This window comes from Pseudomonas sp. S2_B10 (genome assembly GCF_054668425.1).
In genome coordinates this window covers 632,186-745,742 of record NZ_CP162768.1, presented here as the reverse complement: position 1 = coordinate 745,742, position 113,557 = coordinate 632,186, and the positions used below count along the sequence as shown (strand labels likewise).

General features: G+C 59.9%; 106 protein-coding genes and 1 pseudogene (2 of these 107 cut by a window edge). 46 read left to right on the top strand and 61 right to left on the bottom strand.

Translation table 11 applies throughout. From position 1 onward, the window contains the following. Together AB4O45_RS03205 and AB4O45_RS03200 are read right to left on the bottom strand one after the other, a co-directional pair. On the bottom strand, positions 1 to 1,743 hold the start of the coding sequence (locus tag AB4O45_RS03205; RefSeq protein WP_460161058.1) for a Tc toxin subunit A-related protein. The gene continues 3,108 nt to the left of window position 1, outside the view; the window shows 1,743 of its 4,851 coding nt (coding positions 1-1,743); the start codon lies at positions 1,741 to 1,743; its stop codon lies off the left edge, out of view. A 9-nt stretch (positions 1,744 to 1,752) separates the two neighbouring features. Continuing rightward, the gene (locus AB4O45_RS03200; protein ID WP_460161057.1) at positions 1,753 to 5,331 is read right to left on the bottom strand and encodes a Tc toxin subunit A; all 3,579 of its coding nucleotides are present in this window, start codon (positions 5,329 to 5,331) and stop codon (positions 1,753 to 1,755) included. Positions 5,332 to 5,625: 294 nt separating this feature from the next. Here AB4O45_RS03200 and AB4O45_RS03195 point away from each other — a divergent pair, with 294 nt between their 5' ends. After that, complete coding sequence (locus tag AB4O45_RS03195) at positions 5,626 to 9,621, top strand: hypothetical protein (protein ID WP_460161056.1); 3,996 nt, start codon at positions 5,626 to 5,628, stop codon at positions 9,619 to 9,621. A 136-nt stretch (positions 9,622 to 9,757) separates the two neighbouring features. On the opposite strand, the gene nuoN is transcribed toward AB4O45_RS03195, so the two are convergent. The 22 genes from nuoN to AB4O45_RS03085 form a co-directional block, all read right to left on the bottom strand. Beyond that, a complete protein-coding gene (nuoN, locus tag AB4O45_RS03190; protein WP_024013420.1) occupies positions 9,758 to 11,221 on the bottom strand; it encodes an NADH-quinone oxidoreductase subunit NuoN in 1,464 nt (487 codons plus the stop codon). A 7-nt stretch (positions 11,222 to 11,228) separates the two neighbouring features. After that, entirely contained in the window at positions 11,229 to 12,761 is a 1,533-nt protein-coding gene (nuoM, locus tag AB4O45_RS03185) for an NADH-quinone oxidoreductase subunit M (RefSeq protein ID WP_016775285.1), read from the bottom strand. A gap of 39 nt (positions 12,762 to 12,800) precedes the next feature. Then, positions 12,801 to 14,654: an NADH-quinone oxidoreductase subunit L gene (nuoL, locus tag AB4O45_RS03180; RefSeq protein WP_024013419.1), complete on the bottom strand. Its 1,854-nt coding sequence runs from the start codon at positions 14,652 to 14,654 to the stop codon at positions 12,801 to 12,803. Continuing rightward, on the bottom strand, positions 14,651 to 14,959 hold the full coding sequence (gene nuoK, locus AB4O45_RS03175) for an NADH-quinone oxidoreductase subunit NuoK (RefSeq protein WP_003180046.1): 309 nt from the start codon (positions 14,957 to 14,959) through the stop codon (positions 14,651 to 14,653). Before nuoK ends, nuoL begins: the two co-directional genes overlap by 4 nt. Positions 14,960 to 14,962: 3 nt before the next feature. Next, positions 14,963 to 15,463 (bottom strand): NADH-quinone oxidoreductase subunit J, encoded by a 501-nt coding sequence (nuoJ, locus tag AB4O45_RS03170; RefSeq protein WP_007951462.1) that lies wholly within the window; start codon positions 15,461 to 15,463, stop codon positions 14,963 to 14,965. Between the two features lie 9 nt (positions 15,464 to 15,472). Then, positions 15,473 to 16,021, bottom strand: a complete 549-nt coding sequence (gene nuoI / locus AB4O45_RS03165) for an NADH-quinone oxidoreductase subunit NuoI (RefSeq protein ID WP_016775283.1) — start codon at positions 16,019 to 16,021, stop codon at positions 15,473 to 15,475. A gap of 11 nt (positions 16,022 to 16,032) precedes the next feature. Then, positions 16,033 to 17,040 (bottom strand): NADH-quinone oxidoreductase subunit NuoH, encoded by a 1,008-nt coding sequence (nuoH, locus tag AB4O45_RS03160; protein WP_016775282.1) that lies wholly within the window; start codon positions 17,038 to 17,040, stop codon positions 16,033 to 16,035. Further along, positions 17,037 to 19,751: an NADH-quinone oxidoreductase subunit NuoG gene (gene nuoG / locus AB4O45_RS03155; RefSeq protein WP_460161055.1), complete on the bottom strand. Its 2,715-nt coding sequence runs from the start codon at positions 19,749 to 19,751 to the stop codon at positions 17,037 to 17,039. The genes nuoH and nuoG overlap by 4 nt, the downstream gene beginning before the upstream one ends. Positions 19,752 to 19,887: 136 nt before the next feature. Further along, entirely contained in the window at positions 19,888 to 21,243 is a 1,356-nt protein-coding gene (gene nuoF, locus AB4O45_RS03150; protein ID WP_024013417.1) for an NADH-quinone oxidoreductase subunit NuoF, read from the bottom strand. Next, positions 21,240 to 21,737 carry an NADH-quinone oxidoreductase subunit NuoE gene (gene nuoE / locus AB4O45_RS03145; protein WP_095182066.1) on the bottom strand — a complete coding sequence of 166 codons (498 nt, stop codon included), beginning with the start codon at positions 21,735 to 21,737 and terminating at the stop codon, positions 21,240 to 21,242. The genes nuoF and nuoE overlap by 4 nt, the downstream gene beginning before the upstream one ends. Positions 21,738 to 21,739: 2 nt before the next feature. Beyond that, the gene (nuoC, locus tag AB4O45_RS03140) at positions 21,740 to 23,524 is read right to left on the bottom strand and encodes an NADH-quinone oxidoreductase subunit C/D (RefSeq protein WP_056788887.1); all 1,785 of its coding nucleotides are present in this window, start codon (positions 23,522 to 23,524) and stop codon (positions 21,740 to 21,742) included. Positions 23,525 to 23,593: 69 nt separating this feature from the next. Then, complete coding sequence (locus AB4O45_RS03135) at positions 23,594 to 24,268, bottom strand: NuoB/complex I 20 kDa subunit family protein (protein ID WP_016775278.1); 675 nt, start codon at positions 24,266 to 24,268, stop codon at positions 23,594 to 23,596. Between the two features lie 10 nt (positions 24,269 to 24,278). After that, entirely contained in the window at positions 24,279 to 24,692 is a 414-nt protein-coding gene (locus AB4O45_RS03130; RefSeq protein WP_003223812.1) for an NADH-quinone oxidoreductase subunit A, read from the bottom strand. A gap of 646 nt (positions 24,693 to 25,338) precedes the next feature. After that, positions 25,339 to 26,664, bottom strand: a complete 1,326-nt coding sequence (gene aceA / locus AB4O45_RS03125) for an isocitrate lyase (RefSeq protein ID WP_016775277.1) — start codon at positions 26,662 to 26,664, stop codon at positions 25,339 to 25,341. A 474-nt stretch (positions 26,665 to 27,138) separates the two neighbouring features. Further along, positions 27,139 to 27,900, bottom strand: coding sequence for a secretin N-terminal domain-containing protein (locus AB4O45_RS03120; protein ID WP_056788890.1), 762 nt, complete (start codon positions 27,898 to 27,900; stop codon positions 27,139 to 27,141). A 287-nt stretch (positions 27,901 to 28,187) separates the two neighbouring features. Beyond that, positions 28,188 to 28,613 carry a GNAT family N-acetyltransferase gene (locus AB4O45_RS03115; protein WP_375122377.1) on the bottom strand — a complete coding sequence of 142 codons (426 nt, stop codon included), beginning with the start codon at positions 28,611 to 28,613 and terminating at the stop codon, positions 28,188 to 28,190. Further along, the gene (locus AB4O45_RS03110) at positions 28,606 to 29,775 is read right to left on the bottom strand and encodes a ribosomal protein uL16 3-hydroxylase (RefSeq protein WP_016775274.1); all 1,170 of its coding nucleotides are present in this window, start codon (positions 29,773 to 29,775) and stop codon (positions 28,606 to 28,608) included. The genes AB4O45_RS03115 and AB4O45_RS03110 overlap by 8 nt, the downstream gene beginning before the upstream one ends. Positions 29,776 to 29,861: 86 nt before the next feature. Beyond that, positions 29,862 to 31,232: an adenylosuccinate lyase gene (gene purB / locus AB4O45_RS03105; RefSeq protein WP_003223822.1), complete on the bottom strand. Its 1,371-nt coding sequence runs from the start codon at positions 31,230 to 31,232 to the stop codon at positions 29,862 to 29,864. A gap of 126 nt (positions 31,233 to 31,358) precedes the next feature. Beyond that, entirely contained in the window at positions 31,359 to 31,982 is a 624-nt protein-coding gene (hflD, locus tag AB4O45_RS03100; RefSeq protein ID WP_039763308.1) for a high frequency lysogenization protein HflD, read from the bottom strand. Next, a complete protein-coding gene (mnmA, locus tag AB4O45_RS03095; RefSeq protein ID WP_460161054.1) occupies positions 31,979 to 33,103 on the bottom strand; it encodes a tRNA 2-thiouridine(34) synthase MnmA in 1,125 nt (374 codons plus the stop codon). Before mnmA ends, hflD begins: the two co-directional genes overlap by 4 nt. A 59-nt stretch (positions 33,104 to 33,162) precedes the next feature. Next, positions 33,163 to 33,609 carry an NUDIX hydrolase gene (locus AB4O45_RS03090; RefSeq protein ID WP_041477075.1) on the bottom strand — a complete coding sequence of 149 codons (447 nt, stop codon included), beginning with the start codon at positions 33,607 to 33,609 and terminating at the stop codon, positions 33,163 to 33,165. 203 nt (positions 33,610 to 33,812) lie between these two features. Further along, positions 33,813 to 36,038, bottom strand: a complete 2,226-nt coding sequence (locus tag AB4O45_RS03085; RefSeq protein ID WP_460161053.1) for an NADP-dependent isocitrate dehydrogenase — start codon at positions 36,036 to 36,038, stop codon at positions 33,813 to 33,815. A gap of 481 nt (positions 36,039 to 36,519) precedes the next feature. Here AB4O45_RS03085 and icd point away from each other — a divergent pair, with 481 nt between their 5' ends. Further along, positions 36,520 to 37,776 carry an NADP-dependent isocitrate dehydrogenase gene (gene icd, locus AB4O45_RS03080; RefSeq protein ID WP_024013414.1) on the top strand — a complete coding sequence of 419 codons (1,257 nt, stop codon included), beginning with the start codon at positions 36,520 to 36,522 and terminating at the stop codon, positions 37,774 to 37,776. 78 nt (positions 37,777 to 37,854) lie between these two features. Here icd and AB4O45_RS03075 read toward each other — a convergent pair whose 3' ends face one another. Then, positions 37,855 to 38,136, bottom strand: coding sequence for a cold shock domain-containing protein (locus AB4O45_RS03075; RefSeq protein WP_095182061.1), 282 nt, complete (start codon positions 38,134 to 38,136; stop codon positions 37,855 to 37,857). Positions 38,137 to 38,360: 224 nt separating this feature from the next. Between AB4O45_RS03075 and clpS the strand changes: the two genes are divergently transcribed. Together clpS and clpA are read left to right on the top strand one after the other, a co-directional pair. Beyond that, entirely contained in the window at positions 38,361 to 38,744 is a 384-nt protein-coding gene (gene clpS / locus AB4O45_RS03070; RefSeq protein WP_011334948.1) for an ATP-dependent Clp protease adapter ClpS, read from the top strand. Between the two features lie 30 nt (positions 38,745 to 38,774). Then, positions 38,775 to 41,045, top strand: a complete 2,271-nt coding sequence (clpA, locus tag AB4O45_RS03065) for an ATP-dependent Clp protease ATP-binding subunit ClpA (protein WP_016775266.1) — start codon at positions 38,775 to 38,777, stop codon at positions 41,043 to 41,045. A gap of 683 nt (positions 41,046 to 41,728) precedes the next feature. Here the strand turns inward: clpA and infA are convergent. From infA to aat, 3 genes are all read right to left on the bottom strand, one after another. Next, the gene (gene infA / locus AB4O45_RS03060; protein ID WP_002553999.1) at positions 41,729 to 41,947 is read right to left on the bottom strand and encodes a translation initiation factor IF-1; all 219 of its coding nucleotides are present in this window, start codon (positions 41,945 to 41,947) and stop codon (positions 41,729 to 41,731) included. A 112-nt stretch (positions 41,948 to 42,059) separates the two neighbouring features. Continuing rightward, positions 42,060 to 42,767 (bottom strand): arginyltransferase, encoded by a 708-nt coding sequence (locus AB4O45_RS03055; RefSeq protein WP_041477071.1) that lies wholly within the window; start codon positions 42,765 to 42,767, stop codon positions 42,060 to 42,062. A 58-nt stretch (positions 42,768 to 42,825) separates the two neighbouring features. Then, complete coding sequence (gene aat, locus AB4O45_RS03050; RefSeq protein ID WP_095182060.1) at positions 42,826 to 43,506, bottom strand: leucyl/phenylalanyl-tRNA--protein transferase; 681 nt, start codon at positions 43,504 to 43,506, stop codon at positions 42,826 to 42,828. A 521-nt stretch (positions 43,507 to 44,027) separates the two neighbouring features. On the opposite strand from aat, the gene ftsK reads away from it, so the two are divergent. The 6 genes from ftsK (at position 44,028) to cysG (ending at position 51,707) form a co-directional block, all read left to right on the top strand. Next, entirely contained in the window at positions 44,028 to 46,436 is a 2,409-nt protein-coding gene (gene ftsK / locus AB4O45_RS03045; RefSeq protein ID WP_460161052.1) for a DNA translocase FtsK, read from the top strand. Between the two features lie 67 nt (positions 46,437 to 46,503). Next, on the top strand, positions 46,504 to 47,124 hold the full coding sequence (lolA, locus tag AB4O45_RS03040; RefSeq protein WP_016775262.1) for an outer membrane lipoprotein chaperone LolA: 621 nt from the start codon (positions 46,504 to 46,506) through the stop codon (positions 47,122 to 47,124). A gap of 195 nt (positions 47,125 to 47,319) precedes the next feature. Further along, entirely contained in the window at positions 47,320 to 48,642 is a 1,323-nt protein-coding gene (locus AB4O45_RS03035) for a replication-associated recombination protein A (protein WP_042609225.1), read from the top strand. Further along, the gene (crcB, locus tag AB4O45_RS03030; protein ID WP_252867864.1) at positions 48,642 to 49,016 is read left to right on the top strand and encodes a fluoride efflux transporter CrcB; all 375 of its coding nucleotides are present in this window, start codon (positions 48,642 to 48,644) and stop codon (positions 49,014 to 49,016) included. Before AB4O45_RS03035 ends, crcB begins: the two co-directional genes overlap by 1 nt. A 15-nt stretch (positions 49,017 to 49,031) precedes the next feature. Further along, positions 49,032 to 50,312, top strand: a complete 1,281-nt coding sequence (serS, locus tag AB4O45_RS03025; protein WP_056788907.1) for a serine--tRNA ligase — start codon at positions 49,032 to 49,034, stop codon at positions 50,310 to 50,312. After that, positions 50,313 to 51,707: a siroheme synthase CysG gene (gene cysG / locus AB4O45_RS03020; RefSeq protein WP_041477064.1), complete on the top strand. Its 1,395-nt coding sequence runs from the start codon at positions 50,313 to 50,315 to the stop codon at positions 51,705 to 51,707. Positions 51,708 to 51,801: 94 nt separating this feature from the next. Here the strand turns inward: cysG and AB4O45_RS03015 are convergent, their stop codons facing one another. The 7 genes from AB4O45_RS03015 to AB4O45_RS02985 form a co-directional block, all read right to left on the bottom strand. Next, positions 51,802 to 52,803 carry a glutathione S-transferase family protein gene (locus AB4O45_RS03015; RefSeq protein ID WP_460161051.1) on the bottom strand — a complete coding sequence of 334 codons (1,002 nt, stop codon included), beginning with the start codon at positions 52,801 to 52,803 and terminating at the stop codon, positions 51,802 to 51,804. Between the two features lie 91 nt (positions 52,804 to 52,894). Further along, entirely contained in the window at positions 52,895 to 53,896 is a 1,002-nt protein-coding gene (locus tag AB4O45_RS03010; RefSeq protein WP_252886421.1) for a glycosyl transferase family protein, read from the bottom strand. Next, positions 53,893 to 54,228, bottom strand: coding sequence for a TusE/DsrC/DsvC family sulfur relay protein (locus AB4O45_RS03005; RefSeq protein ID WP_016770652.1), 336 nt, complete (start codon positions 54,226 to 54,228; stop codon positions 53,893 to 53,895). The genes AB4O45_RS03010 and AB4O45_RS03005 overlap by 4 nt, the downstream gene beginning before the upstream one ends. After that, the gene (gene tusB / locus AB4O45_RS03000) at positions 54,225 to 54,518 is read right to left on the bottom strand and encodes a sulfurtransferase complex subunit TusB (RefSeq protein WP_460161050.1); all 294 of its coding nucleotides are present in this window, start codon (positions 54,516 to 54,518) and stop codon (positions 54,225 to 54,227) included. The genes AB4O45_RS03005 and tusB overlap by 4 nt, the downstream gene beginning before the upstream one ends. Then, positions 54,518 to 54,874 (bottom strand): sulfurtransferase complex subunit TusC, encoded by a 357-nt coding sequence (gene tusC / locus AB4O45_RS02995; protein WP_375122371.1) that lies wholly within the window; start codon positions 54,872 to 54,874, stop codon positions 54,518 to 54,520. Before tusC ends, tusB begins: the two co-directional genes overlap by 1 nt. Positions 54,875 to 54,876: 2 nt before the next feature. Beyond that, complete coding sequence (gene tusD, locus AB4O45_RS02990) at positions 54,877 to 55,269, bottom strand: sulfurtransferase complex subunit TusD (RefSeq protein ID WP_041477377.1); 393 nt, start codon at positions 55,267 to 55,269, stop codon at positions 54,877 to 54,879. Positions 55,270 to 55,434: 165 nt separating this feature from the next. Then, positions 55,435 to 55,764 carry a DUF6388 family protein gene (locus tag AB4O45_RS02985; protein WP_041477057.1) on the bottom strand — a complete coding sequence of 110 codons (330 nt, stop codon included), beginning with the start codon at positions 55,762 to 55,764 and terminating at the stop codon, positions 55,435 to 55,437. Between the two features lie 133 nt (positions 55,765 to 55,897). Between AB4O45_RS02985 and AB4O45_RS02980 the strand changes: the two genes are divergently transcribed. Continuing rightward, positions 55,898 to 56,248, top strand: coding sequence for a hypothetical protein (locus AB4O45_RS02980; RefSeq protein ID WP_041477055.1), 351 nt, complete (start codon positions 55,898 to 55,900; stop codon positions 56,246 to 56,248). Between the two features lie 102 nt (positions 56,249 to 56,350). On the opposite strand, the gene AB4O45_RS02975 is transcribed toward AB4O45_RS02980, so the two are convergent. Further along, positions 56,351 to 56,776, bottom strand: coding sequence for a GNAT family N-acetyltransferase (locus AB4O45_RS02975; RefSeq protein ID WP_150634949.1), 426 nt, complete (start codon positions 56,774 to 56,776; stop codon positions 56,351 to 56,353). Between the two features lie 152 nt (positions 56,777 to 56,928). Between AB4O45_RS02975 and AB4O45_RS02970 the strand changes: the two genes are divergently transcribed. The 5 genes from AB4O45_RS02970 to AB4O45_RS02950 all read left to right on the top strand — a co-directional run bounded on the left by AB4O45_RS02970 (position 56,929) and on the right by AB4O45_RS02950 (position 61,372). Further along, on the top strand, positions 56,929 to 57,369 hold the full coding sequence (locus tag AB4O45_RS02970) for a hemerythrin domain-containing protein (protein ID WP_016775257.1): 441 nt from the start codon (positions 56,929 to 56,931) through the stop codon (positions 57,367 to 57,369). Between the two features lie 207 nt (positions 57,370 to 57,576). After that, the gene (locus AB4O45_RS02965; RefSeq protein WP_095182054.1) at positions 57,577 to 58,212 is read left to right on the top strand and encodes a lytic polysaccharide monooxygenase auxiliary activity family 9 protein; all 636 of its coding nucleotides are present in this window, start codon (positions 57,577 to 57,579) and stop codon (positions 58,210 to 58,212) included. A gap of 98 nt (positions 58,213 to 58,310) precedes the next feature. Next, entirely contained in the window at positions 58,311 to 58,898 is a 588-nt protein-coding gene (locus tag AB4O45_RS02960; protein ID WP_252867859.1) for an NUDIX domain-containing protein, read from the top strand. A gap of 148 nt (positions 58,899 to 59,046) precedes the next feature. Then, a complete protein-coding gene (ggt, locus tag AB4O45_RS02955) occupies positions 59,047 to 60,774 on the top strand; it encodes a gamma-glutamyltransferase (protein WP_460161049.1) in 1,728 nt (575 codons plus the stop codon). Positions 60,775 to 60,838: 64 nt separating this feature from the next. Then, on the top strand, positions 60,839 to 61,372 hold the full coding sequence (locus AB4O45_RS02950) for a cysteine hydrolase family protein (RefSeq protein WP_056788931.1): 534 nt from the start codon (positions 60,839 to 60,841) through the stop codon (positions 61,370 to 61,372). A 156-nt stretch (positions 61,373 to 61,528) separates the two neighbouring features. On the opposite strand, the gene AB4O45_RS02945 is transcribed toward AB4O45_RS02950, so the two are convergent. Continuing rightward, on the bottom strand, positions 61,529 to 61,843 hold the full coding sequence (locus tag AB4O45_RS02945; protein ID WP_460161048.1) for a DUF7693 family protein: 315 nt from the start codon (positions 61,841 to 61,843) through the stop codon (positions 61,529 to 61,531). A gap of 160 nt (positions 61,844 to 62,003) precedes the next feature. Here AB4O45_RS02945 and AB4O45_RS02940 point away from each other — a divergent pair, with 160 nt between their 5' ends. Next, positions 62,004 to 63,449, top strand: coding sequence for a SulP family inorganic anion transporter (locus AB4O45_RS02940; RefSeq protein ID WP_041477048.1), 1,446 nt, complete (start codon positions 62,004 to 62,006; stop codon positions 63,447 to 63,449). Here the strand turns inward: AB4O45_RS02940 and AB4O45_RS02935 are convergent. Both AB4O45_RS02935 and AB4O45_RS02930 read right to left on the bottom strand, forming a co-directional pair. Beyond that, positions 63,417 to 65,648, bottom strand: coding sequence for a response regulator (locus AB4O45_RS02935; protein ID WP_252884457.1), 2,232 nt, complete (start codon positions 65,646 to 65,648; stop codon positions 63,417 to 63,419). The genes AB4O45_RS02940 and AB4O45_RS02935 overlap by 33 nt on opposite strands. A gap of 187 nt (positions 65,649 to 65,835) precedes the next feature. Beyond that, positions 65,836 to 66,354 (bottom strand): carboxymuconolactone decarboxylase family protein, encoded by a 519-nt coding sequence (locus AB4O45_RS02930; protein ID WP_252876554.1) that lies wholly within the window; start codon positions 66,352 to 66,354, stop codon positions 65,836 to 65,838. Positions 66,355 to 66,485: 131 nt separating this feature from the next. Between AB4O45_RS02930 and AB4O45_RS02925 the strand changes: the two genes are divergently transcribed. Next, the gene (locus tag AB4O45_RS02925; RefSeq protein ID WP_150741130.1) at positions 66,486 to 67,301 is read left to right on the top strand and encodes an AraC family transcriptional regulator; all 816 of its coding nucleotides are present in this window, start codon (positions 66,486 to 66,488) and stop codon (positions 67,299 to 67,301) included. A gap of 3 nt (positions 67,302 to 67,304) precedes the next feature. Here the strand turns inward: AB4O45_RS02925 and AB4O45_RS02920 are convergent, their stop codons facing one another. Beyond that, positions 67,305 to 68,198, bottom strand: a complete 894-nt coding sequence (locus AB4O45_RS02920; protein WP_423663294.1) for a DMT family transporter — start codon at positions 68,196 to 68,198, stop codon at positions 67,305 to 67,307. An 89-nt stretch (positions 68,199 to 68,287) separates the two neighbouring features. Here AB4O45_RS02920 and AB4O45_RS02915 point away from each other — a divergent pair, with 89 nt between their 5' ends. After that, positions 68,288 to 69,619, top strand: coding sequence for an aminotransferase-like domain-containing protein (locus tag AB4O45_RS02915; protein ID WP_460161047.1), 1,332 nt, complete (start codon positions 68,288 to 68,290; stop codon positions 69,617 to 69,619). Positions 69,620 to 69,659: 40 nt separating this feature from the next. Further along, on the top strand, positions 69,660 to 70,037 hold the full coding sequence (locus tag AB4O45_RS02910; protein ID WP_150634958.1) for a c-type cytochrome: 378 nt from the start codon (positions 69,660 to 69,662) through the stop codon (positions 70,035 to 70,037). A gap of 526 nt (positions 70,038 to 70,563) precedes the next feature. Here AB4O45_RS02910 and AB4O45_RS02905 read toward each other — a convergent pair. Beyond that, positions 70,564 to 72,219, bottom strand: coding sequence for a sensor domain-containing diguanylate cyclase (locus tag AB4O45_RS02905; protein ID WP_252876550.1), 1,656 nt, complete (start codon positions 72,217 to 72,219; stop codon positions 70,564 to 70,566). Positions 72,220 to 72,396: 177 nt separating this feature from the next. Here AB4O45_RS02905 and AB4O45_RS02900 point away from each other — a divergent pair, with 177 nt between their 5' ends. Next, positions 72,397 to 72,732, top strand: a complete 336-nt coding sequence (locus AB4O45_RS02900) for a hypothetical protein (protein WP_095182042.1) — start codon at positions 72,397 to 72,399, stop codon at positions 72,730 to 72,732. Positions 72,733 to 72,806: 74 nt separating this feature from the next. On the opposite strand, the gene AB4O45_RS02895 is transcribed toward AB4O45_RS02900, so the two are convergent. Both AB4O45_RS02895 and AB4O45_RS02890 read right to left on the bottom strand, forming a co-directional pair. Further along, positions 72,807 to 73,247: a phage infection protein gene (locus AB4O45_RS02895; RefSeq protein WP_460161046.1), complete on the bottom strand. Its 441-nt coding sequence runs from the start codon at positions 73,245 to 73,247 to the stop codon at positions 72,807 to 72,809. A gap of 124 nt (positions 73,248 to 73,371) precedes the next feature. Further along, the gene (locus AB4O45_RS02890; protein ID WP_236168587.1) at positions 73,372 to 73,941 is read right to left on the bottom strand and encodes a chorismate mutase; all 570 of its coding nucleotides are present in this window, start codon (positions 73,939 to 73,941) and stop codon (positions 73,372 to 73,374) included. 198 nt (positions 73,942 to 74,139) lie between these two features. Here AB4O45_RS02890 and AB4O45_RS02885 point away from each other — a divergent pair, with 198 nt between their 5' ends. The 4 genes from AB4O45_RS02885 (at position 74,140) to AB4O45_RS02870 (ending at position 78,005) form a co-directional block, all read left to right on the top strand. Then, positions 74,140 to 75,498, top strand: a complete 1,359-nt coding sequence (locus AB4O45_RS02885) for an MATE family efflux transporter (RefSeq protein WP_095182040.1) — start codon at positions 74,140 to 74,142, stop codon at positions 75,496 to 75,498. A gap of 88 nt (positions 75,499 to 75,586) precedes the next feature. Continuing rightward, positions 75,587 to 76,612, top strand: coding sequence for an acyltransferase family protein (locus tag AB4O45_RS02880; RefSeq protein ID WP_252867849.1), 1,026 nt, complete (start codon positions 75,587 to 75,589; stop codon positions 76,610 to 76,612). A 61-nt stretch (positions 76,613 to 76,673) separates the two neighbouring features. Continuing rightward, a complete protein-coding gene (locus AB4O45_RS02875) occupies positions 76,674 to 77,231 on the top strand; it encodes a YceI family protein (protein WP_056788962.1) in 558 nt (185 codons plus the stop codon). 87 nt (positions 77,232 to 77,318) lie between these two features. Further along, a complete protein-coding gene (locus AB4O45_RS02870) occupies positions 77,319 to 78,005 on the top strand; it encodes a GNAT family N-acetyltransferase (RefSeq protein WP_056788965.1) in 687 nt (228 codons plus the stop codon). 62 nt (positions 78,006 to 78,067) lie between these two features. Here the strand turns inward: AB4O45_RS02870 and AB4O45_RS02865 are convergent, their stop codons facing one another. After that, positions 78,068 to 78,508 carry a hotdog fold domain-containing protein gene (locus AB4O45_RS02865; RefSeq protein ID WP_095182037.1) on the bottom strand — a complete coding sequence of 147 codons (441 nt, stop codon included), beginning with the start codon at positions 78,506 to 78,508 and terminating at the stop codon, positions 78,068 to 78,070. A gap of 158 nt (positions 78,509 to 78,666) precedes the next feature. Here AB4O45_RS02865 and AB4O45_RS02860 point away from each other — a divergent pair, with 158 nt between their 5' ends. Next, a complete protein-coding gene (locus AB4O45_RS02860; RefSeq protein WP_130899260.1) occupies positions 78,667 to 79,299 on the top strand; it encodes a TetR/AcrR family transcriptional regulator in 633 nt (210 codons plus the stop codon). Between the two features lie 217 nt (positions 79,300 to 79,516). On the opposite strand, the pseudogene AB4O45_RS02855 reads toward AB4O45_RS02860, so the two are convergent. Next, positions 79,517 to 80,642 (bottom strand): annotated as a pseudogene (locus tag AB4O45_RS02855) (DmpA family aminopeptidase). Between the two features lie 73 nt (positions 80,643 to 80,715). Beyond that, positions 80,716 to 81,819 carry a polyamine ABC transporter substrate-binding protein gene (locus AB4O45_RS02850; protein WP_460161045.1) on the bottom strand — a complete coding sequence of 368 codons (1,104 nt, stop codon included), beginning with the start codon at positions 81,817 to 81,819 and terminating at the stop codon, positions 80,716 to 80,718. Between the two features lie 111 nt (positions 81,820 to 81,930). On the opposite strand from AB4O45_RS02850, the gene AB4O45_RS02845 reads away from it, so the two are divergent. Continuing rightward, positions 81,931 to 82,710 carry a helix-turn-helix transcriptional regulator gene (locus AB4O45_RS02845; RefSeq protein ID WP_460161044.1) on the top strand — a complete coding sequence of 260 codons (780 nt, stop codon included), beginning with the start codon at positions 81,931 to 81,933 and terminating at the stop codon, positions 82,708 to 82,710. A gap of 122 nt (positions 82,711 to 82,832) precedes the next feature. Here the strand turns inward: AB4O45_RS02845 and AB4O45_RS02840 are convergent, their stop codons facing one another. Next, positions 82,833 to 83,774 (bottom strand): class I SAM-dependent methyltransferase, encoded by a 942-nt coding sequence (locus AB4O45_RS02840; RefSeq protein ID WP_460095113.1) that lies wholly within the window; start codon positions 83,772 to 83,774, stop codon positions 82,833 to 82,835. 198 nt (positions 83,775 to 83,972) lie between these two features. Between AB4O45_RS02840 and AB4O45_RS02835 the strand changes: the two genes are divergently transcribed. From AB4O45_RS02835 to AB4O45_RS02820, 4 genes are all read left to right on the top strand, one after another. Beyond that, entirely contained in the window at positions 83,973 to 84,386 is a 414-nt protein-coding gene (locus tag AB4O45_RS02835) for a response regulator (RefSeq protein WP_056788985.1), read from the top strand. Between the two features lie 56 nt (positions 84,387 to 84,442). Beyond that, entirely contained in the window at positions 84,443 to 85,111 is a 669-nt protein-coding gene (locus AB4O45_RS02830; RefSeq protein ID WP_431078063.1) for an HAD-IA family hydrolase, read from the top strand. 351 nt (positions 85,112 to 85,462) lie between these two features. Continuing rightward, the gene (locus tag AB4O45_RS02825) at positions 85,463 to 86,260 is read left to right on the top strand and encodes an SDR family NAD(P)-dependent oxidoreductase (protein ID WP_423521393.1); all 798 of its coding nucleotides are present in this window, start codon (positions 85,463 to 85,465) and stop codon (positions 86,258 to 86,260) included. 21 nt (positions 86,261 to 86,281) lie between these two features. Continuing rightward, positions 86,282 to 86,692, top strand: coding sequence for an SRPBCC family protein (locus AB4O45_RS02820; protein WP_305381047.1), 411 nt, complete (start codon positions 86,282 to 86,284; stop codon positions 86,690 to 86,692). A gap of 131 nt (positions 86,693 to 86,823) precedes the next feature. On the opposite strand, the gene AB4O45_RS02815 is transcribed toward AB4O45_RS02820, so the two are convergent. After that, positions 86,824 to 88,218 carry a sensor histidine kinase gene (locus tag AB4O45_RS02815; protein ID WP_460161043.1) on the bottom strand — a complete coding sequence of 465 codons (1,395 nt, stop codon included), beginning with the start codon at positions 88,216 to 88,218 and terminating at the stop codon, positions 86,824 to 86,826. Next, positions 88,196 to 88,879: a response regulator transcription factor gene (locus AB4O45_RS02810; RefSeq protein ID WP_056788996.1), complete on the bottom strand. Its 684-nt coding sequence runs from the start codon at positions 88,877 to 88,879 to the stop codon at positions 88,196 to 88,198. The genes AB4O45_RS02815 and AB4O45_RS02810 overlap by 23 nt, the downstream gene beginning before the upstream one ends. Before the next feature lie 308 nt (positions 88,880 to 89,187). Here AB4O45_RS02810 and AB4O45_RS02805 point away from each other — a divergent pair, with 308 nt between their 5' ends. From AB4O45_RS02805 to hcnC, 4 genes are all read left to right on the top strand, one after another. Next, positions 89,188 to 90,117 (top strand): hypothetical protein, encoded by a 930-nt coding sequence (locus tag AB4O45_RS02805; RefSeq protein WP_056788998.1) that lies wholly within the window; start codon positions 89,188 to 89,190, stop codon positions 90,115 to 90,117. Between the two features lie 419 nt (positions 90,118 to 90,536). Then, complete coding sequence (locus AB4O45_RS02800; RefSeq protein WP_056789002.1) at positions 90,537 to 90,851, top strand: (2Fe-2S)-binding protein; 315 nt, start codon at positions 90,537 to 90,539, stop codon at positions 90,849 to 90,851. Continuing rightward, on the top strand, positions 90,848 to 92,257 hold the full coding sequence (gene hcnB, locus AB4O45_RS02795; RefSeq protein ID WP_375122360.1) for a cyanide-forming glycine dehydrogenase subunit HcnB: 1,410 nt from the start codon (positions 90,848 to 90,850) through the stop codon (positions 92,255 to 92,257). The genes AB4O45_RS02800 and hcnB overlap by 4 nt, the downstream gene beginning before the upstream one ends. Beyond that, on the top strand, positions 92,250 to 93,509 hold the full coding sequence (gene hcnC / locus AB4O45_RS02790; RefSeq protein ID WP_056789007.1) for a cyanide-forming glycine dehydrogenase subunit HcnC: 1,260 nt from the start codon (positions 92,250 to 92,252) through the stop codon (positions 93,507 to 93,509). Before hcnB ends, hcnC begins: the two co-directional genes overlap by 8 nt. Before the next feature lie 121 nt (positions 93,510 to 93,630). Here hcnC and AB4O45_RS02785 read toward each other — a convergent pair whose 3' ends face one another. Beyond that, on the bottom strand, positions 93,631 to 95,439 hold the full coding sequence (locus tag AB4O45_RS02785; protein WP_095182026.1) for a monovalent cation:proton antiporter-2 (CPA2) family protein: 1,809 nt from the start codon (positions 95,437 to 95,439) through the stop codon (positions 93,631 to 93,633). Between the two features lie 249 nt (positions 95,440 to 95,688). Here AB4O45_RS02785 and AB4O45_RS02780 point away from each other — a divergent pair, with 249 nt between their 5' ends. Beyond that, positions 95,689 to 96,603 (top strand): LysR family transcriptional regulator, encoded by a 915-nt coding sequence (locus AB4O45_RS02780; protein ID WP_460161042.1) that lies wholly within the window; start codon positions 95,689 to 95,691, stop codon positions 96,601 to 96,603. On the opposite strand, the gene AB4O45_RS02775 is transcribed toward AB4O45_RS02780, so the two are convergent. Together AB4O45_RS02775 and tcuC are read right to left on the bottom strand one after the other, a co-directional pair. Beyond that, positions 96,593 to 97,363 (bottom strand): substrate-binding domain-containing protein, encoded by a 771-nt coding sequence (locus AB4O45_RS02775; protein WP_122751079.1) that lies wholly within the window; start codon positions 97,361 to 97,363, stop codon positions 96,593 to 96,595. The genes AB4O45_RS02780 and AB4O45_RS02775 overlap by 11 nt on opposite strands. Before the next feature lie 12 nt (positions 97,364 to 97,375). Next, the gene (tcuC, locus tag AB4O45_RS02770) at positions 97,376 to 98,668 is read right to left on the bottom strand and encodes an MFS transporter (RefSeq protein ID WP_041477012.1); all 1,293 of its coding nucleotides are present in this window, start codon (positions 98,666 to 98,668) and stop codon (positions 97,376 to 97,378) included. A gap of 891 nt (positions 98,669 to 99,559) precedes the next feature. On the opposite strand from tcuC, the gene AB4O45_RS02765 reads away from it, so the two are divergent. Beyond that, a complete protein-coding gene (locus tag AB4O45_RS02765) occupies positions 99,560 to 99,868 on the top strand; it encodes an RcnB family protein (RefSeq protein ID WP_056789015.1) in 309 nt (102 codons plus the stop codon). Positions 99,869 to 99,889: 21 nt separating this feature from the next. On the opposite strand, the gene AB4O45_RS02760 is transcribed toward AB4O45_RS02765, so the two are convergent. Both AB4O45_RS02760 and AB4O45_RS02755 read right to left on the bottom strand, forming a co-directional pair. Continuing rightward, positions 99,890 to 100,201, bottom strand: coding sequence for a protealysin inhibitor emfourin (locus AB4O45_RS02760; RefSeq protein ID WP_305381043.1), 312 nt, complete (start codon positions 100,199 to 100,201; stop codon positions 99,890 to 99,892). 14 nt (positions 100,202 to 100,215) lie between these two features. Further along, on the bottom strand, positions 100,216 to 101,262 hold the full coding sequence (locus AB4O45_RS02755; RefSeq protein WP_460161041.1) for a M4 family metallopeptidase: 1,047 nt from the start codon (positions 101,260 to 101,262) through the stop codon (positions 100,216 to 100,218). Positions 101,263 to 101,393: 131 nt separating this feature from the next. On the opposite strand from AB4O45_RS02755, the gene AB4O45_RS02750 reads away from it, so the two are divergent. Then, positions 101,394 to 101,732, top strand: coding sequence for an FKBP-type peptidyl-prolyl cis-trans isomerase (locus tag AB4O45_RS02750; protein ID WP_065616063.1), 339 nt, complete (start codon positions 101,394 to 101,396; stop codon positions 101,730 to 101,732). Between the two features lie 134 nt (positions 101,733 to 101,866). On the opposite strand, the gene AB4O45_RS02745 is transcribed toward AB4O45_RS02750, so the two are convergent. The 3 genes from AB4O45_RS02745 to ftrA form a co-directional block, all read right to left on the bottom strand. Next, positions 101,867 to 102,175, bottom strand: coding sequence for a helix-turn-helix domain-containing protein (locus tag AB4O45_RS02745; protein WP_056789019.1), 309 nt, complete (start codon positions 102,173 to 102,175; stop codon positions 101,867 to 101,869). 3 nt (positions 102,176 to 102,178) lie between these two features. Beyond that, a complete protein-coding gene (locus AB4O45_RS02740) occupies positions 102,179 to 102,502 on the bottom strand; it encodes a type II toxin-antitoxin system RelE/ParE family toxin (protein ID WP_024013362.1) in 324 nt (107 codons plus the stop codon). Positions 102,503 to 102,693: 191 nt separating this feature from the next. Further along, positions 102,694 to 103,683: a transcriptional regulator FtrA gene (gene ftrA, locus AB4O45_RS02735; RefSeq protein ID WP_460161040.1), complete on the bottom strand. Its 990-nt coding sequence runs from the start codon at positions 103,681 to 103,683 to the stop codon at positions 102,694 to 102,696. A 101-nt stretch (positions 103,684 to 103,784) separates the two neighbouring features. Here ftrA and AB4O45_RS02730 point away from each other — a divergent pair, with 101 nt between their 5' ends. Further along, positions 103,785 to 104,213: a rhodanese-like domain-containing protein gene (locus AB4O45_RS02730; protein ID WP_353187570.1), complete on the top strand. Its 429-nt coding sequence runs from the start codon at positions 103,785 to 103,787 to the stop codon at positions 104,211 to 104,213. Between the two features lie 60 nt (positions 104,214 to 104,273). Here the strand turns inward: AB4O45_RS02730 and AB4O45_RS02725 are convergent, their stop codons facing one another. After that, a complete protein-coding gene (locus AB4O45_RS02725; RefSeq protein ID WP_460161039.1) occupies positions 104,274 to 104,519 on the bottom strand; it encodes a hypothetical protein in 246 nt (81 codons plus the stop codon). A gap of 26 nt (positions 104,520 to 104,545) precedes the next feature. Between AB4O45_RS02725 and AB4O45_RS02720 the strand changes: the two genes are divergently transcribed. From AB4O45_RS02720 to AB4O45_RS02710, 3 genes are all read left to right on the top strand, one after another. Beyond that, on the top strand, positions 104,546 to 105,325 hold the full coding sequence (locus AB4O45_RS02720; RefSeq protein ID WP_095182017.1) for an ABC transporter substrate-binding protein: 780 nt from the start codon (positions 104,546 to 104,548) through the stop codon (positions 105,323 to 105,325). Positions 105,326 to 105,524: 199 nt separating this feature from the next. Next, positions 105,525 to 106,637 (top strand): succinylglutamate desuccinylase/aspartoacylase family protein, encoded by a 1,113-nt coding sequence (locus tag AB4O45_RS02715; RefSeq protein ID WP_460161038.1) that lies wholly within the window; start codon positions 105,525 to 105,527, stop codon positions 106,635 to 106,637. 206 nt (positions 106,638 to 106,843) lie between these two features. Beyond that, positions 106,844 to 107,560 carry an alpha/beta hydrolase gene (locus AB4O45_RS02710; protein ID WP_460161037.1) on the top strand — a complete coding sequence of 239 codons (717 nt, stop codon included), beginning with the start codon at positions 106,844 to 106,846 and terminating at the stop codon, positions 107,558 to 107,560. On the opposite strand, the gene AB4O45_RS02705 is transcribed toward AB4O45_RS02710, so the two are convergent. Beyond that, the gene (locus tag AB4O45_RS02705) at positions 107,550 to 108,107 is read right to left on the bottom strand and encodes a DcrB/PsbP domain-containing protein (protein ID WP_460161036.1); all 558 of its coding nucleotides are present in this window, start codon (positions 108,105 to 108,107) and stop codon (positions 107,550 to 107,552) included. The genes AB4O45_RS02710 and AB4O45_RS02705 overlap by 11 nt on opposite strands. An 85-nt stretch (positions 108,108 to 108,192) precedes the next feature. After that, a complete protein-coding gene (locus AB4O45_RS02700) occupies positions 108,193 to 108,966 on the bottom strand; it encodes a hypothetical protein (protein WP_056789034.1) in 774 nt (257 codons plus the stop codon). A 146-nt stretch (positions 108,967 to 109,112) separates the two neighbouring features. Between AB4O45_RS02700 and AB4O45_RS02695 the strand changes: the two genes are divergently transcribed. The 4 genes from AB4O45_RS02695 (at position 109,113) to AB4O45_RS02680 (ending at position 113,336) form a co-directional block, all read left to right on the top strand. Next, positions 109,113 to 109,649 carry a chalcone isomerase family protein gene (locus tag AB4O45_RS02695; RefSeq protein WP_095182013.1) on the top strand — a complete coding sequence of 179 codons (537 nt, stop codon included), beginning with the start codon at positions 109,113 to 109,115 and terminating at the stop codon, positions 109,647 to 109,649. Positions 109,650 to 109,729: 80 nt separating this feature from the next. Continuing rightward, positions 109,730 to 111,049 (top strand): Nramp family divalent metal transporter, encoded by a 1,320-nt coding sequence (locus AB4O45_RS02690; RefSeq protein ID WP_305381036.1) that lies wholly within the window; start codon positions 109,730 to 109,732, stop codon positions 111,047 to 111,049. A gap of 167 nt (positions 111,050 to 111,216) precedes the next feature. Then, complete coding sequence (locus AB4O45_RS02685) at positions 111,217 to 112,437, top strand: putative DNA modification/repair radical SAM protein (protein WP_024013352.1); 1,221 nt, start codon at positions 111,217 to 111,219, stop codon at positions 112,435 to 112,437. After that, a complete protein-coding gene (locus tag AB4O45_RS02680) occupies positions 112,434 to 113,336 on the top strand; it encodes a TIGR03915 family putative DNA repair protein (RefSeq protein WP_460161035.1) in 903 nt (300 codons plus the stop codon). The genes AB4O45_RS02685 and AB4O45_RS02680 overlap by 4 nt, the downstream gene beginning before the upstream one ends. Positions 113,337 to 113,519: 183 nt before the next feature. Here the strand turns inward: AB4O45_RS02680 and AB4O45_RS02675 are convergent, their stop codons facing one another. Continuing rightward, positions 113,520 to 113,557: the 3' end of a branched-chain amino acid aminotransferase gene (locus AB4O45_RS02675; protein WP_016775201.1), read on the bottom strand. It continues 982 nt past the right edge of the window; 38 of the gene's 1,020 nt are visible here — the last part of the coding sequence; the start codon falls outside the window, past its right edge; the stop codon is at positions 113,520 to 113,522.

Genomic DNA, 113,557 nt, shown 5'->3' with positions numbered 1-113,557 from the left:
GGGTACCGTAAATTCAGTCGGATTCCCGACAGGGTCGGCGATCAAGCTACGCAGCCGATCAGGGTACCCCTTGAAACAGAATGCCGTATCTGCGACATCCATGAAGTCGGTACCAACAGGTTCAATGATGGAGCCTGGAAGTAGCGGAACTTCAAGGTGATTTTCCGAAGGATCGAACACCAGCGTAACTTTGATGAGCTCCTTGTTTTCGTCGTGTTTGTCGAAGACGGAAAGTTTGAAAATCAGGAGGTTGTTGAATCCTGCCGCCAGTCTTGCGGTCAACTCGATATTGGACGCCGCCCGGTTATAGACAAAGTCGACGTCTTTCACGCTGGTCTCGATTCGCGACTGCCACCCCTGATAATCCCAGGTGGTCTTTTCGCTATCCGGTGTCTGGTACTCCACTGCACCAAACATTGGCGTGCCGGAGGGAAGCCAGTATTGGAACCGACCAGCGTTGCCATTGGCGAAAATATTGCCGATCAGCCTCACGTGGGCTTCGCCGTTCTTGAGGACCTCGACGGAGGGAGGTGAGGCCGGTCTGACCTCCGGCGCCATACCGAATGACGGTGGCAGCGGTGTCACATTGAAGTTCTTGTCTATCTGTACCGTTCGCAGAAAATCATAGGTATCTGCATCGCCCGGAATCTCGGAAGGGACGCCCTGATAGTTCGAATACAGCATGAGCACCATCGACTCAGGTGACGTCGAGTGGTCATACACCGCAATGGTCTGGGTTTGCTCCGCAATTTCTTCCTGCGGTTTTTCGATCAGCGCTTTGGTCTGGCAATAACTCTCGATATAGACCCGCGGCGTACTCCAGGTCTCGTCATATTTCTTGTAGCTGGCATATAGGCGGAACCTGGGATTGACCTTGACGCTCTGGTCGGCCTTGCCGTCAACGGGGGCCTGCACGGCGTCCGCATCCTGAAGCTCCAGCTCGGCCCAGATCACGAACAGACGATTGTTGAACCAGCACGGGCGAATGGTGTGTTCCAGCGCCTTTTCCGAAATGGGCACGTTGGCTTTTTGCCAATCCGACCAGGCATTGGGCAGCGGCTTGTCATATTTGACCGGGGTTTCGCCTGCTGCACTCGCGGGCGCTTTGACCGCGCGCTGCGACATGTCCAGTGAGCGCCAGTAATAAGCATTTTCGGCAGGGGATTTGCCGATGAAATAATAAGTACTGTTGGCAAAATCTTCCCCGTCAATGTAGCCATTGCAGATTTTCAGGTTGGCAATTTCTTCGAACCTGGCAAGGTAAGCCAGCACTGCGGTTTGTACTGTTTCGGGCTGAATCTGCGCCTGGTTGAGGTCATTCTCCAGTTGCTCGAAACTGGCGCTCTTGGTCAGGCGCAAAGTCGGGTCCAGATAGATGTCCGGGAACGTGCGCAACTGCTGGAGGGCGGGCCAGATCGAGTAGCGATTGAGGCCGTCGCGCCAGGTGCTGGTTTGCAAAGGCGTAAAGCTTTCATCGCTGTAACCGGGCTCCAGGTTCAGCATCATGCTGTTGATTTGCTGTTGGTAGCTGGCAATGGCGCAGGCCACCGGACTGGTCGGGACATCCTGGCTGACCAGTACATCCAGCAACCAGAATTCATAAAGGTCGTTGGCGGTCTTGATCGTTTGAGCCAGCCCTTGCTCGATCAGGTAGGGATCGCTGGGTATGGCTTCGTGCAGATACAGGGCGAGCATCGCGTCACGCAGTGCTTCGTTAAGCGGCGCATCGAAGGCAGTCGTCATGATCGTTCCTCAACCATTGTCACGTGATGGGGCGGCGTTAGAGTGGGCGGCCATGACTCCCTCACCGACGGCTTTCCAGGCCAGCAGATCGCTTTGTTCGCCCAGCGCGGTGGCTTGCAATAGGGTTTTGGCGGCCAAGCCGCTGGCCTGACAAGCGGCCTGGCAACGACGGACCCAGTCGACTTGAGCCATCGAGGTGGCGCGTTTATCGGGGAGCGAGCTGGTCAGCTCGGCAACTTGCGCCTGCGGCCAGTTCAGCAAACGAGCAAGGGCAGCATCGGCCGTTTCGCTGGCGAGCTGGCGCAGGGCCTTGTTTTTCAATTGGGCCTTGGCTGGATTGGCGCAGCTGAAATAACTCAGGACATGGTCTTCGGACTGGCTCTGGCTGTGGAACCAATGACTGAAGCGTTCAAGCAGATAGAGATCGGAAAGCGAAGGCATGCTGTTACTGCCTTCCTCGTATGCCGCGCCACCCAGCCACATCGGATTGATTGCAAACAGGCGCAGAGCGCTATTGCTCAAACGCAGCTCTCTGACGATCTCGGCGTGGCGAGCCACCCGTTGATAATCCTCGATCAAGGCTTGGGGCAGCGGGGTCTTGAGTGCTTGCTGCAAAATGCTATAGGGCGTGGCCCACGCCCAGTGAATGACCGCCCGGCAGCAATCCGGCGCGAGTTTCGCGGTTTCCTGGAAAAGCCCTTCGAGCAACTGGGCCTGACGGTCATGCACATCGAGCAGGAACTTGACGAGTCTGTCTGCGCAAGCATCTTTGACAGGTTGGGCCAGCCCTAGACCTTTGAGCGCTTGCGCGACATCGGCCTGTAACCAGGCAACGGGTTCATCTGTCAGGGTCAGTGTGCGATCAAGGCCAGACAGCAGGCCGTCAGCAGTGATCAGATGGTGTTCGATCAGCAATTGAAACCAGTTGATTTCTCCTCGCTTGCGTTTGCCATCCTCTTGCAGTGGCAGACCCAACGCATTGACCTGCGCCTCGGTCGCCAGGCTGCGACGCGTATCGCTCTGCAGCGTGGTCAGACGCGCCCGCAACTCATCGGGCAGGGGAGCTTGCTCGGCCAATCTGATCTGCTGTTCATTTTCCTGCTCTTCGGGATTTGGCTGGGCATCGATGCCCAGGCGTTGCAATACCTGCGTCACGGTCTGCTGACTGTCTTTGAGCCAGGCGAAGGCCCAATCCAGTTGCATCAGCACATCGAGGATGTCCGGATTCGCCTCCGTGGTCGTTGCACTCAAGCGGCCGCTGGCCAGTGCGGTTTTGTAAGACGAGCCTCCGAGAAGTCCCGCCAACGCCAGCAGTTCTTCGACCGAGTGACCGAACAACCGGGCTATCCGCGCCTGGCGGTACAACGAGGAAACGGTAGGCAAGTCACGCTTGAGCGCGCCCACGTGCTTTTCGGTCTGACGGGCAATTAACAGCAAAGAGTCTTCGGTGGGTTGCACACCGAGCCCGGCACAGAGTTGCAGCAGGGTTTTCTGCGTCGCGGCATCGAGGGTGGTCAAATCGATGGGTGTTTGATCAAGAATCAGCGGTGTGTCGAACAGTTGCACATGGTTGAACACTTGATCGAACAACGGCACCGCGTCCTTGCCGCTGGCATTGGGGCTGAGGTCGTGCAGCAGCGCCGCGAACTCTTCAGGTTCGATGCTGTAGCGCTGGTTCAGGTAGCGATAGACGCCCAGCGCACGCAGGGTGTTTGCGTTGAGTTCCATGCCCAGGTTTGATTCGCCCTCGGCGCGGATGGCACTGCAGATCAACGTGTCGAGCCCGGCGAAAGGAATGCCGCTCCAGCGTTGCAGGCGGATCATCCGCTGAAGACGATCGAGACGATCAAGTGAGGTTTTGGTCAGACGCCATTTTGTGTTGTCACCCGACGCTATCCGCTCCAGTCCTATGGCGTGGTCTGACTCATCGCTCAGGTCTGTTTCCGGGGCCGGTTCCGGCGCGTTGTCGGACAGTTCAGCACCGGGACCGATGCCATTGACGTAGCAGGCACCGTAGTGATTTGGAAAAGACCCGGTCAGCAGGTCAATCCTGTTCGGGGTCGGCTGCAGGTATGGACAATTGGGCGACAATCGCACTGCAAAGCTGCGGCGGGCCACAAGTTGCTCGACCTGTTCAGCGGTGAGGCCAGTGTGCTGCATGAAGTCGGTCAACAGGGTCAATTGCTGCACAGGCGCATCGCTGGTGACTTCGACACCGTAGGCGCCTTTGAAAAAGTTCTTTTCTGTCGTCGTCAGGCGGTACTGCTCATCCAGCGTAAAGGCGAAGCGCTGTCTGGCCAGACGGACCGGTTGCTCCACCGTCCCGGTGGCGGTGATCAGATCGAATCTGGCTGTGTATTCCTGCTCGGTCGGCGTGGGAAGGGTGGCAGCCTGGAAATGCACAACGATGGGTTTATCTATCGCAGCGTGCAGACGATTTATCAGCCAGCCAGTCCCTGTGAGGTCCGGCACGTTAGAGCTCAGATCGATACTGGCAGGCACGGTCTTGTCGTCTTTACGAAAGGTCAGTGAGACAACGGTTTTGGAGCCGCCTTGATTCGTTGGTGCGTCCGCCAACGGAGTCGCGACCACGTCGTCGGGCTGCCCGGACAGGAGCAAGTAACATCTGCTTGGTGTGGTATGTGGCCGCAGGTAGGCAGTGAGAGGGTTTTGCCAGCCGTTGATGAGATTGCTGCGGGTCAGATAAAAATGGCTGAACACCGGGGGGGCGAGCAGCAATTGCTGTTGTTGTGGGCTCAACCCGCACAGCAACCGTTGTGCCTGTAGCGCCGGTTGCTGCAATTGCCCATAGTCATTGATTGCCACCTGTTTGATCGGTAGCAACAGACTGGCCCGGTAATTCAACTCGCCCAGACGCGGCTTATTATCAGCGAGCCCAAGTTGGCATTGGTGATGATAGAAGTTGTAGGGCAGTTCGAAGGGGTAGCTCCGTTCGGCCAGTACCTGATAGGTGGATTTGCTTTTGTCGGGAAGATTGCCATCCAGATAGGTGCGCAGATGACTTTCCAATACCTGCGTGACAATTTCCAGCATTGGTCTCGGTGTGAAGGTGCTCTCCTGGCTGATCAACAGGTCCTTGAGGTCAGGACGGCGTTGGTCCATCAACAGTCGCTTGGGATCCTCACTGGTGGCTTCCAGTTGCAGGGAAAATCTCCGCAGTTCAGTCAGGTAGGCCACCGGACTATCGTTGGCGGCAATGGCTCCGACCTTGGTGAACTCGTCCCAGTTTTCATTGAACATGCGTTGATAGGTAGCGCCCAGCGAAACCAGCGAACTCACACCACTGCGTTGAGCCAGTTGCTGCAACGTGCCGGAAGAGGTCTGGTATTCCCGATACAGGCGCGAAATGAGCGCCGCATATTTCATCGCATTGTCGTAGGCCACATCGGCGTTCGCGTCGCTGTATAGGGCGAGCTGGCGAGCGAACGCTGCTTTGGATAGACGGACGATGTCGAAAACTGACGTAAAGCCCATTTGCTGCATGGCGGTGGGGAAGTCGTTGCGGTCTGTCTTCAATCTGGCGTCGGAACTGATGAGGGCGTTCATCAGGGAGGGGGTGTCGGCCATGACTTTGGATCTCCTGCCAGAAGGGGGCATTGGAAAAATGCCTGGGCAGGAACAAAGTAACGACAAAATGAACTTGGGTAACCTGTCAAACCTGACAGGTTTTCAACAGTTTTTTAGGCCTTATGGAAATCAATTGAATTGCTGTTATGCAATTTGCAAATGCTGACTTTTCCATGCTCAAGCATGACCGTCCGTCCGAACTGTCACAGTTGACAGGTAGCCGCAAGGAATGCACGACGTCAAGAATCGCATCTGAAGATCGGCAATTGCGCCGGGATAACGGGAGCGATGGATATGGATGACGAAAACAAGCTGCAACCGAATGGCCTGTGGCCGGCGCCTTTGATTTTGTCACCTTTAAGCAACTCTACAGTCTCGCCAGGCGGGTTCAATATCGTCGCTCTATCTCCTGGAGGAGTCACTGATAGTTGGAAAATCGAATGCTGGGGAGAAGCAACTGACCATCATGGTTCAGAAGATGAGTGGGCAAAGCTGGAGCATTGGGTACCTGATACGTCTTTTGATCGCTTTGGTGCGTACTTCAATTTCAAAGTCAGGTACAAGCAGGTCTGGGTCTGGAGTGAATGGGCTGAATGTCACAATTTGTATGTGCCGCAACCTGTACCGCCCGATCCGGCCAAACCGCCAAAACCGACCATTTATCCGCCACCCAAGCCGGCATCAGTAAGAGAGTCACTGGGCATTGGCGGCGTTTTGCTTAATGCCAAGGTGCACATGTACACCGACAGAGACATACCGGTGCCTGGCATTTACGTTGTCAACACAGGCATTTTCATGCCAACAGCGGAGTGGGTTGCAGGTACCACTCGGGTCAAGGTTGTGCAGATCCTGAACGGCATGGCTTCGGATCCGAGCAATCTGGTTTCCGTTTCAGTGGGGCTATCCAGACCAAGCATTGACAGGCCACCGAACCCGGCCATGGGTAATCAAACGCTAAACATAACCGGCGTAGAGACAGGTGACGTCACGCTGCGAATGTTTACCGAGGCAGACGCACTTGTCGCTGGCAGTTTCACCGGTAGTGGCGCAACTCGCGTATTTACGCCCACAGAGAGATGGCGCGGTGGCACGACCGTTGTATCTGTTGTGCAGACCCTGGGCGGTGTGTCTTCCGATCCAAGCCTTTCGGTCTCCGTTAGAGTGAAGCCATTCAAACCCTACATCTCACTCCCGCCCAACCCGTCTTCCAGTACCCAGTCACTGGAAATTACCGGTGTTGCGAACGGCGACGTTACTTTGCAGATGTCTAACGCCGCCGATGGCGTGGTGGCCGGCAGTTTTACCGGCAGTGACAGCAAACGTACTTTCACCCCAACGGCGAACTGGGCTGCGGGTATCACCCGCGTCAAGGTCGTGCAGACTGTAGACGGTATGCATTCTGATCCGAGTGGACCGGTTTCTGTGCCAGTGAAACCCTCCAGACCAAGCATTGCCGAACCACCGAAACCGGCGTTGGGCAATCAAACGCTAAAAATAAGCGGTGTGGTGAGCGCTGTGGTCAGCCTGCAAATGTATACCGCCGAAAATGCCCCTGTAGCTGGCAGCTTTACCGGCAATGGCGATACTCGCATTTTTTATCCAGCGGTCAACTGGGGTGGGGGCATCACCGTGGTCACGGTTGTGCAGAGTGTTGACGGTATAGCCTCCGACCCGAGCGCCCCGGTTCCTATTGCAGTGAAGCCGTCCAAACTAACCATTACACCACCACCCAGTCCGGCTGCAGCGAAAGAGCCGTTGATCATTACCGGTGTTTCCTCGGGCGTTGCCGTCCTACAAATGTCCACCACCGGAGGTGCGCCGATAGAGGGCGAGTTCGCCGGTAGTGGCACGGAGCGTACCTTTGTATCAAAAACTGGCTGGAAGCCAGGCAGTACGGACGTCTGGGCCGTGCAAACGATAAACGGGATGGTCTCGGATCCAAGCGATCCGGTCACTGTTTCGGTAATAGAGAAGCCTCCCGCCCCCGTAATCATTCAGCCTCTACCCCACACCGTTCATCATGCCGATGTCAGGGTGCAAGGAACGTGCATTGCGGGAGCGACGATCACCTTGCAAAGTGCCGCTGGCACCTCTCTGCAAGGCGACCTGACCTACGATGCAACGACATGGTCTTTCGAGTACCTGTGGCTGCCCGGTCCTAAACATATCAAGGCGCAGCAGAGTGTGAATGGAGATACGTCTGAAGCAACCGCTGTCCTCGAGTTCTACATCAAGCCAGCTACGCCTGACATCGAGCCGCCAACCGACCCGGCAACACCGAAACAGCCTTTGAAAATCACCGGTGTCGCGTCAGGCGTCGTCACCCTGCAAATGTTCACCCAACCCGATAGAGCTGTGCCTGGCGAATTCGCCAGCAACGGAGCCAACCGCCTCTTCACACCGGCGGAGGACTGGTCGCCCGGCGAAAACACCGTCTACGTCATCCAGACAGTAAACGGCGTGGACTCTGACCCCAGTGACTTGTGCACTTTCACCGTGGAAGGGGAGGACAGGCCCGACGCCCCTCAATTCCGGCAGCCACAGGCGGGAGGCATAACCTCAAGGTATCCCACCCTCAAGATCGCCGGCCTGCCAGGCGCGCTGCAAACCGTTCGTTTTGAGAACGGCGCGACGTTGCACGAAGAGACAGCGGGTGCAGACGGGATCCTGACATTCACAGTGGTGGAACCGTTGGATCCAGGCACCATTGTCCTTGAGGCTAAACAGGCCAGCGGTGGGACTGATTCGGATTGGAGCGCGCCGCATCGGTTTACGGTCAAGGCTGCCCCGTCAACTCCATCGATCGAAGCGCCACGGGCGAACTCCGAAACATCACGCTATCCGAGGATTCGAGGCACAGGAGCAACGGGAGGTGAGATTGTCCTGCGTCATGCGCTTGATCCCAAGGAAGAGTTTGCCATCGTCGACGGTTCAACCCGGTGGAATTGGACCGCAGAAAAAGCGTGGCCCCTCGGAGACTACGCCGTGCAGGCCCGGCAGACATTCGACGGCGACTGGTCCGACTGGACTGAGGCTCGCTCCTTCAAGGTCAGCGAATCGCGGTATGCCATTGGCGACGCTACACCCGCCATCGGTACACCGGTGGTGGGCACCGAGCAGAGCGTGCTGTTGCGAATCCAGGTCATCTCCGGTGTCAGCGGGGAGGTAGCGGCTGGCGTGGAGGTGAAGTGGCGCGTCAATGGCGAGGAGGAATTGCTGGCGACAACGCAGACCGATGTCAACGGCTGGACCAGTTATCGCTATACACCTGAGACAGTCGGCAAGCATGACATTCTGGCGGACGTCACTCAGGATAACGCCGGTGTGATTTTGACCGAACTCTATGAAGTGAATGCCGTACTGGACGATGTCTGGGCGCAGGCAGCAGAGCTTTATCTGGACGGTGAGCGCGTCGACCCTGCAAGCGAACTCGTGCTGTTGAGAAAAAACCTGCCCTATAAGCTGGAGCTGAAGATTGCCGACGACAGTGTTTTGATTGGCTCTACCGTCACTTTGCAGAACTTCTGGGGCGCGAAGGAACGAGGCCTGACTTTCAACCCTGATCTGGGCACGCCGCTGACAATAAACAAAGGATCGTCAATCCATTGGTATATTTCTACCGAAGAGGCGAACAGTGGTTTTTATGGTTTGAGTCTGGCCAGTTCGATACTGCCCGACTGGGAGCTGCCCGGGCGAGTGGAAGCGGGGGATTTGGCTGACGCCGTGAGGTTTGATCTGGATGGGTTCCCCCAGGTGTTCGGTGGTGCCCCGGCGTACCCCTGCCTTGGGGCCACGCATACATTGACTTTGCGACCCCAGGACAGCAGTTTTTTGCTCGGCCAGGACGTGGTTCTGGAGTTGAGTGCGCAAGCGGCCGATCTAGGCGTGACCTTGAGTCCGAGCATCCCGCAAACGCTCGGCGAGGACGGGTTGAGCTGGTTGCTGAACTGCGTCGACAGTACCAGTGCCGGCGATTTCGCAGTCTGGTTGAAGGTGCCGGCGCTGGAATTCAGTTCGCTGGAGTTGCCCATGTCGCTGGCGCATAACAGTGCTGAGGTATCTGAAAGATTCGGCCCTCAGCAAATGGGAGGTTCGGCCTCGTTCTGGAGATATGGCATTCGCGCGGTTTCCACTTTCACGGGGCTGCCGGCGGGGGGAGTGCCGGTGACCGTCGCGGTGACTGGCAAGCCAACCATGGAAAATGTTACTGCTCGCGATGGCTGGATATTTATCAGCTACTACGACGGAGAGTCTGCAAGCCTGACCATTCGTAACCGCTATGGAAAGTAATGGCTGAGCAAGCGTCGGCAAGAGGAGTGAGACGCGCCACTCGTCGAGGATAGCTTGCTGCGCAACAAATCCCGGAGCAAAAAAAACGGCACCTGCAAAGGTGCCGTTTTCATGTATAGCCAGATCAGCCGAGCAATCAGCCCGCCAGACCCGCCTGTTGTACCAGCACCAGCAATGGCTGCGGGTACACGCCCAGGAAGAATGCGACCAGCGCGATGGCCAGCAGCATCACGCCGCCTGCTTTCTGTTCCCAGTGCAGCTGGGCGTCGTGGCGACGCAGGTTTGGCTCGATCAGGTACAGGGTGACCATCACGCGCAGGTAGTAGAACACGCCGATGGCGCTGCCCAGTACCAGTGCGCCGACCAGCCACCACTGACGCGTTTCGACGCCGCTGGCGATGATGTAGAACTTGCCGATGAAGCCAGCGGTCAGCGGAATGCCGGCCAGGGACAGCATCATCACGGTGAGCACGGCGGTCAGATACGGACGGCGCCAGAACAGGCCGCGGTACTCGTACAGGGCGTCGGCGTCGCGGCCGTTGTACGGCGAGGACATCAGGGTGATCACGCCGAACGCGCCGAGGCTGGTGATGACATAAGTCACCAGATAGACGCCGATGGCTTCTACCGCCAGCCCCTTGCTCGCCACCAGTGCGATCAGCAGATAGCCGAAGTGCGCGATGGACGAGTAACCGAGCAGACGCTTGAGGTTGCTCTGGGTCAGGGCCAGCAGGTTACCGAACAGGATCGAGGCGACCGCGATAACGCTGAGCACATCGCTCAGCACACCACTGCTGGCAGCAGGGGAGAGCTGGAACAGACGCACCATCACCGCAAACACCGCGACCTTCGAAGCGGTGGCGAGGAACGCCGCCACTGGTGCCGGAGCACCTTCGTAGACGTCGGGCGTCCACAGGTGGAACGGTACCAGCGACAGCTTGAACGCCAGACCGATCAGCATCATGCCCAGGCCCAGTTGCGCCAGCGGGCTTGGCAGGCCGGTCGCGGCCAGGGCCTGACCGATGCCGACGAAGCTCAGCGAACCGGCGTCGGCGTAGAGCAGCGCCATACCGAACAGCAGGAACGCGGAACCGGCGGCCGACAGCACCATGTACTTGATGCCGGCTTCCAGCGAACGCTTGTTGAAAAAGGCGTAAGCGACCAGACCGTAGACCGGTACCGAGAGCAGCTCCAGACCGATGAACAACCCGGCCAGGTGCTGCGCGCTGACCAACACCAGACCACCGGCGGCGGCCATCAGGATCAGCAGGTACAGTTCTTCGCGATTGCCCGGGTAACCCGAACCGCCATCACCCAGATAGGCGTGGGCGAGGGTGACGCAGGCGAGGGTGGCGACCAGGATCATCGCCATGTACAGGCAGGCAAACGCGTCGATCTGCAGCAACGGGGTGACGGCCAGAGGCGCGACTTTCAACGCAGGCAGGATCGACAGCAGGGCCAGGTTCAGACCCGCCACCGAAATCAGGAAGGTCTGCGAGTGGTTGCGGCGCCAGGCGATTGCCAGCATCACCACGATAATGGTGAGGCTGGTGATCAACAGTGGCGCAAGCGCAATAAAGTGTTGAATCGTGAATTCCATAGCGCTCTTACCGGGCCGAAGCGAGTTGAGAGAAGGCGGTGCCGAGCCACTGCTGCACGCCATGCATGGTGGCGGCAGAGGTGTCGAGGAACGGTTGCGGGTAGACGCCGAGGTAAATCAGCAACACCGCCAGACCGAGCACCATGATCAGTTCGCGCGCGTCCATGCCGTGCAGCACCGCGTCGGATTTCGACGGGCCGAAGTAGGCACGGTGGATCATGATCAGCGAGTAGACCGAACCGAACACCAGACCGGAAGTGGCAATCGCCGTGACCCATGGAGCGCTGGCGAAGGAACCGATCAGGATCAGGAACTCGCCAACAAAGTTACCGGTACCCGGCAAGCCCAGCGACGCCGCCGCGAAGAACAGGCTGATGGCCGGCAGGTAAGCGATACGCGACCACAGACCGCCCATCTCACGCATGTCACGCGTATGCAGACGCTCGTACAACTGACCGCTGAGGATAAACAGCGCCGCTGCCGACAGACCGTGCGCCAGCATCTGGATCACTGCGCCTTGCAGCGCCAGTTGGCTGCCGGAGTAGATACCGATCAACACGAAGCCCATGTGGGAAACGGAAGAGAAGGCAATCAGACGCTTGATGTCGGTTTGTGCGAACGCCAGGAACGCGCCGTAGAAGATCCCGATCAGACCGAGGGTCATGGCGATCGGCGCGAACTCGGCCGAAGCGTTCGGGAACAGCGGCAGGGCGAAACGCAGCAGACCGTAGGCCGCGGTTTTCAGCAGGATACCGGCGAGGTCGACGGAACCGGCAGTCGGTGCCTGGGCGTGAGCATCAGGCAGCCAGGAGTGGAACGGTACGACGGGCAGCTTGACCGCGAAGGCGATGAAGAAGCCGAGCATCAGAATGTACTCGGTGGTCATCGACATCTTGGTTTTCAACAGGTCGGCGTAGTTGAAGGTGATCACGCCGGTGTTGTTGAAGTTGACCAGCACCAGACCGAGGATCGCCACCAGCATGATCAGGCCGGACGCCTGAGTGAAGATGAAGAACTTGGTCGCTGCGTAGATCCGGGTTTTCTTGCCGTCCGAAGAACTGTGACCCCAGAGCGCGATGAGGAAGTACATCGGCACCAGCATCATTTCCCAGAAGAAGAAGAACATGAACAGGTCGAGGGCGAGGAACACGCCGACGACGCCGCCCAGGATCCACATCAGGTTCAGGTGGAAGAAGCCAACGTGACGTTGAATCTCTTTCCACGAGCAGAGTACCGAGAGGATACCCAGCAGACCGGTCAGCAGGATCATCAACAGCGACAGGCCGTCGAGGGCCAGGTGCACGTTGATGCCGAAACGCTGGATCCAGACATGCTTGAACTCAAGCGCCCAGGTCGGATCGGCGCCCGGCGCCGGTGCGAATGAATAGTCACCGTGGGCCCACAGCCAGAGGCCGAGCGCGAGTTCCAGGGTCATGGTCAACAGCGCAATCCAGCGCGGGAGGGTAGCGCCGAAGCGCTCACCCATCCAGCACAGCAGGCCGCCGATGAAGGGGATCAGGATTAGCCAAGGCAGAATCATGACGGGCTCGTTTCCTTTCGCAAATTCGCAAGGTTCATATCAGACCGCTACCAGCACGATGGCGCCGATCACCAGCACGGCACCAGCAGCCATCGAGGCGGCGTACCAACGCAGTTGACCGGTCTCGGTGCGGCTCAGGGCAGTGTGACCACCCTTGGCCATACGCGGGATCAGACCGATGGTCTGGTCGAGCGGGTCTTTGCGCAGTACATGGCTGATCGCAAGGTACGGCTTGACGAACAGTTTGTCGTAGATCCAGTCGAAGCCCCAGGCAGCGAACCACCAGGCCGAAAGGAAACGGCCGATGCCGCTGTTGGCAATTGCCGTGACGAAGCGACGCTTGCCGAGGAACAGCAGCGCTGCCAGCAGGATACCGGCCAGGGCGATGGCGCCCGAGGCGATTTCCAGACTGTGCTTGGCTTCGCCACCGGCATGGCCAACGCTTTGCGGCAGTACGCCGTGCAGCGGTGGCACGATCATCGCGCCGACGAAAGTCGACAGCACGATCAGCACCGACAATGGCAGCCAGTGGGCAATGCCGTGGCCGGCGTGGGCTTCAGTCTTGGCTTCACCGTGGAACGCGATGAAGATCAGGCGGAAGGTATACAGCGACGTCATGAACGCACCGACCAGACCTGCGTAAAGCAGACCCTGGTTACCGCTGGCGAACGCTTCCCAGAGGATTTCGTCCTTGGAGTAGAAGCCTGCGGTAACCAGTGGCAGAGCGGCCAGCGCGGCACCACCGACGATGAAGCTGGCGTAGGCCAGTGGCAGTTTCTTCCACAGACCGCCCATCTTGAAGATGTTCTGCTCGTGGTGGCAGGCAACGATCACCGCACCGGAAGCAAGGAACAGCAGGGCCTTGAAGAAGGCGTGGGTCATCAGGTGGAAGATCGCGCCTTCCCAGGCACCAACGCCCAGCGCCAGGAACATGTAGCCGATCTGGCTCATGGTCGAGTAGGCGAGGATACGTTTGATGTCGGTCTGCACCAGCGCGGCGAAACCGGCCAGTACCAGGGTCACGCCACCGACGATGCCGACGAGGTGCAGGATGTCCGGCGCCAGCGCAAACAGACCGTGGGTACGGGCAATCAGGTAGACACCGGCGGTGACCATGGTCGCGGCGTGGATCAGTGCCGAAACCGGGGTTGGGCCGGCCATCGCATCCGCGAGCCAGGTTTGCAGCGGCAGTTGCGCCGATTTACCGACAGCACCGCCGAGCAGCATCAGGGTTGCCAGAACGATCCAGAAGTCACCGACCTTGAAGTGCTCCGGCGCACGTACCAGCAGTTCCTGGACGTTCAGCGTGCCCAGTTGCTGGAACAGGATGAACAGGCCGATGGCCATGAACACGTCGCCGATGCGGGTGACGATGAACGCTTTGAGTGCCGCGTTACCGTTGTTGCGGTTGCTGTAGTAGAAACCGATCAACAGGTACGAGCACAGGCCCACGCCTTCCCAACCGAAGTAGATGAACAGCAGGTTATCGCCGAGGATCAGGAACAGCATGCTGGCGATGAACAGGTTGGTGTACGAGAAGAAGCGCGAGTAACCGTCTTCACCACGCATGTACCAGGACGCGAACAGGTGGATCAGGAAGCCGACGCCGACGACCACGCCGAGCATGGTCACCGACAGGCCATCCAGGTACAGCGCGAAGTTCGGCTGGAAACCTTCCACCGACATCCAGCGCCACAGCACCTGGGTGTACACGCCACCTTCCGGCGGCGCGACGTTGAATTGCCAGATCACGTAAGCGGTGACGATGGCCGACAGGCCGATCGAACCGACACCGATAAGCGCCGAGAGGTTTTCCGAGAAGCGGCCGCGCGAGAACGACAGCAACAGGAACCCGATCAGAGGGAATACGAAAGTCAGAAAGAGTAGGTTCATCCGCGCATCTCACTGGCAGCGTCGATATCGAGCGTGTGGAAGCGGCGATACAGTTGCAGCAGGATCGCCAGGCCAATACTGGCCTCGGCTGCGGCAAGGCTGATCACCAGGATGAACATGATCTGTCCATCCGGCTGCGCCCAGCGGGCGCCCGCAACGATGAAGGCCAGGGCAGAGGCGTTCATCATCACTTCCAGACTCATCAACACGAACAAAATGTTGCGGCGGACCATCAGGCCGACCAGACCAAGGCAGAACAGGATGCCGGCGACGGCCAGTCCATGTTCGAGAGGGATAGCAGGCATGTCTTACTCCTTCGCCTCGTTACGGCCCAAATGGAACGCCGTGACGGCTGCGGCGAGCAGCAGCATCGAGGCGAGTTCGACCACCAGCAGGTACGGGCCGAACAGGCTGATGCCCACGGCTTTCGCGTCTACGGTGGTGTGGCCGATGGCCTGGCCGCTCTGGTGAGCGAACAGCACATACAGCAGTTCGGCCAGCAGCAGCGCGGCAAGAATCACCGGTCCTGCCCAGATGCCGGGCTTGAGCCAGGTGCGTTCCTGCTGCACCGAGGCGGGACCCAGGTTGAGCATCATCACCACGAACACGAACAGCACCATGATGGCACCGGCGTAGGCGATCACTTCGAGCACGCCGGCGAACGGTGCGCCGAGGGCGAAGAAGGTCATGGCCACGGCGATCAACGAGATGATCAGGTAGAGCAGGGCGTGCACGGGGTTGGTGTTGGTGACCACACGCAGCGTGGACACCACAGCAATACCCGATGCGAAATAGAAAGCGAATTCCATCGTTCTTCCTTAAGGCAGCAAGCTCTTCACGTTGATCGGTTCGGCTTCGTTCTGCGCAGCGCCTTTCGGCTTGCCAGCGATTGCCATACCTGCAACACGATAGAAGTTGTAATCAGGGTTTTTGCCGGGGCCGGAGATCAGCAGATCTTCTTTCTCGTACACCAGGTCCTGACGTTTGAACTCGGCCATCTCGAAATCCGGGGTCAGCTGGATTGCGGTGGTCGGGCAGGCTTCCTCGCAGAGACCGCAGAAAATGCAGCGCGAGAAGTTGATCCGGAAGAAGTCCGGGTACCAGCGACCGTCTTCGGTTTCAGCTTTCTGCAGCGAGATGCAACCCACCGGGCAAGCCACGGCGCACAGGTTGCAGGCCACGCAGCGTTCTTCGCCATCGGGGTCGCGGGTCAGGACGATGCGGCCACGGTAGCGCGGCGGCAGGTAGACCTGCTCCTCGGGGTATTGCAGGGTGTCGCGCTTGCGAAAGCCATGGCCGAAGACCATGACCAGGCTGCGCAACTGGGTACCGGTACCCTTAACGATGTCGCCAATATATTTGAACATGGGTCAAATCCTCACTGAACCGCAACCGCAGGCGTGTTCATCAACACAACCGCAGCGGTCACCAGCAAATTGATCAGGGTCAGTGGCAGGCAGAATTTCCAGCTGAAATCCATCACCTGGTCATAACGCGGACGCGGGATGGAAGCGCGCAGCAGGATGAACAGCATGATGAAGAACGCGGTCTTCAGTGCGAACCAGACGAAGGACAGTTGCGGCAGGATGCCGAACGGACCGTGCCAGCCACCGAAGAACAGGGTGACCAGCAGCGCCGAGATCAGGATGATGCCGATGTACTCACCGACGAAGAACATGCCCCATTTCATACCGGCGTATTCAATGTGGTAACCGTCGGCCAGTTCCTGTTCCGCTTCCGGCTGGTCGAACGGGTGACGGTGAGTCACGGCGACGCCAGCGATGAAGAAGGTACAGAAGCCGAAGAACTGCGGAATGATGAACCACAGGTTCTGCGCCTGGTACTCGACGATGTCGCGCATGTTGAACGAGCCGACCTGCACCACGATGCCCATCAGGGCCAGGCCCATGAACACTTCGTAGGACACGGTCTGCGCCGAGGCACGCAAGCTGCCGAGCAGGGCGAACTTGTTGTTGCTCGACCAGCCGGCGAACAGCACCGCGTAGACCGACAGACCGGCCATGGCGAAGAAGAACAGCAGGCCGATGTTCAGATCCGCCACGCCCCAGGTCGGGGTGATCGGGATGATCGCAAAGGCGATCAGCAGGGCGGACATGGCCACCACCGGCGCCAGGGTGAAGATCACCTTGTCGGCGAATGGCGGGGTCCAGTCTTCCTTGAAGAACATCTTCAGCATGTCGGCGGCGATCTGGAACATGCCGAACGGGCCAACGCGGTTCGGACCGTAACGGTCCTGCCACCAGCCCAGCAGGCGACGTTCGACAAAGCTGAGCAAGGCGCCCGCGACCACCACGGCCAGCAGGATCACGATGGCTTTGATGACCGTCAGGATCACATCGATCACTTCAGGGGTGAACCAGGTCATTGCGCTGCCTCCTGCAGACCGTCGACGGACACGCCGGCGAATGCCGGTGGAATGCCGGCGATGCCCGCAGGCAATGCCACCAGACCGGCGCCCAGTTCTTCATTGATGCGCAGCGGCAGACGCAATGTCTGACCGGCAACGTTCAGGCTCAGCAGGGCACCGTCGTTGACGCCGAGGCGATCCGCTTCGGATTTCGCCAGCGCGACGTAAGGTGCCGGAATGCGTTCCTGTACCGGGGCGGCTTTCGAAGAGTTTTCTTCGCTGCCGAACAGGTGGTAGAACGGCACGGCCTGCCAAGTGCCCGGCGCCGGATTGAATGCGCGCGGAGCAGCAGCGAACCAGTTCAGCGAGTCGCCAGTGCTTTCGATCAGGCGCGTGCCCGGATCGCCAGCGCGCAGATGACCACCGACTTCGTCCTGGAACTTGTTCCAGGCTTGTGGCGAGTTCCAGCCCGGCGACCATGCGAATGGCACTTGTTGACGCGGTTCGGCGGAGCCCGAGTAACCTTCCATGGAGAAAGCGAACGCGGTGTCCTGGTCTTGCGGAGTGCGTGGTTCGTGAACGCTGATGTCGGCGCGCATTGCGGTGCGACCGGAGTAACGCAGCGGCTCACGGGCCAGTTTCAGACCCTTGATGCGGAAAGCAGCCGACGGTGCAGCATCAACGATGCGCGCCAGTTGCGCGGTGCTCGAGGCAACGGCAGCGGTGACGTGGTCGAGTTGCGTCCAGTCGATCGGCTGGTTCAGCAGGGTCGCGCGCAGGGCGTGCAGCCAGCGCCAGCCTTCGTGCACCAGAATGCTCGCGTCCATGTATTGCGGATCGAAAACCTGGAAGAAGCGCTGGGCGCGGCCTTCCTGGCTGACCAGCGTACCGTCGCCCTCGGCGAAGCTCGCCGCTGGCAGAACCAGGTGCGCGCGATCGGTGGTGGCGGTTTTCTGATGGTCGGCAACGATCACCACTTTTGCAGCGTTCAGTGCGGCATCGACCTTGGCTTTGGCGGTGCGGGTGTACAGATCGTTTTCCAGCACGACGATCGCGTCGGCCTTGCCATCGATGACCGCTTGCAGCGCGGCGTCGACCGACTCGCCACCGAGCATGGCCAGACCGAGGCTGTTGGCCTCCGGCACGATCAGGCTGATCGAACCGTTCTTCTCGCGCAGCTTCAGGGCTTTGGCGATGTTCGCGGCAGCTTCGATCAAGGCTTTGGAGCCCAGCGAAGTACCGGCGATGATCAGCGGGCGCTTGGCGGCGAGCAGGGCATCGGCGATGCGCTGCGCCAGTTCCAGGGCTTCGGTGTCCAGACCTTCAACGGCCGGCGCGCTGGCATCCAGCGCGTGAGCCACGGCGAAACCGATGCGCGCCAGATCGTCGGGAGCGGCGTGTACGCATTCTTCGGCAACGTCGTCGAGTTTGGTTTCGGCGAGGCTGGCGATGAACAGCGGGTTCAGCGCGTGCTGGCCGATGTTCTTCACCGCCGCGTCGAGCCAAGGCTGGACGCGCATGGCTTCAGCCATGTCTTCAGCCTTGCCCTTGACCGACTGACGCAGAGCCAGCGCCATACGTGCAGCGGTCTGGGTCAGGTCTTCACCGAGGACGAAGATCGCGTCGTGGTCTTCGATGTCGCGCATGTTCGGCACTGGCAGCGGGCTGTCGTTCAGCACCTGCAGGACCAGACGAATGCGCTCCAGCTCGGAGGCTTCGATACCCGAATAGAAGTGCTCGGCACCGACCAGTTCGCGCAACGCGTAGTTGCTTTCAAGACTGGCGCGCGGCGAACCGATGCCGACGATGTTGCGTCCGCGCAGCAGGTCGGCGGCTTTGTCCAGCGCAGCGTCGAGGCCGAGCTTGGTGCCGTCGGCCAGCAGCGGCTGACGTGGACGGTCGGTGCGGTTGACGTAGCCATAACCGAAACGGCCACGGTCGCAGAGGAAGTACTGGTTCACCGAACCGTTGAAACGGTTTTCGATGCGACGCAGTTCACCGTAACGCTCGCCCGGGGAGATGTTGCAACCGCTCGAGCAGCCATGGCAGATGCTCGGGGCGAACTGCATGTCCCACTTGCGGTTGTAGCGCTCGGAGTGAGTCTTGTCGGTGAACACGCCGGTCGGGCAGACCTCGGTGAGGTTGCCGGAGAACTCGCTCTCGAGGGTGCCGTCTTCAACGCGACCGAAGTACACGTTGTCGTGGGCGCCGAATACACCGAGGTCGGTACCGCCGGCGTAGTCCTTGTAGAAACGCACGCAGCGGTAGCAAGCAATGCAGCGGTTCATTTCGTGGGAAATGAACGGGCCGAGTTGCTGGTTCTGGTGGGTGCGTTTGCTGAAGCGATAACGGCGCTCGTTGTGGCCGGTCATCACTGTCATGTCTTGCAGGTGGCAGTGACCCCCTTCCTCGCACACCGGGCAGTCGTGCGGGTGGTTGGTCATCAGCCATTCGACAACACTGGCGCGGAACGCCTTGGATTCTTCATCGTCGATGGAGATCCAGGTGTTGTCGGTGGCCGGGGTCATGCAGGACATGACGATACGACCACGGGTGTCGTTCTCGTCGGTGTACTGCTTGACCGCGCACTGGCGGCAGGCCCCGACGCTACCAAGCGCGGGGTGCCAGCAGAAATATGGAATGTCGAGGCCCAGCGACAGACATGCCTGTAACAGGTTGTCTGCCCCGTCGACTTCGAGCGCTTTGCCGTCTACGTGGATAGTGGCCATGGTTCAAAGGTCTTCGTTGGCCCGGTGTCAGCGGGCGTGGCTAATGGAATCTTGTTATGCGTCCGAATCCAAACAGCCCCGGAGGGCGTCATCGGACGAAAGGCGAAGGGCACGGACCCTTCGCCTTTTTAAGCGTTTACGCGCCGACTACGATCGGCCTTGCCAGAGGCGGGACGGCGGCGCTGACAGGCGCGATACCGGCTTCGAACTCTGGACGGAAGTATTTGATCGCGCTGCCCAGCGGCTCCACGGCTCCCGGTGCGTGAGCACAGAAGGTCTTGCCCGGGCCGAGGAAACCGACCAGACCCAGCAGGGTCTCGATGTCGCCCGGCTGGCCCTTGCCCTGTTCGATGGCCATCAGGAGCTTGACGCTCCATGGCAGACCATCGCGGCACGGGGTGCAGAAACCGCAGGATTCGCGAGCGAAGAACTGCTCCATGTTGCGCAGCAGCGAGACCATGTTGACGCTGTCATCCACCGCCATCGCCAGACCGGTACCCATCCGGGTGCCGACCTTGGCGATACCGCCGGCATACATTTGTGCGTCGAGGTGCTCGGGCAGGAGGAAACCGGTACCGGCGCCGCCTGGCTGCCAGGCCTTGAGCTTGAAGCCGTCGCGCATGCCGCCGGCGTAGTCTTCGAACAGTTCACGACCGGTGACGCCGAATGGCAGTTCCCACAGGCCCGGGTTCTTGACCTTGCCGGAGAAGCCCATGAGCTTGGTGCCCATGTCTTCGGAACCTTCGCGGGCCAACGATTTGTACCAGTCAACGCCGTCGGCAATGATCGCCGGCACGTTGCACAGGGTTTCGACGTTGTTCACGCAGGTCGGCTTGCCCCACACGCCGACGGCGGCAGGGAAGGGCGGCTTGGAGCGCGGGTTGGCGCGGCGGCCTTCGAGGGAGTTGATCAGTGCGGTTTCTTCACCGCAGATGTAACGCCCGGCGCCGGTGTGGACGAACAGCTCGAAATCGAAACCCGAACCGAGAATGTTCTTGCCCAGCAGGCCGGCCGCCTTGGCTTCTTCCACGGCACGGTTGAGGTGCTTGGCGGCGGTAGTGTATTCGCCGCGCAGGAAGATGTAGCCACGGTAGGTTTTCAGCGCGCGGGCACTGATCAGCATGCCTTCGATCAGCAGATGGGGCAGTTGCTCCATCAGCATGCGGTCTTTCCAGGTGTTCGGCTCCATTTCATCCGCGTTGCACAGCAGGTAGCGGATGTTGATGGATTCGTCCTTGGGCATCAGGCCCCACTTCACACCAGTGGGGAAGCCGGCACCGCCGCGACCCTTGAGGCCAGCGTCTTTGACGGTCTGGACGATGGCGTCCTGATCCATCTCGGCGAAGGCTTTGCGCGCAGCGGCGTAACCGTTCTTGGCCTGGTACTCGTCAAGCCACACGGCTTCGCCGTCATCGCGCAGACGCCAGGTCAGCGGGTGCGTCTCGGCCGAGCGCTGGATGCGGTTGGCTGGACCAAAAGATGTCAGGGTCATACGTAGCCCTCGAGCAGTTTGGCCACGCCAGCAGGCTGCACGTCGCCAAAGGTGTCGTCGTCGATCATCAGCGCCGGTGCCTTGTCGCAGTTGCCGAGGCAGCAGACAGGCAGCAGGGTGAAACGACCGTCGGCGGTGGTCTGACCCAGGCCGATGCCCAGATTGGTCTGGATTTCGCTGACCACCGACTCATGGCCGCCGATGTAGCAGACCATGCTGTCGCAGACGCGAATGATGTGACGGCCGACCGGCTGACGGAAGATCTGGCTGTAGAACGTCGCCACGCCTTCAACGTCGCTGGCCGGGATGCCGAGGATCTCGCCGATCGCGTAGAGGGCGCCATCCGGCACCCAGCCGCGTTCTTTCTGGACGATCTTCAGGGCTTCGATCGACGCCGCGCGCGGGTCTTCGTAGTGATGCAGCTCGTGCTCGATGGCCGAGCGCTCGGTTTCACTCAAGGTGAAACGGTCTGTCTGGATAAGCGTGCTGTTCATGCTTAGCGGTCCACGTCGGCCATAACGAAGTCGATACTACCCAGGTACGCAATCAAGTCCGCGACCATGCTGCCTTTGATCACCGAAGGGATCTGTTGCAGGTGCGGGAAGCTCGGAGTACGGATCCGGGTACGGTAGCTCATGGTGCCGCCGTCGCTCGTCAGGTAATAACTGTTGATGCCCTTGGTCGCTTCGATCATCTGGAAGGATTCGTTGGCCGGCATGACCGGGCCCCACGAAACCTGCAGGAAGTGCGTGATCAGGGTTTCGATGTGCTGCAGCGTGCGCTCTTTCGGCGGCGGCGTGGTCAGCGGGTGATCCGCCTTGTACGGGCCTTCCGGCATGTTGCGCATGCATTGATCGATGATCTTGATGCTCTGGCGCATCTCTTCGACGCGGACCATGCAGCGGTCATAGGCATCGCCGTTGACGGCCAGTGGCACTTCGAATTCGAAGTTCTCGTAGCCCGAGTACGGACGCGCTTTGCGCAGGTCGAAATCGCAACCGGTCGAACGCAGGCCGGCACCGGTGACGCCCCATTCCAGGGCCTCTTTGGTGTTGTAGGCAGCGACGCCGACAGTACGCCCCTTGAGGATGCTGTTCTGCAGGGCGGCCTTGGTGTATTCGTCCAGACGCTTGGGCATCCACTCGACGAAGTCCTTGACCAGTTTTTCCCAGCCACGCGGCAGGTCGTGGGCGACGCCACCGATGCGGTACCAGGCCGGGTGCAGACGGAAACCGGTAATGGCTTCGATCACCGTGTACGCCTTCTGGCGGTCGGTGAAAGTGAAGAACACCGGGGTCATGGCGCCGACGTCCTGGATGTAGGTACCGAGGAACAGCAGGTGGCTGGTGATCCGGAAGAACTCGGCCATCATGATGCGGATGACATCGACCTTCTGCGGCACTTTGATACCGGCGAGCTTCTCGACCGAAAGCACGTACGGCAGGTTGTTCATCACACCGCCGAGGTAGTCGATACGGTCGGTGTACGGAATGTAGCTGTGCCAGGACTGACGCTCGCCCATCTTCTCGGCGCCACGGTGGTGGTATCCGATGTCCGGGACGCAGTCGACGATCTCTTCGCCGTCCAGCTGCAGGATGATGCGGAACGCACCGTGCGCCGAAGGGTGGTTCGGGCCGAGGTTGAGGAACATGTAGTCCTCGTTGGCTCCGGAACGCTTCATGCCCCAGTCTTCCGGACGGAAACGCGCGGCTTCTTCCTCAAGCTGCTGCTTGGCGAGGTTGAGGCTGAACGGATCGAATTCGGTGGCGCGCGCCGGGAAGTCCTTGCGCAGCGGGTGACCTTCCCAGGTCGGCGGCATCATGATGCGCGACAGGTGCGGGTGGCCTTTGAAGTCGATGCCGAACATGTCCCAGACTTCGCGCTCGTACCAGTTGGCGTTGGGCCAGATGCTGGTGACGGAAGGCATGCTGAGGTCGCCTTCGGACAAGGCCACCTTGATCATCACGTCACTATTACGCTCCAGCGACATGAGGTGATAGAACACGGTGAAATCGGCGCCGGTTGGCAGCCCTTGACGCTTGGTGCGCAGACGCTCGTCCACGCCGTGCAGGTCATAGAGCATGACGTACGGCTTGGGCAGGTTGCGCAGGAAAGTCAGGACTTCAACCAGTCTGGCACGGGCCACCCACAGCACCGGCATGCCGGTGCGGGTTGCCTGCGCGGTGAACGCTTCGGCGCCAAAACGGTTGTTCAGTTCGACGACCACATCCTGGTCGTCTGCCTTGTAAGGCGGGATGTACAGAGCACTGCCTGTAGTCATGGTTATTTTTTCGCTTTCGGTCAACGTAAAGAATGAAGCCAGCTTCTCGTTACTTGGAACAGAACTGGATCAGACTTCGTCAGGGCTGCGCAGATTGGTGACTGCGATTCGCTGTTCGCGGCGCTGTTCCTTCTGCGATGGCATGTCGGCGCGATACACGCCTTGATCACCAACGACCCAGGAAAGCGGACGACGCTCCTGTCCAATCGATTCCTGCAACAGCATCAAGCCTTGCAGAAATGCTTCCGGACGGGGCGGGCAGCCAGGTACGTAGACGTCCACGGGCAAGAACTTGTCCACCCCTTGAACCACGGAGTAGATGTCGTACATGCCGCCGGAGTTGGCGCACGAACCCATGGAGATAACCCATTTCGGTTCGAGCATTTGCTCGTAGAGACGCTGAATGATCGGCGCCATCTTGATGAAGCAGGTACCGGCGATAACCATGAAGTCGGCCTGACGCGGCGAGGCCCGGATGACTTCGGCGCCAAAGCGCGCGATGTCGTGGGGCGCCGTGAAGGCGGTGGTCATTTCCACGTAGCAGCACGACAGGCCGAAGTTGTACGGCCACAGGGAGTTCTTACGTCCCCAGTTGACCGCGCCGCTCAGCACGTCTTCCAGCTTGCCCATGAAAATGTTTTTGTGAACTTGATCTTCTAACGGATCGGCAACGGTTTCCCGCTGGCCAATCGGATACTGCTCGTTAGGAGCATCGGGGTCGATCCTGGTGAGATTGTATTGCATTGCCAAAGCCTCATTGTTTCAGCTTCGCCTGCCGCTTGCGACGAGCTTCCGGAGCCCAGTCAAGGGCGCCCACTCGGAACAGGTAGACAAGACCTGCCAACAGAATTGCTATGAAAACGAGAGCTTCGACGAATCCGGTCCAGCCGCTTTCGCGGACGGACACAGACCATGCAAAGAGAAAGAGGGCTTCGATATCGAAGATCACGAACAGCATCGCGACCAGATAGAATTTGGCTGAGAGCCGCAAGCGGGCGCCACCGGTAGGTAGCATGCCCGACTCGAACGGTTCGTTTTTGCTGCGACCCCAGGCTTTTGACCCGAGGAGGCTGGAGACGCCAAGCATGAAGGCACACAGGCCGACGACACCCAGAAGGAAAATGGCAAAGCCCCAGTTGTGGGCCATGAGTCCTGTCGCTTCGGGCATGCTGGTAATCCTTAACAGAGAGCAAAGGTCTCTGAGCTTGATAAAGAAATAAGGCAGTGACGATATGTCGCAGCAATCAATCGGGCTGATTTTATGGCTAAACACCCGGCAAGTAAAATTCCAAAGGCGAAATTATTTACCGGATTAAGGACATAGCGTCTCCTGAAGGCGCTGCGGCCCATGCGTTGCGGGCATTAGCCGGGCTTCCGTCAATTATGTTTTGTAGGCTTTGTAACGAACATAGTTGCTGCTAAATGATAATTGATATCGTTTGGCGTGGTTTTGTAACTGTTTAACGAGTGAGTGGCTGGGAAGTTGTCTTACTTGCGCGTTACTGCAAGTAGCGAAGCCTACCGTTTTAGCGGAAATTTCTGACGCTTGTAGCGCTTCAGATCAATGTTTCGTCTCGCGGCTGACGGTAGCCCTGTGGGAGCGAGCCTGCTCGCGAAAGCGGTGGATCAGCCTCCAGATGTGCAAGCTGACTTATCGCCTTCGCGAGCAGGCTCGCTCCCACAGGGGATTTGTAGTGTCTTTGAGATTCCAACAGGCAAAAAAACGCCCCGATCCAGTCGGGGCGTCAGTCTTGCGGCTCTGCGGTTAGCTTTTTATTCGATCCGCAAAGGCCGTTTGCTCAGGTGAAGCCGAATCAGTGGAACTGTTCTTCTTCGGTCGAACCGGTCAGCGCGGTCACCGAGGACGAGCCGCCCTGGATCACGGTGGTCATGTCGTCGAAGTAGCCAGTGCCCACTTCCTGCTGGTGCGCAACGAAGGTGTAACCCTTGGCGGCGTCAGCGAATTCCTGCTCTTGCAGCTTCACGTAGGCGGTCATGTCGTTGCGGGCGTAGTCGTGCGCCAGGTTGAACATGCTGTGCCACATGTTGTGAATGCCGGCCAGGGTGATGAACTGGTGCTTGTAGCCCATGGCGGACAGTTCGCGCTGGAACTTGGCGATGGTCGCGTCGTCCAGGTTCTTCTTCCAGTTGAAGGAAGGCGAGCAGTTGTACGACAGCAGCTGGTCCGGGTATTCCTTCTTGATTGCTTCAGCGAAGCGACGGGCTTCTTCCAGATCCGGCTTGGCGGTTTCGCACCAGATCAAGTCGGCGTACGGAGCGTAAGCCAGGCCACGGGCGATCGCTTGATCCAGGCCGGCACGTACCTTGTAGAAACCTTCCTGAGTACGCTCGCCGGTCACGAATGGCTGATCGTACGGGTCGCAGTCGGAAGTCAGCAGGTCAGCCGCGTTGGCGTCGGTGCGGGCCAGAATGATGGTCGGCGTGCCAGCGACGTCAGCGGCCAAACGGGCAGCGGTCAGCTTCTGCACGGCTTCCTGGGTTGGCACCAGAACCTTGCCGCCCATGTGGCCGCACTTCTTCACCGAAGCCAGTTGGTCTTCGAAGTGAACGCCGGCGGCGCCTGCTTCGATCATGCTCTTCATCAGCTCGTAGGCGTTGAGTACGCCGCCGAAGCCTGCTTCAGCGTCGGCCACGATTGGCGCGAAGTAGTCGATGTAGCCGTCATCGCCCGGGTTCTTGCCGGCTTTCCACTGGATCTGGTCAGCACGACGGAACGAGTTGTTGATGCGCTTGACCACGGTCGGTACCGAGTCAACCGGGTACAGCGACTGATCCGGGTACATCGATTCGGCGGAGTTGTTGTCCGCAGCCACCTGCCAGCCGGACAGGTAGATCGCCTGGATACCGGCCTTGACCTGCTGAACAGCCTGGCCGCCGGTCAGGGCGCCCATGCAGTTGACGAAATCTTTCTCTGGACGGAAGGACGGCTTGGCACCCTGGGTGACCAGGTTCCACAGCTTCTCGGCGCCCATCTTCGCGAAGGTGTGCTCAGGCTGAACCGAGCCACGCAGGCGGACCACGTCAGCAGCGGAGTAAGTGCGAGTCACGCCTTTCCAGCGCGGGTTCTCGGCCCAGTCTTTTTCGAGGGCTGCAATTTGCTGTTCGCGTGTCAGTGCCATGGAGATAAACCTCGTCGCGTCTTTTATGAAAAGTTGTTCTGCGGTGGAAAATTCCTGCGCTCGCTGACCAGAAGCTTAGGTGGTCAAGTCGAATTCGGCGGGGTAGGCGACGGGATGAACGATGGGCTCGAGGGGAAGTGAGCAGGTAGTGGCGCGGTGCGGGCGCATTCCGGCGTCGTGGGCCTTTATACGGTCTGCAGCGTGAAGCCGGGTTACCTAAATACGCTTCCGTCCCTCGGGACAACTTCGTTCCAGTCGGCAACCTCGTCAAACACACCTTGTGGGCGGTACAGACACGAAACGGTTCGCGGGATAGGTGCGAACGGCGCTTCGAAGGCCCTTGCCAGGGCCTCTGATTAGCGGGAGCGAGGCCATCATGCCTTCGCTTTTTGGCCTCGTCAAACGTTTTGTAGTGCGTTTTTTAAGGCACTACATCTTTCGTCTAATACGACTAATCAGTCAGTTTTCGGTGCTTTAGTCCAGTGTGTCGACTTTCACCCGCAAGGTCATGTCATCCCGGCCTTGAGTCGAGTAGCTGCGGGTCAGCCCCTGTTTGTCGGCCTGAGTCTGGCTGTTGACGCCCGCCAGGGTGATCCATTCGCCGAGGCGTCCGGTGACGGTTGTGTCGGTGCTTTGCACGTTCACTACATCGGGACGTTCCTGGCTCATGCGGTCACGGTTGGTACTGATCGCCAGATGAACGGTCTCGCCGGTGACGCTGGCGGTGACGTAGAAACCCTGGGTGACGTTGCGGTATTGGGTCTCGCTGCTGTAACCGCCGTAGGAGTCGCTCTGGGTGTTGGTGATCGGCACGCTCTGGCCAACCTGAATCAGCGCCGGAGTGCCTTCACTGGTCTGCACTTGCTGAACGCCGCCATTGCGGCTGGTGGTGCTGCGGCTGATGATCCGGGTCTGGTTCGGCTGGGCGCCGTTGACCGCATAACCTTCGTCGCCACGGCCATTGTTTTCGTTGGTGTCGACGGTGATCAGCAAGCGCTTCGGTGCGGTATCGAGTTGCGCCAGCAGATCTTTCAGTTCCTGTATCTTGCCCGGCTCGGCTTTGACGATCAGCTGATTGCCGTAAGCGCTGACCTGACCGTCCTGGCCGATGAAATCCTGCGCCACTGGCAACATGTCAGCGCTGGTGTGGTATTTGAGGGGGACGATTTCTGTGGCTGCCAGCACCGAAAAACTGCAGCCGAGCAGCAGGGTGGTGAGCAGGGTGCGTAGGGACATGTCCGTTATCTCCGCGTTCGAAAGGCTTGATATTGCCAGTTTGTCGGCCCGGGGTGGGGCAAGTTGAATCGTAGACAGCAAAACGCCCCGGCATCCGAAAATGGCGGGGCGTTTTGTGGTGTGCTCGCGGCCATTGTGGCGAGGGGATTTATCCCCGCTCGGCTGCACAGCAGTCGCCGACCCAGCGCGCTCGATTTAACTGACTCACCGAGTTTTCTGGATTTGGGGCTGCTTCGCAGCCCAGCGGGGATAAATCCCCTCGCCACAGGGATCTAGAGGTCTCGGAATCAGGCCGAATGCCGAACCATGTCGACATGCGGAATGCCGGCCTCGAGAAACTCCTCGCTGACCAGGCTGAAGCCCAGGCGCTCATAGAACGCCGTGGCTTGCACCTGAGCGCTGAGCTTCTGTTGCTTCAAGCCGCGCGCTTCGGCTTCGGCGATGACCGCTTGCATCAGCGCGTCACCGACCTTCATTCCGCGCCAGTCTTTGAGTACCGAAACCCGACCGATGTGCCCATCGGGCAGCAGTCGCGCCGTGCCGATCGGGAAGTCGCCTTCGAGCGCCAGAAAATGCACGGCGGTCGCGTCATCGGCGTCCCACTCAAGCTCGGGTGGCACCGATTGTTCGGCGATGAACACCGTTTCACGAATGCGCCGGATCTCGGCGATATCCTTCTGCCAGTCTGCGACACGAACGCGAATTTTATTCATCGGCAAACCCCAGGCTTCCTTGCTTGACCAGTTCGCAGAGCAGGCTGCGGCCGTCTTCATCGCTCAGCCATTCGCCCAGGTTGTCGGCGTGCAGGGCGTCAGCGGCGCAGATCAGCTTCAACAGTTCGCGCAGCTTGCCCGGCAGGTAACGGCTCTGGCCACTGGCGAACAGCAGCAGATCGTCGTCGACTTCCGACCAGGCCAGGCGCGCGCTCGGGTTGCGGATCAGCACGGCGCCATCCTGCAGGGCGGCGAGGAAGTCCTCCTCTTCGACGTCTTCCGGGCCGACCACCAGTTCCGGGTAGCGCGGCTCGGTCATGTACTGGCCGAACCAGGTCAGCAGCAGACGCTCGTCGCTCATGTGTTCGGCGAGCAGGCTTTTCAGGCGATCCAGTGCATCGTGTTGAATCTGGTGCGGATCGACCGCCGGCTTGGCGTCGGCATCGGTGTAGCGCTCTTCGTCAGTCAGGAACTGGCTGAGGAAGTCGGTGAAGTGGGTCAGCACTTCAGCGGCGCTCGGCGCGCGGAAACCGACCGAATAGGTCATGCAGTTGTCGACCGCGACGCCGCAATGGGCCAGACGCGGCGGCAGGTAGAGCATGTCGCCTGGCTCCAGCACCCATTCTTCGGTCTCGTGGAATTCAGCGAGGATGCGCAGGTCAGCGTGCTGCAGGAGCGGGCTCTCGGAATCGCACATCTGGCCGATTTTCCAGTTGCGCTTGCCATGGCCCTGCAGCAGGAACACATCGTAGTTGTCGAAATGCGGGCCGACGCTGCCACCCGGTGCGGCAAAGCTGATCATCACGTCGTCGACACGCCAGCTCGGCAGGAAGCGGAAGTTTTCCAGCAGTTCGCTGACTTCCGGCACGAACTGATCAACCGCTTGCACCAGCAGGGTCCACTCTTTTTCTGGCAATTTGCTGAACTCGTCTTCGGCGAACGGGCCGCGACGCAGTTCCCATGGACGCTCGCCATGTTCGATCACCAGGCGCGATTCGACTTCTTCTTCCAGGGCCAGGCCGGCCAGTTCGTCGGCGTCGATCGGGCTTTCGAAGTCAGGAATCGCCTGACGGATCAGCAGCGGTTTTTTCTGCCAGTAGTCACGCAGGAACTCGCGTGCTGTGAGGCCGCCCAGAAGTTGAAGAGGAATATCGGAATTCATATGTAACCTATTGAAAAAAAGCACTTTTCAGACGGGAATAAAAACGCCCGGCGCGGCCGGGCGTCTCAAACGGAGCAAACGGTCGATCAGATGCGTTTGGCTTGTGCCACAGCGTTGCCGATGTAGTTGGCCGGCGTCAGTTGCTTGAGCTCGGCTTTGGCTTCGGCTGGCATGTCCAGGCCATCGATGAAAGTCTGCAACGCTTCAGGGCTGATGCCCTTGCCGCGGGTCAGTTCTTTCAGCTTTTCGTACGGGTTTTCGATGTTGTAGCGACGCATCACGGTCTGGATCGGCTCAGCCAATACTTCCCAGCAAGCATCGAGGTCAGCGGCAATCTTCTGCTCGTTGAGCTCGAGTTTGCTGATGCCTTTGAGGCTGGCTTCGTAAGCGATCACGCTGTGGGCGAAGCCGACACCGAGGTTGCGCAGGACGGTGGAGTCGGTCAGGTCGCGCTGCCAGCGGGAGATCGGCAGCTTGCTCGCCAGGTGCTGGAACAATGCGTTGGCGATACCCAGGTTGCCTTCGGAGTTTTCGAAGTCGATCGGGTTGACCTTGTGCGGCATGGTCGACGAACCGATTTCACCAGCGATGGTGCGCTGCTTGAAATAACCCAGGGAAATGTAGCCCCAGATGTCGCGGTCGAAGTCGATCAGGATGGTGTTGAAGCGTGCGATAGCGTCGAACAGCTCGGCGATGTAGTCGTGCGGTTCGATCTGCGTGGTGTACGGGTTGAAGCCCAGGCCCAGCTCGTCTTCGATGAAGGCGCGGGCGTTGGCTTCCCAGTCGATCTGCGGGTAGGCCGAGAGGTGTGCGTTGTAGTTGCCGACAGCGCCGTTGATCTTGCCCAGCAGCGGCACGGCAGCGACTTGAGCGATCTGACGCTCGAGACGGTAAACCACGTTAGCCAGTTCTTTACCCAGAGTAGTCGGCGAAGCCGGCTGGCCGTGGGTGCGCGACAGCATCGGCACGTCGGCGAAACGGATGGCCAGTTCGCGGATGGCGTTGGCGGTCTGGCGCATCAGCGGCAGCATCACGTCGTCACGACCTTCGCGCAGCATCAGGGCGTGGGACAGGTTGTTGATGTCTTCGCTGGTGCAGGCAAAGTGGATGAATTCGCTGACCTTGGCCAGCTCCGGCAGCTTGGCCGCCTGCTCTTTGAGCAGGTATTCGATCGCTTTGACGTCGTGGTTGGTGGTGCGCTCGATCTCTTTGACGCGCTCGGCGTGCTCCAGCGAGAAGTTTTCAGCCAGTTCGTTGAGAACGGCGTTGGCCTCGGCGGAGAAGGCTGGCACTTCAGGGATGCCAGCGTGGGCGGCCAGGCGCTGGAGCCAGCGCACTTCAACCAGAACGCGGGCACGGATCAGGCCGTACTCGCTGAAAATCGGGCGCAGGGCCTGGGTTTTGCCGGCGTAGCGGCCGTCAACAGGGGAAACCGCAGTGAGCGAAGAGAGCTGCATGGGGTGTTCTCGGACAGTCGGGCAACGAAATGGGGCGCGTATCATACATGAAAAAATCCGCCGGTCCGTCGCCAACTGACCGGCGTATTACGCGTTACAGACTACAAAGCCTTCATGACGCGGCGTTTACTCGCTGCGCATCAACGGATAAAGCTCTTTAAGCAACTTGCGGCGGCTGATCACCAACTGCCAGCGATGACCACCGAGCTGCCGCCACAGGCGCGCCGAGCGGATACCGGCGAGGAGCAGGGCGCGGATCTTCGAGGCATTGCTCGGCTGTTGCAGGTTGCGCATGTCGCCGTGCACCTGAATGCGCTGGCGCAGAGTGCTCAAAGTGTCCTGGTACAACGCACCGCAAGCGGCCACGACGTTTTCGTGGGCCGGGCCAAAATGCTCCACCTGCGACTGGATCTGCGGCAGGCGTTTGGCAATCGTCTCAAGCATGTCGTCACGCTTGGCCAGTTGCCGCTCCAGACCGAGCATCGACAGCGCGTAGCGCAACGGCTCGCGCTGCAAGGTGCTCGGATCGCGCTCAAGGGCGCCAATCAGCGCGCGATAACCCTCGCGCAGATTGATGTCGTCGCCGCCGTACACGTCCAGCGTATCTTTCGGGTCGCGGACCAGCAGGCTGCCGAGCATGCAACTCAGGCCGGCCTCGTTGGTCTGGCCGGTCTTGGCGATGCGATCGACCAGCACGGCGGCGAGAAACACGCCGCCCAGCGCCGTCAGTTGCTCCTGAGTCGGGCTCATGCCTGGCCGCTCCACGGCTCGGCCACTTCGATCACGCCGCCGCCGAGGCAGATTTCGCCGTCATAGAACACCACCGACTGGCCCGGCGTCACCGCGCGTTGCGGCTCGTCGAACACGGCGCGATAGCCGTCCGCGGTTTTTTCCAGGGTGCAGGCCTGATCGCTCTGGCGGTAGCGCACTTTCGCCGTCAGGCGCAGCGGCTGGCTCAGGTCGATCGGGTTGACCCAGTAGATTTCCGAAGCGAGCAGGGCGCTGGAGAACAGCCACGGATGGTTGTTGCCCTGGCCGACGATCAGCTCGTTGTTCTGCAGATCCTTGCGCAGCACGTACCACGGCTCGTCACCGGCATCTTTCAAGCCGCCGATACCGAGGCCCTGGCGCTGGCCGATGGTGTGGTACATCAAGCCGTGATGACGGCCGATGACTTCGCCTTCGGTGGTCTTGATCTCGCCCGGTTGTGCCGGCAGGTATTGCTTGAGGAAATCGCTGAAACGGCGCTCGCCGATGAAGCAGATCCCGGTGGAATCCTTCTTCTTGGCGGTGGCCAGTTCGTACTTCTCGGCAATCTCGCGCACTTCAGGCTTTTCCAGTTCGCCGACCGGGAACAGGGTCTTGGCGATCTGTTCGCCGCCGACGGCGTGCAGGAAATAGCTCTGATCCTTGTTCGGATCCAGGCCTTTGAGCAGTTCGGTGCGACCATCGATATCACGGCGGCGCACGTAGTGGCCGGTGGCGATCAGGTCGGCGCCGAGCATCATCGCGTAGTCGAGGAACGCTTTGAACTTGATCTCGCGGTTGCACAGGATGTCCGGGTTCGGCGTACGCCCGGCCTTGTATTCGGCGAGAAAGTGCTCAAACACGTTGTCCCAGTATTCGGCCGCGAAGTTGGCGGTGTGCAGCTTGATGCCGATCTTATCGCAGACAGCCTGCGCATCCGCCAGGTCGTCCATGGCGGTGCAGTATTCCGTTCCGTCGTCTTCTTCCCAGTTCTTCATGAACAGGCCTTCCACTTCGTAACCCTGCTCGATCAGGAGAAGGGCGGAAACGGAAGAGTCCACGCCGCCGGACATGCCGACAATGACGCGCTTCTTGGATGTGTCAGAAGGGGCTGGATCACGCATAGGGATTCAATGAGTGTCTTGGAAAAGGGCGCGATTCTATCAGGCTCGCGGCCGCAAGGCTAAAGAGAAGGGCGGATCAGTTCGAGGCTGAAGTGATGACCGGCCAGATAATCGTCGATGCAACGGATGATCAGTTCACTGCGCCAGTTATCGCGCTGGGCGATTAATTCGTCGCGGGTCAGCCACTTGGCGCCGACGATGCCGTCGTCAAGCCGGTAATCCGGGTGATGCTGCACGGCTTTGGCGCTGAAGCATATGCGCTGGTAAGTCACGCCGTTGCTCGGTGCGGTGTACAGATAAATGCCGATCACGCCTGTCGGTTCGACGTCCCAGCCGGTTTCTTCGAGGGTTTCGCGAATGGCCGCATCGATCAGGGTTTCATCCGGATCGAGATGGCCGGCGGGCTGGTTGAGCACATTACGCCCACCTTTGTGCTCTTCGACCATCAGGAAGCGACCGTTGTCCTCGACGATGGTGGCGACGGTGATGTGGGGGAGCCATTCCATAAAACCTTCCTCAATCTATTGGTTAAATCCCAATCCCTGTGGGAGCTGGCTTGCCAGCGATAGTGGTGGTTCAGTCACCATCCATGCTGGATGATAAACCGCCATCGCTGGCAAGCCAGCTCCCACAAAGTTTTGTGGTGATCACAAAACCCGGAAACACAAACCCCGGCACAAGGCCGGGGTCTGTTCACCGCATTACAACCTTAAACCAGCGCAGCAATCGCCGCGTTGAAGGTTGCGCTTGGACGCATGGCCTTGCTGATCAGCTCGGCGTCGGCGTGGTAGTAACCGCCGATGTCGACTGGCTTGCCCTGAACGGCGTTGAGCTCGGCAACGATGGTTGCCTCGTTCTCGGTCAGGGTTTTGGCCAGAGTCGCGAACTGCGCTTGCAGTGCAGCGTCTTCGGTCTGGGCAGTCAGGGCCTGAGCCCAGTACATCGCCAGATAGAAGTGGCTGCCGCGGTTGTCGATGTTGCCGACCTTGCGCGATGGCGACTTGTTGTTGTCGAGGAACTGGCCGGTGGCCTGGTCCAGGGTTTTCGACAGCACCAGTGCTTTCGGGTTGTTGTAGTTCACGCCCAGGTGCTCAAGGGAAGCGGCGAGGGCAAGGAACTCACCCAGCGAATCCCAGCGCAGGAAGTTTTCTTCAACCAGTTGCTGCACGTGCTTCGGCGCCGAACCGCCGGCGCCGGTTTCGAACAGGCCGCCGCCGTTCATCAGCGGCACGATCGACAGCATCTTGGCGCTGGTGCCCAGTTCCATGATCGGGAACAGGTCGGTCAGGTAGTCGCGCAGTACGTTGCCGGTCACCGAAATGGTGTCCTTGCCTTCGCGGGTGCGCTGCAGGGTGTACTTCATCGCGTCGACCGGCGCCATGATCTGGATGTCCAGACCGCTGGTGTCGTGGTCCTTCAGGTAGGCCTGAACCTTCTCGATCACCACGCCATCGTGAGCGCGCATCGGGTCGAGCCAGAAGATCGCCGGCGTGCTGCTCGCGCGAGCACGGTTGACGGCCAGTTTGACCCAGTCCTGGATCGGCGCGTCTTTGGTCTGGCACATGCGGAAGATGTCGCCGGCTTCGACAGCCTGTTCCATCAGCAGCTTGCCCTTGCTGTCGGTGACGCGAACAACGCCGTCAGCCTTGATCTGGAAAGTCTTGTCGTGGGAGCCGTACTCTTCGGCTTTCTTCGCCATCAGACCGACGTTCGGCACGCTGCCCATGGTGGTCGGGTCGAAAGCGCCGTTGGCTTTGCAGTCTTCGATCACAGCCTGGTAGATGGTCGCGTAGCAACGATCCGGGATCACAGCCTTGGTGTCGTGCAGCTGACCGTCGGTGCCCCACATCTTGCCGGAGTCACGGATCATCGCTGGCATCGAGGCGTCAACGATGACGTCGCTCGGCACGTGCAGGTTGGTGATGCCTTTGTCGGAGTTGACCATCGCCAGCGAAGGACGAACGGCGTAGACCGCTGCGATATCGGCTTCGATCTGCGCTTGCTGCTCGGCCGGTAGGGCCTTGATGCGCGCGTACAGATCGCCGATGCCGTTGTTCAGATTGAAGCCGATCTGGTTCAGCACGTCAGCGTGCTTGGTCAGTGCGTCTTTATAGAACTCGGCAACGATCTGGCCGAACATGATCGGGTCCGAGACCTTCATCATGGTCGCTTTCAGGTGAACCGAGAGCAGCACGCCCTGGGCCTTGGCGCTTTCGATCTCGGCAGCGATGAACGCACGCAAGGCGTTTTTGCTCATCACGGCGCAGTCGAGGATCTCGCCAGCCTGAACGGTGGTTTTTTCTTTCAGAACGGTGGCAGCACCGTCCTTGGCGATCAGTTCGATCTTCACAGCGTCAGCGGCGTCGATCAGGACAGCTTTTTCGCTGCCGTAGAAATCGCCGGTGCTCATGTGCGCGACGTGAGACTTGGAGTCCTTGGCCCAGGCGCCCATTTTGTGCGGGTGCTTGCGCGCATAGTTCTTCACCGACAGTGGAGCGCGGCGGTCGGAGTTGCCTTCACGCAGAACCGGGTTCACGGCGCTGCCCTTGACCTTGTCGTAACGCGCCTTGGCGTCTTTGTCGGCGTCGCTGGTCACGGTTTCCGGGTAGTCCGGCAGGTTGTAGCCCTGCGCCTGCAGCTCTTTGATCGCGGCTTGCAGCTGTGGCACCGAAGCACTGATGTTCGGCAGCTTGATTATGTTGGCTTCAGGCGTAACGGCCAGGTCGCCCAGTTCGGCGAGGTGATCGGCTACGGCTTTGTCGCCCAGTTGCTCGGGGAAGCTTGCCAGGATGCGCGCTGCAAGAGAGATATCGCGGGTTTCCACGGCGATATCGGCCGAGGCGGTGTAAGCCTCGATGATCGGCAGCAGGGAATAGGTGGCGAGGGCAGGAGCTTCGTCGGTGAAGGTATAGATGATCTTCGAGCGGGTGGGCATATTCGGATTAACTCTCTCTTCTTTGCTAAAGCGTGCGCAGAAACTCGAGGGGCGCCGGGTAAGCGCGTTCGTTCAAAGTCATCCATGAACCGAATGTCGAGATTCTTCGCGGTGATGTTGGGTGCATCAGTAGAGCGTCAAGCAGTCAGGCTGCGGTAACAACCCGACCAATCAGGCGGAAAGTCTCGTGCTAGAGAGGCCAGCCGTCGTGACCCTGTGGTCAGCGGGCGGCATTATACATAGGTAGCTGGCAATCTGCCGATGGTTCATATGCAACGATTCTCGTCCATTGGTCTAAAGGTCGCAGGGCGCGACCGGGCAAAGACTCGTTACGAATGCTGGAGTTTGGCGCTTTTCCCTTTGCTTTCAGGCTTGTAGGAAACGAGATGTGCGCGGCGCAGGAACATAGGGTTTGCGTGTTGATTCAACTGGGTTACGCTCGAAGCAAGCCAGGTGTTCAATCCAAACAATGGAGTTCAGCATGGGTTACAAGAAGATTCAGGTTCCAGCCGTCGGCGACAAAATCACCGTCAATGCAGACCATTCTCTCAATGTTCCTGATAACCCGATCATCCCCTTCATCGAAGGTGACGGTATTGGTGTCGACATCAGTCCGGTGATGATCAAGGTTGTCGATGCTGCTGTTGAAAAGGCCTACGGCGGCAAGCGCAAGATTTCCTGGATGGAAGTCTATGCCGGCGAGAAAGCCACTCAGGTTTATGACCAGGACACCTGGCTGCCGCAGGAAACCCTCGACGCGGTCAAGGATTACGTGGTCTCCATCAAAGGCCCGCTGACCACTCCGGTCGGTGGCGGTATCCGCTCGCTGAACGTGGCCCTGCGTCAGCAACTCGACCTGTACGTCTGCCTGCGCCCGGTGCGCTGGTTCGAAGGCGTGCCGAGCCCGGTGAAAAAGCCCGGCGATGTCGACATGACCATCTTCCGCGAGAACTCCGAAGACATCTACGCTGGTATCGAATGGAAGGCCGGTTCGCCGGAAGCCACCAAGGTCATCAAATTCCTTAAAGAAGAAATGGGCGTCACCAAGATCCGTTTCGACGAAAACTGCGGCATCGGCGTCAAGCCGGTCTCCCGCGAAGGCACCAAGCGTCTGGCGCGCAAGGCCCTGCAATACGTGGTCGACAATGACCGCGACTCGCTGACCATCGTGCACAAAGGCAACATCATGAAGTTCACCGAAGGTGCCTTCAAGGAATGGGCCTACGAAGTGGCGGCCGAAGAATTCGGCGCGACGCTGCTGGACGGCGGTCCGTGGATGCAGTTCAAGAACCCGAAAACCGGCAAGAACGTTGTGGTCAAGGACGCCATCGCCGATGCCATGCTCCAGCAGATCCTGCTGCGCCCGGCCGAATACGATGTCATCGCAACGCTTAACCTCAACGGTGACTACCTGTCTGACGCCCTGGCGGCGGAAGTGGGCGGTATCGGCATCGCGCCGGGTGCCAACCTGTCCGACACCGTAGCGATGTTCGAGGCGACCCACGGTACCGCACCGAAATATGCCGGCAAGGACCAGGTCAACCCGGGCTCGCTGATTCTCTCGGCCGAGATGATGTTGCGTCATATGGGGTGGACTGAAGCGGCGGACCTGATCATCAAAGGCACCAACGGTGCGATCGGCGCGAAGACTGTTACTTATGATTTCGAGCGTTTGATGGATGGCGCGAAGCTGGTTTCTTCCTCCGGGTTCGGAGATGCGCTGATTTCGCATATGTAAAAGTTGCAGGCACGCAAAAACCGCCTGGCTCGATGGGTTGAGTCAGGCGGTTTTTTTATGACCGAATGTTTTGAGGCTTCAACTGGTTGCCGTTTGTTTTTCCGTGGCAATCGAGCTTGGCGCCGAAGCGACTTCGACCGAAGTTATCTTCACGGCATGCAAGCCTTTAGGGCCTTGAACGATCTCGAAGTTCACCGCCTGACCCGCTTTCAGGGTCTTGTACCCATCCATTTCAATGGCCGAGTAGTGGGCAAAGAAATCAATGTCCTTGCCATCCTCATCGCGACCTTCCCGGGCGTCGGTATTGATAAAGCCGAATCCCTTGGCATTGTTGAACCATTTCACCTTGCCGACAGCCATGCTCAAATCCCTCTGCAACAGACTCCATCGCTGGAGTATCATCCACGACATCCGCAATCGAATTCGATAAAAGAATTGACTCCGCGGATCTTTTTTACCCACTGTGGGCTCTATTGGTTGTAACACCGTTTTCCCGATAGTCAAGGTGACCGGGCAGTCGTAGTTGAAAACGTGTGCAACCGCCCCCACCACTGTATTCGCACAACTGACGAACCTTTTTTTCCATGCATGCAATCAGCCAGATTCGACTAACATTCAATCAGGATCGCCCGCTTCTCCAAAAGGATCTTCCACAGGAGCACGACGACGATTCGGCAGGCGTTGCTGTTCAGGAAGCAAAGCCCGCGTTACAGGCGCCGCCGATGTACAAGGTGGTTTTGTTCAACGATGACTACACACCGATGGATTTCGTCGTCGAAGTGCTCGAGGTGTTTTTTAACCTGAATCGCGAGCTGGCGACCAAGGTCATGCTGGCCGTCCATACAGAAGGACGGGCAGTATGTGGAGTGTTTACCCGCGACATCGCCGAGACAAAGGCCATGCAGGTCAACCAGTACGCCAGGGAAAGCCAGCATCCGCTACTCTGTGAAATCGAGAAGGACGGTTAATCGCCGACCACTTGGGTATGAGGTGAAGCTATGTTAAACCGCGAGCTCGAAGTCACCCTCAATCTTGCCTTCAAGGAGGCTCGTTCGAAGCGTCATGAGTTCATGACCGTCGAACATCTCCTGCTGGCCCTATTGGATAATGAGGCTGCCGCCACCGTTTTGCGTGCCTGCGGCGCAAACCTCGACAAACTCAAGCATGATCTGCAGGAGTTCATCGACTCCACCACGCCATTGATCCCCGTCCATGACGAGGATCGCGAAACCCAGCCAACCCTGGGCTTCCAGCGTGTCCTGCAGCGTGCTGTTTTTCACGTACAGAGCTCGGGCAAGCGCGAAGTGACCGGCGCCAACGTGCTGGTCGCCATCTTCAGTGAGCAAGAGAGTCAGGCCGTGTTCCTGCTGAAACAGCAGAGCGTGGCGCGCATCGATGTCGTCAACTACATCGCCCACGGCATTTCGAAAGTACCGGGGCACGGCGATCACTCTGAAGGTGAACAAGATATGCAGGACGACGAGGGCGGTGAGTCTTCTTCTTCAGGCAATCCTCTGGATGCTTATGCCAGCAACCTCAACGAACTCGCGCGCCAGGGTCGCATTGATCCGTTGGTTGGTCGTGAGTCGGAAGTCGAGCGTGTCGCGCAGATTCTTGCGCGCCGGCGCAAGAACAATCCGCTGCTAGTGGGCGAGGCAGGCGTGGGTAAAACCGCGATTGCCGAGGGCCTGGCCAAGCGCATCGTCGACAATCAGGTGCCGGATCTGCTGGCCAATGCGGTTGTTTATTCGCTCGACCTCGGCGCTCTGCTTGCGGGTACCAAGTATCGCGGTGATTTCGAGAAGCGCTTCAAGGCGCTGCTCAATGAACTGAAGAAACGTCCGCAGGCGATCCTGTTCATCGACGAGATCCACACCATCATCGGTGCGGGTGCTGCGTCCGGTGGCGTGATGGATGCGTCCAATCTGCTCAAGCCGCTGCTGTCGTCTGGCGACATTCGTTGCATCGGTTCGACCACATTCCAGGAATTTCGCGGCATCTTCGAGAAGGACCGTGCCTTGGCACGTCGATTCCAGAAGGTCGATGTCGTCGAGCCGTCGGTGGAAGACACCATCGGTATCCTGCGTGGCCTGAAAGGGCGTTTCGAGCAGCATCACAATATCGAATACAGCGATGAGTCGTTGCGTGCCGCTGCCGAACTGGCGTCGCGCTACATCAATGACCGGCACATGCCAGACAAGGCCATCGACGTGATCGATGAGGCGGGCGCCTACCAGCGTCTGCAACCGGTGGAGATGCGCGTCAAGCGTATCGAAGTGCCGCAGGTCGAGGACATCGTCGCGAAAATCGCGCGGATTCCGCCGAAGCATGTCACCAGTTCCGACAAAGAGCTGCTGCGTAACCTGGAGCGTGACCTGAAGCTGACGGTGTTTGGTCAGGACGCGGCGATCGATTCGCTGTCCACTGCGATCAAATTGTCCCGTGCCGGGCTCAAATCGCCGGACAAGCCGGTCGGTTCGTTCCTGTTTGCCGGGCCTACCGGTGTCGGTAAAACCGAGGCCGCGCGACAACTGGCCAAGGCGCTGGGCATCGAGCTGGTGCGCTTCGACATGTCCGAGTACATGGAGCGTCACACCGTATCGCGTCTGATCGGTGCGCCTCCAGGCTATGTCGGTTTCGACCAGGGCGGTCTGCTGACCGAAGCGATCACCAAGCAGCCACATTGCGTATTGCTGCTCGATGAAATCGAGAAGGCGCATCCGGAAGTCTTCAACCTGTTGTTGCAGGTCATGGACCACGGCACGCTGACCGACAACAACGGGCGCAAGGCGGACTTCCGCAATGTGATCGTGATCATGACCACCAACGCCGGTGCCGAGACGGCCGCGCGGGCTTCGATCGGTTTCACCCATCAGGACCACTCGTCCGATGCGATGGAAGTGATCAAGAAGAGCTTCACGCCGGAATTCCGTAACCGTCTGGACACCATTATCCAGTTTGGTCGCCTCAGTCATGAGGTCATCAAAAGTGTGGTGGACAAGTTCCTCACCGAGCTTCAGGCGCAGCTGGAAGACAAGCGTGTGTTGCTTGAGGTTACTGATGCGGCACGCAGCTGGCTGGCGGCGGGTGGTTATGACTCGGCGATGGGCGCACGTCCGATGGCGCGTCTGATCCAGGACAAGATCAAGCGTCCGCTGGCGGAGGAGATTCTGTTTGGCGAACTGGCCGAGCATGGCGGTGTGGTGCACATCGACATCAAGGATGGGGAGTTGACGTTCGACTTCGAAACCACGGCTGAGATGGCCTGACGGTCGTATATCAAGAGGGCGCCTTCGGGCGCCTTTTTGTTGCTCGTTGTTTGATAGTTTTGGGTGTATATCCGTTGCTGCGGTTACGGCTGCTTAGGGTTTCGCCCTTACGGCGACTCACTTTTTTTACAAACGCCTAAAAAAAGTAAGCAAAAAAACGCTTGCTCCTGCGTTCGGCCCTCGCAGGCTCGGGTTCCTTCGCTCCGGGATCGATCCGGGCGCAGCGGCTCCGGTTTGCTTCGCTGCACCTCCTTCCGCTGTGTCTGGCTGCGCCAGACGGTCGCTGCGCTCCCACCCCCGGATCAATCCCTCCACTCAGCCTTCCGACGTCGCCGGTGAATCAAGATCAAAAGCGGTACTCGAGCTAAAGCTCATTGTGTAGGAGCTGCCGGAGACTGCGATCTTTTGCCTTTGCCTTTGCCTTTGCCTTTGCCTTTGCCTTTGCCTTTGCTTTTCTGTGGGAGCGAGCCTGCTCGCGAAGTCGGCCTGCAGGTCAACCCGTTTCTATCGAATTCACGCGATCCAACCGGAGCTGCCGAAGGCTGCGATCTTTTGATCTGCTTGCTGTAGAGCGAAACCGCCAGCGGCAACACCCGCAGCAACGATTAAGTCCCCAGCCTCCAAACCTCAAAACGCAGACACAAAAACGCCCGGCATAACCCGGGCGTTCTGTATTGACTTGATTAACGAGCGCGGTAAGTGATCCGCCCTTTGCTCAAGTCATAGGGCGTCAGCTCGACGCGCACTTTGTCACCGGTAAGAATACGAATGTAGTTCTTGCGCATCTTGCCGGAAATATGCGCGGTTACGACGTGCCCATTTTCCAACTCCACACGAAACATGGTGTTGGGCAGGGTGTCGACGACAGTGCCTTCCATTTCGAAGCTGTCTTCTTTCGACATGCAGTAAAGCCCTCGGTATCCAATGAATGGCCCGGTGCAACTGCGCCAGGCAAAAGCGGCGTGCATTGTGCCCGAAAAATGGTGTTTACGCCAAGGGGTTTAGGCCGCAGGTTCAGTTCAGGATGACCCAGCGCTGATTGATCAGCAATTCGATGGGCCGATATTGCGTCTTGTAGTTCATCTTTTTGCAGTTCTTGATCCAGTAACCCAGGTACACGGCCTCAAGGCCCAGACGCTGGCTCTCGGCGATTTGCCAGAGGATTGCGTAACGGCCGAGGCTGCGGCGTTCTTCGTTCGGTTCGTAGAAGGTGTACACCGCTGACAAACCGTTGGGCAGCAGATCGGTCACCGCCACCGCGAGCAACCGTCCGTCGAGTCGAAACTCGTAGAAGCGCGAGAAGGGCAGGTCACGCACCAGGAACGTCGAGAACTGATCGCGGCTTGGCGGGTACATGTCGCCGTCGGCATGGCGCTGTTCTATGTAGCGCTGGTACAGGTCGAAATATTCTTCGCTGAAGTGCGGTTTGACCGGCTGCACCTGCAAATCCGCGTTGCGTTTGTAGATGCGCTTTTGCTGGCGATTAGTGATGAATTGTGCGGAGGGAATGCGCGCAGGCACGCACGCATTGCAATTCTGGCAATGCGGCCGGTACAAATGATCGCCGCTGCGACGAAAGCCCATTTCCGACAAGTCTGCGTAGACATGCACATCCATGGGCTGACTCGGGTCGAGAAACAGCGTCGTGGCCTGCTCCTCGGGCAGATAACTGCAAGAGTGGGGCTGAGTGGCATAAAACTTCAAACGCGCCAACTCGGTCATGAATCAACCCTCGGGATAAGCTGGTGGATTAAGTGTAAGCCACCTGCGCAAAAGTCGCTCAGCAAACCCAGGTCGCTGAATTCGGTTGATCTAGATGGCGCCGCAGATAGTCGGCGAATTCGCCGCGCGGAATCGACCGCGCACCGAGGCTGTGCAGGTGATCGGTCGGCATCTGGCAGTCGATCAGCACAAATCCGGCGGCTTTCAAATGCTGGACCAGCGTGGCAAAGCCATATTTGGACGCGTTGTCAGCGCGGCTGAACATCGACTCGCCAAAAAACAGTTGGCCCATCGCCAGGCCGTACAGGCCGCCGACCAGCTGTCCCTCGTCCCAGACCTCAACCGAATGCGCGAAACCGCGCCGATGCAATTCTACGTAAGCATCCTGCATGGCCTCGGTGATCCAGGTGCCGTCGGCGTAATCACGCGGTGCAGCGCAGGCGCGGATGACGGCGTCGAAATCCTGATCGAAGGTCACTTGATAGCGTTGCTTGCGCAGCAGCTTGCCGAGACTGCGCGAGACGTGCAGTTCGTCGGGAAACAGCACGGTGCGAGGGTCTGGCGACCACCAGAGAATCGGCTGGCCCTCGGAGAACCAGGGGAAGCAGCCATGGCGATAGGCCTGGATCAGTCGATCGGCGGAAAGATCGCCGCCGGCGGCGAGCAATCCGTTCGGCTCGCGCATGGCTTTTTCCAGTGGCGGAAAGGTCAGGGAGTTACGTTGTAACCAAGTCAGCATGGCATCCAGGCTTGCAGAAGGGGAGGGCAGTCAGGGGCGTGCAGGCCCCGCGAAAGAGTTTGCCGCGAAACGGCGCCGCTGTCCTGCACAGATGTCTGCTGCAGTGAGCATTGAGCTGCAACTTGATGTGTCGCCCGTGGTCGTAAGCGTCACCGTACCGATGCTGTCGAGCATTCCTGTGAGCCTGATCCGGCCAGGTTCGCTACGTTCATCAAATACAGCTCATAAGCCTTTGTCACAAAAGACAATGCATGCTCCAATTGCAACGCAGTGCATGTACGTTTGGCTATGCTCAAGGCTGGGGTCTCAAACATGGCATCGGACGCACAAACCCGTACAATGCCGGGTTGTGACAGGCTATACGCTGCGCACAGTGTTTATGGCTGTGTTTATAAAACCAGTGGCACAGTGTTAAAAGTAGTCCCAGTTGAGCTTTTCACCTTTTTTACCTGCCTGGATTGGGCAGTTTTTTATCGTCATTCAATAGATGGACGCGCCTCGGGCGCAGGAAAAGAAGCGTTTTGAAGAAGACCACCGAAGCACCCAAAACAGTCGTTCCGCTCTGGCGCCAGCAACTGCACTACCGGCTCAAGGAAGGTGCATTGATCGCCATTGGCGCTTTGTGCCTGTTCCTGATGATGGCTTTGCTGACCTACGGCAAGGACGATCCGGGGTGGAGCCATAACAGCAAGATCGACGATGTGCAGAACTTCGGTGGCCCGGCCGGCTCATACAGCGCCGATATCCTGTTCATGGTGCTCGGTTACTTCGCCTATATCTTTCCGTTGCTGCTGGCGGTCAAGGCGTACCAGATCTTCCGTCAACGCCACGAACCATGGCAGTGGAGCGGCTGGCTGTTTTCCTGGCGTCTGATCGGCCTGGTATTCCTCGTGCTCTCCGGCGCTGCGCTGGCGCACATTCATTTCCATGCCGCGACCGGTCTGCCGGCCGGCGCTGGCGGTGCCCTGGGCGAAAGCCTTGGCGATCTGGCGAAGAATGCGCTGAACATCCAGGGCAGCACGCTGTTGTTCATCGCTCTGTTCCTGTTCGGCCTGACCGTATTCACCGACCTGTCGTGGTTCAAGGTGATGGACGTCACCGGCAAGATCACCCTCGATCTGTTCGAACTGTTCCAGGGCGCCCTCAACCGCTGGTGGTCGGCGCGCACTGAACGCAAGCAACTGGTTGCGCAACTGCGTGAGGTTGATGACCGCGTCCACGATGTGGTCGCACCGACTGTCACCGACAAACGCGAACAGGCCAAGGTCAAGGAACGCCTGATCGAGCGTGAGCAAGCGTTGAGCAAGCACATGTCCGACCGCGAGAAGCAGGTGCCACCGGTGATCGCGCCGGCACCAGCCAAGGCGCCGGAGCCGAGCAAGCGCGTGCAGAAAGAGAAGCAGGCGCCGTTGTTCGTCGACAGCGCGGTCGAAGGCACCTTGCCGCCGATCTCGATTCTTGATCCTGCGGAAAAGAAACAGCTCAACTATTCGCCTGAGTCCTTGGCAGCAGTCGGCCACTTGCTGGAAATCAAGCTCAAGGAATTCGGCGTCGAAGTCACCGTTGATTCGATCCATCCGGGTCCAGTGATTACCCGATACGAAATCCAGCCTGCCGCCGGGGTAAAAGTCAGCCGCATCGCCAACCTGGCCAAAGACCTGGCGCGTTCGCTGGCGGTGACCAGTGTGCGGGTGGTCGAGGTGATTCCGGGCAAGACCACTGTGGGTATCGAGATTCCCAACGAAGACCGCCAGATCGTGCGTTTCTCCGAGGTGCTGTCGACCCCCGAGTACGACAACTTCAAATCGCCGGTCACCCTGGCGCTCGGTCATGACATCGGCGGCAAGCCGGTCATCACCGACCTGGCGAAGATGCCGCACTTGCTGGTGGCCGGTACCACCGGTTCCGGTAAGTCCGTGGGCGTGAACGCGATGATCCTGTCGATCCTGTTCAAGTCCGGGCCTGACGACGCCAAGCTGATCATGATCGACCCGAAAATGCTTGAGCTGTCGATCTACGAAGGCATTCCGCACCTGCTTTGCCCGGTAGTGACCGACATGAAGGACGCCGCCAACGCCTTGCGCTGGAGCGTTGCCGAGATGGAGCGTCGCTACAAGCTGATGGCGAAAATGGGTGTGCGTAACCTGTCCGGCTTCAACGCCAAGGTCAAGGAAGCCCAGGATGCCGGCGAGCCGTTGAGCGATCCGCTGTACAAGCGCGAAAGCATTCACGACGAAGCGCCGCTGCTGCAGAAACTGCCGACCATCGTCGTAGTGGTGGACGAATTCGCCGACATGATGATGATCGTCGGCAAGAAGGTTGAAGAACTGATCGCGCGTATTGCGCAAAAGGCGCGTGCGGCGGGGATTCACTTGATTCTTGCCACCCAGCGCCCGTCGGTGGACGTGATCACTGGTCTGATCAAAGCCAACATCCCGACACGTATGGCGTTTCAGGTATCGAGCAAGATCGATTCGCGAACCATCATCGACCAGGGTGGCGCCGAGCAACTGCTCGGGCACGGTGACATGCTCTACATGCCGCCGGGCACCAGTTTGCCGATCCGGGTTCACGGCGCGTTCGTCTCCGACGATGAGGTTCACCGCGTGGTCGAGGCCTGGAAATTGCGCGGTGCGCCTGAGTACAACGACGACATTCTCAACGGTGTCGAAGAGGCGGGCAGCGGCTTTGAAGGCAGCAGCGGTGGTGGCGACGGTGATGATCCGGAAGCCGACGCGCTGTATGACGAAGCGGTGCAGTTCGTCCTCGAAAGTCGTCGTGCGTCGATTTCCGCTGTGCAGCGCAAGCTGAAGATCGGCTACAACCGTGCCGCGCGGATGATCGAGGCGATGGAAATGGCTGGCGTCGTTACCTCAATGAGCACCAACGGTTCGCGTGAAGTCCTGGCCCCGGGCCCGGTACGCGACTGAAACGCAACGACTCGAGTGGCGCAATGACGCGCCACTCGCTCTCCCACGAGTATTCAAGAGGACTCTCATGCGCCTTATCCGCATGCTGTTGCCAGTACTGGCGCTGACCACACTCACGGCCCACGCCGATGAAAAGGACGTGGCGCGTCTGACCCAATTGCTCGAAACATCGAAAACCCTGTCGGCGAACTTTTCGCAGTTGACCCTCGATGGCACCGGCACCCAGTTGCAGGAAACCACCGGCAACATGACCCTGCAGCGTCCGGGCCTGTTCTACTGGCACACCAATGCGCCGGCCGAGCAGACCATGGTCTCCGATGGCAAGAAAGTCACCCTGTGGGACCCGGATCTGGAGCAGGCAACCATCAAGAAGCTCGATGAGCGTCTGACCCAGACGCCGGCCTTGCTGTTGTCCGGCGATGTCTCGAAGATCAGCCAGAGCTTCGATATCAGCGCGAAAGAGGCGGGCGGCGTGATCGACTTCACCCTGAAGCCGAAAACCAAGGACACCCTGTTCGACAATCTGCGCCTGTCGTTCCGCAACGGCCTGCTCAATGACATGCAACTGATTGACAGCGTCGGCCAGCGCACCAATATCCTGTTTACCGGGGTCAAGGCCAACGAAGCGGTGCCTGCGTCCAAATTCAAATTCGACATTCCCAAGGGTGCCGACGTTATCCAGGAATAAACACCGGCACTTTGTGTCAGGGCCTTTGTGGTGAGGGCCCGCTATTGAGGGGCTATTGTGGCGAGGGGATTTATCCCCGTCCGGCTGCGCAGCAGTCGTCGCTTTTGGGGCCGCTTCGCAGCCCAACGGGGATAAATCCCCTCACCACAGGTACTTCAGCAGATTTCAGAAAATCAGAGGTTTCAACGCTACGTGATGGATCTGTTTCGCAGTGCACCGATTGCCCAGCCCTTGGCCGCCCGTCTGCGTGCGGCCAATCTGGATGAGTACGTCGGTCAGGAACACGTACTCGCTCGCGGCAAGCCTCTGCGTGAGGCGCTGGAGCAGGGCGCGCTGCATTCGATGATCTTCTGGGGGCCGCCGGGCGTGGGCAAGACCACCCTGGCGCGCTTGCTCGCAGAAGTCTCGGATGCGCACTTCGAAACGGTCTCGGCGGTGCTCGCCGGGGTCAAGGAAATCCGTCAGGCCGTTGAAATTGCCAAGCAGCAGGCAGGCCAGTACGGCAAGCGCACGATCCTGTTTGTCGACGAAGTACACCGTTTCAACAAGTCGCAGCAGGACGCGTTTCTGCCTTACGTTGAAGACGGCACGCTGATCTTCATCGGCGCCACCACCGAAAACCCTTCGTTCGAACTGAACAACGCCTTATTGTCGCGGGCCCGCGTCTACGTGCTGAAAAGCCTCGACGAAGCGGCCTTGCGCAAACTGGTCCACCGCGCACTCACCGAAGAGCGCGGCCTGGGCAAGCGCAACCTGACCCTGAGCGATGAAGGCTTCCAGATGTTGCTGTCCGCCGCTGATGGCGATGGCCGGCGCCTGCTCAATCTGCTGGAAAACGCCTCTGATCTGGCCGAAGACAACAGCGAAATCGGCACCGAGTTGCTGCAAAGCCTGCTCGGCGATACGCGCCGACGTTTCGACAAGGGCGGTGAAGCGTTTTACGACCAGATCTCGGCGCTGCACAAATCCGTGCGCGGCTCCAATCCCGACGGCGCGCTGTACTGGTTTGCGCGGATGATCGACGGCGGTTGCGATCCGCTGTACCTGGCGCGACGCGTGGTGCGCATGGCGAGCGAAGACATCGGCAACGCCGACCCGCGTGCATTGAGCCTGTGCCTGGCGGCGTGGGAAGTGCAGGAGCGTCTCGGCAGCCCCGAGGGCGAATTGGCAGTCGCCCAGGCCATTACTTATCTGGCCTGCGCACCGAAAAGCAATGCGGTGTACATGGGCTTCAAAACCGCGCTGCGCGCAGCGGCTGAGAACGGCTCGCTGGAAGTCCCGCTGCACCTGCGCAATGCACCGACCAAGCTGATGAAGCAATTGGGTTATGGCGACGAATACCGCTACGCCCACGACGAGCCGGACGCCTATGCCGCCGGCGAAGACTATTTTCCGGAAGAACTCGAGCCGATTCCGTTCTATCAGCCAGTGCCCCGTGGCCTGGAGTTGAAGATCGGCGAAAAGCTCAATCACCTCGCTCAACTCGATCGTCTGAGCCCTCGGCAGCGGAGAAAATAGTGGTTCCATTGATACTCGCAGTGTCGGTCGGCGGTGTTGCCGGCACCTTGTTGCGCTTCGCCACCGGTAATTGGGTCAGCGCCAATTGGCCGCGGCACTTCTATACCGCGACGCTGGCCGTTAATATCGTGGGCTGCATGCTGATTGGCGTGTTGTACGGCCTGTTTCTGATACGCCCGGAGGTGCCGATCGAGGTGCGCGCCGGGTTGATGGTCGGCTTCCTCGGGGGGCTGACGACTTTTTCATCCTTTTCACTGGATACGGTGCGCCTGCTGGAAAGCGGGCAAGTGTTGCTGGCCCTGGGCTACGCGGCACTCAGCGTATTCGGCGGGCTGCTCGCGACGTGGGCCGGCCTGTCCCTGACCAAACTTTGATAACGAGAAACCGACATGCTCGATTCCAAACTGTTACGTAGCAACCTTCAGGACGTAGCGGACCGCCTGGCTTCCCGTGGCTTTGCCCTGGACACCGCGCGCATCGAAGCGCTGGAAGAACAGCGCAAGACCGTCCAGACCCGCACCGAAGCACTGCAGGCTGAGCGTAACGCGCGTTCCAAATCCATCGGGCAGGCCAAGCAGCGCGGCGAAGACATCGCGCCGCTGATGGCGGACGTCGAGCGTATGGCAGGCGAGTTGAGCGCTGGCAAGGTCGAGCTGGACGCGATCCAGACCGAACTCGATTCGATCCTGCTCGGTATCCCCAACCTGCCGCACGAATCGGTTCCGGTCGGCAAGGACGAAGACGACAACGTCGAAGTACGCCGTTGGGGCACCCCGACTCAGTTCGATTTCGAAGTGAAAGACCACGTCGCCCTCGGCGAGAAGTTCGGCTGGCTGGACTTCGAAACCGCCGCCAAGCTGTCCGGTGCTCGTTTCGCCTTGTTGCGTGGCCCGATCGCGCGTCTGCATCGCGCACTGGCGCAGTTCATGATCAACCTGCATGTCACCGAACATGGCTACGAAGAGGCTTACACGCCTTATCTGGTTCAGGCTCCGGCGCTGCAAGGTACCGGCCAGCTGCCGAAGTTCGAAGAAGATCTGTTCAAGATTGCCCGCGAAGGCGAAGCCGATCTGTACCTGATTCCAACCGCCGAAGTGTCACTGACCAACATCGTTGCCGGCGAAATCGTCGATTCGAAGTTGTTGCCGATCAAGTTTGTCGCCCACACCCCGTGCTTCCGCAGCGAAGCCGGTGCGTCGGGTCGCGACACGCGTGGCATGATCCGCCAGCACCAGTTCGACAAAGTCGAAATGGTCCAGGTCGTCGAGCCGTCGCAATCGATGGAAGCGCTGGAAAGCCTGACTGCCAACGCCGAAAAAGTCCTCCAGCTGCTCGGCCTGCCTTACCGCACCCTGGCGCTGTGCACCGGCGACATGGGCTTCAGCGCCGTCAAGACCTACGACCTCGAAGTGTGGATTCCGAGCCAGGACAAATACCGCGAAATCTCCTCGTGCTCCAACTGCGGCGACTTCCAGGCGCGGCGCATGCAGGCGCGTTTCCGTAACCCGGAAACCGGCAAGCCTGAGCTGGTGCACACCTTGAACGGCTCTGGTCTGGCGGTCGGTCGTACTCTGGTTGCGGTACTGGAAAACTACCAGCAGGCCGACGGTTCGATCCGCGTGCCGGACGTGCTGAAGCCGTACATGGGTGGCCTTGAGGTCATCGGCTAAATGAAATATCTGCCGCTGTTTCACAACCTGCGCGGCAGTCGTGTGTTGGTTGTCGGTGGGGGGGAAATTGCCTTGCGCAAATCCCGCCTGCTGGCCGATGCCGGTGCGCTGCTGCGGGTGGTCGCACCTGAAATCGAAACGCAACTGGCCGAACTGGTCGCTGCCAGCGGCGGTGAATGCCTGTTGCGCGGTTACGCCGAAACGGATCTGGACGGTTGCGGGCTGATCATTGCCGCTACCGACGACGAAACGCTCAACGCGCAAGTCTCCACCGACGCCCACCGCCGTTGCGTGCCGGTCAACGTGGTCGATGCGCCGGCCTTGTGCAGCGTGATCTTCCCGGCGATCGTCGATCGCTCGCCGTTGATCATCGCCGTGTCCAGCGGCGGCGATGCGCCGGTACTGGCGCGTCTGATCCGCGCGAAAATCGAAACCTGGATTCCTTCGACCTACGGTCAATTGGCAGGGCTGGCTGCGCGTTTTCGCAATCAGGTGAAAAACCTGTTTCCGGATGTTCAGCAGCGTCGCGGCTTCTGGGAAGACGTTTTCCAGGGCCCGATCGCCGATCGTCAACTGGCCGGGCAGGGCGCTGAAGCCGAGCGCCTGTTGCAGGCTAAGGTCGATGGCGAGCCAATGGTCACCACTGGCGAGGTTTATCTGGTCGGTGCCGGTCCGGGTGATCCGGATCTGTTGACCTTCCGCGCACTGCGTCTGATGCAGCAAGCCGATGTGGTGCTCTATGACCGCCTGGTGGCGCCGGCGATTCTCGAGTTGTGCCGTCGCGATGCCGAGCGGGTGTATGTCGGCAAGCGTCGCTCCGAACACGCCGTGCCGCAGGATCAGATCAACCAGCAACTGGTCGATCTGGCCAAGGCTGGCAAGCGTGTGGTGCGGTTGAAGGGCGGCGATCCGTTTATCTTCGGCCGCGGTGGCGAAGAGATCGAAGAACTGGCGGCCCACGGTATTCCATTCCAGGTGGTCCCAGGCATCACGGCGGCCAGCGGTTGCGCCGCTTATGCGGGGATCCCGCTGACCCACCGTGACCATGCGCAGTCCGTGCGGTTTGTCACTGGCCACTTGAAGGATGGTTCCACCGATCTGCCATGGGCCGATCTTGTCGCCCCGGCGCAGACGCTGGTGTTCTACATGGGCCTGGTGGGCCTGCCGATCATCTGCGAGCAGTTGATCAAGCATGGTCGCGCGGCGGATACCCCGGCGGCGTTGATTCAGCAGGGCACTACAGTCAATCAGCGGGTTTTCACCGGCACGCTGGCGGATCTGCCGCGAATGGTGGCGGAGCATGAAGTGCATGCGCCGACTCTGGTGATCGTCGGCGAAGTGGTGCAACTGCGCGAGAAGCTGGCGTGGTTTGAAGGGGCTCAAGCGCAGGTCTGAGTCAGATCAAAAGATCGCAGCCTTCGGCAGCTCCTACAGAGGAACGCATTCTCATGTAGGAGTTGCCGAAGGCTGCGATCTTTTGCTTCTGCTGTTAGCCCTTTAACCAAACCCCTTTCCCGATCAACCGCGACCGGTCATGCGCTACGCTGAAATCCTGCTCCGGCCCCTTCGGCACCACGCCGGTCGGGTTGATGGTCTTGTGGCTGCCATAGTAGTGATGCTTGATGTGCTGAAAATCCACCGTCTCGGCAATCCCCGGCCATTGATACATCTCGCGTAGCCAGTTCGACAGATTCGGGTAATCGGCAATCCGCCGCAGGTTGCACTTGAAGTGCCCGTGATACACCGCGTCAAAGCGAATCATCGTGGTAAACAGGCGCACGTCGGCCTCAGTCAGGTATTCCCCGCTCAGGTAGCGATTGGCACCCAGCAGTTGCTCCAGATGATCCAGTTCGGCGAATACTTCATCGAACGCCTGTTCGTATGCCTGTTGCGAGGTGGCGAACCCGGCACGATAGACTCCGTTGTTCACCGCCGGGTAGATCCGCTCGTTCAGCGCATCGATCTCGTTGCGTAGCGGCGCCGGATAAAAGTCCAGATCGTTACCAGTGATCCCGTCGAAGGCGCTGTTGAACATGCGAATGATTTCCGCCGATTCATTGCTGACGATGCGCTTGAGTTTCTTGTCCCACAGCACTGGCACCGTCACGCGCCCGGTGTAATCAGGCGTGTCGGCGGTGTATCGCTGATGCATGAAATCGAAGCCATCGAGTTTGTCGCCTGTCGAACCGAGCGCTTTGTCGAAGGTCCAGCCGTTCTCCAGCATGAGCCAGCTGACCACCGACACGTCGATCAGACCTTCCAGCCCTTTGAGTTTGCGCAGAATCAGCGTGCGATGCGCCCAAGGGCAGGCGAGGGAAACGTACAGGTGATAGCGCCCGGCTTCGGCAGTGAAACCGCCTTCACCGCTGGGGCCTGGTTGACCGTCGGCGGTCACCCAGTTGCGGCGTTGCGCCTGTTCGCGCTGGAACGCGCCGTCCTTGCTGCTTTCGTACCACTTGTCCTGCCAGTGGCCGTCGACGAGTAAACCCATGATCAAGACTCCCAAAACCAATATTCGTTGGAGTCGAGTCTATTCCGATGAGTTCGAACAAAAAGCGCAAAGATCGGGCGCTAATGATCGGTTAGATCGATGTGTTGCGCGCCGCCCAATACTGCTCGGCGGTTGCGAACGCCTCTTCGCGATTCTGACCGAGACCGCGCAGGGCGAGGGCCATGGTCGCAATCAAGGCCATTTGCGGGTAACTGTCGACCACATCGCCACGCCACACGGCTTTCAAGTGCTCGATTTCCAGCGAAGCGGGTTTGACGTGGCGCTGCGCTGACAGCTGCGGCCATTCTTCATCCCAGCTCTGACCGCCGCTGGTGCCATACAGGTGGCTGGTGGCGTCGGGGTTGATCTCGATTTCACCGCCATCACCCTTGACCACAATTGCCGCGTCGCCGAGCAAGCCGCTGGCATCGCGATGCACCGCCTGGTAACCCGGGTGAAAAATGCTTTGCAGGCCGCAGCGTGCGCCCAACGGATTGAGAATCCGCGCCAGCGAGTGGATCGGCGACCGCAGGCCCAAGGTATTGCGCAGGTCGATCATCTTTTGCAACTGCGGCGCCCAGTCCACGAGCGGCATAAACGCCAGGCCGCCGTTGTCCAGTGCCGCGCCGACCTGCTGCCAATTGCGGCACAGGGGAATGTTCAGTTCGCCCAGCAGTTGTTCGCTGTACAGGCGCCCGGCAGTGTGCGCGCCGCCGCCATGCATGAAGATGCGTACGCCGTTTTGCGCCAGGCATTTGGCCGCGAGCAGATACCACGGCAGATGGCGTTTTTTGCCGGCGTAGGTCGGCCAGTCCAGGTCGACATTCAGCGCCGGTGCCTGCAAGCGTTCGCGCAGGGCTTCGGTGAAACCGGCCATTTCCTCTGCGCTTTCTTCCTTGTGCCGCAGCAACATCAGGAAGGCACCCAGTTGCGTATCTTCGACCTTGTCATCGAGCACCATGCCCATGGCCTCGCGGGCTTCTTCGCGCGTCAGGTCGCGGGCGCCGCGCTTGCCCTTGCCGAGAATGCGCACGAATTGCGCGAACGGATGCTCGGCAGGCGTTTCGAGGGTCAAAGCTGGAAAGTCGTTCATAGGCAATTCGTCGGTTTGGGCAGGCCCGCCAGTTTCGCGGCGAGTTTGGCAGGGGTGCCTTTGAACAGTCGGTTCAGGTGCAGGCTGTTGCCTTTGTCCGCGCCAAGTTTCAACGCGGTGTACTTGATCAGCGGCCGCGTGGCCGGCGATAGCTGGAATTCGGCGTAGAAGCTGCGCAGCAGCTCGAGGACTTCCCAGTGTTCAGGCGTCAACTCGATGTCTTCTGCGGCGGCGAGGGCGCTGGCGACTTCAGCCGACCAGTCGCTGAGGTCAACGAGAAAGCCGTCCTTGTCCAGTTCGATGGCGCGGGCGCCGACGGTCATTGAATTCATAGCCAGCTGTTGACCTTGGCGTGATGGATCGACAGTTCGACAAACGCCGGGTAGTCGATGGCCTCGGCCCAGTCTGGAATCTCGATCGCACGCGCCTGTGCGTCCTCAACCAATACGAACAGATTGATTGGTCGCTCTTGCAGAGCAGAGAACGGCGCAGTGTCCGGTTGCAGCGCATACACCGCATCGCCGGACAACAATACCGCATCGGCGCTGCCGAGCAGGCGCAGGCAACTGCTCAGACGATCGTCGGCGAACGGGGAATGAGACAAAACATGCAAAGTCGACATCAGAGGGTGATCACCTGATCGTAACGGTCAATAAGGGCGGTGATGTGGTCAGCAGCAAGCGGCTGCGCCTCGTCCAGCGACAGTTTGCCAAGACCGCGAGCATTGGCGCTTTCGGCGCAATAGAACAGCTCTTCGACACCAAACATCGGCAGCGCCTGCAGATTGGCGCTGAGGTCTTTCTGCTGCAAGGCCTTGGCGTTCTGCCCGGCGGCCAGTTGCAGCACGCCGTCATCGAGAAACAGCAAACCGATCGGCAGATCAAAGGCGCCACCGGCGAGCACGATATCCAGCGCTTCCCGCGCACCGGGGCCGGACCATGGCGATTGGCGGCTGATGATCAACAGCGATTTGGCCATGTTCAAGCGCCTCCGAAACAGATGAGACGGTCAGCGTCCTGCACGGCATCGTGCAATTGACCCAGACCGGACAATTCCCACGGCGCGCTGAGCGAAATCGCTTCACGCTGGTAACGCTTGGCTTCTTCTTCGTTCAACACACCACGGCGCAGAGCGGCGGCGATGCAGACCACCCCATCCAGTTGCTTTTCGTTGATGAAGGCGCGCCATTGCTTGGGCAAATCCTGTTCATCCTGCGGCGTCACCACTGCATCGGAGGCGTTGAACACGCCGTCCTGATAGAAGAACAGCCGGACAATCTCATGGCCGCCGGCCAGCGCGGCCTGGGCAAACAGCAGGGCACGGCGCGAGGAGGGCGCATGGGCGGCGGAAAACAGCGCGATGGCGAACTTCATGATGGACTCGATCAGCGAAACTGCGGCCATGATAAAGCTTTATCGCTCGTGCCGCGAAACCCGAGTTTTACGCAGATACCTTTGTAGGAGCTGCCGAAGGCTGCGATCTTTTGATCTTGAAGAGCAAAATCAAAAGATCGCAGCCTTCGGCAGCTCCTACATCGATTACGGGGTGATGCCGTAAAGATCGCAATACTCGATCCAGTCCATCCCCGCCATTTCCGCCACTTCCCGATGCACTTCCAGGCGTTGCGCCTGATAGTCCTCCGGTGAATCAGCGGTCAGCTGCAACGTCAGCTCCCAGGCAAACAACCCCTGGCTTTCTGCCTCAGCCTCGAATGCTTCATGCAAGCGTTCTTCGCGGTACTGCGCCTGGGTTTCACCCTTGGCCTGAGCCAGCAGCGGGTTGAGATGGTCGAGGGTCTCGCGCAGTTCGGGTCGCGCATCGAGAAACAGTTTCAGGGCGTGTTCATGTCGTTGGTCGCTAGGCGCCATGTAATGTCCTTGTGTGGCTGAAGATCTCAGAGTGCCGCAGCTGCTCACGCGTGTCGCGCATAAAAACAGTAAAGCAGAACGATTTGCCGCGTTGCAGTGCTACAGTCCGCTTTTTTCTCGATGAGCAAATGCAATGCGAATGCTGATGGTAGTGCTGGCGGCGGCCCTGTTGGCCGGGTGCGCCGGTTCGGTGATGAACGATGCTCGCAGCAAGAGCCCGGACAAGGTCCTGACCTCGGACAAGCCGGAGAAAGACGTCGCCCGGTGCGTGCAATTCGCCTGGCAGGATGAAGCGGTTTTCGGCGTCGACGCGGCGGCCTATCTGGAGCCGCGCGAGTCTGGCGGCACGACGGTCTACACGCGTTCAGCGGAGTCGTTTGTCGATGTGATTACCGAAGCCTCGGGTACGACTTTGAATTACTACGCACAGCAGAGTGATTTTGTCGCGATGCGGCGCATGGCGGCGATGGCGACCTGCCTCTGATTGTGTGTCGAGGCGGCTGGCGCTGTCGCGAGCAGGCTCGCTCCCACAGGTTGAATGCTTTCCAGTGTGGGAGCGAGCCTGCTCGCGCAAAGGGCGATACAGTCAGTCGATCAGCCGCTTCTGGAAAAAATGCCGCTTGTGCCCCGGTGGATAGTCAACGATCTCACCGAACTGGCTGAAGCCCAGCTTCTTGTAGAACTCCGGCGCCTGAAAATCGAAGGTGTCGAGCCAGATTCCGTAGCAGTTTCTATCTTCGGCCAACGCTTCTGCCTGTGCCATTAACCGGGAACCAATCCCCAGTCCGCGACTTTGTTCCGGTACTGACAGCAAATCGATGAACATCCAGCGCAAAGTCACTCGCCCGTACAACCCGCCCAGTATCGCGCCATACTCATCTTTTACCATCAAGGCGAACGGCTCGGTTTTCGATATGCCGGTCTTCGCATCGTTGTATTCAATCAACGGTTGGAGAATGGCCTGGCGCTGTTCCTCGGTAGGATTTTCTGTCAACTCGATACGCAAATTCATGCATGACTTCCTTGTGTAATTGAACGCCCAGCCTAACCCGTCCGGGCAAACGCCTCCAAGCCCTTCGATCGAACAAGCGGAACCGTCAAACCAGCGTTGCGGTCTAGGCTTTTATCGCGTCTTTCCCTGAGCGCGATTGATGAGGAAATCCCGTGAATATTTTTGAAGCCCTGCGCGAAAGCCACGAGCGCCAGCGCACTTACGCCAAGGCTCTGATCGCGACCAGCGGCGACAGCCCTGAGCGGGTCGAGGCCTACAAGCAGCTCAAAGCAGAACTGCAAGCGCATGAAACCGCTGAAGAGCGGCACTTCTACATCCCGTTGATGGAAATCGACGAAGGCGTTGACCTGAGCCGCCACGCCATCGCCGAGCACCACGAAATGGATGAGATGATGGAAGAACTCGACGAGACCGAGATGTCCAGTCCGGCGTGGCTGGCCACGGCCAAGAAGCTCTCCGACAAGGTTCATCATCACCTCGAGGAAGAAGAGCACAAATTCTTCCAGATGGCCGGCAAGCTGCTCGACGATAAACAGAAAACGCAACTCGCCGGGCAGTACGAAAAGGAGTATCAGGCGCAACTGTCTGAATGACCAAAGGCGACTCGGCGTGTAGGTGTTCAGCTACACGTTGAGTGCGATGCGTCGTCGGGCACTGGTTATGCATCCAGTATTTCCGGGCGTTTTACGTCTTGCACGGTGGGACTGTGACAAAAGCGCCGATGGACAAAAAATTCACCTCCGTTAGCTTGAAGGCCTCTCCTCGGGAAGGAGAGTTCTCAAATCAACGGAGTGAACATGATGAATCAGGCAATCCCACAAACCCAACTCAAACACGGTCGTGTCATCTCGCCAGCAAGTCGCGGCGCAGTGGCCATTGACCTCGGCTTGCTCGGCGCTTGGCAAGTCAATGAAATGGAGGGCGGCAAAAACTTTCCGGCCGTGAATGCCGGGCCGTTCCCGCAACCCTTCGAGACCGACTCGGACAGCGTCGCGCCGCCGGCCGATGGCTACATTCTCAGCGGCGGCAAGACCGATGCCCGCGATTGCGTCAATTACACCGACGACGAGATGAGCAAGAAGCTCGGCCGTTCATTCAACTGGCCGCTGCTTAATGTCGATCCGGGGCAGATTCTCGAGGTCAGCTGGGCGTACACCGCGCCGCACACCACCCGTGGTTATCGCTGGCTGATCACCAAAGACGGCTGGGATCCACAGCAACGCATCAGCCGTGCGCAGCTCGAAACCCAGCCGTTCTTCGAAGACTTCTACCCGCAAGTGCCGTATTACAGCCATGCCGGCGAATTGAAGGCCAAGGTTGATCACCAAGTGCAACTGCCGACGAACAAGAAGGGTCATCACGTCATTGTGCTGATGTGGATCGTCGCCAACACCGGCAACGCCTTCTACCAGGCCTTCGACGTCGACTTCCAGTAACAACCCAGGCTGAACGAGCCCGGTAGCGCTGCTGGGCTTTTTTTGTCGGCGCAATTGTCCGACCATGGCAGTCCCCCATGAAAACAGGATCAGACGCGATGTCCAACACAGCCGAACGGGTCAACATCGTCGACACTCAGGTGTTGTCCCACGACTGGTATCTGTTGAAGAAAATCACTTTCGATTACCACCGCAACAACGGCGAATGGCAGCGCCAGACCCGCGAGGTCTACGACCGGGGCAACGGCGCGGCGATTCTGCTGTTCAACCGCGAAAAGCGCACGGTGGTGCTGACCCGCCAGTTTCGTTTGCCGGTGTTCGTCAACGGCCACGATGGATTGTTGATCGAGGTGGCGGCGGGGTTGCTGGAAGGTGCCGCGCCGGAGCAACGCATTCGTGACGAAGCCGAGGAGGAAACCGGTTATCGCGTGCATGACGTGAAGAAAGTATTCGAGGCGTATATGAGCCCCGGCTCGGTGACGGAGAAGCTGCACTTTTTTATCGCCGAATACGACGCCGCGTCCAAAGTCAGCGACGGTGGTGGGCTGGAAGAGGAAACCGAAGAACTGGAAGTGCTCGAATGGGGCTTCGATAAGGCACTGGCAGCATTTCAACGCGGCGAGATCTGTGACGCCAAGACCATCATGCTGTTGCAATACGCAGCGATGAATAACCTCTTCGCTTGATTCGGGCAGGAGCTGCCAACGGCTGCGATGGCTCAGCACACTGGCTGAACGGGGAGGCGCAATACGCAAAGCCGACCATACTGCTTGTTGCTTCTGAAGCGTTGCCCTGCGTTTTGCGCAGTCCCCAAAAACAAAAAGAGATCGACTCATGAAGTACGAACCTTTGGCCAGATCGCTCATTGCGACCTCCCTGGCGCTCAGCTGTCTCATGGCTCACGCGGCATCAGTGGCGCCGGTGGCGGCGGAAAACGGCATGGTGGTCACCGCGCAACATCTGGCGACCCATGTCGGCGTCGATGTGTTGAAAAACGGCGGCAATGCCGTGGATGCGGCAGTGGCCGTGGGCTATGCGCTGGCGGTGGTCTATCCGGCTGCGGGCAATCTTGGCGGTGGCGGGTTCATGACCATTCAACTGGCGGACGGACGTAAGACCTTTCTCGACTTCCGCGAGAAAGCCCCGCTGGCAGCGACCGCCAACATGTATCTGGACAAGGACGGTAACGTCATTCCGGAACTGAGCACGCGCGGCCATCTGGCCGTCGGGGTGCCGGGCACCGTGTCCGGCATGGAGCTGGCGCTGAGCAAATATGGCACCAAACAGCGCAAGGACATGATTGCCCCGGCGATCAAACTGGCCGAAGACGGTTTCGAGCTGCAGCAGGGCGATGTCGAGCTGCTCGAATACGCGACGGATGTGTTCAAGAAGGACATGCGCGATTCCGGCTCGATCTTCCTCAGCAACGGCGAGCCGATGCAGGTCGGGCAGAAACTGGTGCAGAAGGATCTGGCGAAAACCCTGCGGACGATTTCCGAGAAGGGCGCCGACGGCTTCTACAAAGGTTGGGTCGCCGATGCCATTGTCACGTCCAGCCAAGCCAACAAAGGCATCATCAGCCAGGCCGACCTGGACAAATACAAGACTCGCGAACTGGCCCCGGTGGAATGCGATTATCGCGGCTATCACGTAGTCTCGGCGCCACCGCCCAGCTCCGGCGGGGTGGTGATCTGCCAGATCATGAATATCCTCGAAGGCTATCCGATGAAGGACCTGGGCTTCCATTCCGCTCAGGGCATGCACTACCAGATCGAAGCGATGCGCCACGCGTACGTTGATCGCAACAGCTACCTCGGCGATCCGGATTTCGTGAAGAATCCGATCGAGCACCTGCTGGACAAGAACTATGCGACCAAACTGCGCGACGCCATCCAGCCGCAAAAGGCCGGCGTGTCGGCTGAGCTCAAACCCGGTGTAGCGCCGCATGAAGGCAGCAACACCACGCACTATTCGATCGTCGACAAGTGGGGCAATGCCGTTTCGGTCACCTACACCCTTAATGACTGGTTCGGCGCCGGCGTGATGGCGAGCAAGACCGGGGTGATCCTCAACGACGAAATGGACGACTTCACCTCCAAGGTCGGCGTGCCGAACATGTACGGTCTGGTTCAGGGGGAAGCCAATGCCATCGCGCCGGGCAAGGCGCCGCTGTCGTCAATGAGTCCGACCATCGTCACCAAGGATGGCAAAGTGGTGATGGTGGTCGGCACGCCGGGTGGTAGCCGGATCATCACCGCGACCTTGCTGACCATGCTCAATGTGATCGATTACGGCATGGGGCTGCAGGAAGCGGTCGACGCGCCGCGCTTCCATCAGCAGTGGATGCCGGAGGAAACCAACCTCGAAGACTTCGCCGCCAGCCCGGATACGAAAAAGCTCCTCGAGAGCTGGGGCCACAAGTTTGCCGGCCCGCAGGATCCCAACCACATCGCCGCGATTCTGGTCGGCGCGCCGTCACTGGACGGCAAACCGGTTGGCAAGAATCGCTTCTACGGCGCCAATGATCCACGGCGTAATACCGGCTTGTCACTGGGTTACTGAGCGGAGTAAAAAGGGGCGGGCTCAGGTCCGCCCCATCTCAAGGACTGATCAAGGAAGGCTCGACATGACCACCGCATTACTGATCATCGACGTCCAGCAAGCACTGTGTGCTGGTGAATATCAGTGTTTTGAAATCGACCGCGTGATCGCCACGATCAATGATCTCAGCCAACGCGCCCGCACAGCTGGCGTTCCGGTGGTGTTGATTCAACACGAAGAAAAGGACGGTCCGTTCGTGCATGGCGCGGACGGTTGGCAACTGGCCGAAGGTTTGCTGACTTCGACGAAAGACCTGCGTGTAGGCAAGACTACCGGGGATTCTTTCTACCAGACCGATCTCGGCAAGCTGCTGCCCAGCGAAGACTTCGAACGTCTGATCATCTGCGGTCTGCAGACCGATTATTGCGTCAACGCCACGGTGCGCAGCGCGCATTCACTGGGCTACGACATCGTCGTCGCGCGGGATGCGCATTCGACGGTCGATAACGGCAACATGAGCGCTGAAGACATCATTGCCCAACACAACAAGGACTTCGCCGCCCTGACCAGTTCCGTGGCACGAATCGACGTCAAACCGGCAGCCGAGATCACCTTCTGAACTCACACAAACCTCCTGTGGGAGCGAGCCTGCTCGCGAAAGCGCTATGACAGCCAAGATCAAACCGACTGATATACCGCCTTCGCGAGCAGGCTCGCTCACACAGGCATTTGGTCGGTCTCAACATCAGAGAGCACCGCAGTCGGAAACGATGCACTAGGTTTGGACGCGATTCGCATCACGCAGCAACCGCTCGATCTGCGCCAGTTCCCATGTGCTGAGCAGACTCACCGGGTCCGTGCCATAACGCTGCCAAGTGTCCAGCGTCGCTTCGTCCCCGGCGCAGTTGCGCGCGTATTCACAGTGATGCAAGTGTCCCTCGGCGAAGTCCAACAGCAGATGCCAGCCCTCGATGTAAACGGCAATCAGCCCGGACTCGGACATTACCTCGCAGACTTCGAACGCAAGCACGCCCAGCGCAGCTTCGCGCAGGCGCTGACACACATCACGGGCGGACAAAAACGCTGACATGCTGCGACTCGATTCGATGGACAAGCCTGCAAGGATAAGGCCCGCGCCACTCCATGTCAGCGTTTCACTGGCCCGAGGCCGAACAATTCCGTAACATTCGCCTCCCTCTTTTTTCGCGAAAACAGCAGCCGTGCCCAGCGGCCGCTCAGTCAGGTAAGCCATGAAACCGATTCGTCTGCGCGCCGATGTCCTCGCCGGACTCACCACCTCGTTCGCCCTGTTGCCCGAATGCATTGCTTTCGCCCTGGTCGCGCATCTCAATCCGCTGATGGGCCTGTATGGCGCTTTCATCATTTGCACGCTGACAGCGTTGTTTGGCGGCCGGCCGGGCATGGTTTCCGGCGCGGCGGGCTCGATGGCGGTGGTGATCGTCGCGCTGGTGGTGCAACACGGCGTGCAATATCTGCTGGCAACGGTGCTGCTCGGCGGTCTGATCATGATGGCGTTCGGGCTGTTGCGCTTGGGCAAACTGGTGCGCATGGTGCCGCATCCGGTGATGCTCGGTTTCGTCAACGGCCTGGCGATCATCATTGCCCTGGCGCAACTGGAGCACTTCAAAAGCGGCGAGCACTGGCTCAGCGGTACGCCGCTGTATCTGATGACCGGGCTGGTGCTGCTGACCATGGCCATCGTTTACATTCTGCCGCGCCTGACCAAAGCGGTACCGCCGGCGCTGGTGGCGATCCTTGGTGTCGGCCTGCTGGTTTACCTCTTCGGCCTGCCGACCCGTACCCTCGGCGACATGGCGCACATTGCCGGCGGTCTGCCGACTTTCGCCATGCCAGACATTCCGTGGAGCCTGGAAACGCTGCGCATCATCGCTCCGTACGCGATCCTGATGGCGATGGTCGGCCTGCTGGAAACCTTGCTGACACTGAACCTGACCGACGAAATCACCGAGACCCGTGGCTATCCGGATCGTGAGTGCGTGGCGCTCGGCGCGGCCAACATGGTGTCCGGTGCGTTCGGCGGCATGGGCGGTTGCGCGATGATCGGCCAGACCGTGATCAACCTCAGCTCCGGCGGGCGCGGGCGCTTGTCCGGTGTTGTTGCCGGTGTGCTGATTCTGTTGTTCATTCTGTTTCTGTCGCCGCTGATCGAGCGTATTCCGCTGGCCGCACTGGTGGGGGTGATGTTTGTGGTATCGCAGCAGACGTTCGCCTGGGCGTCGTTGCGGGTGATCAACAAGGTGCCGCTGCACGATGTGCTGGTGATCATCGCCGTGACCACCATCACCGTGTTCACCGATCTGGCCACGGCCGTGCTGTGCGGGATCATCATCGCCGCGCTCAACTTCGCCTGGCAGCAGGCGCGCGAACTGTACGCCGATGAACACCTGGAGGCCGACGGCAGCAAGCTCTATCGCCTGCACGGCACGCTGTTCTTTGCCTCGACCACGCCGTTTCTCAATCAGTTCGATCCGGCCAACGATCCGGCGAAAGTCACTCTCGACTGCCGACACCTGAGCTTTGTCGATTACTCGGCGATTGCCGCGTTGAAAACCCTGCGTGAACGCTACGCCAAGGCTGGCAAGCATTTACAGGTGTTTCACCTGTCGGAACGCTGCAAGAAATTACTCAAGCGCGCCGGCGTCGATCACGACTGACGCCGCTGGTTTTGCGTCCTTGAGCCAGGTCTTGCCGAGAATCCGTGAGACCTGTTCGGCGGAGTAGGGCTTGGCGAGAAACTCGAAACCTTCGTAACCGCTGCGGGCCAGTTCTTCGCTGTAGCCGGAGGTCAGAATCACCGGTAGATCGGGGCGGCGCTGGCGCAGCTCCCTGGCCAACGCGACGCCGGTGATGCCCGGCATGACCACGTCGGAAAACACCGCATCGAACGCGCTGGCATCGCCGCCCGCCAACTGCAGGGCTTCTTCAGCGTTGGTTGCCCATGCGGTTTCATAGCCCAGATCCTGGAGGATCTGGTTGGCAAAACGACCAACATCGAGATTGTCCTCGACCACCAGTACCCGGCGTTTTTCGCAGGCCGGCTGTACCTCGCCATCGTCCTCGGTGTTGTCCTGTTCAGCCTCGTCCGCCGGCACTTGCGGCAAATACAAGGTGAACTCGGTGCCTTGGCCAAGGACGCTGGAAACATCGACGTTGCCGCCCGATTGCTTGGCGAAGCCGAACACCTGCGACAGCCCGAGCCCCGTGCCTTTGCCGACAGCCTTGGTGGTAAAGAACGGTTCGAAGATGTGTTCGAGGGTGTGTGCGTCGATGCCGGCACCGGTATCAGCCAAGGCTATCGACACGAAATGGCTGCTGGACCCGGCGTGACCGCGAATCGGCGGCAGCGCTTTGTGGCACTCCAGGCGCAATTTCAGCTCACCCTGACCGTTCATGGCGTCGCGGGCGTTAAGCGCAATGTTGATCAACGCGGTTTCGAACTGACTGAGGTCGACACGGATGTAGCAGGGGTGATCCGGTCGTTCGACGCACACGTGAATCTGCGCGCCGGTGACCGATTCGAGCATCTCGCCGATGTTTGCCAAACGTTCGCCGGCGTCGACTACCTGCGGATTGAGCGGCTGACGGCGGGCGAAGGCGAGCAACTGGCTGGTCAGCTTGGAGGCGCGCTCGACGGTGTCGGACACCGCGCGCATGTAGCGCTGACGGCGTTCTTCCGGCAGGTTGGGCTGGCGCAGAAAATCCACCGACGAACGAATGATCGTCAGCAGATTGTTGAAGTCGTGGGCGACGCCGCCGGTCAATTGGCCGATGGCTTCGAGCTTCTGCGACTGGCGCAACGCCGACTCGGCCTGGGCCAGGCGCAAGCTGCGCTCTTCGACCCGTTGCTCCAGCGTGGCGTTGAGCTCAGCCAGCGCCAGCAGGCCTTCACGCACATTGGCATCGGCGCGCACCCGCTCGATGTGCGCCCAGCACCGTTCGGTCACTTCGCTCATCAATGCCTGCTCAAATTGCGACCAGACCCGCGGCACTTTGTCGTGGACGGCCATCAATGCGGTCAGACGGCCCTGCTTGATCAGTGGTACACAAATGGTCGCGGTAATACCGATGGCCTGAAAGGTCGCCGACTCTTCCGGTGGTAGCTCGCTGCGGTTGTCATGGATGACCAGCGGTTCCCCGGCGCGCAGCAGAAGCACTGCCTTCTCACCGAAATCGCGCAGGCGGTAGTGGCCGACGATGCTTGGCGAACCCGGTGCCGCATAGTCGCCGCGAATGGTGAAGCCGTCCTCGTCGGCATCCATGTCGGCGTACGCGCAGTTGGACAATTGCAACTGCTCGACCATCAGCCGGGTGCTCGCCGCCAGGATTGCTTGCGCATCGGTGGCATTGGTCACCGCTTCGCCGATGGCATCGAGGACGGCCAGGCGTTGGTTGAGATAAACGGTCTGGGTGGTCTCGGTGACCGTGTCGAGCATGCCGACGACATTGCCCAGCGAGTCACGAATCGGGCTGTAGCAGAAAGTGAAGAACGCCTGCTCCGGACCGTTGCCGCGTTCGATCTTCAGGGCAAAGTTTTCGATGTAGGTGGCTTGGCCGGCATAGGCCGCCTCGGCTATCGGGCTGATCTCATGCCAGGCTTCTTTCCAGATGTCGCTGAAAGGACGTCCCAGCGCATGCGGCTTGTCGCCGAGAATCGGCACGAAGGCGTCGTTATAGAGAGTGATCAATTGCGGGCCCCAGACGATCGCCTGAGGGAAATGCGACGCGAGACTGAGCGAGACAGTGGTCTTGAGTACATCGGGCCAGTTTTCCAACGGGCCGAGGGGCGAATTCGCCCAGTCGTGACGGCGGATCTGCCCGGCCATCTCGCCGTTGTCTTGCAACCAGTCTGTCATGGGGTTCGTGTCTTTCCGGGGCATTTGTCTGAGAACAAAGACCTGCGCGCAGGGTGTTTGGTTTCAGCGCACCAGACACTGTTTGCGCTGCGAATTATTCTGACCTACATCATGGCAGCAAAAAACAGCGCTGGCGAAAAGAGCATCTTTTCGCCAGCGGATTTTTCTTCAGTTCGTGAGCGACTGCTCAGGCCTCGACGGTCGGGAAATCAATGTCGGTCAACGCCGTGTTGTTCAGGTAGTTGGTCAATGTCTGCACGGCCACCAGGGCAATCACTTCGATAATCTTGCGGTCATCGATACCGGCAGCGCGAGCAGCGGCCAACTGTTCATCGCTCAAGTGGCCACGGGTTTCGGTCAGTTGGCGGGCGAGGGCGGCGTAGGCATTCAGTTCGCCTTGACGGGCCGCGACGATGTCCTGTGGCGAGAGCCCGGCCTTGCCGGCGAACATTGTGTGTGCGGACAGGCAGTAGTCGCAGCCGTTTACTTGCGAAGTGGCGAGGTAGACGGCTTCTTTTTCCTGGGCGCTGAGCGAGGTCTTGCCGAGGATCGCCGAAGCTTGCAGGTAAGTGTCGAATGCAACTGGCGCTTGGGCGAGGGTAGTGAAGACGTTGGGCAGGAAGCCGATTTTTTTCTTCACGCCTTCCAGTGCAGGACGGGTGGCATCGGTGGCGGTGTCGAGGCTGATAGCGGGGATGCGGCTCATGGTGATTCTCCGAAATTCCGCAGCGAAGTGCAGCGGCGATGGAGAGATCTTAGGGGCTGCCAATGGCGCTTTGGCGGCAAATCGTCGAGAATATGCGGCAGATCGTCCAGATATGCCTTCGGGAGTCAGCCATGGATCGCCTTTCCACATTACTCAGTCATTTCGGCGTGAACGCCGGCACCTTCCATAGCGGCGCGTTTTGCGGCGTGAGCGTTCACGAAGGCGAGCCGGTCGGCCATGTGCATGTTCTGCAAGCCGGGGCGTTGCTGCTCAAACCGGGCAACGAGCGGGAGATCCGTCTGGACGAACCGTCACTGATTTTCTTTCCCCGGCCGTTTACCCATCGAATGTTTGCCGACGAAGCCATGGCCAGTCAGATTGTCTGTGCATCGCTGACCTTCGACGGCGGCTCGGGCAATGCCCTGGCCGCCGCGCTACCCGACTATCTGGTATTGAAACTCACCGACATCCCGGAACTGCGCAGCACCCTTGACTGGCTGTTCAATGAAGCCTTTGAAGGGCATTGCGGGCGCGTGGCGGTGATGGATCGCCTGTTCGAATTGCTGGTGATTCTGTTGCTGCGCCATCTCATCGGCAGTCGAGATCAGCAACCGGGCATGATGGCCGGGCTGGCTGACCCGCGCTTGTCTCGCGCTTTGAACCTGATCCATGAGCAACCGCACAAGCCCTGGAGTGTGGCCGATCTCGCGGCGGCGGCGAACCAGTCCCGCGCCGGTTTTGCCGAGCAGTTTCGCCGGGTTGTCGGGCAGACGCCGGCCGATTATCTGCTGAGCTGGCGCGTCAGTCTTGCGCAGAAACGCCTGCGCGAAGGCCGGCCGATTGCGTTGATTGCCGAAGAGGTCGGTTACGAAAGTCCGTCGGCGCTGGCCCGGGCGTTTCGGCGCAAGACCGGGCTGAGTCCTCGGCAATGGAAAGCCGGACACTGAACATTACTTGGCGAATTTCTTCGCTCCGGCCACGCAAAGAATCACCCCCAGCGTGACGCCGAGCATGCCGACGCTGACCTGCTCATGCAGCAACGTCGCCGCCAGCGCCAGACCGAAAAACGGCTGCAGCAACTGCAACTGCCCGACCGCCGCAATCCCGCCCTGGGCGAGGCCGCGATACCAGAACACAAAGCCGATCAGCATGCTGAACAGCGACACGTAGCCCAGGCACATCCACGCAGGCAAGCTGATGTTGCCGAACGAGGCGGGCGCCAGCCACAGGCTCAGCACTGCCATCAGCGGTAACGACATTACCAGCGCCCAGCAGATCACCTGCCAGCCGCCGAGGCTGCGTGACAGTTTCGCGCCTTCGGCGTAACCGAGGCCGCAGGCGAGAATCGCCGCGAGCATCAGCAGATCCCCGATGGGCGAGGCGCTCAGGCCTTGCGACAGAGCGAAGCCCACCACCAATGCGCTGCCCAGCACCGAAAAGATCCAGAACACCGGCCGTGGCCGCTCACCGCCACGCAAGACACCAAACATTGCCGTGGCCAGCGGCAGCAATCCTACAAACACGATCGAATGCGCTGACGTTACGTGCTGCAATGCCAGCGCGGTCAACAGCGGAAAACCCAACACCACGCCCAGCGCCACAATCACCAGCGACAGCCACTGATGGCGCGACGGTCGCTGTTGCTTGAACAACAGCAGAAGTCCGACCGCCAGTGCGCCGGCAATCGCTGCTCGCACCACGGTCAGAAACACCGGATCGAATTCCAGCACCGCCAAACGTGTGGCCGGCAGCGAACCGCTGAAAATCAGCACGCCGATAAAACCGTTGATCCAGCCGCTGGTTTTTTCCAGCGCCGGGTTGGCCGCAGTCGATGTTGTGTGCATGTCGGTCGCGCTCAAAGAGTGGCTTGTATCGCCGTGATCCTAGGGCGGACAATCAGCACAATCAAAAAATTGTCATGGATACAGCCGGCATGCCCCGATCCCGTTACAAGACCTTGGTTGACCGCTATGCGGCGGATATTCGTGGCGGACGACTGCCACCGGGCACGCGATTACCTACGCATCGGCAACTGGCGGCGCAGGAAGGACTGGCGCTGGTTACCGCTTCACGGGTTTATGCCGAGCTTGAGGCGATGGGCCTGGTCAGTGGCGAAGCCGGGCGCGGCACTTTTGTGCGGGAAACGTCGCTGGCGCCGGGGCAGGGCATCGATCAGAAAGACGTAGCGGTCGGCATGATCGACCTGAATTTCAACTATCCGTCGTTGCCCGGTCAGGCTGAGCTGTTGCGCACGGCGTTGCGGCAACTGGCGTTGTCCGGCGATCTCGAAGCGTTGCTGCGTTATCAACCCCACGCCGGACGTGCCCACGAACGCGCCTCGGTGGCGCGACATTTGTCGACACGCGGCGTGACCGTTGAAGCCGACCAAGTGCTGATCGTCAATGGCGCTCAGCAAGGTTTGGCGGTGACGCTGATGGCCCTGCTCAAACCCGGTGATGTGATCGCCGCCGATGCGCTGACCTATTCCGGGTTCAAGGTGCTGGCCGACGCGTTGCATCTGGAAGTGCTGGCGATCCCGATGACAGAGCACGGCCCGGATTTGCCGGCACTGGACAGGCTCTGCCGCCAGCGTGCGGTGCGCGCCGTGTACAGCATGCCGACGCTGCACAATCCGCTGGGCTGGGTCATGCCACTGGAACAGCGCGAGCAATTGGTGGCGATTGCCCGGCGCTATGATCTGACACTTATCGAAGATGCGGCCTACGCGTTTCTGGTGGAAAATCCGCCGCGAACCTTGATCGATCTGGCACCGGAACGGACGTTTTACGTATCGGGCCTGTCGAAAAACATCGCCACCGGTTTGCGCGTCGGCTTCATCGCGGCGCCGCTGCCTCAAGTGCCCGCACTGGAGCGAATCATTCGCGCGACAACGTGGAACACGCCCGGGGTGATGACCGCCATTGCGTGCGGTTGGCTCGACGACGGCACCGTCACCGTGCTTGAGGAGCAGAAACGTCGTGATGCGATGGCGCGACAGGCCTTGGCCGCCGAGGTGCTGAAGGGGCTGCGCTACATTGCTCATCCGGCCTCGTATTTTCTGTGGTTGCCGTTGCCCGAAGATGTGCGTGCCGATCAGATCGTGGTCGAGTTGATGCAGCAGCAGATTTCGGTCACCAGTGCAGAGCCGTTTTCGCTGTCGGGCCATACGCCCCATGCGATTCGTCTGGCTCTCGGGTCGGTGGACATGCACGTGTTGCGTCAGGCGTTGATCACTGTCAGAACGATTATCGGCGCTTATCTGTAAACTGCGTTCACGCCATGCAAAGCCAGGTTTGGACTGTTTAATGAAATTCACCACAGCACTGCTTCTCGCCTTGATCTTCAGCACCAGCGCTCAGGCTGAGGGCGATCCTGAAGCCGGGGCGAAAATCTTTCCGCGTCTGTGCGGCGGTTGCCATCAGGTTGGCGAGTCGGCTCGTTCGGGGTTTGGTCCGCAGTTGAACGGCATCGTTGGCCGGGCTGCGGGGACTTCGGCCAATTATGTTTATTCCGCTGCGATGAAGAACTCGGGGATTACTTGGGATCGGGCGACGTTGAAGGCTTATCTGAAGGATCCGAAAGGGGTGGTGCCGGGGACGCGGATGATTTTCTGGGGGCTGAGTGATGAGGATAAGTTGAATAATTTGTTGGCTTATCTGCAGAAGTTCAGTGCTGAGCCCTAGTCGGGCGATGGTTTCCTGGCTGATTGAGTACATATCCATTGCTGCGGTAACGGCTGCTTAGGGTTCCGCCCTTACGGCGGGTCACCTTTTTCAAACGCCGGAGTGCCGGCCCAGCAAAAAGGTAACCCAAAAGGCTTGCTCCTGCGTTCGGCCCTCGCAGGCTCGGGTCCCTTCGCTGCGGGATCGATCCGGGCGCAGCGGCTCCGGTTTGCTTCGCTGCACCTCCTTCCGCTGTGTCTGGCTGCGCCAGACGGTCGCTGCGCTCCCACGCCCGGATCAATCCCTCCGCTCAGCCTTCCGACGTCGCCAGTAGATCAAGATCAAGAGCACTCGAGCTAACGCTCATTGTTGAGTGGGGCGGCTTCGCCGCGGGCAGCTGCGCTGCTTTGCTTTTCTGTGGGAGCGAGCCTGCTCGCGAAAGCGGTTCTCCTGCCGACCCATATTTGCGGTTTTCCCCCATCCCTGGAGGAGCTGGCTGGCCAGCGAGGCCGGCGGGCCGACCTGTCTCAGGTTGATATACGCGGTGTCAGTGAGCATGGAACGCCACCTGATTGCGCCCCGCAGCTTTCGCCTGATACAGCTGCTGATCGGCGCGTTTGATCAGGGCCGTGTGGTTGTTGTCTGCCGGATCTGCCAGGCCAAGGCCAATACTCACCGTGACGTTGCCGACGCCGGGAAACTGCGCTTCGGCGACTGCCATGCGAATTTTTTCGGCAACGACTTCCGGGGTGTCGGGTTGCGCGACTTCCGGCAGCAGTACGGCGAACTCTTCGCCGCCGTAGCGGGCGACGAAATCGGTGCTGCGTACGCTGTTCTGGATCAAGGTCGCCAGTTGTTGCAGGACCTCATCACCGACCGCGTGGCCGTGGCTGTCATTGATGCGTTTGAAGTGGTCGGCATCGATCAGCAGCAGGGCGAACGGGCGCCCGGTGCGTCGGGACAGCAGCGAGTATTCAGTGATTTTTTCGTCAAAACGGCGACGGTTGTAAACGCCGGTCAAGCCGTCGTGTGTGGCCAGACTCAGCAGTTCGGCGTTGGCCTCGGTGAGTGCGGCAGTGCGTTGCGCCACGGTGGCTTCCAGCGAGGCGTTGGCTTCTTGCAGTTCGCGCTCCTTGCCTAGTAGCGACTGCGTCATTGCGTCGATGGACTGGCCGAGCTGGGCGATTTCCAGTACCGGATGCTGGAGCTGGAACTGCGCGCCGGACTGGTTGTTCTGCACCTGTTTGGCCGAGTGCGCGAGTTGTTCGATCGGCCGGCTCAGGTACAGCGCCAGGTAATAAGCCACGAGACCGAAAACGATGGCGGCGAAAACGCCGAGTATCAACAGTTCATATTGCAGCGTTCGCGCCGGTTGCAGCGCGGTCTCCAGTGGCTGGCGAATGGCGATCGACCACGACAGCGCCGTGCCCGATGGCGTCGGCACGGTGACCATGCTGGTCAGGTACCCGTTGGCCGCCGTCCAGCCCGACAATACCGGATCGTTGGTCGCCAGTTGTTGGCCCATCAGCGCTTCGGGGTAGAGCACCTTGCCATCGTGGTCGACGATCAGCGCCTGGATATCCGGCGCCGAGTTTTTGTGGGAAAACGCCGCCGACTCGACGATGCGCGTCACCCAACTCCAGTGTGCATGTGCGCCCAGCACGCCAATCACCTGCCCTTCGGCATTGTGGATTGGCGCGGCAAAATCGATGAAGCGCAACGGCTCGCCATTGGGCAGGCCCGGCAACAACTTGGCCAGCAACACTGCTTCGTGGGGATCGCCGGTGTATTGCCGGCGCAAGCCGATCTGGAACCACGGGCGTTTCTGCACCGATTGACCGACCAGCAGATCATTGACGGCCTGGCGGACGTTGCCCTCGGCGTCGGTGACGCCCATCCACGCATATTCGGCGCGCGCCTGGGTGCGCAACTGCATCGACTTGAGGATGGCTGGGTTGTCCAGATCTCCGCGCTCCAGATGCGGTGCGCGACTGAGCAGGTAGACCTCCAGTTGCCGTTCGCGCAGTTGTTCGCCCAACAGCGTCGCCGCTGCACGCGCGGTGTTCAGCAAGGCGTTGCCGCTGGCCTGCTTCATTTGTTCGGTGGCGATATGACCGACATAAAAGCCGACGCTCAATAACGTCAGCAGGGACAAACCGCCGAACCACAGGGTGAGATGGCTACGCAGACTGGCTTTGAACATGGAGGCGGGTGTCTGTCTTTATTGAAGTGGCGCCATGGTATGCGACATCGCCGATGGGCGGCCAGCGAACGGGTTCATGTAAATACAAAGAAGATTGATGCCAATGAGCCATCATTTTGGTTAGAATGCGCGCCGCCCGAGAGACGGATCCCGGGCTTTTTCCCATGGAGTTTTACCGTGAAATACCTCAGCAAAGTAGTCGCCGCCACACTGTTCGGTGTGGTTCTGGCAGGTTGCACCGGCGCCCCGATGAAAACCGCCCATTACGACAGCAACCAATACACCGTGGTTGGCCACAGCGAAGCATCGGCCACCGGCCTGCTGCTGTTTGGCATCATCCCGATCCGCCAGAACAGCCGATTTGTGCGCGCGCAAAACGCGGCCATCCAAGCCAAGGGCGGCGATGCAATGATCAACACGCAGGTTCAGGAAAACTGGTTCTGGGCCTGGGTTCTGACCGGCTACACCACCACCATCTCCGGTGACGTGGTCAAGCTGAAAACCGCGCAATAAGCGACGGCTGAATGCAAAAAAGCCCGGCTGATCAGGCCGGGCTTTTTCATGGGTGTTGCGGTCATGCAGATGATTCAGGCGACACGGCGTTCGATCAGACGATCAGAACCACCTTCGGCAACACGGCGTTCGAGCAGACGATCCGAACCACCTTCGGCAACGCGGCGTTCGAGCAGGCGATCCGAACCGCCTTCAGCAACACGGCGTTCGAGCAGACGATCAGAACCACCTTCGGCAACACGGCGTTCGAGCAGACGATCAGAGCCACCCTCGGCAACACGGCGTTCGATCAGACGATCAGAGCCACCCTCGGCAACGCGGCGTTCGATCAGACGATCAGAGCCACCCTCGGCAACACGGCGTTCGATCAGACGATCCGAACCACCCTCAGCGACGCGGCTTTCGATCAACTTGTCCGAGCCGCCTTCAGCGACCAGGGTGTGAGCAGGTGTTGCTGCAAAAGCGTTAACTGCGAAAACCGAGAAAGCGATGCCGAGAAGGGTTTGGCGTTTCATGATCGTGTGCTCCAGGAAGTTGTTTGTTTGTCTGGAGCCGATGTTACGCCGCGCAGTTTTTATGAGAACTTCATTGACGTGATGGTGAACATCGACGCCGATGATGTTTGCCATGAGCGGCGATTCAGAGGGCTTTTGCCCGAATGCACAACTCGCCGCTGGCACGAATCAGCGCCATGTCATGCAGCGAATCAGCGGCCAGACCGTTGCGGACATTGGCCAGCCATGCCGGGCAATTCGGATCCTGGCGATAGGGCGCGAAGGCGGCGTACTGCTGCAACAAGCGCTTTTGCAGTTCATCCAGGCGCGGGCGGATCTGTTTGCCCAGATCCGGACGCGGTGTGTCCGGTGCAGCACCTGCCGCTTGCCATTGCGCGAGCAGACCGTATTGCACCAGTTTGTTCGCTTCCATCTGTGCGGCGATCAGTTGCGCGACATCGTCTGCGTCGAGTTGATGTTCGGCGGCCAGAGTTCGGGCATTGGCGATGACCTGCGCCTCTCTCGGGCTGTCCTGGATCGGCTTGCCGCTGTCCCACTTGGTCAACGCAACCAGATCGCCGATGCTCAGGCGTTCATTCAAAGTGGCCAGTAGCGGTTTCAATGAAGCAGGCGCCGCTGCGGGTGCGGCCGCTTGAGCGTAGGCGGCCGACAGAGCGAGGAGGGAGCCAAGCAGAAAATTTGCAACGTTACGCATGAACCGAGCCTCAATAGTACGTGTCGACAGAATCGCTGATTTACCACAGCCGCACACTGACACAAAGCGATGCCTGGCATTTACACAAATGCAAAACAGGCAATCAACGCCGATGGGAAATGTTGATTGCACGCTGCACGCAACTCACCGAAGCTATCGTCAATCAGGCCTGCCGCCGTCGAGATGGACCTCCATTCAATGCAAAGCGCCACCTTCGCCAAGCCGCTCTGGCAAACCTATCTGCTGTTTCTCGCGCCGATGGTGCTGTCGAACTTCCTGCAATCGATGTCCGGGACGGTCAACAGCATCTACATCGGCCAGATGCTCGGCACCCAGGCGCTGGCGGCGGTATCCGGCATGTTTCCCGTCGTGTTCTTTTTCATCGCCCTGGTCATCGGCCTTGGAGCTGGCGCGGGCGTGTTGATCGGTCAGGCGTGGGGCGCGCGCGAAACGCACATGGTCAAGGCGATTGCCGGAGCGACGTTGCTACTGGGTGTGTTGATCGGTTTGGTCGCGGCGGTGCTGGGCACGGTGTTTGCGCGACAGGCACTGACGGGGTTGGGCACGCCGGCGGATGTGCTCGACGACGCGGTGGACTATGCCCACGTCATGTTGTGGATTCTGCCATCGCTACTGGTATTCGTGCTGTTCACCCAATTGCTGCGTGGTGTCAGCGATACGCTGTCGCCATTACTCGCGCTGATCGTCTCCACCACCGTGGGGCTGGCGCTGACGCCGGCATTGATTCGCGGCTGGCTGGGCTTGCCACCGTTGGGCATTCAGAGCGCGGCGTATGCCGGGCTGGCGGGGAATCTCTCAGCAATGGCGTGGCTGGCCTGGCGGCTGATCCGCAAGGGCCATCCGCTGGCGCCGGATCGAGAGTTCTTTGCCGCATTGCGACTGGATCGGGTCATTCTCGGCAAGGTCCTGCGCATCGGCCTGCCCACCGGCGTACAGATGATCGTGCTATCGTTATCGGAGCTGGTGATCCTGGCACTGGTCAACCAGCACGGCTCGCAAGCGACGGCGGCGTATGGCGCGGTAACGCAGATCGTCAACTATGTGCAGTTTCCGGCGCTGTCGATTGCGATCACCGCATCGATTCTCGGTGCCCAGGCAATCGGCGCCGGGCATCTGCAACGCATGGGTCCGATCCTGCGCACCGGGCTGTTGATCAATGTGTGCCTGACCGGTGGCCTGATTGTGCTGGGTTATCTGCTATCGCACTGGCTGCTGGGCCTGTTCCTGACCGAGGACTCGACCCGGGCGATGGCCGAGCATCTGCTGCACATCATGCTCTGGAGCCTGTTGGTGTTCGGCTTCCAGGCCATCATCGGCGGGATCATGCGCGCCAGCGGCACCGTCCTGGTGCCGGTGGTCATTTCGATTGTCTGCGTGGTCGGCGTGCAGTTGCCGGCGGCGTACTGGCTCGATGGGCAGTTCGGTTTGCAGGGTGTGTGGATGGCTTTTCCGGTTGCCTATCTGGGGATGCTGATACTGCAGACGCTCTATTACAAACTGGTCTGGAAACACCAGAAGATCGAGCGGTTGATTTAGGCACGGCGGACAAACATTTCTCTGTCCCCCGAGACGAAAGCATCGTAGCGTATGCGCCCACAACAATAAGGGAATGACGAGGGTTCAAGTGGGAGCTTTTCGACTGCTGTTGGCGGTGTTGGTCGCTGTATCTCATATGGGCAAAAAGTTCGCCGGACTGAATCCTGGTGTGATCGCCGTCATCTCGTTCCTGATCATCAGTGGATTCGTCATGGCTTCGCTCATCGAGCGAAACTACCGTGAGCCGAGGAAGATCGGTCTGTTCTATATCGACAGGGCTCTGAGGTTGTATCCGCAATTTCTGGTCTACTTCGTCGCCTCGTGTCTGGTTATTCATTTTCTGTTGCCCGGTACGCCCCAAGCGGCTGAGCTGACATGGAAGACCCTGTCCACCAGTTTGCTCATGCTACCGCTTGGCTATTACATGTTCGGCGTCGGCGGGACCGAGATCCTGCCACCGGGCTGGTCGCTGGGGCTGGAAATGAGTTTTTATCTGTTGATCCCATTTCTGCTGATTTTCAAGACGCAGGGTGTCGCCTTTGCTGTCTCGGTCGGGATTTTTTTGCTGGCTTGCCTTGGCTTTATCAATACCGACGTCTATGGATATCGTCTGCTGCCGGGTGTGTTGTTCATCTTCCTGTGCGGCTGCTATCTGTACCAACGCAATATCAGAGCAATGGTCGTTGTCACCGGCACAGCCGTTGCGGCGGGACTGATGTTTGTAGCGATCATGGTCGGATGGATTGAGCGTCATCCGTTCAATGCCGAAGTCACTCTCGGTATCGCGGTGGGCATTCCCTTGGTCTACCTGTTGACCAAACTCAAGTTCCACCGGATGGACGAGTTCCTGGGCAATATCAGTTATGGCGTGTTTCTTAACCACTTTGTGGTGATGTATCTACTGCGGGGTTTTTGGCCCGTCGCGTATGACGCCTACGTTGTCGGAGCGGTGCTGGCGTTGTCATTTTTCTGCAGTGGCCTGACGTATTACTGCGTCGAGCGACCGGCGCTGAAGTTGCGTCACCACCTGCGCGGCAGGGCGAAGGAAAGGCCGGTTCAACCGGGGAGCGCCGAGAAAATCGTATTCCCTGTGAGTGAGCGTGAACTGGCATAACGCTCGGCTGTTTGCTTAAGTCAACCAAGGCCCCGACGACACACGCCGCCCGGAGAATTTCATGACGTCGCGATTGCTGCTGGTTGCCGCGTTTACATCCTTTGTCATGGCCGGTGCGCAGGCCGCTGAATATAACCGGGTCAACACCAGCGCCAGCCAGATCAGTTTCACCTACAACCAGATGGGCTCGCGAATGTACGGCACCTTCGGCAAGTTCGAGGCGGCTCTGGATTTAGATACCGAAAACCTTGCCAACGCCCGCACCACCTTGCATATCGACCTGAGCAGCATTGACGCCGGCAGCGAAGACGCCAATACCGAGCTGGTGAAACCCGCCTGGTTCGATACTGAAAAATTCCCGCTCGCGGTATTCGAGTCCCGCCGCTTCACCCAGGTGGCCGAGCATCGTTACCAGGTCGCCGGTCAGCTCACGCTCAAGGGCATCACTCGCGATGTCGAGGTGCCGGTGGAGCTGAAACCGGACAACGCCATTGGCATTTTCGACGGCGAGCTGGTGCTCAACCGTGAGGAGTTCGGCCTCGGCGCAGGGGAGTGGGCGGACAGCGTGGTGTCGAAGGACATCTACATCAAATTCAGGGTGGTGGCGCCACAACAGTGACGGTTCGATAGATTCGGCGCGGTATGATGTCGCGGTTCGTCGACGGCTCTGATCATCGGCAACGTTTTTTATCGCCGGAGTTTGCCCATGCCACGCATCACCCACTACACCTCCCCATGCCCGGAAAGCGTCAACAGCCAGATCCTGCAAATGGTCGTCGATTACCTGACCGACATCAGTGCTGTCGGCCTCGGCCCGAGCAATCTGCTGTACAACGTTTATCAGTACGCGGTGGGTTTCGAGGTGCATCTGTACCTCGAGGCGTTGAACGGCCAGAAGGGCACCGAGGTGGAATTGCTGGTGGCCACTGACGATGAGGATCCAGAGCAAGTCATCGGATTTCTCATCTGTCTGCCGGTGCAGGGCGATTGGGAGGCGTGCAGCGTCGCGTACATGGCGGTGCGTGAAGGCCATCGGCGCCAAGGTGTGGCGCGGGCGATGCTCGCGGACATGGTCGGGCGCTATCCGCATGCGGAACTGGCCTGCAGCATTGGCAAGGTGCCGTATTTCGAGGCGCTGGGTTTTGAAGTGATCGGCCAGCGCGAGACTCAGGTGCTGATGAGCACGCGGCATTACCGCAGCAACGGCTTGCGCGGGTTCATCGACACCACGCCGATCTACCGCTCGCTGGAAGTGCAGCAGATTCATACTTACTTGCTGCAGAAAAACGGCAAGCGCGCGATGCTCGATGCGGAAAAACAACGCGACCGCCATCTGGACCAGACCAGCCGCCACGTAGAAGAGTTTGTCCGTCAGCGCCTGACTCTGCACTGACCCGGCCAGTAAAAAGCCCTTGCTGCGCATTGCGCAACGAGGGCTTTTTTGTGCCTGCAATCTCAACCGATCTTGACGTTCATGGTGATGCGCGCGGTGAAGACTTTTTTGCCCTCGGTATCGTGAATGTCGACGTTGACCACCTTGTCGCCATCGCTTTGCCAATCCACACCTTCGGCGCTGGCCACGGCGGTGACGTCGGTTTTCGCCTTGGCCAGGTATTCCACGGTCATGCCCTTTGGAATCCAGCGCGCGCCGGGCGGGATCGAGACGTCGGTCATCATTCCGCCGGCCAGTTCCGCCGCGTTGCACAGGGCGATCGCATGCACCGTGCCAAGGTGATTGGTAATTTCCTTGCGAAACGGCACTTGTACGGTGGCGGCGTTCGGGCGCAATTCGCTGATCAGCGGATTGATGGTGCTGAAGTACGGGGCGAACTGACAGGCCATTTTGCTGAATGCATCCGCGCCGACGCTGTTGAACATGCTGAGAGATTGACTCATGGAAGCCTCACTGGGTGGTTTGCAGAATTATGTTCCGTTACAGAATAATGTTCTGTAACGGAACGGTATTCTGTTCGCGGCAAATCTGTCAACCTAGGCGCGATTTGTTCACGGGCACGTGACGCCTTTATCAACCTCCGTTTTTGGACCCGAGCAGCATGGACACCGCCGATCTACTGGAACGCAGCTACCCCGGCCGCCGCGCCGAACTCAAACGCGATATCTTTCGCAAGGCCCTGAGCCTGTTCAATGAACAGGGGATCGAGGCCACCACCATCGAAATGATCCGTGCCGAGTGCGACACCAGCGTTGGCGCGATCTACCACCATTTCGGCAACAAGGAAGGGCTGGTCGCGGCGCTGTTTTTCACCGCGCTGGAGGATCAGGCGCGTCTGCGTGATGCGTATCTGGACGCGGCCAATACCACGGAGGAAGGAGTGCAGGCGCTGGTCTTCAGCTATGTCGACTGGGTCGAGCAGCAGCCGCAGTGGGCGCGTTTTCAGTACCACGCACGATTCGCAGTGACCAAAGGCCCGTTCAAGGAAGAGCTGGCCGAGCGCAACAAGACGCGCAACCTGCGCTTGGGCCAGTGGTTGGCCGAATCGGGTCGCGCCGCTGAGCTTAAGGATTTGCCTGCGGAGTTGCTGCCATCGCTGATCATCGGCCAGGCGGACAGTTACTGCCGGGCCTGGCTGGCAGGGCGAGTTAAGGGCAGTCCGATGGCTTATCGCGAAGTGCTTGCGCAGGCGGCATGGCGGTCGATTCGCGCCGAAGGTCTCGCCGAGAACTGAAATACGCAGACAAAAAAAGAGCCTCCAAGCTCTTTGATGGGGAGGAAGTAGAGCCAGTGAGGCTCAAGAGGCGTGTGAAGCAGAACTTGGGCTTGATTGGGAGTCAGTACACCCACGCCTACGCAGCGCCGGATCAATCCAGGCACCGCGTAGCTTCATCCTGGGAGCGTGCAATGGACGACTCAAGTACCGCCAGTCGTCCCTGCACAATGCCGGTTCATGCCGGACGCGATCCCGGCCAACCGGATTTTTTCAGCGCCGCCAGAAGCGTCTGCGCATCCAGGCCCGGCACCGAATGACCGTTGCCCTCGCTGCTGTCGCTGGCGAGCAGGGCATTGATGATCGCTTCTTCAACGGCTTCGGTCGCGGCCAGAAACAGCTCGCTGATGTGGTCGTTGTTGACCATGCGCAAGCCGTCGCAGGTGGCTGCGCGTTTAGCCTCGTAAGCGGCAGGCGGGACGTGATCATTGCCGGTGGCGAAGGCAATGAAGATGTCGCCGCTGTGGTCTTCGTTACCGCCGCCGGTACGCGCCAGGCCCAGGCTGGCACGCTGTCGCCAGGCGCGTGCATTGATGGGGCAGCAGCGGCGCATCAGTCGCCAGGCAAACGACGATCGAGCCCATGCCCGGGTGCGGCAACGCTGCCCGCAGAAACGGTGAGTCCTTCTGTTCCATATAGCGCCCGACCGGGTAACCATCGACGCGTAGTTCACTGCGAATGCCGTGGTTGGCCTGCACGATCGCGCCAACGGTCCAGCCACCTTGGGCAGCACTCAAACGGCGCGATGCGGTGCCGATGCCACCCTTGAATTCGTGGCAGATCATGCCGCTGCCACCACCCACCGCACCTTCGCGCACCGGGCCGTCCACGGCGCCGTTCAGTGCCTCGGCGACATGCTCGGGCTTAACGTGAAAGCCGTTGATGTCATTGAGCAGTCCATCGAAGGTTTCCAGCACCACCGGCATATTCCAGTAAAGCCGCCCGTCATCCGGCTGTTGCTCACGGTCCAGCACAATCAGCGCATCCCGCACCACACCCAGGCTGTGGGTGTTGGTAAAGGCAATCGGACTGGTCAGCAGACCGGCCTCGCGAATCCATTCCAGCCCGGTCGCATCACCGTTGCCATTGAGTACATGCACGCCGGCAAAGCACGGTTTCTGGCAGGTCGAGCCGGGGCGCGGCTCGATCAGCGTGACGCCGGTGCAGATGTCACGGCCGCTGCTGCTGCGACCGCGTACATTGCTGTGACCGACGCGCACGCCCGGCACATCGGTGATGGCATTGAGCGGGCCGGGTTGCATCTGGCCAATCAGGATATCGAGATCACGGGCACGCGGATTCATAAGGTTCAGTCTCTTGATTCAAAAGGTCGGGCGGCTTACCGCTCGGATGAGGCAGGCAGATTTCTCGCGCGGACTACTGGCCGTTCTTGACCTTGCTCCACACCCGCGTACGCACACGTTCGGCGGCTTTGGGCAAGGGTTCGAGGGTGTAGAGAGTGGCCATGGCGGCAGGGGACGGGTAGACCGCCGGGTTGTCGCGAGTTGCTGCTGCCACCAGCGTTGTCGCGGCGCGATTGCCATTCGGGTATGACAAGTGATCACTGACCGGCGCGATCACCTCCGGCCGCAGCAGGTAATCGATAAACGCCAGGCCCTGGGCGCGATTGGGCGCGTCCTTGAGCAGTACCAGAGTGTCGAACCACACCGGCGCGCCTTCCTTTGGCAGGCTGTAGGCGATCTTTACGCCGTTATTGGCCTGCTCGGCGTTGGTCTTGGCTTCGAGCATCGCCCCGGACCAGCCAACCGCCACGCAGATATTGCCGTTGGACAGATCGCTGATGAACTTCGAAGAGTTGAAGTAGGCGATGTGCGGGCGCAGCCTGAGCAGCAGTGCTTCGGCTTTTTTGTAGTCCTCGGGATCGGTGCTATTGGGCGGCAAACCCAGGTAATGCAGGGCGACCGGCAGCATCTCCGACGGCGAATCGAGCATCGCCACGCCGCACTCGCTCAGTTTGGCCAGATTGGCTTCGTCGAACAGCAACTCCCAGGAATCCACCGGCGCTTTGTCACCCAACGCGGCGCGGACTTTGTCGACGTTGTAGCCGATGCCGTTGGTACCCCACAGGTAAGGCACGGCGTACTGATTACCCGGATCGTTGACCGCGAGTTTCTTCAACAGCTCGGGGTCGAGATTCTGCCAGCCTGGCAGTTGATCGCGAGGCAAAGGGGCGAGGGCGCCGGCCTTGATCAGGGTCGGCAGGCTGAAGTTGCTCGCCACGACAACGTCGTAGCCGCTGCGGCTGGTCATCAGTTTGCCTTCGAGCACTTCGGCGCTGTCGAAGGTGTCGTACACCGGCTGGATGCCGCTGTCGCGCTGGAAATCATGCAGGGTGTTCGGCCCGATGTAGTCGTACCAGTTGTAGACATGCACGCTCGGCTCGTCTGCCGCCATGGCAACCGAGGAAAGACAAAAACAGGCCAGCAGGCCCGGGTTGATAGATCCACGGTGACGACGCATGATGCGGCACTCCTGGCCTGTCGCAGGCCGGTGATGAACTGGAGTGGTCAGGCTAGCGGGCCGGTCACACCAGCCCCATTCCCATCATGGGTTACTCGAAAGGGGTAGTGCGTGGACGCGTTGTTGCAGGAATTGCCGGTGCATCAGAGTCTGGCGCGGGTATTTTCCCACCTCGGGCAGGACGGTTTCTGGCGCGCGCTGGTCGACACCCTGCGCCTGCTGGTGCCGCTGGACAATGCCCTCGTCGCCCTGATGCAGCCCGGCCAGCCGCCGCGTTTGCTGATCGACTTCGACAGCAAGGGGGGCGTGGACGACCAGCAGGAGCTGGCCGGTTATACCGCCGGCATGTACCTGCTCGATCCGTTCTATCAAGCCGCCGTCAGCGGGATCAGCGACGGCCTGCACAGCCTGGCCTCTGTTGCGCCGGATCAGTTTCTGCACAGCGAGTATTACCAGAGCTACTTTCGTGCCGTGGTGGGCGAGGATGAATTGCAGTTTCTGATCAACGTCGAAGGCGCGGTACTCGGCTTGTCACTGGGCCGCTCGACCGCGTTTGGCATGGCCGAGCAGGGCCGACTGTTGTGCATTCGTGATTGGGTATTGGCGGCGATGCATCGCCACATGCAGTTGCTGCCGCCGCAAGGGCCGGTGGCTGACGCGGTGGTAGGTGATCTGGCGACGCTGCTGGACCGTTTCGATGCCCGGCTGACCGCGCGCGAGATCGACACGGCGCGTCTGATCCTGCAGGGCTTTTCCAGCAAGGCGATGGCCCAGCAGATGGGGATTTCGCCGGAGACCGTGAAAGTGCATCGACGTAATCTCTATCACAAGCTCAACGTCACCGGGCATGGTGAGTTGTTTGCGCTGGTGCTGCGGCCGACGTCTTTGTGACCAACGCAGAATTTGTGTGGGAGTGAGCCTGCTCGCGAAAGCGGTGTATCAGTCAACAAAATTGTTATCTGACACTGCGCTTTCGCGAGCAGGCTCGCTCCCACAGGTGAACTTACGCTGTGTTAGTGGCTGCGCTGGAAGATCAGGGCTTTCAGGCCGCTCTCTGGATCGATATCGGGAAACTCCGGCGGGTTGTCCAGCCGATGATCGAAGCGCAGGCTTGGCGCTTCCTGGGTCACGCTTTCAATCAGAAAGTCGGAACCGAACGACGGATCGTTCATGCACGCCAGCACTGTGCCTTGCGCAGTCAACAGTTCCGGCAAGCGGCGCAATACGCGTTGATAGTCCTTGGTCAGCAAAAAGCTGCCTTTCTGAAACGACGGCGGGTCGATGATCACCAGATCGTACGGGCCGCTGTTGATCACTTTGCCCCAGGATTTGAACAGGTCGTGGCCGAGAAAGCTGACCTTGCTCAGGTCGTGGCCGTTCAGGCGGTGATTGTCACGCCCTCGGCTCAGGGCCGCACGGGACATGTCGAGATTCACCACATGGCTGGCGCCACCCTCGATTGCCGCTACGGAAAAGCCGCAGGTGTAAGCGAACAGGTTCAACACCCGCTTGCCCGCTGCCTGTTCGCGCACCCAGTTGCGGCCGTAACGCATGTCGAGAAACAGTCCGGTGTTCTGCTTGCGACCCAGGTCGACGCGGTACTGCAAGCCGCCCTCGACAATGGTCATTTCTTCGATTTCCTCGCCGATAAGCCATTCGGCCGTGCTCTGCGGCAGATAACGATGCTGGATCAGCAAAGTGTGCGCGCCGGATTGCTGCCATTGGGGCGAGGCGGCGAGTTGCAGCAGCGAATCCCGCAGATCCTGCAGTTGCTCAGGCGCCGGTTCTTTGAACAGCGACACCAGCACCACGCCCTGCAACCAGTCCACGGTCAACTGCTCCAACCCCGGCCAGCAGCGCCCGCGCCCGTGAAAAAAACGACGGGTTTCGCTGGGCGCCGCCGCCAGTGCGGGCAGCAAATGAGCGTGGAGGGTAGCGAGGGCTTCAGGGTTCATGGATCAGGATCGGCCAGGCAAAGGGCCGGCATTTTAACCACAAATGAGGGGATTCGATGGGCGCTGCGCTTCGAAAAACAACACCTTGGCGAAATCCTCTGTATCAAAAATGAATTTCTACAGGGCGCGCTGCTCATACCAGATAAGCAGCGGATTCAAAACCGCTTATCAAAAATGTAATTCGGGGGAGTGCTGTTCATGTGCCCTACACCTACGTCGAGCGCGCACCTTCCTGGCGGGTTGATTCTGGTTGTCGAGGACGATCCGTTGATTCTGGAGTTTCTTTGCGAAATTCTTCAGGAGGAAGGGTTCAAGGTCGAACCGCAAACCAGCGCCGACGCCGCCTCACTGTATCTGGAAGAACACGCGGCGAACGTCGCGCTATTGCTGACCGACATCACCATGCCCGGCACGCTTAACGGCGCCGACCTGGCGAATCTGGTCGGCGATCGCTGGCCGGAAAAACCGGTGATGGTCATGTCCGGCTACGAGACGCCCGAGACCTCCGGGGTCAAGCATTCGGTGGCGTTCATCAAGAAGCCGTGGGCGATCGGTCAATTGCTCGACTGTGTGGAAAGTGCGTTCAAATCCAAGGCCCCGCAGTTGCACTGACAAGTGCTACATTGCCGGGCCAGGCTGCCCGGCCAACTGTCAGAGGATTTGTTCTTTTGTCTGCACAAGCATCGGTTTTTGATCGCGCATTCGGCGCGTTCCTGTTCGACATGGACGGCACCGTCCTCAATTCCATCGCCGCCGCCGAGCGCATCTGGTCAGCGTGGGCGGTGCGTCATGGTGTTGATGTCGAGACGTTTTTGCCGACCATCCATGGCGCACGTGCGATCGACACCATCACCCGGCTGAATCTGCCGGGAGTGGATGCCGATGAACAAGCGGCGTTCATCACCGCAGCGGAAATCAATGACGTTGAAGGCATTGTCGAGATCCCTGCGGCGGCGGCATTTCTCAACGCTCTGCCGAAAGATCGCTGGGCAATGGTGACGTCTGCGCCTCGCGATCTGGCGTTGCGGCGGATGGCGGCGGCGGGTATCCCCGAGCCGGCGGTCATGATCACGGCGGAAGATGTAAAGGCTGGCAAGCCTGATCCTGCGGGGTATCTGCTGGCGGCGAAAAAGCTCGGTGTCGAGCCAGCGGATTGCCTCATTTTTGAAGACGCCACGGTTGGCATTCAGGCTGCGGAAGCGGCGGGCGCGGCGTTGATGATCATCACCACCACGCACCAGCACCCGATCGAAACGGCGCATGCGACGCTGGCCAGTTACGATGCCATCGGCGTCAGCGTCGGCGCCGATGGTTTGCTTCGTCTGACGGAAATCTGATCTGTTCCGAAATGCCCCTCACCCTAGCCCTCTCCCGGAAGGAGAGGGGACTGACCGGGGGATATTCAGGTAATACGCCGACTTGAAAAGTCTTCTCTGAATCCATAATCGCTATGGTCTTTCAGGTCGAGGGCAAACTCAGCACAACTCGATCGGTTCCCTCTCCCCCGGGAGAGGGCCAGGGTGAGGGGCTACGGTCTGCCAGACACAGGGGATTGTCGATCAAACAACATCCCCGTCACCGGTCGGCAGCTCAACCATGCCGGCAATATCGCAACTACGCTGATCCATGCTTGTGAAATCGTCGCTAAAGTCGAGCGCGGTGGAACTCCTTGCTAATGAGGTAAACGCATGAAGATCGATCTGAGTGGAAAACTGGCCATCGTCAGCGGCAGTACCGGCGGCATCGGTCTGGGCATCAGCCAGTCGCTGGCCGAAGCCGGCGCCACGGTGGTGGTCATCGGTCGCGACACGGCCAAGGTCGAGCAGGCACTGGCGAGCATACGCCAAGCCGTGCCCAGCGCGCAGTTGCGCGGTCTGACCGCTGATCTGGGCACGGCCGAGGGTGCGGAAAAGCTGTTCGCCGCCGAACCGCGCGCGGACATTCTGGTGAACAACCTCGGCATCTTCAACGACGTCGATTTCTTCGAGACTCCCGACAGCGAGTGGACGCGCTTCTACGAGGTCAACGTGATTTCCGGCGTGCGCCTGGCGCGGCATTATGTGCCGGCGATGGTTGAGCAGGGTTGGGGCCGGGTGATCTTTCTGTCATCGGAATCCGGGGTGGCGACGCCGGCGGACATGCTCAATTACGGCGTGACCAAAAGCGCCAACCTGGCGGTGTCCCACGGCTTGGCCAAACGTCTGGCTGGTACCGGTGTTACGGTCAACGCGATCCTGCCGGGGCCGACTTTCACCGATGGCCTGCAGGACATGCTCAAGGACGCGGCCGCCGAGTCCGGGCGCAATCTGCGCGACGAAGCCGACGCCTTTGTGCGCAAGGCCCGTCCGACCTCGATCATTCAGCGCGTGGCGGATGTTTCGGAAGTGGCGCATCTGGTCACTTACATTGCTTCACCGCTGTCCTCGGCCACCACTGGCGCAGCGTTGCGCGTTGATGGCGGTGTGGTCGACAGCCTGACTATCTGAATTTTCCAAAAGAGAGGTTTTATGCCAACTGCATCCGCAACCATCGACATCCCGGCCTCGGCCGATCAGGTCTGGCAATTGATCGGCGGCTTCAACACGCTGCCGGACTGGCTGCCGTTGATCACCAACAGCGAACTGAGCGAAGGCGGGCGAGTGCGCACCCTGCACACCGCTGACGGCGGCGTAGTGGTCGAACGTCTGCAGACTTTCGACAACGCTGCCCGAACGTACAGCTATTCGATCGAACAGGCACCGTTTCCGGCCAGCGATTACCTGGCGACGATCAAGGTTGAAGCCCAAGGGCATGGCGCGCGGGTGACGTGGTCGGGGCGCTTCAATGCGGTCGGCGTGAGCGATGAAGAAGTGGTGGCGCTGTTCAACGGCATCTACCAGGGCGGGCTCGAAGCCTTGCGGGCGAATTACCCGACCTGAGACGCCGATCGTTCCCACGCTCTGCGTGGGAATGCAGCCCGGGACGCTCTGCGTCCCATTTCGAAAGCCGGAACGCGGAGCGTCCCTTGAGGCATTCCCACGCGGAGCGTGGGAACGATCGGCGCGAGACGTCAGGCCTGACTGATCAAACTCTGCCGACAATCCAGCACCAGTTTCGCCCCACCCAAATCACTGCCGCCCACCTCAAGACTGAAGCCGTGCAGGCTGACTATCGCCGCAACGATCGACAACCCCAGACCAAAACCACTCTGCGGCTGGCCACCCTCGGTGCGGTAAAACCGCTGGAACACCGCCTCACGTTCCGCCTCGGGAATCCCCGGCCCTGAATCGTGCACCTCGATCCGCGTCTCCCCACCGGCATTGACCCCACGCAACATCACCGTGCCGCCGGGCGGGGTGAATTTGATCGAGTTGCTCAACAGGTTCGCCAACGCTTCGAACAGCAGTGCGCGGTCGCCATTGAGCGGCGGCAGCGTCTCCGGCATGTTCAACTGGAAACGCAGATCGCCTTCCTCGGCCAGCGGCAGATAGAACTCGTGCAACTCCTCCAGCAAACGCACCGGATCAAGTTCGACGAAACCTGAACGGCGCTGGCGATCCTCCAGCTCGGAAATCCGCAACAAACCGCGAAAGCGCGCCATCAGCGTATCCGCTTCAGCCAGTACCAAGTCCAGTTGCGCCGCTTCTTGCGAACCTTCGCCGGCCTGTTGCTGCATGCGATACAACTGCGCGCGCAGGCGGGTCAGCGGCGTGCGCAAATCGTGGGCGATGTTGTCGCAGACGCCTTTGACCTCGTTCATCAAGCGCTCGATGCGCTCAAGCATGGCGTTGACGATGGCGGCGAGCATGTCCAGTTCATCGCGGCGATTGGACAGCGGCAAGCGGTGCGTCAGGTCACCGGCTACGATGGCCTGCGCGCTGTTCTGGATCGCGCGGATGCGCTGCAACGGTCGACGCCGCAGCAGATGCCAACCGGCGACCCCGGGAATAATCGTCAGCGACACCCCCCAGAACAGCGCGTGCAAAATGATCCGCGTCACCGCGAACAGCGAACCGTTGTCACGCAGCAGCACCAGCCAGCGCCCGTCACGGGTTTGCGTGGCCACGGCATCGCAGCTGTCGCTCGGCAGGGTCGGGTCATCGGAATCGGCGCACTCGGCGAGCATATGGATCTTGCCATCCAGCGGCAGTCCTTCGGGAATTTGCTGGAGTGCGCCGCCCAGGTAAACACCGTCAGCGCTGAACAGACCATAGGCGTCGATACCGCGAATATCGAAGGTCATGCTGGCCGCGAGGGCGTCTTCGAGTTGCTCGCCGCGAAAATGCGAGAACAGGTGCTGACGTTGCATCAACGAATGTTTGGCCAGTTTGTCGAGGTAGCCGGACACCTCGTAATACATGACCCCCATGAGGATCGCGCTCCACGCCACGAACAGCGAACTGTACAGTGCCAGCAAGCGGCTGCTGGAGGAGCGCCAGCCGTCAGACGGGTTCGGCAATGACATAGCCCGAGCCCCGTACCGTGCGGATCAGCGGAACGTTGCCGGCTGCGTCGATCTTCTTGCGCAGACGGCCGATGTGCACGTCGATGAGGTTGGTGCCCGGGTCGAAGTGATAACCCCAGACCTCTTCGAAAATCATCATCCGCGAGAGAATCTGGCCGCTGTTGCGCATCAGAAACTCGAGCAGTTTGTATTCGGTGGGCAACAGCGTCAGCACCTGCTCGGCGCGGCGGGCTTCGTGGCTGATCAGGTCGAGTTCGAGGTCGGCGACTTTCAGCGTTGTGGCCTGGGTGGCGACGCTGTTCTGCCGGCGCAGCAACACTTCAACCCGCGCGGCCATTTCATCGGTGGCGAACGGCTTGGTCAGGTAGTCATCGCCACCCGCGCGCAAGCCGCGTACGCGCTCATCGACGTCGGAGAGGGCGCTGATCATCAGAATCGGCGTCGCCACGCCCATGGTGCGCAGGGTGGTGACGATGGCCAGACCATCCAGCTCGGGCAGCATGCGGTCGAGGGTGATCAGGTCGTAGTTGCCGCTCACGGCGCGGTCGAGGCCTTCGCGGCCATTGTCGACCCAGTCGACATCCAGCCCGTGGCTGCTCAGTTCGGCAACGATTTCCCGCGCGGTCACGGCGTCGTCTTCGATGGTCAAGATACGAGTCATAGGCAGGCCTGCTGATCGGTTCAAACGGAATGGCAGCATTTTGCCAAGAATTTACCGTGACGCTTTAAATTAACTTTCATCTTCGTCGCGAAGGTGAATCGGAACTGATCGGATTTGCCACGCTTTGGTTAATGCAGAAAACCCGCAATCGGATGCGCTTTATTGCAACTTGCACGGTCCGAGGAAGTTCAAGTTTTGTAACTCATTGAAAGAAAAGGATTTATTAAAAGTGTGCGGCTGGCACGGTCACTGCAATTCCTCACACGACGACTTGTAACACCATTTTTCATGCCTGGAGCACTACAACAATGAATAGATCCCCTGATGGCTATTATCCTGCCTTGGAAGAGTCGAGCAGCGTGTCAGGCGTGTCCTGGGGCGCGATCTTCGCCGGTGCTGCGGCTGCCGCCGCGCTGTCGATGATTCTGGTGCTGCTCGGGTTTGGCCTGGGCTTTTCGGCTGTATCACCGTGGGCCGGAGAAGGCGTCAGCGCCAAGGGCCTGGGCATTTCAACGATCGTCTGGCTGGCGGTGACGCAGATCATCGCTTCCGGCATGGGCGGCTACATTGCCGGCCGTCTGCGCGTTAAGTGGGCCAACATGCACGGTGACGAAGTCTACTTCCGCGACACCGCACATGGTTTCCTCGCCTGGTGCGTCGCTACTTTGGTGACCGCTGTGCTGGTGGTCGGTTCGGTCAGCAGCGTCGTAAGTGGCGGTGTGCAGGCGGGTGCCAACGTAGTCGGCGGTGCTGCCGGTGCGATGAGCCAGGCCGCCGGCTCTGCCGCAGCCAATACTGACAGCGATCAGTACGGCTACTTCGTCGACAGCCTGTTCCGCGATGATCGTCCTGCTGCCGTCAGCGATGACGCTGCACGCGGCACTGTGACCCGCATCTTCACGCAAAGCCTGGCCAACGGTCAGCTCAGCGCCGAAGACCGTACCTACCTCGCACAACTGGTATCGCAACGTACCAATCTGAGCCAGGCCGATGCTGAACGTCGTGTCGACGAAATCTACGCCAACACCCAGAAAGCCATCGCTGACGCGAAACTCAAAGCTCAGCAAGCGGCCGATACCGCCGCCAAAGTCGCGGCCTACACCTCGCTGTGGATGTTCGTCGCGCTGCTGGCCGGTGCGTTCTTCGCCAGCCTGGCAGCCACCTTCGGCGGTCGTCGTCGCGATGCAGTCGAGTACGTTGAAGTCGACACCTACACCACTACCACTCCGGTCCGTTAAAAAGGAGAGTCACCATGCGCTCATTACTGCTGTTTTTCCTCGGCGTACCGATCCCGATCATCATCCTGATCGCCCTGTTCGTACACTGATCCCTCTGAGGCAGGATGCCTCTGCCGCTTTCATCTTTGGGTGAAAGCGGCTTTTTGCTTTCGGCGGGGCCAGTTCGTTTTCTCCAACTAACCGTTTCCATCCCGCCATTTTCACTGGCCTGGATCAATATTTCGCCTGGCGATATCGCCTACCGTAAATGATCCAGGCCTTTGCTGAGGTATGAGCTACAGTGCTTGTCGCGCACCTTGTTGCGCTGATGAAGTATCCGCGTCGACGTTGAAAACACAGCAATAAAAAAGCGTCGACGAGGCGTAGTGCGGCAAGGAGCTGACACAACCTCAACTGAATCTTCACGGACGAACACCGTAATGAACTGCCTAGAAAGAACCTTCGATATCCAGCCCTTGGTGCAGGCGGACATGACCGTGCACATCAATGGCCAAGCGGTCAGCGCCGCCATCGGCGAAACCGTTCTCAGCGTCATCCAGTCCCTCGGCGTGCGCCAGATCGCACGCAACGATCACGATCAGATCAGCGGCGCCTATTGCGGCATGGGCGTATGCCAGTGCTGTCTGGTGAAAATCAACGGTCGGCACAAGCGCCGCGCCTGCCAGACCGTGGTGCGCGACGGCATGCTGATTGAAACCCAAGTCAACCGCGTCGTCGGGCAGGAGGTTGTATGAGCCTGCAACCGTTGATTGTCGGCGGCGGGCCGGCGGGAATGGCGGCGGCCATCGAACTGGCGCGCCACGGCGTGCGCTGCACCTTGCTCGAAGAGGCTTCGCGCCTCGGCGGCGTGGTCTATCGCGGGCCGCTGCGTGATGGTGTGCAACTGGATTATCTCGGCCCGCGTTATTCCGAAGCACTGGACAAACTGCACGGCGAATTTCAGCAGCAATCGGGGCTGATTGACGTGCGCCTCAACCATCGCGTGGTCGGCGCCGAAGGCACCCGCGCAGTGGTGGTGCTCGACGGTGATGAGCAACTGCACGAGATCGCTTATCCGCAACTGCTGTTAGCCGCTGGATGTCACGAACGCAGTGTGCCGTTCCCCGGCTGGACGTTGTCGGGAGTGATTCTGCTCGGTGGTCTTCAATTGCAGATCAAGAGTGGTGTGGTCAAGCCGCGGGGGCCGGTGATCATCGCCGGCACCGGGCCGTTGCTGCCGCTGGTTGCGACCCAGTTGCATGCCTCCGGCGTGCGTGTCGCTGGCGTCTACGAGGCGTGTGCGTTCGGCAAGATCGCCCGCGAGAGTCTGGCGCTGCTGAACAAACCGCAGCTGTTCCTCGACGGCTTGAGCATGCTCGCTTACCTCAAGCTGCACGGCATCCCCATGAACTATGGCTGGGGCGTGGTTGAAGCCCATGGCGACGGCGAGCTGAAAAGCGTCAGCGTCGCGCCGTATTCGTCGACGTGGGAGGCGGATCTGTCGCGGGTCGAGCGTTTCGAAGTGCAGACGCTGGCGGTGGGTTACGGTTTTATTCCGCGCACGCAATTGAGCCAGCAGATGGGCCTTGATCACGGCTTCAGCGCCGATGGCTACCTGCGTGCCAATGCCAATGTCTGGCAGCAAAGCAGCGTGGCGCATGTGCATCTGGCCGGCGACATGGGCGGGATCCGCGGCGGCGAAGCGGCGATGCTCGCCGGCAAGATCGCCGCCACTTCGATCCTGCTGCAACGCGGTGTGCTCGACACCGAGCTGGCCCGGGTGCGCCGCGATCGTTACGCGAGCAAGCTCAGAGCCATCGTGCGCTTTCGTGCGGCGGTGGATCGCTACACCGAGCGCGGTGTCGGGCAGATTGCTTTGCCTGCGGCCGACACAGTGATCTGCCGCTGCGAACATGCGACCCGCGCCGACATCGATCTGGCGCTGGAGCAGGGTGTGCAAGACATCGCCAGTCTGAAAATGCGCACCCGCGTGAGCATGGGCGATTGCCAGGGGCGGATGTGCGTCGGCTATTGCAGCGATCGCCTGCGCCAGGCCACCGGACGTCAGGATGTCGGTTGGTTGCGCCCGCGCTTCCCGATTGATCCGGTGCCGTTTTCCGCGTTCCAGTCCCTCGGCAAGGAGGGCGCTTGCCATGAGTAAGTTCTACGACGTGGTCATTGCCGGTGGCGGAGTGATCGGCGCCTCCTGCGCCTACCAATTGTCCAAGCGCAAAAATCTGAAAGTTGCGCTGATCGACGCCAAGCGCCCCGGCAACGCGACCCGCGCTTCGGCTGGCGGTTTGTGGGCGATCGGCGAGTCGGTCGGCCTCGGCTGCGGGGTGATTTTCTTTCGCATGATGTCGGCCAACCGCAAGCGCGAAACCCAGGGCGCAGCGGTGGCGGTCGACGCCAGTACGCCGCATATCTTGCCGGCGTCGTTTTTCGATTTTGCCTTGCAGTCCAACGCGCTCTATCCGGCGTTGCACCGCGAGTTGAAAGACAATCACGGCATGGATTGCAAGTTCGAGAAGACCGGGCTGAAATTCGTGATCTATGACGATGAAGACCGGCTCTACGCCGAGCACATCGTCGGCTGCATTCCGCATCTGGCTGATCAAGTGCGCTGGCTCGATCAGGCGGCGTTGCGCGCGGCGGAGCCGAGCGTCAGCCATGAGGCGCGCGGGGCGCTGGAGTTTCTCTGCGACCATCAGGTCAGCCCGTTCCGCCTCGCTGATGCCTATATGGAAGGCGCGCGGCAGAACGGCGTCGATATCTTCGTCAACACCAACGTCACCGGCGTGCTGCATCACGGCACTCGCGTGACCGGCGTGCAGACGGCGGAGGCGGGGGTGTTCCACTGCAAGACGCTGATCAACGCCGCCGGTGCCTGGGCGGCGGATCTGAGTGAGTGGGCCACGGGGATTCGCATTCCGGTGAAACCGGTGAAAGGACAGATTCTGCTGACCGAACGCATGCCGAAAATCCTCAACGGCTGCCTGACCACCAGCGATTGCTACGTGGCGCAAAAGGACAACGGCGAAATCCTTATCGGCAGCACCACCGAAGACAAAGGCTTCGACGTCACCACCACCTACCCGGAAATCGCCGGGCTGGTGCAGGGCGCGGTGCGCTGTCTGCCGGAGCTGGCGGACGTCAACCTCAAGCGCACCTGGGCGGGATTGCGCCCGGGCTCGCCGGATGAGTTGCCGATCCTCGGCCCGATGCGTGGGGTCGAGGGTTATCTGAATGCTTGCGGGCACTTCCGCACCGGCATTCTGACCTCGGCGATTACCGGTGTGCTGCTGGATAAACTGGTGAATGACGAGCCCTTGCCGCTGGATATCACGCCGTTTCTGGCGGATCGGTTTGCGGTGGCAGCCGTCGAGCCAGCACCCGCGCTGGAACTGGTCTGACCCAATCCCCTGTGGGAGCGAGCCTGCTCGCGAATGCAATCTGTCAGTGAAGTATTGGGTGACTGATACGACGCTTTCGCGAGCAGGCTCGCTCCCACAGTTGGTTCTGGGCAAGGCACGATCAGGATTTTCGGGCTTCCTCTTCGAGCTGATCCGATTCAAACAATTTGGCCAGTTCCGCCCGGGCTTCCTGGGCGGTCTGCAGGACTTTGGCGGCATCGTCGTAGACGGCGTGTTGCGCCTCCAGCACCTGTTCGTCGTGATGCTTGAAACGCTTGATCCGCGCATCGGCCTGGGCTTGGGTCAGACCGAGGCCGACCAGCGTGCGCCGGCTCATTTCCAGGCTCGAGTAATAGGTCTCACGAATCGCTTCCGCGCCGACATCCACCAGGCGATGCACGTGCTGACGGTTACGCGCGCGGGCGATGATTTTCATGTGCGGATACAGCTTGTGCACCACTTCGGCAGTCTTGATGTTGGTCTCCGGATCGTCCGTGGCGATGACGAAATATTCCGCCTCGCCGACCTTCGCCGCGTGAAGGATTTCCGGGCGCATCGGGTCGCCGTAGAACACCGGTACGCCGCCGAAGCTGCGTGACAGTTCGATGGTTTCCACCGAAGTGTCCAGCGCAACGAACTTGATGTTCTGCGCGCGCAGAATCCGCGCCACGATCTGGCCCATCCGGCCCATGCCGGCAATCACCACGCGCGGCGCTTCGGTGTCGATTTCGCGGAATTTCTCCGGCACTTCCACCGGCTGCACTTTCGGGCTGACCAGACGCGCGCAGATCAACAGCAACAACGGCGTCAGCGCCATCGACAGGGTGATGGTCAGCACCAGCAGGTCGTACAGACGCGGCTCGAACAGGCCCTGATCGCGGCCGATCTTGAACACCACGAAGGCGAACTCACCGCCGGCAGCGAGGACGATGCCGAGGCGGATTGCGCTGATCTTGTTCAATCCTCCTGCCAAGCGCCCAACCACGAACAGCAGCGGCAATTTCAGACCGATCAGCAACAAGGTCAGGCCCAATACGGTGATCGGCGCGCTCAACAACAGGCTGAGATTGGCGCCCATGCCGACGCTGATGAAAAACAGCCCGAGCAGCAGGCCCTTGAACGGTTCGATCTGCGCTTCCAGCTCATGCCGGTATTCCGAATCCGCCAGCAGCAGACCAGCGAGAAACGCACCCAGCGCCATCGACACACCGACCAGATCCATCAGCCATGCTGTGCCGATCACCACCAGCAACGCGGTGGCGGTGGACACTTCCGGCAGACCGGTTTTTGCCACCACGCGGAACACCGGACGCAGCAGATACCGTCCGCCGATCACCACCACGGCAATGCCGCCGAGCACCTGCAAGCTGTGACGAATATCGTCGGCGGTGCTGGTGTGATGATCGACGCCGGCGAGCATCGGCACCAGGGCGATCAATGGAATCGCGGCGATGTCCTGAAACAGCAGAATCGCAAACGCGAGACGCCCGTGGGGGCTGGTCAGTTCCTTGCGTTCGGCAAGGCTTTGCAAGCCAAAGGCAGTGGAGGACAGCGCCAGACCGAGGCCCAGCACAATCGCGCTGTTCAGCGGCTGGCCGAACACCGCCAGTGCCAGCACGCCGATCACCGAAGCGGTCAACAGCACCTGCGCTAGACCGACGCCGAACACCGATTTGCGCATCACCCACAAGCGTCGCGGCGACAGCTCCAGGCCGATGATGAACAGCAGCAACACCACGCCCAGCTCGGAAATATGCGCAACGCTTTGCGGGTTGCCGATCAGACCGAGCACCGACGGGCCAATGATCACCCCGGCAAACAGATAACCGAGCACCGCGCCCAGTTGCAGACGTTTGGCCAAAGGCACGGTGAGCACGGCCGCGAACAGAAACACGACGGCGGCTTGCAACAGATTGCCTTCATGGGGCATGGAACGACTCCTGACTACGGCTACGGCGGGGGTGACGAGGATAAAGGTTACGCGGTCTCCAGACCATTCGAGAACCAATGTGGGAGCGAGCCTGCTCGCGAATGCGCTGGGTCAGCCACCTATCCATTGACTGATGCCCCGCGTTCGCGAGCAGGCTCGCTCCCACAAGGGCAGCTTCCATCAGGTCTGTAATAATTTGCATCAACTGGTTACATTTATAACCCCTGCGCATCAATTTCCGGAAACGCCATGGCCATCAACTTCGACCTCAACGACTTGCAAGCCTTTCGCGCGGTGGTCGAGCAGGGCAGTTTTCGCAAGGCTGCCGACACTGTGCGCCTGTCACAACCGGCGCTGAGCCGGCGCATTGAAAAGCTCGAAGATGCCCTCGGCGTGAAACTGTTCGAGCGCACCACGCGCAAGGTCAGCCTGACCCAGGCCGGGCGCGGCTTCATGCCCAGCGTCGAACGCTTGCTGGATGATCTCGACATTGCCTTGCTCGGCATCAGCGAAGTCGCCTCGACCCGTCTGGGCCATGTCACCGTCGCCTGCGTGCCCTCGGCGGCCTACTACTTCATGCCCCGCGTGGTCGCGCGCTATCACCAGCAGTTTCCGCGGATCAAGGTCAAAGTCCTCGATTCCAGCGCTCACGATGTGTTGAGTGCGGTGGTCAATGGCGAGGCGGATTTCGGTTTGAGTTTTCTCGGCGCGCAGGATGCCAAAGTCGAGTTCGAACCGCTTGTGCAGGAGTGCTACGTTGTCGCCTGTCGTCGCGATCATCCGCTGGCCGGGCGCAGCAGCGTCAGTTGGGACGAGTTCTATAAGCAGGATTACATCGCGCTGGACAAGACCTCGGGCAATCGCTTTCTGCTCGATCAGGCCTTGGGCGGGGTGGTGCCGCAGCGTCAGAGCATCTGCGAGACGCGGCATGTGACGACGATGATCGGTCTGGTAGAGGCGGGTCTGGGCGTGGCAGCGGTGCCGTTGATGGCGATGCCCGGGCCGGATCATCCGATCCTGACGCGGGTGCCGCTGATTGAGCCGCAGGTGATGCGCAGTGTCGGCATCATCAAGCGCCGGGATCGCACGTTGACCCCGGCGGCACTGGAACTGGAGCGGCTGGTCGTGGAGATGCGCGTCCAGCCGCCAACGATCAACGCTTGACCGAATCCAGCCCGGTGGCCTGTACATCAGCCTGAGCGGCCGGTGCAGCGAGGTAGGCGAGTAGGGCTTTGGCCTCTTCCGGATGCTCGGCCTTGACCGGAATGCCAGCGGCAAAACGTGTCACCGACTGCACCGATTCCGGAATCTTCGCGACGAAGCTAACGCCCGGCACCGGCAGCAATTCGCTGACCTGCTGGAAGCCCAACTGATAGTCGCCAGTGGCAACCACCGAGCCGACCGGGATCCTGGCAATCATCTTGGCTTTCGGTTTCAACTGATCTTCGATGCCGAGTTTCTTGAACAGCTGCTGCTCGATGTACACGCCGCTGGCGCTGTCGGAGTAGGCCACCGAACGCGCATCAAGCAGGGTTTTCTTCAGGCCATCGACGCTGCTGATGTCCGGTTTCGCCGCGCCTTCACGCACCACCATGCCGATCCGCGAATCCGCCAGTTCAACGCGGGAGGCCGGGTCGACCTTGCCTTGTTTGATCAGCTCATCGAGGGCGTAACCGACCATGATCACCACGTCGGCGTGCTCACCGCGCGCCAGACGATTGGGGATCGCTTCCGGCGCCTTGCCCATCGATGGGCCGAGGCTGGTGGTCAGCGTGTTGCCTGTTGCGGCAGCGAATTTCGGCCCGAGGATCTTGTAGGCGGCAGTGAAGCCACCGGAGGTCATCACGCTCAATTCTTCGGCTTGGGCCGCGAAGTTGAAGGCGAGACCGGCGAGCAGGGCGGTGACAGTAAAGAGTTTTTTCATGGCGAGTATTCCTCAGGCCGCGACAGGTTGCAGACGACCACCGGCACGGCGGTACAAGTAAAGAGTGGCGCACAGCGCGCACAGGGCACCGATGCTCATCCAGTAGCCTGGCGCGGCTTTGTCGCCGGTGTACTGGATCAGAAAGGTCGACATCGCCGGGGTGAAACCGCCGAAGATCGCGGTGGCCAGGCTGTAAGCCAGGGAGAAACCGGCGACGCGCACTTCCACCGGCATGATTTCGGTCAGCGCCGGAATCATCGCGCCGTTGTACAAGCCGTAAATGAAGGACAACCACAGCAGCGACAGCAGCATGTTGGTGAAGCTCGGCGCCTGCACCAGGAACGACAGCGCCGGATAAGTCGTGGCCAGTGCCAGCACGGCCATGCCGATCAGCACCGGACGACGGCCGATACGGTCGGACAACGCACCACCAATCGGCAGCCAGAAGAAGTTCGACACGCCCACCAGCAGCGTTACCAGCAACGCGTCGGATGTGCTCAGGTGCAGCACGGTCTTACCGAAGGTCGGTGCGTACACGGTGATCAGGTAGAACGCGGTGGTGGTCAGCGCGACCATCAACATTCCGCCGAGTACCACGCCCCAGTTCTGGCCGAGGGTGCGGAACACTTCGCGCATGCTTGGACGGTGTTTGCGTGCGGCGAACTCTTCGGTTTCCGCCAGGTTGCGGCGCAGGAAGAAGATGAACGGGACGATCATGCAGCCGACGAAAAACGGAATGCGCCAGCCCCAGGCGGCCACGGCTTGCGGCTCCATCCACTGGTTCAGACCGTAGCCCAGCGCTGCCGCGACGATGATCGCCACTTGCTGGCTGGCCGACTGCCAAGCGGTGAAAAAGCCTTTGCGGCCCGGCGTAGCGATTTCGGACAGATACACCGAGACACCACCGAGTTCCGCGCCGGCGGAGAAGCCTTGCAGCAGTCGCCCGATCAACACCAGCGCCGGGGCGAACAGGCCAATGGTTTCGTAGCCGGGCACCAGCACGATCAATATCGTGCCGCTGGCCATGATCGACAGGGTGACGATCAGACCTTTGCGCCGGCCGACGTCATCGATGTAGGCGCCGAGCACAATGGCGCCCAGCGGACGCATCAGGAAGCCTGCGCCGAACACCGCGAACGTCATCATCAGCGAGGCGAACTCGCTGCTCGCCGGGAAGAACACCGCCGCGATCTGCGTGGCGTAGAAGCCGAACAGAAAGAAGTCGAACTGTTCGAGGAAGTTGCCCGAGGTCACCCGGAAGATGGCACCGGCCCGCGAGCCGTTGGTTGGGATTGAGGCTGTCATTGAAAAGTACTCCACCGCTTTTATGACGTGCGCTACGGAGAGGCGGCGCACGGTTTTTATTGAGGTGGATGGTGGCGCAGATGTAACAATCTGTTAATTGCATTGTTGGCATGGATTGATGCGTGGGGCGGATCAATGGCTTCAGTGCCTGTAGCGCATTTGTGGGAGCAAGCCTGCGTCGCGTCGGGCGATGATTTGTTCTGGCTGACCGCGTACATATCCGTTGCTGCGGTCATGGCCGCTTAGGGTTTCGCCCTTACGGCGACTCACTTTTTTTACAAACGCCTAAAAAAAGTAAGCAAAAAAACGCTTGCTCCTGCGTTCGGCCCTCGCAGGCTCGGGTTCCTTCGCTGCGGGATCGATCCGGGCGCAGCGGCTACGGTTTGCTTCGCTGCACCTCCTTCCGCTGTGTCTGGCTGCGCCAGACGGTCGCTGCGCTCCCACCCCCGGATCAATCCCTCCACTCAGCCTTCCGACGTCGCCGGTGGATCAAAAGCAGGATCAAAAGCACTCGAGCTTGCGCTCATTGTTGAGTGGGGCGGCTTCGCCGCGGGCAGCTGCGCTGCTTTGCTTTTCTGGTGGGGGCGAGCCTGATCGCGACGACGGCCTGCAGGTGAACCCGTTTCCATCGAATTCACGCGATCCAACTGTAGGAGCTGCCGAAGGCTGCGATCTTTTGATCTTGCTTTGCTTTGCTTGGTTTTGTAGGAGAGGACCGGAGCTCAGGGCAATAATTGCGCTGTAATACAAAACCCTGTGGGAGCTGGCTTGCCAGCGATGGTGGTCTGATGGACAAAGCCTTCTAACGGCCACATCCGGCAAAAAACAAGGAATGTTTCCCGCGCCACGCAGTCGGAGTTCAGGTACTACCCATCTGAAAGAGGTTCACCGATGAACAGCAAAACCCTAATCGCCAGCCTGGCCCTCGTTGCCGGTATTGCCGGGATCACGCCCGTTGTTCAAGCGGCGCAAACCTCCAGCGAACCCGCCGTGCAATCGCCGACCAGCGATCGCCAACTGAAGGTCAACGACCGCGCACCGGAAATGTACCAGCGCGAAGACAAGGCGCTGAAGAACTGGAAAGCCAAAGGTCTGAAAGCACCGATCGAGCAGGCGCAGTGGGTGCAGATCAATGACAAGTACGTGATGGTGATGATCACCAACGGCACGATTGTCGAGATGCATCCCGTCGAGAAATAGCCTGAACATCGGGGGGAGCGTTTACAGAAGCTCCCCCTTGTCCCAAAGCTGCACCAGCTCCCCAGGCGCCTGATCCTCTGGCACCTTCAACACCATTTCCCCTGACGGGTAGCGCACCTCAATCTGGTAGAAGCGCTGATCCCCACGGCCGGATTCGCTGCTGTCCAGTGGCAGGCAACCTTCGAGCACCGAGCATATTCTCGAACGCTGACTGATGTCGCATTGCGCGAATTCGATTTCCCGTGGGCGGCTCAGGCTGTGAATCGCTGCAACGCCACCCTGGCGAGATACCCGCAAAACGGAATCTTTATCCAGCTCGGGTAGCGTTTTCATACGGTCTCCTCGGATTATTCGATACCGACCTGTGCCCAGGCTTGCTGCACCGTGTCGGCTGCTTCGGCGCCGAAGCGCTGGTCAGCATGGTCGATCGTCAGTTTCGCGAACGCGTCGAATGTTGCGTCCTGTTTCAAACGGTCATCACACAGCGTGTCGTACCAGATGTGTCCGGCCTTTTCCCAAGCGAAGCCGCCAAACGCTCGCGCTGCCAGGTAAAACGCGCGGTTGGGAATGCCGGAGTTGATGTGCACGCCGCCATTGTCTTCGCTGGTGATGACGAACTTGCGCATGTGATCCGGTTGCGGATCCTTGCCCAGCATCGGGTCGTCGTATGCCGTGCCGGGGTGCGACATCGAGCGCAGGCCCTTGCCTTGGATCTGTGGCATCAGCAGGTCGGCGCCGATCAGCCAGTCTGCCTGCTCGGAGGTTTGGCCGAGGATGTATTGCTTGATCAACACGCCGAATACATCCGAGAGCGACTCGTTCAGCGCGCCGGACTGGTTGGCATAAATCAGCCCGGCTTCGCTTTCGGTGACGCCGTGGGCCAGTTCATGGCCGATGACGTCGAGCGAGCGGGTGAAGCGCTGGAAGATTTCGCCATCGCCGTCACCGAAGACCATCTGCGCGCCGTTCCAGAATGCGTTCTCGTAGCCTTGGCCATAATGCACGCTGCCGATCAGCGCGAATCCCTGATTGTCGATCGAGTCGCGACCAAGCACCTTCCAAAAGAAATCATAGCTGGCGCCCAGCGCATCGTAAGCCTCGTCGACCGCCGGATCTCCCGATGCCGGCTGGCCCTCGAGGCGCACCGGCATGCCCGGCAAGAGCATTTTGTTCTGCGCATCATGCACACTGCGCCGCGCCAGGCCAGGCTTGCTCGCTTCCGGCAGAATCGCGCGCGCCGGCGGCTGCGAAGGGCGGCCGGGGTTGGGCAGCAGGCTGCGTACATGGTTGAGCGTCTGCATCGCGGCGTTGCGCTGCGGCTCGGAACCGTGGGCGATGATGCGGTTGAGAATGTAGGGCGGGATGAAACTGCGCAGCAATCGAGAGTCGGTCATCTAAGCATCCTTGTCGTCATACGATGTCGATACACATGTGAGCGGCTATGCGTGTTTTCGGTTCCATGGATTGCCATCGCCGCCGGATTCTGCGAAAAACGCCGCCTGCGAACATCTCAAGAGCCAACGACATGACAGACGAACTGCAAATCATCGACCTGCAACCGGGCGACGGCAAAGCCGCGGTGAAAGGCGCGCTGATCACCACCCAATACACCGGCTGGCTGGAAGACGGCACTGAATTCGATTCGTCCTGGAGCCGGGGCAAACCGTTTCAGTGCGTGATCGGCACTGGCCGGGTGATCAAAGGCTGGGATCAGGGGCTGATGGGCATGCAGGTCGGCGGCAAACGCAAATTGCGGGTGCCGGCGCATCTGGGCTACGGCGAGCGGACCATGGGCAAGATTCCGCCGAATTCGAATCTGGTGTTTGAGATTGAGTTGCTGGAGGTTTTGACGCGAGAGGATTGAAGGGGAGGAATCATCCAGCGGAACTCCTGTGCAGCTGGATGATGTCGATGGTTAACTGCGAAGTTGAATGCTATTCAACTCCCTCGATTTCAAAACTCGGAATGCAGGGTGGACATTGCCACGCAAAGCCAGTGTCAGGCCCATTGCAGCGGGCCTGACGGAAAGCAAATGTCCACCTCCAGCCTTGCAGCAGCTGACAGGTTGACCAATGCATCGAGCGAGAATTTGTCGATTTTCCCGTTGAGTACATCATTGAGGCGTGGCTGCGAGATTCCCAATCTTTGTGCCGCGTCCTTTTGAGGAAGCTCCCACGCTCGAATGGTCTCGCAAAGCGAACGCATGAGCTTGGCTCGCAGACGCATGTTGGCAGCTTCCTGAGGCGTGTCCTCCAATGCATCCCATACACTGGAAAATCGTTGGAATGAGTCTTGATGTTCCTTCATGGCTTAACCTATTTCCTGATATCTGGCCCGGGCCAGTTCGATGTCTCTAATTTCCGTTTTACGTGTGGTTTTGTGCATGGCGTGAAGCACATAGATTGCTTCAGGTCGATTGACTACATAAAACACGCGAAACGCCCCTGAGTCCTCGGTGATCCTGATTTCGTTAACACCGCGTCCTACGGTTTTCATAGGGCGCCAATCGAGTGGGGCATCACCCTGTTGCAACAGGTCCAGCTGAAACCCCGCCGCTCTTCGGGCATCAACCGGGAACGCTTTGAGATCTTTCAACGCGCTTCCCACGAACACCACATCCTTGTGTTTCGGCATCGGCTTGTCCTGTGTCAAAAGGAAAAGCGTAATAGCTGAACGTAAGCGGCGACGGTGAGTTTTATTGCAAGAAATGCCAGTGCCCGTGTGATTTTCAGGTTATATCAGAATCAATATAAAGCAAGCCGCATTTGCCGTTTCACAATTTTCACCGTGAGCGTTTCTGCCGGCCTCGCCGTCAACGTCAGCGCTTAAAACGCTGCGGGATGGAGCGAAAGCTTGTTGCTTCGCCCAAACCGCTCCCTATAAACCGACGGCGGTACGCCCACCACGCTGCGGAACGCCACACGAAAACTCTCCACCGAGCGATAGCCGCAGCGCTGGGCAATTTGCTCAGTGTGTTGGTGGGTGCTCTCGAGCAGCTCCCGCGCTCGCGCCAGGCGTTCATGTTGCAGCCAGGCTTTCGGCGATTGCCCGCTGGCTTCGGTGAAACGCCGTAGAAAGGTACGCTCGCTCATCGCCGCTTCACTGGCCAGATCGCGGACTTCCAGCGGTTCGTGCAGGCGTTCGCGGGCCCATTGCATGACGCGCGACAGGTCGCTGCGGGGCGTCGGGCTGACCGGGGTGGGGATGAACTGGGCCTGGCCGCCGGTGCGTTGTGGCGACATGACCAGTCGCCGCGCGACGGCGTTGGCGACCTGCGTGCCGAAGTCACGTGTCACCAGATGCAGGCAGGCGTCGATGCCGGCGGCGCTGCCGGCGGAGGTGATCAGTTGACCGGCGTCGACGTAGAGCACGTCCGGATCGACCTCGATGGCCGGGTAGCGTTGCGCCAGTTCGCTGGTATAGCGCCAGTGAGTGGTGGCGCGGTGGCCGTCGAGCAGGCCGCTGGCGGCGAGGACGAACACCCCGGAGCAGATCGACAGCAACCGCGCGCCTCGGTCATGGGCCTGACGCAACGCGTCGATCAGCGCAGGCGGTACCGAGGCGTTGCGGTCGCGCCAGCCGGGAATGACGATGGTGCGCGCTGCGGCGAGCAATTCCAGGCCACCATCGGCAAGTACCTGAATGCCACCCATGGCGCGCATCGGGCCTGGATCGACTGCGGCAATCGCATGCTCGTACCAAGGGAAATCGAACTCTGGTCGGGCCAGGCCGAAGATCTCCACGGCAATGCCGAACTCGAACGTGCAGAGGCCATCGTAGGCCAGAATGGCAACCAGATTGGGCTGAGTGAGCATTTGGCGGAAAACTCCCGGTCGGTGTCTTGCGCGCCACTGTAGCGGCAAGCGCCGTCTCGATAAAGTCTGTTCATCCCCGACAGACAAAGGAGCAACACAACATGACCAGCCTGGTTCGCGAAATCCCCGCCGCACCTTCGGCGATTGCCCTGATGCATTTCAGCAATCGTCTGACCTTCGAAACCGATTGTTCCGATGTATTCAGTAGCCACGAGGCCGGGGAGGTCGATTTTGTTCTGGTGGATGTGCGCGGCCCATTGGCGTTTGAGCGCGGGCATGTGCCCGGCGCGATCAATATCCCGACACGCTTGCTCACGGCGGAGCGCTTGGCCGATTACCCGAAACACACTTTGTTCGTAGTCTATTGCGCCGGGCCGCATTGCAATGGGGCGAACAAGGCTGCGGTGAAGCTGGCGGCGTTGGGTTATCCGGTGAAAGAGATGATCGGCGGCGTCACCGGATGGCTCGATGAAGGTTTCGAACTGAGCGCGGCGTCAGTCGCCAATACACCTGTCGCCTGCGAATGCTGACGTTTCTGTAGGAGCTGCCGAAGGCTGCGATCCTCTGATCTTGATCTCAAAAAAACAAGATCAAAAGATCGCAGCCTCCGCGAGCTCTACGGGAGGATCGGCGTTTCTTGCTCTGAAAAAGTCTTGTCCTACATCCTTCGCACCAACACGGCGCACGCGTTTACTCTCGTCAAAGTGATCGCCGATGTTCTGTAAGTATTTGTCGCTTAAAAACAATTGCCTCCGTGCGCGCCGCCATAGACTGCCGGCCACTTCGGTTTTTGCCGTTAGAACGCCATGACCGAACGCTGACTCGAAAGCTGCCAATAAAAGCCTCCGCACGGGAGTAATAAATGAAAAAGCTAGTGATGTTCGGTGCCCTGGCACTGTCGATGTTGTCCCTGACCGCTGTGGCCGAAGACGCCAAGCCGATCCGCATCGGTATCGAAGCCGGGTACCCGCCATTCTCGATGAAAACCGCTGACGGCAAACTCACTGGTTTTGACGTGGACATCGGTGACGCACTGTGCACGCAGATGAAAGTTAAATGCACGTGGGTCGAGCAAGAGTTCGATGGCCTTATCCCGGCGCTGAAAGTGAAGAAGATCGACGCGATCCTGTCGTCGATGACCATCACTGACGATCGCAAGAAGAACGTCGACTTCACCATCAAGTACTACCACACCCCGGCACGCTTCGTGATGAAGGAAGGCTCGGGCGTGAAAGACCCGCTGACCGAACTCAAGGGCAAGAAAGTCGGCGTGCTGCGCGCCAGTACTCATGACCGCTACGCGACCGAAGTGCTGGTTCCGGCCGGGATCGAACTGGTGCGCTACGGCTCGCAGCAGGAAGCCAACCTCGACATGGTTTCCGGGCGTATCGACGCGATGCTCGCTGACTCGGTCAACCTCAGCGATGGTTTCCTGAAAACCGACGCCGGCAAAGGCTTCGAATTCGTCGGCCCGACCTACGAAGACGCCAAATACTTCGGCGGCGGCGCTGGCATTGCCGTGCGCAAGGGCGATACCGCACTGGCTGAGCAATTCAACAAAGCCATCACCGAAATCCGCGCCAATGGCGAGTACAAGAAAGTCCAGGACAAGTACTTCGACTTTGACGTGTACGGCCATTAATACGCCGTGAAAAAAAGTGGCCCCGTTTGCGCGGTGGCCACTTTTTTTATGCTTTTTTATTTATGGAAATTCTCTGTGGGAGCGAGCCTGCTCGCGAATGCGGTCTGACATTCGATATCGTCATCGTCTGACCTGACGCATTCGCGAGCAGGCTCGCTCCCACAGGGTTTTACGTAACCCAGCTATTCAGGAGTTTTTCATGCAACGCATCGACCACGTTCTGCCCTGGAGCCATTTGGGCAGCGAGCGCTCCCTCAGCGTTTTCCGCTACGGCGCCGGCAGCCGCAAGGTGTATATCCAGGCCAGCCTGCACGCCGATGAATTGCCGGGCATGCGCACCGCATGGGAACTCAAGCAGCGCTTGAACGAACTGGAACAGCAGGGCCGTTTGCAAGGCGTTATCGAGCTGGTGCCGGTGGCCAATCCGATCGGCCTGGATCAGCATCTGCAAGGCAATCACATGGGCCGCTTCGAAATGGGCAGCGGCAAGAATTTCAACCGCGCATTCGTCGAACTCAGCGCCCCGGTGGCGGCACTGGTTGGCGAGTGTCTGGGCGCGGATGCCGAGGCCAACGTCGCGCTGATTCGCCAGGCCATGGCTCAGGTCTTCGAAGAATTGCCGGCGCCGGCCTCGCAACTGGAGGCCTTGCACCGCTTGTTGCTGCGCCACGCGTGCGACGCCGACATCACCCTCGATCTGCATTGCGACTTCGACGCTGCGATTCACCTCTATGCGCTGCCGCAACACTGGCCGCAGTGGCAATCGCTGGCGGCGCGGCTGAAGGCGGGTGTGGCATTGCTCTGCGAGGACTCCGGTGGCAGCTCGTTCGATGAGTCCTGCTCGACGCCATGGTTGCGTCTGGCCAAAGCATTCCCGAACGCGGCGATTCCGGCGGCGAATCTGGCGACGACGCTGGAGCTGGGCAGCATGGGCGACACCCGCGTCGATCAGGCTCAGGCCAATTGCGAAGCGATTCTGGGCTTTCTCGCCGAGCAGGGTTTCATCAGCGGCGAATGGCCGGCGGCGCCGAGCGAATGTTGTGAAGGTCTGCCGTTTGAAGGCACCGAATATCTGTTCGCCCCGCACCACGGCGTGGTCAGTTTCTTGCGCAATGCCGGCGAGTGGGTAGAGCAGGGCGATGCGCTGTTCGAGGTTGTTGACCCGTTGCAGGATCGCGTGACCACCGTGCGCGCCGGCACCAGCGGGGTGCTGTTTGCGATTGATCGCGGGCGTTATACCGAGCCGGGGATCTGGCAGGCGAAAGTGGCGGGGCGGGTGCCTTTTAGAACCGGGAAGCTCACCAACGACTGATGGCTCTTCGCTGAATTTGCTGACCCCATCGCTGGCAAGCCAGCTCCCACAGGGTTGCGGTTGATCCCAGATTTTGTAGACGCCGTAATTCTTGTGGGAGCTGGCTTGCCAGCGATAGCGGCATCAGCCACTCCACAAAATTTGGATCCTCAGCCGAGAATGTTAGGCTCCCCCGCGAACCCGACACTCTGTGAAGGAACGCTGCAATGCTCAAATTGTTCGCCCTGCTGACCCTGCTCGCATCCACCGCCGTTCACGCGCAAACCACCCTGCAATCCGATCTGCCACTCAAGTACCTCGAACAGGTCCACGCCGACTCTGAACCACGTCCGCTGGTGATTTTCCTGCACGGTTACGGCAGTAACGAGGCCGATCTGATCGGCATGAAATTTCAGCTGCCGGCGCAGTACAACTACCTTTCCGTGCGCGCGCCGATGACGTTGGGTGAAGGACGTTTCCAGTGGTTTCGCAAGAAAGGTGAAGGCGCCTACAACGGCGAGACCGATGATCTGAAGGTCAGCGGCCAGAAGCTGCGCGACTTTATCGCCCAGGCGGCGAAGAAATATCACGCCGCGCCGGACAAGGTGTACCTGATCGGCTTCAGCCAGGGCGCGATGATGAGCTACGAAGTGGGCCTGCGCGCGCCGGTGGCCGTCGGCGGATTTGCCGCGTTGAGCGGGCGCTTGTTGCCGGTGCTCAAAGCCGAACTCAAGCCTGGGCAAGCGCCGCTGCCGCTGAGCATTTTTATCGGCCACGGCACCGCTGATGATCCGGTGCCTTACCGTCACGGCACCGAGGCCAACGCGCTATTGCAGAAACTCGATTACAAGCCCGAGTTTCACGCTTATCCGGGCGTCGGCCACAGCATCAGTGCGGCCGAGTTGCGCGATCTGAATGGCTGGTTGCAGCGGCTCAATCCTTGACGATGGCTTTGATCAAGGCATCGTGAGCTTTCTTGTCGCTGACGCGGGAAATCACCTGCACCAGCGCCATCTTCGTCCCCGAGCCGGCCAGCAGCGTGGTGTTCAGGGTTTGGCCACCGCCCTGGGTGGCGGTGCTGTCAACCTGACGCAGCCCCAGGCCGGTGCCTTTCTGGGTCAGGCTTTTCTCGCTGAGCTTGTTGAAGTCCGGCAGGGCCTTGCGCTGATCGTCGATGAAACTCGACACGCTGCCGTCGAGAAACTCACCGTCGTTGTCCTTGACGTTCTGCCCTGCGGGAATCTGGTTTTCGGCGACGATGACCACGGTCTTGGTGGTCTGGTTGGTGTACATCGTGCCCTTGGCCCCGCTCGGGCTGGCGGGCAGCGGGTCGGCGACAAAGCCTTTGGGCAGGACAAAGGCAAACTTGCCGTCGAGCAGCGAGACCTTCTCGGTTTTGACTTTTTCCTTGGCGGCGTGCGCGTTGATCGCGGCGAAACCAGCGATGGCCGCCAGCATCAGGACGACGGCTTTTTTGCTCAACAATGACATCTGAAATCTCCGGGAAATGGTCGCGCGAGGCGGGCGATCATCCCACGGAGCGTGCCGGGCGTTCCAGCGCGATTCGTCCAGGCGGTTATTGTGCTTGCGCCTTGGCCACTGGCCGCGCCAGCAGACGCCGGGTCACGCCGAGCATGGCCACCGACACTGCCACTCCCACTGCGAAGCCGCTGAGGCCCATGGTCGGCAGCGTCAAGGCCGACACCAGGCAGAACGCCGAGAACGAATACATGCCGGTTGCCGTTGCGCGCAATAACGCAGCGGTAAACGCCGGGCCGCGGGTTTGTTGCGAGAACACCGCCATGACGCTGCCGAGCACCGGGAACACCGCGAGCAGGCCGCTCCAGCGTTCGCCGACGGTGCTGGCGAGCATCGTCACCACCAGCGTCAGCGCCGCACCGGCGATCATCCGCCAGATCAGTTTGTCCGACTTCGGTGCTGGCCCGTTCAACACCGGCTGCACCTCGGGGAACAGATAAGGCGAAGCGAGCAGTGCCACCGCTGCCGCAATCACCGAGAACGGCAAGGACGCCGGGATCACCGACAAGACCGCCGCCAGCGCGGCCCAAACCGCCAGTGAAATGGTCAACGCCCACGGCCAGTTCGCCCGCTGCGCCACCTGCGCATAGGTGATGCAGAAAGCGATCATCGCGAACATTGCCGACAGCGCCGCGACCGCTGATTGCGCGGCAAACTGCGGCCCTTGTTCGATCGCCAGAAAGAACAGAATCGGCCCGACCACCACCGGCAATCCTGACAGCCACCCGGCCACGCTCGGCCCCCAGCGCTTGCCCGCCAGGGAAATCAGCAGGAGAAAACCGGGAATCAGCAGCAATTTCAGGATCAGCACGCGGGTGTCTCCGTCGGGTCAGAATGAGCCACGTTAGCACTGCCGATTAAAGATTGCTGCCTATGTTCGCAATTTTTGTATACAAAAATTCAGGCGCAAATCCGGCTATGCTTTGATCATCAGAATGCAGCGGAGACGATACGGCGATGAACAGAACACCCAAGCTCGTTCGTGGCTGTTGTGGCATCGGTTTATGGGCGCTGTTGCTCACACCGACATGGGCCAATTGGCAGGACGCAGTCCCGGGCGCGCAAATTATCGGCAGCGGCGATTTCAGCGTGTTCGGCTTCGACGTTTACAGCGCGCGCTTGTGGAGTGCCGCGCGGCCTCTGGCGGACGGCCAGCCGTTTGCCCTGGAGCTGATCTACCGGCGCAACATCTCGCGAGACGATCTGGTCAGCACCAGCGTCGATGAGATCAAACGCCTGGCCGGTCCCCGGGTCACTTCAGCGCAATTGGCCGGCTGGCAGACGCAGATGCAGCAATCGTTTGTCGACGTTCAGGCCGGCACGCGGATTACCGGCGTGTATCTGCCGGGGCAGGGCGCGCGGTTTTTTGTCGGGCAGAAGCTCCAGCATGAGATTGAGGATCCACAGTTTGCCAAGGCGTTTTTCGATATCTGGCTGGATCCGCGAACACGCAGTCCCGAGTTGCGCGAGCAGTTGTTGGGGGTGAACCCATAGGTTCAGTGATCTTTGCGCTTCAAGGCATCAGGCGAAACGACTAAGCTGCCGGGCTCCCGTTTTTGTTTCTGGATGTGTGCGTGAAATTCAGTCTGCCCAAAATCGCCACCGCGCCGTTTTGCCCGCCGGAAGTGGCTGGCAGTGTTGCGGTTGATCCGACTGCCTCGTTCTTCAAACGTGTGCTGCGTTTCGCCGGTCCCGGTTTGCTGGTGTCGATCGGCTACATGGATCCGGGCAACTGGGCGACCGCGATCGAGGCCGGTTCGCGTTTTGGCTACAGTCTCTTATTCGTCGTGTTGCTGGCGAGTCTGGCCGGCATGGTCGTGCAATGTCTGTGCTCGCGGTTGGGCATCGCCACCGGGCGCGATCTTGCGCAGCTGTCCCGCGAGCGCTACAGCACGCCGACCGCGCGCCTGCAATGGATACTGGCGGAGATCTCGATCATCGCCACCGACCTCGCCGAAGTGCTTGGCTGCGCTCTCGCGTTTCACTTGCTGCTCGGTTGCTCGCTGACCTTCGGCATCGCCCTGACGGCGTTCGACACGTTGCTGGTGCTGGCCCTGCAAAACCGGGGCTTCCGCCGTCTCGAAGCGATCATGCTGGTGCTGGTCGCGACCATCGGTGTGTGTTTCTTCGTCGAGTTGTTGTTGATCAAACCGTACTGGCCAGACGTGGCGCTGGGCTTCAAACCTTCGCTGGCGGCCATCGGCGATGCCGCGCCGCTGTATCTGGCCATTGGCATCCTCGGCGCCACAGTAATGCCGCATAACCTTTACCTGCACACCTCGATCGTGCAGACGCGGATGATCGGCAAGGACCTGGCGAGCAAGCAGGACGCGGTGAAACTGGCGCGTATCGACACCATTGGTTCGCTGGCCCTGGCGCTGCTGGTCAACGCTGCGATCCTGATTCTCGCGGCGGCGGCGTTTCACCAGTCCGGACACACCGATGTGGTCGACATTCAGGACGCGTATCACCTGCTCGACCCGCTGGTTGGCGGTGCGCTGGCCAGTGTGCTGTTCGGCGTGGCGCTGCTCGCGTCGGGGCAAAGTTCGACCTTCACCGGGACCATCGCCGGGCAGGTCATCATGGAGGGCTATCTGAACCTGCGCATCCCGTGCTGGCAGCGGCGTTTGATCACCCGCGGGCTGGCGCTGATTCCGGCGTTCATCGGCGTCTGGCTCATGGGCGATAACGCGATCGGCAAGTTGCTGGTGTTGAGCCAGGTGGTGTTGAGTCTGCAGTTGCCGTTTGCCCTGTTCCCACTGATCCGCATGACCAACGACAAACGGCTGATGGGGCCGTTTGTGAATCGCTGGCCCACGCGGGTGCTGGCTTGGGGGCTGTTTGTGTTGATCAGCGGGGCGAACAGTTGGTTGATATTGCAGTGGGCGGTTTGATCGCTGAGTTGCGGTGACTGGCAGGGCCTCTTCGCGAGCAGGCTCGCTCCCACAGGTTTTCGCGGGCCGCCACAATTCAGCTGGCCAGCCGACGAGGGGTCATCCATCAACTTGTTTCGCGGCGGGCGAGCCTATACTGTATATGCACACAGTAAAGAGTCCGTGCCATGCAAATCATCGACAAGCTCAGCATCCTCGCCGACGCCGCCAAGTACGACGCCTCCTGCGCCAGCAGTGGTGCGCCCAAGCGCAGCTCCGAGGGCAAGAGCGGGCTCGGTTCGACGGATGGCATGGGCATCTGTCACAGCTACACGCCGGACGGGCGCTGTGTGTCGTTGCTGAAAATCCTGCTGACTAACTTCTGCCTTTACGATTGCCAATATTGCGTCAACCGCCGTTCCAGCGATGTGCCGCGTGCGCGCTTCACCCCGGAAGAAGTCGTGACGCTGACCATGGATTTCTACCGGCGCAACTGCGTCAGCGGCCTGTTTCTCAGCTCCGGGATCATTCGCTCGGCGGACTACACCATGGAGCAACTGGTGCGGGTGGCGAAGTTGCTCCGAGAAGAGCACGAATTTCGCGGCTACATCCATTTGAAGACCATTCCGGAAGCCGATCCGGCCTTGATCGAGGAGGCTGGGCGTTACGCCGACCGCCTCAGCGTCAACATAGAATTGCCCACCGATGCCAGCCTGCAGACACTGGCGCCGGAGAAGGACATAACTTCCATCAAGCAAGCGATGAACACCATCTACACCGGCGTGCAGACGGTATTGAACGAGCCGCGCTCGGCAAAGTTCGCCCCGGCCGGGCAGAGCACGCAATTGATCGTCGGTGCCGATGACACCGACGACAGCACCATCCTCCACAGCGCCCAATCCTTGTACGGCAACTTCCGTTTGCGCCGGGTCTATTACTCGGCGTTCAGCCCGATCCCCGACAGCCCGAAAAGCGTACCGCTCGCCGCGCCGCCGCTGATGCGCGAGCACCGTTTGTATCAGGCTGATTTCCTCCTGCGCAGCTACGGCTACAGCGCTGACGAATTGCTTAAAGGCCCGGGCAATCTGGCGCTTGATATCGACCCGAAGCTGGCCTGGGCGCTGGAAAATCGCGAAGTGTTTCCGCTGGACCTGAACCGTGCCGACGCGACGTTGATCGCGCGCATCCCGGGCATTGGCTTGCGCACCACCGAGCGCCTGGTCGAGTTGCGCCGTCAGCGGCGAATCCGTTACGAAGACGTGGCGCGGATGCGCTGCGTGCTGGCCAAGGCGAAGCCTTTCATCATCACCAGCGATTACCACCCGCAACAGGCGGAAGTCACCAGCCACATGCTCTATCAGCAATTGCGCGACCGACCGATGCCGCAGCAGATGGGGTTGTGGGGATGATCAGTCTTGATTGCGATGACCTGTTCGACACATGGCGTCAGCAGGCGCGCTGGTTGCTCAGCCATGAAATCGATCCGAGTCTGGTGAGCTGGGCGGCGGAAGGGGCGGGCGATCTGTTTGCCAGTGATGAACAGGTGCCCGAAGGGCAGGGGCCGTTTCAGGCGCGTATTCCCCGCGCGCTGCTCGCCACCCTTGAGCAAGCGGCGCGCTATCGCGGCGAACAGCGCTGGAGCCTGTTGTATGAAGTGCTCTGGCGCGTCAGTCACGGCGACCGCACGGCGATGATGGCGGGCGACAAGCTCGGCAGCGAATTGCAGCGGCGCATCAAGCAGGTCAGCCGCGAGGCCCATCATCTGCATGCATTCGTGCGTTTCATCGAGCGGTCGAAGGATCTGCCCGGTCCACAATACGTGGCGTGGCACGAGCCGGCCCATGACATTCTGCACAGCGCCAGCGAGCACTTTATCGGGCGCATGGGCCAGCATCGCTGGTTGATCGCCACACCGCGTGACGGCGTTTATTACGACGGTGAGCAATTGATTCACGAGCGGCAGTGCCCGATTGAATGGCAGCAACTGGCGCAGAACGTCGACGACCCCCACGGCGATTTGTGGTTGACCTATTACAGCCACATCTTCAACCCGGCGCGGTTGAACCCGAAGGTCATGCAAGGGCATCTGCCGGTGCGGTTCTGGAAGAATCTGCCGGAGGGGGAGTTGATACCGGGATTGATCACCCAGGCGCGGATGGGCAAACAGCAGAATGGGCAGGCGAGCGGGATTTCGGATCGGACGGGCAAGCGCATTGCCTCCAAAAATCAAAAGCAAACCCTCACCCCAGCCCTCTCCCGGAAGGAGAGGGAGCCGACCGAGGTGTTCTTGCGAACTCCATCGACCTGAATGGCCGAGGTGAACGCGATTTTTGAAAAGCACACAAGTCGGCTCCCTTTCCCCCTCGCCCCCTTGGGGAGAGGGCTGGGGTGAGGGGGTGACGTTCTTCAATACGACACCAGAGCCCAGCCCTACAAAAAAGCCCCCCACCAATCACTCGGTGGAGGGCTTTGAGCATCAGCAGTCGTCAGATCAAACCTTGACGATCCAGCCCGCTGGCGCTTCGATGT

Coding starts and splice junctions, on each gene's coding strand:
- tusD (WP_041477377.1), bottom strand. CDS start 55,269: ATGAAGTTCGCCATCGCGCTGTTTTCCGCCGCCCATGCGCCCTCCTCG.
- AB4O45_RS02715 (WP_460161038.1), top strand. CDS start 105,525: ATGCAACGCATCGACCACGTTCTGCCCTGGAGCCATTTGGGCAGCGAG.
- AB4O45_RS02710 (WP_460161037.1), top strand. CDS start 106,844: ATGCTCAAATTGTTCGCCCTGCTGACCCTGCTCGCATCCACCGCCGTT.
- AB4O45_RS02800 (WP_056789002.1), top strand. CDS start 90,537: ATGAACTGCCTAGAAAGAACCTTCGATATCCAGCCCTTGGTGCAGGCG.
- purB (WP_003223822.1), bottom strand. CDS start 31,232: ATGCAGCTCTCTTCGCTCACTGCGGTTTCCCCTGTTGACGGCCGCTAC.
- aceA (WP_016775277.1), bottom strand. CDS start 26,664: ATGGCACTGACACGCGAACAGCAAATTGCAGCCCTCGAAAAAGACTGG.
- AB4O45_RS02930 (WP_252876554.1), bottom strand. CDS start 66,354: ATGAGCCGCATCCCCGCTATCAGCCTCGACACCGCCACCGATGCCACC.
- ftrA (WP_460161040.1), bottom strand. CDS start 103,683: ATGCTCACTCAGCCCAATCTGGTTGCCATTCTGGCCTACGATGGCCTC.
- AB4O45_RS03200 (WP_460161057.1), bottom strand. CDS start 5,331: ATGGCCGACACCCCCTCCCTGATGAACGCCCTCATCAGTTCCGACGCC.
- AB4O45_RS02945 (WP_460161048.1), bottom strand. CDS start 61,843: ATGTCAGCGTTTTTGTCCGCCCGTGATGTGTGTCAGCGCCTGCGCGAA.
- AB4O45_RS02895 (WP_460161046.1), bottom strand. CDS start 73,247: ATGAAACGCCAAACCCTTCTCGGCATCGCTTTCTCGGTTTTCGCAGTT.
- cysG (WP_041477064.1), top strand. CDS start 50,313: ATGAAATATCTGCCGCTGTTTCACAACCTGCGCGGCAGTCGTGTGTTG.
- nuoK (WP_003180046.1), bottom strand. CDS start 14,959: ATGCCTGCTATCCCTCTCGAACATGGACTGGCCGTCGCCGGCATCCTG.
- AB4O45_RS02985 (WP_041477057.1), bottom strand. CDS start 55,764: ATGGCGCCTAGCGACCAACGACATGAACACGCCCTGAAACTGTTTCTC.
- AB4O45_RS02910 (WP_150634958.1), top strand. CDS start 69,660: ATGAAATTCACCACAGCACTGCTTCTCGCCTTGATCTTCAGCACCAGC.
- tcuC (WP_041477012.1), bottom strand. CDS start 98,668: ATGACAGCCTCAATCCCAACCAACGGCTCGCGGGCCGGTGCCATCTTC.
- AB4O45_RS02805 (WP_056788998.1), top strand. CDS start 89,188: ATGAATAGATCCCCTGATGGCTATTATCCTGCCTTGGAAGAGTCGAGC.
- AB4O45_RS02890 (WP_236168587.1), bottom strand. CDS start 73,941: ATGCGTAACGTTGCAAATTTTCTGCTTGGCTCCCTCCTCGCTCTGTCG.
- AB4O45_RS02980 (WP_041477055.1), top strand. CDS start 55,898: ATGCGAATGCTGATGGTAGTGCTGGCGGCGGCCCTGTTGGCCGGGTGC.
- AB4O45_RS03075 (WP_095182061.1), bottom strand. CDS start 38,136: ATGGCTGTCGGCAAGGTGAAATGGTTCAACAATGCCAAGGGATTCGGC.
- AB4O45_RS02840 (WP_460095113.1), bottom strand. CDS start 83,774: ATGAACCCTGAAGCCCTCGCTACCCTCCACGCTCATTTGCTGCCCGCA.
- nuoE (WP_095182066.1), bottom strand. CDS start 21,737: ATGAACAGCACGCTTATCCAGACAGACCGTTTCACCTTGAGTGAAACC.
- AB4O45_RS03010 (WP_252886421.1), bottom strand. CDS start 53,896: ATGAACGACTTTCCAGCTTTGACCCTCGAAACGCCTGCCGAGCATCCG.
- hcnC (WP_056789007.1), top strand. CDS start 92,250: ATGAGTAAGTTCTACGACGTGGTCATTGCCGGTGGCGGAGTGATCGGC.
- AB4O45_RS03120 (WP_056788890.1), bottom strand. CDS start 27,900: ATGTCCCTACGCACCCTGCTCACCACCCTGCTGCTCGGCTGCAGTTTT.
- hcnB (WP_375122360.1), top strand. CDS start 90,848: ATGAGCCTGCAACCGTTGATTGTCGGCGGCGGGCCGGCGGGAATGGCG.
- nuoH (WP_016775282.1), bottom strand. CDS start 17,040: ATGACCTGGTTCACCCCTGAAGTGATCGATGTGATCCTGACGGTCATC.
- nuoG (WP_460161055.1), bottom strand. CDS start 19,751: ATGGCCACTATCCACGTAGACGGCAAAGCGCTCGAAGTCGACGGGGCA.
- hflD (WP_039763308.1), bottom strand. CDS start 31,982: ATGAGCCCGACTCAGGAGCAACTGACGGCGCTGGGCGGCGTGTTTCTC.
- nuoI (WP_016775283.1), bottom strand. CDS start 16,021: ATGTTCAAATATATTGGCGACATCGTTAAGGGTACCGGTACCCAGTTG.
- AB4O45_RS02835 (WP_056788985.1), top strand. CDS start 83,973: ATGTGCCCTACACCTACGTCGAGCGCGCACCTTCCTGGCGGGTTGATT.
- AB4O45_RS02935 (WP_252884457.1), bottom strand. CDS start 65,648: ATGACAGACTGGTTGCAAGACAACGGCGAGATGGCCGGGCAGATCCGC.
- nuoF (WP_024013417.1), bottom strand. CDS start 21,243: ATGACCCTGACATCTTTTGGTCCAGCCAACCGCATCCAGCGCTCGGCC.
- AB4O45_RS02915 (WP_460161047.1), top strand. CDS start 68,288: ATGCCCCGATCCCGTTACAAGACCTTGGTTGACCGCTATGCGGCGGAT.
- clpS (WP_011334948.1), top strand. CDS start 38,361: ATGCATGCAATCAGCCAGATTCGACTAACATTCAATCAGGATCGCCCG.
- AB4O45_RS02695 (WP_095182013.1), top strand. CDS start 109,113: ATGAACAGAACACCCAAGCTCGTTCGTGGCTGTTGTGGCATCGGTTTA.
- AB4O45_RS02850 (WP_460161045.1), bottom strand. CDS start 81,819: ATGCGTCGTCACCGTGGATCTATCAACCCGGGCCTGCTGGCCTGTTTT.
- AB4O45_RS03135 (WP_016775278.1), bottom strand. CDS start 24,268: ATGCAATACAATCTCACCAGGATCGACCCCGATGCTCCTAACGAGCAG.
- AB4O45_RS02720 (WP_095182017.1), top strand. CDS start 104,546: ATGAAAAAGCTAGTGATGTTCGGTGCCCTGGCACTGTCGATGTTGTCC.
- AB4O45_RS02765 (WP_056789015.1), top strand. CDS start 99,560: ATGAACAGCAAAACCCTAATCGCCAGCCTGGCCCTCGTTGCCGGTATT.
- nuoC (WP_056788887.1), bottom strand. CDS start 23,524: ATGACTACAGGCAGTGCTCTGTACATCCCGCCTTACAAGGCAGACGAC.
- AB4O45_RS02860 (WP_130899260.1), top strand. CDS start 78,667: ATGGACACCGCCGATCTACTGGAACGCAGCTACCCCGGCCGCCGCGCC.
- mnmA (WP_460161054.1), bottom strand. CDS start 33,103: ATGCGTGATCCAGCCCCTTCTGACACATCCAAGAAGCGCGTCATTGTC.
- AB4O45_RS03115 (WP_375122377.1), bottom strand. CDS start 28,613: ATGAATAAAATTCGCGTTCGTGTCGCAGACTGGCAGAAGGATATCGCC.
- AB4O45_RS02785 (WP_095182026.1), bottom strand. CDS start 95,439: ATGCCCCATGAAGGCAATCTGTTGCAAGCCGCCGTCGTGTTTCTGTTC.
- AB4O45_RS02920 (WP_423663294.1), bottom strand. CDS start 68,198: ATGCACACAACATCGACTGCGGCCAACCCGGCGCTGGAAAAAACCAGC.
- AB4O45_RS03110 (WP_016775274.1), bottom strand. CDS start 29,775: ATGAATTCCGATATTCCTCTTCAACTTCTGGGCGGCCTCACAGCACGC.
- tusB (WP_460161050.1), bottom strand. CDS start 54,518: ATGTCGACTTTGCATGTTTTGTCTCATTCCCCGTTCGCCGACGATCGT.
- infA (WP_002553999.1), bottom strand. CDS start 41,947: ATGTCGAAAGAAGACAGCTTCGAAATGGAAGGCACTGTCGTCGACACC.
- AB4O45_RS02870 (WP_056788965.1), top strand. CDS start 77,319: ATGCCACGCATCACCCACTACACCTCCCCATGCCCGGAAAGCGTCAAC.
- AB4O45_RS03085 (WP_460161053.1), bottom strand. CDS start 36,038: ATGCCCACCCGCTCGAAGATCATCTATACCTTCACCGACGAAGCTCCT.
- AB4O45_RS02780 (WP_460161042.1), top strand. CDS start 95,689: ATGGCCATCAACTTCGACCTCAACGACTTGCAAGCCTTTCGCGCGGTG.
- AB4O45_RS02875 (WP_056788962.1), top strand. CDS start 76,674: ATGACGTCGCGATTGCTGCTGGTTGCCGCGTTTACATCCTTTGTCATG.
- AB4O45_RS03090 (WP_041477075.1), bottom strand. CDS start 33,609: ATGGAATGGCTCCCCCACATCACCGTCGCCACCATCGTCGAGGACAAC.
- AB4O45_RS02680 (WP_460161035.1), top strand. CDS start 112,434: ATGATCAGTCTTGATTGCGATGACCTGTTCGACACATGGCGTCAGCAG.
- nuoN (WP_024013420.1), bottom strand. CDS start 11,221: ATGGAATTCACGATTCAACACTTTATTGCGCTTGCGCCACTGTTGATC.
- AB4O45_RS02730 (WP_353187570.1), top strand. CDS start 103,785: ATGACCAGCCTGGTTCGCGAAATCCCCGCCGCACCTTCGGCGATTGCC.
- AB4O45_RS02940 (WP_041477048.1), top strand. CDS start 62,004: ATGAAACCGATTCGTCTGCGCGCCGATGTCCTCGCCGGACTCACCACC.
- AB4O45_RS02810 (WP_056788996.1), bottom strand. CDS start 88,879: ATGACTCGTATCTTGACCATCGAAGACGACGCCGTGACCGCGCGGGAA.
- AB4O45_RS02760 (WP_305381043.1), bottom strand. CDS start 100,201: ATGAAAACGCTACCCGAGCTGGATAAAGATTCCGTTTTGCGGGTATCT.
- serS (WP_056788907.1), top strand. CDS start 49,032: ATGCTCGATTCCAAACTGTTACGTAGCAACCTTCAGGACGTAGCGGAC.
- AB4O45_RS02965 (WP_095182054.1), top strand. CDS start 57,577: ATGAATCAGGCAATCCCACAAACCCAACTCAAACACGGTCGTGTCATC.
- AB4O45_RS02740 (WP_024013362.1), bottom strand. CDS start 102,502: ATGCCGAAACACAAGGATGTGGTGTTCGTGGGAAGCGCGTTGAAAGAT.
- AB4O45_RS03130 (WP_003223812.1), bottom strand. CDS start 24,692: ATGCCCGAAGCGACAGGACTCATGGCCCACAACTGGGGCTTTGCCATT.
- AB4O45_RS02705 (WP_460161036.1), bottom strand. CDS start 108,107: ATGTCATTGTTGAGCAAAAAAGCCGTCGTCCTGATGCTGGCGGCCATC.
- icd (WP_024013414.1), top strand. CDS start 36,520: ATGGGTTACAAGAAGATTCAGGTTCCAGCCGTCGGCGACAAAATCACC.
- AB4O45_RS02820 (WP_305381047.1), top strand. CDS start 86,282: ATGCCAACTGCATCCGCAACCATCGACATCCCGGCCTCGGCCGATCAG.
- AB4O45_RS02960 (WP_252867859.1), top strand. CDS start 58,311: ATGTCCAACACAGCCGAACGGGTCAACATCGTCGACACTCAGGTGTTG.
- AB4O45_RS02885 (WP_095182040.1), top strand. CDS start 74,140: ATGCAAAGCGCCACCTTCGCCAAGCCGCTCTGGCAAACCTATCTGCTG.
- AB4O45_RS02975 (WP_150634949.1), bottom strand. CDS start 56,776: ATGAATTTGCGTATCGAGTTGACAGAAAATCCTACCGAGGAACAGCGC.
- AB4O45_RS02825 (WP_423521393.1), top strand. CDS start 85,463: ATGAAGATCGATCTGAGTGGAAAACTGGCCATCGTCAGCGGCAGTACC.
- AB4O45_RS03015 (WP_460161051.1), bottom strand. CDS start 52,803: ATGGGTTTACTCGTCGACGGCCACTGGCAGGACAAGTGGTACGAAAGC.
- tusC (WP_375122371.1), bottom strand. CDS start 54,874: ATGGCCAAATCGCTGTTGATCATCAGCCGCCAATCGCCATGGTCCGGC.
- AB4O45_RS02950 (WP_056788931.1), top strand. CDS start 60,839: ATGACCACCGCATTACTGATCATCGACGTCCAGCAAGCACTGTGTGCT.
- AB4O45_RS02750 (WP_065616063.1), top strand. CDS start 101,394: ATGACAGACGAACTGCAAATCATCGACCTGCAACCGGGCGACGGCAAA.
- lolA (WP_016775262.1), top strand. CDS start 46,504: ATGCGCCTTATCCGCATGCTGTTGCCAGTACTGGCGCTGACCACACTC.
- ggt (WP_460161049.1), top strand. CDS start 59,047: ATGAAGTACGAACCTTTGGCCAGATCGCTCATTGCGACCTCCCTGGCG.
- nuoJ (WP_007951462.1), bottom strand. CDS start 15,463: ATGGAATTCGCTTTCTATTTCGCATCGGGTATTGCTGTGGTGTCCACG.
- AB4O45_RS02775 (WP_122751079.1), bottom strand. CDS start 97,363: ATGAAAAAACTCTTTACTGTCACCGCCCTGCTCGCCGGTCTCGCCTTC.
- AB4O45_RS03005 (WP_016770652.1), bottom strand. CDS start 54,228: ATGAATTCAATGACCGTCGGCGCCCGCGCCATCGAACTGGACAAGGAC.
- aat (WP_095182060.1), bottom strand. CDS start 43,506: ATGCTGACTTGGTTACAACGTAACTCCCTGACCTTTCCGCCACTGGAA.
- AB4O45_RS02925 (WP_150741130.1), top strand. CDS start 66,486: ATGGATCGCCTTTCCACATTACTCAGTCATTTCGGCGTGAACGCCGGC.
- AB4O45_RS02815 (WP_460161043.1), bottom strand. CDS start 88,218: ATGTCATTGCCGAACCCGTCTGACGGCTGGCGCTCCTCCAGCAGCCGC.
- nuoL (WP_024013419.1), bottom strand. CDS start 14,654: ATGAACCTACTCTTTCTGACTTTCGTATTCCCTCTGATCGGGTTCCTG.
- AB4O45_RS02865 (WP_095182037.1), bottom strand. CDS start 78,508: ATGAGTCAATCTCTCAGCATGTTCAACAGCGTCGGCGCGGATGCATTC.
- AB4O45_RS02685 (WP_024013352.1), top strand. CDS start 111,217: ATGCAAATCATCGACAAGCTCAGCATCCTCGCCGACGCCGCCAAGTAC.
- AB4O45_RS02755 (WP_460161041.1), bottom strand. CDS start 101,262: ATGACCGACTCTCGATTGCTGCGCAGTTTCATCCCGCCCTACATTCTC.
- clpA (WP_016775266.1), top strand. CDS start 38,775: ATGTTAAACCGCGAGCTCGAAGTCACCCTCAATCTTGCCTTCAAGGAG.
- AB4O45_RS03195 (WP_460161056.1), top strand. CDS start 5,626: ATGGATGACGAAAACAAGCTGCAACCGAATGGCCTGTGGCCGGCGCCT.
- nuoM (WP_016775285.1), bottom strand. CDS start 12,761: ATGATTCTGCCTTGGCTAATCCTGATCCCCTTCATCGGCGGCCTGCTG.
- AB4O45_RS02905 (WP_252876550.1), bottom strand. CDS start 72,219: ATGTTCAAAGCCAGTCTGCGTAGCCATCTCACCCTGTGGTTCGGCGGT.
- AB4O45_RS02745 (WP_056789019.1), bottom strand. CDS start 102,175: ATGAAGGAACATCAAGACTCATTCCAACGATTTTCCAGTGTATGGGAT.
- AB4O45_RS03035 (WP_042609225.1), top strand. CDS start 47,320: ATGGATCTGTTTCGCAGTGCACCGATTGCCCAGCCCTTGGCCGCCCGT.
- AB4O45_RS03055 (WP_041477071.1), bottom strand. CDS start 42,767: ATGACCGAGTTGGCGCGTTTGAAGTTTTATGCCACTCAGCCCCACTCT.